Genomic DNA, 115,343 nt, shown 5'->3' with positions numbered 1-115,343 from the left:
GGCGGCGCCGCTGCGGGCGGGAAGCGTGTTGCTTTATTCCCACAACACGTTCCACCGGGGGAACCACCGGAGAGACGACTGGCGCCTGTGGGACGACCATCCCCGTTTCATGTGGCGTTTCTGGATCTATCGGACGACGGAACCGGACGGCGATGACCGCAATGAGCCCGGCGAAGTTGCCTGGCGCGAACTCGGCGTAGATCCCCTGACCGGGGTCGATCTGCGAGAGACGAGCGACGACACGACCGCGGTCTGGAGATATCACAATCACTGGATGCGGACAGGGCGGACGCCGCCGCCGCGGCACAAGGCCCGGACACTGCCCCAAGCGGGACGCGAAGCGGAGGCCGCTGAACTGTACGAGCAGCTGCACGCCATGGGCGACGACGCGGAGCCCCAGCGTATCGGCGCGGCCTACCGACTGGCCTCGATCGGAGACGACGCACTGGCCGTCCAGCACCTCGGCGCAGCGCTCTACAGCCACAGGGAGAGTGTCCGCCGCGCGGCGACCTACGGCCTGATCGCCGTCGGGGAGCCGTCCTCGGAGACCTTCGTCGAAGCGACGAAGTCACCAGTCAAATGGGTCAGGAAGGCCGGTGTGTACGGATTGGGCGACTGTGCGCCGCTCACCGGCGAAGTACTGGCCGCCACCGCTTCGCTGCTGCATCACGACCCCTCCGTGTACGTCCGTGCCGTCGCCGCGGGAACGCTGGGCTGCCTGGGTCGACGCGCCGCCCGGACGGGCGTTGGACGATCCCTGGTGCCCCGGTGTCTCGAGGCGCTGGTCCGCAGTCTCGAGCGGGAAGAAAACCGGTTGAGCATGGACCTGGCCCAGCAGCGGAGCATCAAGTTCGTACGGCCCACCGACGAGTGCGACGTCTGCGAGGGCAACGGCGTCGATATGGGCCTCGAGCGTTTCGAACCTGTACGCTCCGCGGTCCGGGAGAACGCCCTCTGGTCCATGGTCATCCTCTGTTCCCACGGGGTCCGCCTCGCGGGCGATGCGCTGGAATCCACTATCGATGCCCTGACAGAGGTGGTGCGCAATGACCGAAACGTCATCTGCGTGGGGTTCGCCATGGACGCCCTCAATCGCCTGGCCAACCTGGAAACCGAAGGACCGGAAACCGCAGGGCCCTCGCCGGCCTCCCTCGACCGGATGCGTGCGAATCTACTCGCGTTACTCGGCGAGTCCCCTATCCGGTGCTGGGAAGCGCTCGTACGCGGCGGCCTGAGCACAAAGTACCTTTCCTCGTTCTCAGAAGCCGGCTAGCCCGGCCTTACCAATTCCGTTCCGTTATTCACGCAGCGCATCGTACGCCCCGGTCCGTACCGCGCTCGACACCATGTGTCCAGGTGACCGCCGTGCCCCACATCCTCGTCGACAACATCGTCAAGACCTTCCGGATCGCCCAGCGGCGCCCCGGCCTCTGGGGCGCGCTACACGGGGTAGTACGCCGTGAATACCGGACGATCAAGGCCCTGGACCGCGTCTCCTTCGAACTGGATTCGGGAGAACTGGTGGGCTATATCGGTCCCAACGGGGCGGGCAAGTCCACGACCGTAAAAGTCCTCTCCGGCATCCTGGTGCCCGATTCGGGACGGTGCGAGATCGACGGGCGCATCCCGTGGCGCAACCGGATCTCCAACGCGGCCAACATCGGCGTGGTGTTCGGCCAGCGGACCCAGCTGTGGTGGGATCTGCCCGTTATCGAGTCCTTCGATCTGCTTCGGGATATCTACCGGATCGGGGGTGATGAATACCGCCGGGCCAGGGACGAACTCGCGGCGCTCATGGACCTGGAACCGCTGTACGACGTCCCGGTGCGCCAGCTCAGTCTCGGCCAACGCATGCGGTGCGACCTGGCGGCAGCCCTCCTGCACGCGCCTTCGGTGCTCTTCCTGGACGAGCCCACCATCGGCCTGGACGCCGTTTCCAAGCTTGCCGTACGGGATTTCATCAAGCGGCTGAACCGTGAACGGGGCGTCACCGTCGTGCTGACCACCCATGACATGGACGACATCGAGGCCCTTTGCGACCGGGTGATGGTGATCGGACACGGGAGGATCCTGTCCGACAGCACGCTGGACGACCTGCGCGCCCGCGTCACCCGGGAGCGCCGCCTGATCATTGACCTGCTCGACGAAGGCCAGGCGATCGAGGATCCGGACGTTACCTTCATCTCGCGCAGCGGCAACCGTGTCCACCTGCAGTTCGATCCGGACCGCGTCCGGACGGCCGCCCTGATCAGCCGGATCACGGCGAAGTACGCCATCAAGGACCTGTTCGTCGAGAACCCGCCCATCGAAGAGATCATTTCACGGCTTTACGACGAACACGAACTCCGCTAAACCCTGACAGGCATGATGCAATCGTTCGTTCTCCCCTACACCGCCGTGCTGTCCGCCCGGTTCCGGATGATCCTCCAGTACCGGGCCGCGGCCATTGCCGGGTTCGTCACGCAGATCGGCTGGGGCGCGATCCGCGTCATGGCCATGGAGGCGTTCTACCGGTCCACGAGCGCCCCCCAGCCCATGCATCTCGAGGACGTGGTGACCTACATCTGGCTGGGCCAGGCGTTGCTCGGCCTGCTGCCGTGGAATCCCGATACGGAGATCCGCGCCATGGTGCGGTCGGGTACGGTGGCCTATGAACTCGTCCGGCCCGTGAACCTCTATACCTACTGGTTTTCCCGGTCGATGGCATTCCGGCTCGCGCCTACCTTCATGCGTTCCATCCCACTGGCGATACTTGCGTTGGTGTTTTTCGGGATGCAGGCGCCCGCCTCGCCCGAAGCCCTGGTATTCTGGCTGGCGGCGACCCTCGGCGCGGTGTTGCTCAGTACGGCCCTCACCGTGATCCTGTCCATCACGCTGATGTGGACGATATCAGGGGAAGGCGTGTCCTTTCTGGTCTCACCGGTCATCTATCTGCTGGCGGGGATGGTCATCCCCCTGCCGCTCTTCCCAGACTGGGCGCAACGCGTACTCGAAATCCTGCCGTTTCGCGGCATCTGCGACGCGCCGTTCAGGCTGTACATGGGCCATATCCCGGCCACGGAAGCCTGGGCCGTGCTGTTTCACCAGTTGATCTGGATCGTCATCCTGGTCGCATTCGGCGCGTGGCTGCTCTCGAGAGCTACCCGCCGGCTGGTCGTACAGGGAGGTTGACGGATGGCGAACCCTCTTGTGCTGTATACCCAATACGTAAGCATATCCCTGCGCAGCCAGATGCAATACCGCGTTTCCTTCCTGTTGGGCACGGTGGGGCAGCTACTCGGCACGGGGGTGGAGTTCATCGGCATTCTGGCCCTGTTCGACCGTTTCGGCAGCCTTATCCAGTGGTCGCTCGCCGAGGTCGCCTTCTTCTACGGGATCGTCAACGTGGCCTTTGCCTTCACCGATGCGTTATCCCGCGGTTTCGACCACGTGGGCCAACTGGTACGCACCGGCGAGTTCGACCGCATGCTGCTCCGGCCCCGGAGCACCGTACTCCAGTTGATCGGCCAGGAATTCACGCTGAAGAGGCTTGGGCGATTCCTGCAGGGCGGCGCCGTCCTGCTCTGGTCGGCGCTCTATCTGGACATCGACTGGTCGCCAGCGGTCGCGGCGCTTACCGTGGTCACCGTATGCTGCGGCGCCTGCTTCTTTCTGGGACTGTTCATCAATATCGGCACGGTGTCCTTCTGGACCACGGAGACGCTCGAGCTCATGAACGTGTTGACCTACGGCGGCATCGAGGCTTCGAAATACCCGCTGGCCATATACAGAGCCTGGTTCCGCCGGTTCTTCACCATGGTGATCCCCATGGGCTGTGTGACCTATTTCCCGGTCCTGGCGATTCTCGGCAAGCCCGATCCACTGGGCACGTCACTCGCGTTTCAGTACGCGGCTCCCGTGTTCGGCCTGCTCTATTTCATCCTGTCGCTGTTCATCTGGCGACTCGGACTCCGGCACTATCGTTCGACGGGCAGCTAGCGCGGACGCCGTCTCGACGGCCCGATCGGCGCGCCGTCCTTCTTGACGATGTTCCGGGGCGCCTGTTTATTGGTCCGGTATGGCGAACAACAGGCAGTACCGATCCAAAACGCTGTTCGTGGGTACCCGCGGCGTCAAGGAGTACCGGGCCAGCATACCCCACTGGGTGAACGGTACCGATATCGTCCTTGAAATCGGCTGTGAATGGGGCACGACCACCACGATCATCGCCGAACACGCCGCGGCCGTCATCGGCACGGACGTCAGCCCGGTGGTCATCGAACGGGCCCGGGAACGCCACCCCCACATCCGGTTTGAAACGCTGGACGCCTTCGACGTGCGGGCCGCGCTCGAATTGAACGAGAACTTCACCAAGATCTATATCGACATGTCGGGGATATCCGGATACCGGTCGCTGCTGGACCTGATCGCCCTGCTGAACAGCTACGCCGCCGTATTGAGACCGGAAGCGATCGTGGTCAAAAGCGGCGCCCTGAAGCACTTCGCCTCCCGTTGCATTCCCTTCGGAGATGATGGAGCCTGGCGTGAGCGAGGACATGACAACCCGTGAATCTCGCGGTGCCCAACGACGTAAGACGGGCATCCTCGTCCACGGACACAATCTGCATGCCGGCCAGTGGGAGGACGTGACCTGGGGCGCACCGCCGGAACGGATCGGCCGCGTGCCCATGGGCGTGCTTGTAGCCCTGAGCGAGCAGGCGGACGTGATGGTCTTCGGTTCGGGCGCTTCGGAAAAGGATGGGTTAATTGAATCCGAGGCGACGGCCCGGTTGTTGTGGGAACGGTTCGACGAACTCGCCGGATTCGCGGTTTTCAAGGGCTGGGAGAACGAATTGACCCGTCCTCATGGGGCCGACCGGTTCAGGCAGCGGATCGAATCCATACTGCACCTGGACCGGGCGTCGAAGAACACCCGTGACGAAATCGCCCATGCCGGGCGGGTTTTTGTCGAGCGGGACGTGGAGCGGGTCATCATGGTCTCGAGCCCGACCCATCTGCCGCGGTGCCTGAGGGACGCCTGTGCCATCTACGGGGAAGACGGGGACATGTCGGGTCTGCGGCGGGAACTCTATGCGGCACCGAGCGTCACCGGATACCCAGGGTACACGGCGGAAGACGTCGTCATATTCGAGCCGCCGCATCGTCCGGACCGCCCTGGGACTGACCTAAGCCGGGTGGTTGCCCGGGCGCACAATATTCCGGAGAACCTGCGGGAGCGTTTCATCCGGCGCCTGGATGACCTGCTGCAGGAGTTCGAAGTGTAAATACCGGTCCGCCAAACACCGGTCAGGCAATCACCGGTCCGGCGACTTGATCATAAAAGCAAGCAGCCCATATCGAGGAGCCAGGCATGATGACCCCGGAACAACGGTACCTGTTCGACGTGTTCGGCTACCTGCACATCGAGAACGCGCTTTCAAAGCGGGAACTCGAGGCCTGCCAGCGCGCATCGGCCCGTTACATGAACACGCCGGAGGACAAACTGCCGCCGGGATTCGGGTTCGACGGCAAGCGCCACCTCCACGGCTTCGCCTTCGACAAGTCGCTCGAGGCCCTGACCCGTCATCCGTCGATCTGGCCCATCGTGCGGGAACTCACCAACGAAAAGCCCCGGCTGATCAGCGGCACCCTCCAGGTGGACCGTCCCGGGGAATCGGCCGTGGGGGGCCTGCACTGCGCCCGGGAGGGTTTCGGTTGGGAGAGCACCCGCTACGAGACCCATCATGGACGGGTCTACTGCGACGACATCATCGTGTTTCCCTACCTGGACGACGTTTTTCCCGGCGACGGCGGTCTCATCGTGTTGCCTGGATCCCACAAGGCGAACTTCCCCCGGCCGGACAGCCTGTTCAACGACGGACTCATGCACGGCGTGGAGGACCTCGCGCCGGGCGTGGTCAACATCACGCCCCGGGCGGGCGACATCATCGTGACTTCCGAGCTCATGACCCACGGCATCCTCGAGTGGCGGCCCGGTGACCGGATCCGGCGCATCCTGGTGCTTCGGTACAAGCCACAGCACGCCGGACTGGCCATGCCGTTCCCGGATGAGATCAAGGCCGTGCTGTCCCCAGAAACGCTGGAACTGATCGAGACCGCCCATTACAACCACGTCAAGGACATCGTCAAGGACGACACGGACGGCGGCCCGGAGAGCGGTCCGGAGGACGACCAGGTGGGCGACCCGGATAACGAACGGCAAGGGGCAGCCCCATGAACATCCGAAACGTCCGCGCCTTCCCCGTGGATCTGTCCCGGGCCAGGAAGGCGGAAAAGACATCGCTGCAACGAAAGGGACGCCAGCCTGCAGGTCCCATGGACCGGTACCCGGAGTACCGGGGCAGGCGCGGGGCCGCGGGACCCGCCTGGCCCTCCGCGGCGTGTATCGTGGAAGCGGACGACGGTACTTTCGGCCTGGGATTGACCCAGCATAGCGGTCCCGTCCTCCCCATCGTCAACGAGCATCTCAGGCCGCTATTGACGGGGCAGTCCGTTATGGCCACGGAAAAGTGCTACGATCTCATGGTTCGCGCGAGCGCGGCCTACGGAAGCCAGGGCGCGACGAGCTACGCCATCAGCGCTGTGGACCTGGCCCTGTGGGACCTGAAGGGGAAGCTGCTGGGCCGGCCCGTGTACGAACTGCTCGGCGGTCCGCAGAAGGACCGCATCATCTGCTACGCCACGGGGTTCGATATCGCGTGGTACCTCGAACTGGGATTCAAAGCGGTAAAACTCCCCATGCCGTTTGGTCCGGACGATGGAATCGACGGATTGAACAGAGCGGTGGAGATGGTGGAGGAAACCAGGTCCGCGATCGGAAACGATGTCGAGTTGATGCTGGACTGCTGGATGGCGCTGGACGTGGAATACGCCGTGCGGCTCGGCGAATCGCTGAGGCCCTACAGGCTGAAGTGGCTGGAGGACTACCTCATGCCCCACGACCTGGACGGGTTCGCCGCCGTTCGCCGGCGCTTGCCCGGGCAGGGCCTCGCGACCGGAGAACACTGGTACCTGGCCGAACCGTTCCTGTATGCCGCGGAGCACCGGCTGGTGGATATCTTCCAACCGGACGTCAAGTGGTGCGGCGGGCTTTCCGCCGCGGTCCGCATCTGCCACATCGCCGAAGCCGCGGGCCTGACCGTCGCCCCGCACGGCGCCATGAACGATCCCTACGGCCAGCACCTGGTCTTCGCCATGCCCGCGGCCCGTTGGGGAGAACGTTCCAGCGGGGTCTCTCCGCCCGGAGTGCCCCTGGCCGACATGGTTGAGCTGCCGGGAACGGCCGTGATCGAAGACGGCTGCCTGGTCCCGAGCGACGCACCGGGATTCGGGATCGAATCGGACCGGGCCTGGCTGGACCGCGTGGCCGTCTGAGCCCTAATCCCCGGCCTCCAGGTCATCGGAATCCGGCGAGACGTGTATCGTCCGGGTGGGGAAGGCCATTTGGAGACCGAGCGATTCGACGATCTCCATGATCTTCAGGTTGACGTCCTCCCTGATCCGCAGATAATCCGCCCACACCGTCGTCGCGGTGAAGTAGTAGACCATGATGTCGAGCGAGTTCTCGGAAATTTCGTTGAACCGCACGAGCATGGTCGATTCCTGGCTTACCTCGGGATGGGTGCGCAGCAGTTTCTCTATCCTTGAAACCGCCTCTCTCATCGAGTCGGACGGCGTATCGTAGGTGAGTCCCACCGTGATCCATACCCGGCGGTACGGACGGGACGAGATATTGTCGATCACGAACTCCGCCAGCCGGTTGTTGGGGATGGCGACGAGGGTCTGTTCGAAGGTCCGTATCCGGGTACTGCGGAATCCGATACTCTCCACCACGCCTTCGATTTCCCGGTCCGGCGAAACGATCCAGTCTCCCGCCACAAAGGGCCGGTCGACCAGGAGCATGATGGACCCGAAGACGTCGGCCAGGGTCTTCTGGGCGGCGAGGGCCACGGCCAGACCGCCGATCCCCAGGCCGGCCAGCAGGCCGGACACCGAGTAGCCCAGGTTCTGCAGAATCATGAGTGCGGCGAGGATCCACACCATGATCTGCAACGCCCGCTCGACGAGGGGCACGAGGTGGTCGTCCAGGGCCGTATCCGTCTTAAGCGCCCACTCCTTGAGCATCGACGTAAAGACGTTGACGCATCGGAAGATCATCCAGGCCGTCAGGAGGGAGAAGGGCACCCAGAAGCCGGCCTGCAACACCCCCATAACCATCTCGGGCGGACGAAGCGTATAGATGGCGAGGTAGAGACCCAGCACGACGATCACCCATTCGAGGGGTTTCTCGACCGCCATGATCAGCATGTCGTCGAGTTGGGTCGAGGTAACGCGCGCCAGCCGTTTGGCGACGCGGGTCATCAGGTGCTTGAACACCCATTTTACGACAAAGGTCCCCAGGAGAATCGCGAAGGTGATGGCGAGTTCCTGGCCCGTCCATTGCCACGACTGTTCAAGGAGATTGATGAGGGTATCCATAGTCCGTTCCTTCCCGCCAGGGCCGGTACTTCCGGCATTTTTTTGTCGCATCGCCGGCGCCGATGCATATATTTCAAGGGCTGTTATCTTAACGTATGGCCCGTGGACTGTCAAGTTGAGGTCCCCTGGCTGGGATGCCGGGAACGGGTAACATCAAGATGGAGGAAGGGTGTGTCGATGCGCGCCATAGTCCTGTTTTTGACGGCCGTATTCATCGGATTGACCGCCGTGCTTTGCGATGGTTCCGGAATTCCTGAACCGCCCAAGTACACGGGCGATCTTCCTGAGCTCCAGTCGCGCGGCGTCGTCCGCGTCATCGTCCGGCCGGACGCTGTCGACCATTTGCCCCGTAACGCGGAACCGGTCGAGCTCGACCATGACATCGCACGGGGCATAGCCGAATCGCTGAAACTGAAGTTGCGGCTCGTCACCGTCGAGGATCACCAGTCCATGGTCGACAAGCTCCTGATGGGCGAAGGAGACCTCATCGCCGCGAATCTCACGGATACACCGGAGCGGATGGAGAAAACGGCCTTTTCCGTGCCCTATCACTTTGTAGATGAATACCTGATCGTCCCCGCCGGCGAAAGCGTCCCGGACAGTCTCGGTGATCTGAACGGTATGGCGATCAGCGTTCGAGCGTCCAGTTCGTACTACCAGACGCTGCTGGAATTGCAGAAGCAGGCGCCCGGTCTGCGTATAGACACCGTACCTGAAACCCTGCTGACGGAAAGCATCATCGACGGGGTCGCCCGCGGCGAGTACGAGGCGACGGTCTGCGACAACAACCTGTGGTACGCCGTGGCGACCGCGTACGACGAGCTGGCCGCGCCGCTTGCGCTTTCGGAAAACCGTGAGGTCGTCCTGCTGATGCGGCCGGGGGACGATGAGCTCAAGGAGAAAGTCGACGAGATCCTGCTTGCCCGGCAGATATCGCCCACCCGTGAGCGCGTGTACACCGATGACCTGGACGGATTGAAGAAACGCGGCCGGCTGCGCATGATCACGCGAAACAACGCGCTTACCTACTTCATCCACCGCGGCATGCAGGTCGGCTACGAATACGAACTCCTGAAAGAATTCGCCAGGCGGAACGACCTGCGGCTGGAAATCGTCATACCGGACGACCACGCCAAACTGCTCGACTACCTGAACGAGGGCAAGGGAGACGTCGTCGCCGCGGCCATGACGATCAATGAAGAACGGGTGGCCGCGGCCGCATTCACGACGCCGTATAACGACGTGGATGAAGTGGTGGTCGTGCGCTCCGATGAAGAGGGCATTTCAGGCTTCGGAGATCTCGCCGGACGATCGGTGCACGTCCGTGGCAGTTCATCGTTTCTCGCGCCGCTTCGCGACGCCGCCGATTCCGTGGAAGGCCTGGAGATCGTCGAGCTGCCGGGCGACGTCGAGACGGAGGAAATCTTGTTCGGTGTCGAGGACGGCACCTACGACGTGACCCTGGCAGACTCGAATCTGCTGGAAGTGGAACAGGCATACGGACATGACCTGAAGGCCGCGTTCAGCATAGGGCCCGCGTCCCTGGGATGGGCCGTGCGCAAGGATAATTCCGCGCTTCTCGCAGCCCTCGACCAGTACATCCGCCAAGAGAAGCGGGGACTGTTCTTCAACCTGATGCGAAAGAAGTACTTCGAGAACATACGTACCATCGCCAAGGCCAAGGACTCGCTGCGGGTCGACCTGAGCGGACAGTTGTCGCCATTCGACGACCACGTAAAGAAGTACGCCGGTCATTACGGCCAGGACTGGCGCCTTGTTACCGCGCAGATGTACCAGGAATCCAGGTTCGATCCCGACGCCGTGAGCTGGGTAGGCGCCCAGGGACTCATGCAGGTGATGCCGGCCACGGGAGAGCAGATGGGATTCACCGAACTGCATGACCCGGAGGAAGGCATCCATGCCGGTGTCAAGTACATGGACCATCTCCTGGGCCGGTTCGACCCGAAACTGCCGATGGAGACACGTGTGCACTTCGCGCTCGCGTCCTACAATGTCGGATACGGCCATCTCCTCGACGCCCGCCGCCTGGCCAGGGAGAAGGGGTGGGACAGCAACCGGTGGTTCGGAAACGTCGAAGAAGCCATGCTGCTCCTTTCCAGGCCTGAGTATTACAGCCGGGCCCGGTACGGTTTCTGCCGGGGTGGACAGCCGGTACATTACGTCGAGAACATCCAGCAGTACTATGACGCCTACCTGGAAGTACTCGCCTCGGCCGACCCGGTTCGAACCGACGAATCAACCCACCCGGAACCACTCGCGCTCGACGGTCCGCTTAGACCGGTCCGCCAGGACCGCCCGGCCCAGCACGACACCACGACCGGACTCGCCATCCCGGAATAGCCCGCAGTCGGAGCTTTCCATGAATTCCGACGTCCAAGACCCGACCCGCAAGGAACCCTGGCAGCATCTTCAGGCGCTCATCCAGGCCGAATCGCGGCACGTGCTGCCATCCTACATCGGATCGCTTACGGCCACCGAACTGGCACGGGCCGTCTCGCGTCTGAGCCAGGAAGAACACACCCGGCTGCTCGGCCTCCTGTCGCCCCAGGATGCGGCGGAGTTGATCGACCGCATCGAGGACGTGCAGGCCGTCGACCTGATCGAGGACCTTTCACCCGCCGACGCCGCGGCGATCGTGGACGAGATGTACAGCGACGCCCAGGCCGATCTGCTTGGAGATCTAAAGGAAGAGGAAGCGGAAGCCATTCTCGAGGCGATGCCGGACGAAAGGGCCGAGGAAGTCCGGCAATTGCTGCAATATCCGGACGAAACGGCCGGCGGGATCATGCTGACCGAGTTTGTATCCTATCCCGTTGACTTTTCCGTGCAGGACGTGATCGAGGACCTGCGGAACCGCCACGACGAATACGTCGGTTACGACGTGCAGTACCTGTACGTATCGGACGGGGCGAAGCTGTCGGGCGTGCTGCGGCTGCGTGACGTGCTGATGGCCCTGCCCGCACAGCGACTCACCGAAATCATGGTGGAAGATCCCGTGCGCGTCAACGTGCTTACCCCGCTCGAGCAGATGCGCGACCTCTTCGAAACCTACACCTACCTCGGGCTGCCGGTCACGAACGAAGCAGGCAGGCTGGTCGGCGTGGTACGGGCCGCGGACGTGCAGGAAAAACTGACGGAACAGACCGAAAGCGAGTTCCTCAAGACCAGCGGCATCGTGGGCGGAGAGGAACTGCGCAGCATGCCCGTCCTGACGAGGTCCTCGCGTCGGTTGTCCTGGCTCAGCGTCAACGTCGTCCTGAACATCCTGGCCGCGAGCGTCATCGTCCTGTACCAGGACACGCTGGAAGCGGCGATCATCCTCGCGGTCTTTCTACCCATTATTTCGGACATGAGCGGGTGCTCGGGCAACCAGGCGGTCGCGGTGAGCATCCGGGAACTGGCCCTGGGGCTCGTACGGCCCGGGGAGATTCTGCGCGTCCTCGCCAGGGAGGCCTCCGTCGGCCTCATGAACGGCGTGGTCCTCGGCGCATTGCTCGCCGGCGCCACCCTTTTGTGGCAGGGAAATCCCTACCTGGGCCTCGTTGTTGGTATCGCCCTGGCGGCCAACACGTTGCTGGCGGCGTGTCTGGGAGGATGCATTCCCCTGGCACTTCGGGCGATAAAGGCCGATCCCGCACTGGCGTCAGGCCCCATGCTCACGACGGTAACGGACATGTGCGGCTTCTTTCTCCTGTTGAGCCTGGCGCAGTTCATGTTGCCAAAACTGGTCTGAAAAAGGGATATCAACCGTGCATCCAGGTATTACCCGCGTCATAAGCAGCCTGCGCAAGGCGAGCCGGTTCATCGGCACCGAGATCTGGCATATCAACACGCGGGGTCTTTCCAGGCTGCACGCGCTCCTCGTGCGCGTCGCCAAGTCTGTCATCTTCCTGTATCACCAGTTCTGGGAGGACCGCCTGCTGACCCGGGCCTCGGCCCTGACCTTCTCGAGCCTGCTGGCCCTGGTCCCTTTACTCGCCATCGTATTCACCGTGTACCAGAGCCTGGGACTCTACGTGGACTTCGAACCAACCCTGAGGGAATGGCTGAGTCCCCTGGGAAGTGACGGCGACGTCGTGGCCACGCAGATTATGGATTTCCTGGCCAACGCCCAGACCGGCACACTGGGATACATCGGTTTGGTGGTGCTCCTGTTCGCCGTGCTGGGCATCCTGGCGAATATCGAGGAATCCTACAACGACATCTGGCACGTGCGGCGCATGCGAAGCTGGAGACAGCGCCTGGTGAGCTACCTGGCATTGCTGCTCATCGGACCGCTGATCACCATAGGCGTCGTGACTTTCATGGGATCGTCGAACAGCATTGCCTTACTGGCCAACTTCGAAAGGATCGCGGGTTTCTCGCCCCTGTCCGTCCTGCTGATCGGATTCTTCTTTTCCCTCATCATCTGGTCGGTGCCGAATACCCGGGTTTCCATCCGGGCCGCCCTGGTCGGCGGCATGATTTCGGGATGCGGCTGGATTCTGCTCAACCGGTTATTCGCCCAGTTGATTACGGACACGACGCAGGCGGGTGCGCGAGAGATCCTGTTCGCGGGTTTCGCCGCCCTGCCGATCTTTCTGATCTGGCTCTATCTCGGCTGGGTGATCCTGCTGCTCGGAGCGATCCTGGCCTATTCCATCCAGAACGTGGGTATCATGGAGTGGCGGCAATCGGAGCGGGTCCACGGGACGGCGCTGCGAAGCTACATCAACGTCCTCGCCTTCCTCTATATCATCCGCAATTTCGTGGAAGAAAACAGGCCGACCAGGCTGGACCGGCTATCCGGGCAGACTGGGGCGCCGGAGAACGTACTTGACGAGATGCTGTCGGCCTACGTGGATTCAGGACTGCTCTCGCGCAAATTGGGGTACCACATCACCTACACGCCGGCTACCTCGCCGGAGGACATACCCCTGCGTTCCCTCCTGAACGTCCTGTACCATCCGGGACCGCTCCCCGACCGCTTCCAGAGTGTGGATCCGCTGAACGCACTGTCCCGGGACCTCCTGCAGTACTACCGGACGTCCTACCGCTATCCCCTCGACCAGTCCCTCACGGACACGGTGCTTTCCCTCACGCCGCCACGGAAGACGTCCGGCGAGCACACCGAGGGCGGACCCCAGGCATCTTGATCTCCCGGGACATCCGGATCTCCACCGGAATTCGGATCTTCAGTAGGAAATCCCGGACCGGCGCAATCCGTCCAGGCTGCATCCCCGCGGCAGGTCGTGGTCCTTGACCGTGCGGAAGAAATCCTCCATCCCGAGCAGGAAGGGTTCGATGTACTTCCGCGAACCAGCCTTTCCCATGTGTCCAACGCGCAGTGCGTCCCGGGCGAATTCTCCCATGGCCTGGGCCGCCAGGAACCCGTGGTTGCGGAGCAGGTAGGTGCGCAGTTCCGCGGCTTCGGACACGTCCGGATGGACCCGGAAGGTGGTCACCGTACAGGACGCGGCGGCATCGGCCACGATAGGCGTGCACCCCACCGCGCGCAAGCCGGCGCGGACCACGGATCGGGCCCACGCGTACCGGGCCCAGTGGCCTTCCAGCGTCTCCCGGTGCAGGATTCTCTTCAGGCTGGCATGCAGGGAGACGATCAGGCTGCTGGCCTGCGTCGTGGGATAGGGATGCTCGCCCGAAGATTCGGACGCCCGCTTCCAGACGGCGAGGTCGTAGTACCAGCCGCGGTGCCCACTGTCCTTCGTGCGTATGATATCCCACGCCCGGTCGCTGACCGACAGGATGCCCAGTCCGGGCGCGGTCTCCAGGGCCTTGTTGGAGGAGGTCACGGCCACGTCGATCCCCAGTTCGTCCACGGGGATGTCGTAGCCTCCCAGGGCCGACACGCCGTCCACGAAAAAGGGCAGGTCGAATTCGCGGGCCAGGCCGGCGTAGGCCTCCAGCGGATTCCGCACGCCCGTGCCGGTGTCATTGGCGACCACGACCAGGCCGGCGGCCTGGGGGTGACGTTCCAGGGCGCTACGCATTTTGTCCGGATCGCCGGGCTCGCCCCAGGGGTCGTCCACGGCTATGACCTCGCTACGGAAGGCCTTCAGGATTTCGACGAGGCGATTGGCGAAGGGTCCGTTGGTTACCACCGCCACCTGTTCCCCGGGCTGGAAGAGACTACTGAGTCCGGCGTCGAGCGCGCCCGAACCGGGGGCCGTCATGATGATCACGTCGTTGCGGGTCTGGAAAATGGTCCGGAGCATCGATACGGTTTCTTCGTAGATGGGTCCGAAGTCTTCACCGTAGTGAGGCAAAACCTGTTGGCTGAGCGCCTCCAGGGTTTCCTCCCAGATATCGATGGGACCGGGCAGCAACAATTTCGGACGGGTCATGGGCACGTTCAATCCAGTTTCACGTCGGGATACTTCGCGATGATTTCGTTGATCGCGCTGATGAACCGGTCTATGTCGTCGTAGGAATCGTAGAAATGGGTGGATACCCTGAAGAACGACTGGCCATCCACCCCGAGGGCGGTGACCTCGATCTTGTAGTCGCTCCAGAGATACTGGCATACCTTCGACAGGTCGATGCCTTCGATCGAGAAACTGGAAATGAACCCGGACATGGATTCATCCATCGGGATCGTGAGACGGGCCCCCCTTATCCGCTCGACCGCCTGGGCTTTCAGGTACCGCGCCAGGCCGAGGCAGTAGGGCCGGATCCTGCTATCCCAGCCGATTTCCTCCTGGTAGTCGATGGCGTCTCCCAGGCCCGCGTGGTGGGTCAGGTCCCGGGTCCCGTTCACGTCGTAGCGGCTGGCCGAATCGGTTTCGCGCATGTTGTGGCCGATAATCACGGGCCGGATCCGGTTCTGGTACTTTTCGTCCATGTAGAGGAACCCCACGCCCTTCGGCGCCAGCAGCCACTTGTGGGAGCTGCTGGCGTAGAAGTCGCATCCGACTTCGGACAGGTCCAGGGGAACCATCCCCACGGCGTGTGCGCCGTCCACCATGGCCACGGCCCCGTGGGCATGGGCCAGGCGGGTCAGTTCCGTGATGGGAGCCACCAGTCCGGTCGTGAAATACACGTGACTGAAGATCACGACGCTGGTATTCTCCGTGATGCCCGCCGAATAGGCGTCCACGATGTCCTGTGGCGAGGACGGCGGAATGGGCAGGGAAACATAGTTCAGGTTCAGGCCGTCCCGCTCGGCCAGCCATGTCCACAGGGCACGGACGGCGGGGTATTCCTGGTCGCTGAGCAGCACGTCGCTGCCCCGTTCCCAGATCAGGCCCTGGCCGGGTATGTTCATGCCCATCGTCGTGTTCAGCACGAGGGCGATCCGGTCCGGGGTCGTCCCCACGAACCTGGCCAGCTTCTCCCTGGATGCCTCCACCAGGGGCCTGAGCAAGTCTCCGTGCCGTCGGTTCAGCGGATCCGCCTCGAATTCCCGCATGAGTTCGATGATGCGTTCGATGACCGGCCTGGCGGAAGGGCCTACCGTTCCGCCCTGCAGATAGGTCACGTCGTCCATCAGGTAGAACTGTTTCCGGATCTCCGACCAATAGGCCGCTTCTTCGGCAGTGATGGGATGCGTGGGTGTGGTCATGGGTAGTCCCGGATAGCGTGAATGGACGGGTTGCCGACCGATACAAGACAACCCGTCTATTCTAAAGTCGCCCCCCTGTGGTGTCAAGACGATACGACCCGTTTCACCGGCATAAAAGCCTTGTCTATGCTGGGTTACCACCTAACTTGTCCAGGTTGGTCATCCACCTTAGAGTATCAGCATGCCGGGTTGTTGACGGAAGTCCGTTTCAGACCGGTTATTGAAAAGGAGAATCAAGGCCGATGCGAGGAAACAGGGTGCTGGAAAAACTGCGGGCCGGCGAAGTCGCCCACGTGGTCGGCGGCCACAGCCATACGGCGAATTCCATCGATTTCATGGGGCAGTTCGGTTTCGACGGCTACTGGATCGAGGGAGAACACGGGGACATCACCTTCGACCGGATCGGAGACGTATCGCGGGCATGCGACCTGTGGAACATGGCGTCGGTAATGCGGGTGCACGCCAACGAGACCGGGTTGATCGGCCGTACGCTGGACTGTGGCGTCAGCGGGCTTGTCGTCCCCCACGTGAGCAGCGCCGAGGCGGCGGAACGGGTGGTACGGGCCAGCCGGTTCGCCCCGGCCGGCATGCGGGGCATGTACTTCAATCGGCGCGGTTACGGCACCGAGAACAGCGAGTTCATTGCGAAGGTGAACGATGAGATCCTCGTCATCGTCCTCATCGAGGAAATCGAGGCCGTGGAGAACCTGGACGAGATCCTCGCCGTGGACCACATCGACGTGTTCTTCGTCGCCCCGGGCGACCTGGCCCAGACCATGGGCTATCCCGGAGAGATGTACCGCCCCGAAGTGAAGAAGGTGGTATCCGATACCCTGGCGCGGATCGTCGCGGCCGGCCGGAACGCCGGGTCGCTCGTAGGCGACGAGACCTTCGAAGCACACGCCGAGATCGGCGTCCGGTTCTTCTTCACCGTGTATGACCACTGGCTCCGGGCCGGCGCCAAAGCCTACTGGGACCGGGTCGCGGCGATGAAGTAACCTCGGGCCGAATGAAGTAACCGCAGGCCGGCGGCCCGCGCCGTCAGCCGATCCGGCGTCACCCGACCTGTTGTCCCACGCCTTCGGCTTTTGCCCGTTCATAAACGACCGCGGCCACGGCCACGTCCTCCACGGCCAGGCCCTGGGATTCGAAGAGTGTAATGTCGGCGGGTTCAATGCGACCGGGCACGTGGCCGGCGACCACGTCGGCCAGTTCGTGTATGCGGTCCCAGTGGAGGATACCCTTCTCCACCGGCTCGAGCAGGTCTCCGCACTCCACTTTCGCCTGCTCCCGGGAATCGACGGCCACCACCCTGGCCCGCCTGACCGTCTCCGCGTCGATCTCGCTGCGAACGAGCGCGTTGGAACCGGCGGCGTTCACGTGGGTGCCGGGCGCCAGCCACGCGCCTTCCAGCACCGGCCGCGCCGAACTGGTGATCGTGATGACCACATCCGCTTCCTCCACGCAGGCACGGGCGGTATCGACCGGCTGGACCCGCACCCCGAGGGCCTCGCTCATCTCGCGGCAGTAGGCCTCCCGCCGCGACCGGTCCCGCCCGAATGCCTTGACGGAAGTCACCTCGCGTACACCACATACCGCCGCGAGCTGGCTTCGGGCCTGCCACCCCGTACCGATAACCCCCACACTGGACGCATCCTTCCGGGCCATGTACTTCGTCGCCACGCCGCTCGCCGCGCCCGTTCGCATCTGCCCGAGGCGGTCGGCCTCGATCGCGGCCAGCGGATCGCCCGTGTCCTCCTGGAAGAGCAACACGACGAATTTCGCGCCGTGCCCCGTGGTCGTATAGGCCTTCAACCCCGTGAGATTAAGCGCCGGTATCCCTCCCGACATGACGTGGAGCGTATGACCCGGCAACCGGACCCTGGTACGGGGGATGTTCACCGCCTTCCCCGTTCCGAGCCCGCTGAAGGCCTGTTCCACCGAGCGCAGCGCGTCGTCCATGGACATTAAGCGGCCAACCTGGTCTTCGTTGATGTACAGCATGTCATGCCCTCCGTTCGGTCGAGTGCGAGCCTGGACCTGACCACCGACGCCCGGACGCCGGCGACCTGACGCCATGATATCCGGTACGTCGACGAGGTGTCAAGACCAATGTCCCGGCGGCGTACACGGGACGCGTACCGCGATGGAACCGGTCCGCCTTGACAGCCACTGACCGCATGGTATCTTCCATTTCGTCATGCCGCTGACTCTCCAAGCCGTCCGAGACCGGTTTCCCGCACTTCAATACCGCGATTTCAGGCTGCTGTGGTCCGGGCAGGTCGTTTCACTCACCGGATCCCGCATGCAGCAGACCGCCGTGCTGTGGCACATGTATCAGTTGACCGAATCCGCGTATGCCCTTGGCGCGATGGCGGTTATAAGACTCATACCTATCCTGGTCCTTTCTCCGCTGGCCGGGGTGATCGCGGATACCCACGACCGCCGGCGCGTGCTGCTCATCGCCCAATGCGGTCTCGCCCTGATCAGTACCACGCTGGCATGGATTACGTGGTCGAGACAGGATTCCGCCACGGCACTTTACGTGATCACCGCCATCAGCGCGGGGATCGGTTGCTTCAGCAGTCCGGCCAAGAACGCCATGGTGCCCAACCTCGTGTCCCGGCGCCATCTCGCCAACGCCATGAGCATCAATATCACCGCGTCCCACGTGGCCTCGGTGACCGGGCCGGGCGTGGCCGGCCTGATCCTGGCCACGGGCTCGATCGCGACCGTCTACTGGATCAACACCGTTTCCTTCGCCTTCATGATCGTGCCGATCCTGATGATGCGCACCGTCCATCGGAGCATCGGAAGCGTGACGCGGGTCAGCTTCGCCGCGGCCCTCGACGGACTGCGGTTCATCAAGCGTTCGCCCATCATCCGTTCGGCGATGGTGCTTGATTTCACCGCCACCTTCTTTGCTTCCGCGACCTCGCTGCTGCCCATCTTCGCCACGGAAGTGCTGGGTGTGGGGGAACGGGGATACGGACTGCTTTCGGCGGCGCCGGCGATCGGCGCCGTGCTGACCGGCGCGCTCATGTCCACCTTCCCCGTGATCTCCGGCCAGGGCCGGCTGCTGTTCAAGGCAGTGGGCTGCTACGCGCTGGCCACTGTGATCTTCGGTATTTCATCCAGCTTCTGGCTTACCTTCGCGGCGCTGCTGCTGACCGGTGCATTCGACACGATCAGCATGGTGCTGCGCCATACCATCATGCAGCTATCGACCCCGGACGAACTGCGCGGCCGCATGACCTCGGTAAACATGATGTTCGTCATGGGAGGACCCCGGCTTGGCGAGGCCGAAGCCGGACTGGTGGCGGGACTCGCCGGCGCGCCGTTCTCCGTCGTCACGGGCGGGATCGGCTGCCTGGCGGCCGTCGCCGTCATTGCCTGGCGGTCGCCCGCGCTGAGGCGGTACGACGGCCATCGATAGACCGGAAACAGGAGGAGGTTTCATGATCTACGATGTGCATTCACATGCCTGGAGGTATCCCGACCACTTCAACGATACCTTCCGGGCGCAGGCCATCCGCATGCGGGGTTACGAACTGGACCTGACGCCGTCATACGAAAGCTATCTGACCTCGGCCCGGAACGCCGGCGCACCCGTGAAGACCGTGGTCTTCGGCGGAAAGGCGAGGTTGTCGGGGCTGTGGACGCCCGACCGCTACGTGGCGGAGTACTGCGCGGCGTACTCCGATCAGACGATTCCCTTCATGTCGCTGGACCCCACCCAGGACGGATGGAGAGAGGAAATGATCGAAGGCCGGGAGCACCTGGACATGCGGGGCATCAAGCTGCTGCCCATGTACGCCGGGTTCTATCCCCAGGACCCCGAACTCGACGACCTGTGGCGCTATGCCTCCCGGAACGGACTGCCCGTCCTGCTGCACACCGGTACCACGTTCGTGGACCAGGCACCGCTGGACTGCACGCTGCCCCGCCACCTGGACGCCGTCGCCATCAAGTATCCCGACTGCAGGATCATCATGGCCCACCTCGGCCATCCCTACGAAGGGGAAACGGTGGCGGTCATACGCAAGCATCCCAACGTATACGCCGATATCTCGGGGCTGCATTACCGTCCCTTCCAGTTCTATCACAGTCTCATGCTCGTCCAGGAATACGGGGTATGGAACAAGCTGCTCTTCGGCACCGACTACCCGGTCACGACGGTGGACGACACGCTACGCGACCTGCGCGGCCTGAACGCCATGCTCGAGGGTACGAGACTGCCCCGCCTGAACGAAACGGAAATGGAAGGGATGATTCACCGCGACGCGGGGGAGATACTGGGCATCGATTGACCGACCGAGCCGCGGCCGGAAGCCGTTAGTGCCGGCCGGGCCGCGACCGACTCGTGCGCCGCGCATCAGTCGTCGCCGGTCAGCCACTGCCAGAACCGGAAGGGCTCCGGCTGGTTCTTCGTGGGATCCTTCAATACGTCCTTCGTGATGTAGAGCTCGGTCTGGAGATTGGACATGAGCTCACCCCGCCAGGCCCGGTAGCCCCACTTGTTGGGTTCCAGGGCATCTCCCCGAATGAAGGGCTTCCACATCTGGTTGATCCGGATGTACCAGAGGAAGATACCCCCGGCTTCATCGACCAGGATCCGCTCGGCGTCACGGTACATGGCCATACGCCGTTCAGGATCCCCAACCAGTTCATTGGCCTGTAGCACGAGTTGCTCGAATCGATCGTTGTGCCACGCGTGCCGGCCATTGGACATCCAGATGGTCAGCAGGTTGCCCGCGTCGATAAAGTCGTACTGGTACGGTACCATCCCCAGGGTCAGTTCCCGGGCGCTCATGGCATCCGCGTAGACTTTGCGCTCCACGTTGCGCACGCCCACATCCAGCCCCAGATGCTGATTCAGCATGGCCTGCACCGCCTCCGCGGCGATCCGGATGTTGGCGGCCTCCGCGCGCAGCCAGATGTTCACCTCTGGAAAACCGCGTCCACCGGGGTAGCCGGCCTCGGCAAGGTACTGGCGGGCGAGTACGGGATCGAACCGTTGAAAGGGGGCCAGTTCCTCCGAGTTTGAACCCGGAAATCCGGGGGGCAGCATGGAAGAGGCCGGAACGCCCACGTCCCGCATGGCCGACTTCATGATGGCGTCGACATCGATGGCATGGGCGAAGGCCTTGCGCACGCGGATGTCGTCGAAGGGCGGATTATAGGTGTCCAGCATCAGGTAGTACGTGGCGAAATCCGTGTAGGCATTGAGTTGTTTGCTCAAGACAGGATCCGCCTTGATCCGGTTGATCTCGGCCTGGTTGGTCAGGGGAACATAGTCCACCTCGCCCGCTTCGTAGGCCGAGAGGAACTGGGGCGGTACGGCAAGGTTGAACAGCCGGGCTACGACGCGCTCCAGCATGGGTTCTATCGGTCCACGGTAGTTGTGGTTGATGCCCAGCACGATGCGGTCGCCCTTGATCCACTCGACCAGGCGGTAGGGTCCGCTTCCGAAATGGGTTTCGGGACGAGTCGCCCATTCGGGCCCGTACTTATCGAACAGGTGGGTCGGGGACACCCAGCTCTTGGCCAGCAGGAGCGGCAAGTAGGGCGCGGGGCGATCCGTGGTGAAAGACACAGTGTAGGCATCGTGAGCCTTTACTCCGAGGGAGTCGAGCGGAAGGCGTCGCCCCACGATGTCGGTCCAGTTCCTTATAGCCCGGAAGTACCATTCGAATTCGAACCCCGTATCGGGATTCGCCCAGCGGCGGAAGGTGGCCTCGTAGTCGTAGGCCGTGAGCGGATGGCCGTCGGCGAAGATCATCCCCTTGCGGATATCGTACGTCCAGGTCAGTCCGTCTTCCGAAAGTTTCCAGGAGGTGGCGCCGGCAGGGTGCAGGTTGAAGTTGCGGTCCACGCGGGCGAGCGGTTCGGCGACCAGACCCACGCCCCATGCCTGCTTGTAGGTGGACGTGCCCCGGTCGAGATACCGGTTGTCGGGCGCAAACTGGGTGAGGACCTGGTGTTCCGGCGGCGCGGCATCGGCTGGAAGCGTAACGCCGAAGGAATTTACGTACCGCTCCGTCCCTCTGCGCTCCGATTCATCGCCATCCTGTAACGCGAGCACGGAAAGACTGTACAGTGCGACGGCCGCCCCGAGCAAGGACAGCAGGGGCACCGGACGCATTCGCGCTGCCTTTCGCAGTCTGGCCGCGGACTGATCGAGTCGGAACAACTGGCGTGTCCCCTGTACGACAGGTTGGATTTCGTGCTGGAGTCGATGGTGCATCTTACGGAAACGGTGCGGGACTGTCAACGATTTCGTCCCGGTACGGCCACCACAAAACAGGTGACACGAAGCACCAGGCCGATTACTCTATAACAGGATCTGAGACAGGATTCGCATAGTATGCAACTGCCGCCCGCTTCGAGGGAAAGTGGAGCCCTGACGGCGGAATCCACAGAAAGGAAAACACATGGCAATCGCCACGAGACAACTGGGAACCACGGACGCCTTCGTGACCGAGCTGGGTTTCGGCTCCGCACCGCTGGGAGACCTGTTCCAGCCTGTCACGGACGCGAAGTCGCGCGCAACGCTGCGCGCTGCCTGGAGGGCCGGTATCCGCTACTACGACACGTCGCCCTGGTACGGGTACGGCAAGAGCGAATTGCGGCTGGGTGAACTGCTCCGCCAGAAAAGCCACGGATCCTACGTGGTGTCCACCAAGGTCGGCCGCGTTTTCAAGGCGACGCGGGACCTTCAGCACTTCGATCAGGGCTTCTGGTGCGGCGGGCTGCCCTTCGACCATGTCTACGATTACAGCTACGACGGCATCATGCGGTCCTACGAAGACAGCCTGATCCGGTTCGGTGTCCATCGCATCGACCTGTTGCTGATCCACGACCTCGACCCCTTCTACCACAACGAGCCGCAGATCCAGGCCTACCTGCACCAGCTGTTCACCAGCGGCTGGCGCGCGCTGGCCGAACTCAAGGCTTCGGGCGACATCAAGGGCGTGGGCGCCGGCCTGAACAAGACCGGGATGATGCTGCGCTTCCTGGACCTGATGCCCCTGGATTTTTTTATCGTAGCCATGCCATACACGCTCCTGGACCAGGACGCGCTGGACCTGGAACTGCCCCGGTGCGTGGAGGACGGCATCGGCATCGTGATCGGCGCCGTCTTCGCCTCGGGCATCCTGGTCACGGGACCCACCGAGAACTCGACCTACGGTTACTTTCCCGCGACGCCTGAAATCATGGAGAAAACCCGTCGCATCCAGGCTGTCTGCGACCGGCACGGCGTGCCCCTGGCCGCGGCCGCCCTCCAGTTCCCGTTGTTCCACCCGGCGGTCGCGTCCGTCATTCCCGGCGCGGTCAGGCCCGAGTACGTCGAATCGAACCTGGCCAACTATCGACATGCCATACCTGCCGACCTCTGGGCAGAGCTCAAATCGGACGGGCTGATACGCGACGACGCTCCGGTCCCGGGTTAGGCGCCCATGGAATTCGAACTCTGGCAGCTGTTCCTGCTCGCCGGCGTGGGCGTCCTTTCAGGATTCCTGAACGTCATGGCGGGCGGCGGCTCGCTCCTGGCCCTCCCCGTGCTCATCTTCCTGGGCCTGCCCGGAAACGTGGCCAACGGCACCAACCGTGTGGCCATCGTCGCCCAGAACGCATCGGCCGTTACCAGCTTCTTCAAGCAGGGGTATTCGGAGCTGCGCACCATGCTTACCCTCGCGCTCTGCGCGGTGCCGGGGGCGGCGATAGGAGCGTACCTGGGGACCCAGGTTAGCGGCGAGCTGTTCAACAGGATCCTCGCCGGCCTGATGATCCTGCTGCTGATCCTGATGAGCAGGAAACAGCCAGACGCGGAGATCACCGAGAAGCCGAAGCGACTCGTCCTGGGGCACATCCTGATGGTCGCGGTGGGGTTCTACGGCGGGTTCATCCAGGCCGGGGTCGGGTTCTTCCTCATGGCGGTGCTCTACCGGGTCGTCGGCCTCGACCTCGTCCGCGTAAACGCCTTCAAGGTATTCATCGTCGGTATCTACACCCTGGTCGCGCTGGCCATCTTCGCGGACAAGGGGCAGGTGCTCTGGCTTCTCGGCGCCGCCCTGGCCCTGGGCACGACGGCCGGCGGATGGATCGGCGCCCATTACACCGTCAAGCGGGGCGAGGGGCTGATCCGCGTGATCCTGAACGTGGTACTGGTCGTCATGGCGATCCGGCTCCTGCTCTGACCCTGTCGCACCGGAGTTCTACATGACCGGTTCCGCAATCCCTTCCCGTCCCAACGTCATCCTCTGCATCTGCGACCAGCTGCGCGCGTTCGAAGTGGGATGCTACGGTAACGAAGTCGTCCGGACGCCCCACCTGGACCGGCTCGCGACAGAAGGCGTGCGATTCGAAACGGCGGTGAGCAACAACCCCGTATGCATGCCCGCCCGGTCCTGTCTCCTGTCGGGCCAGTACAGCCGGACCTGCATGGGCGCGCTGGGCAACTACGCGGAGCGCCAAGAGGATGGATCCACAACGATGCCCGAGTATCCGGTGGACGGACGGCCCCATCTGCCCGCGCCGACGCTGCCCGAGATGTTCAAGGCCCTGGGATACGATACGGCGCTGATCGGGAAGTGGCACGTCCATTCCGCGCCCGGACCCCTGGGGTTCGACTACAGCCTGTACCCGCGGGTCCACCACCGTCACAGCGGGCAGTCCTTTGTGGAGAACGACGGTGAGGAGTTCCTGGTGGAACGATTCAGCGTCCGCTTCGAGTCGGACCAGGTCGGCGGATACCTGAGAGACCGGGGGAATCGGGAGCAACCCTTTTTTCTCTACTATAGCATTTCTCCGCCCCACATGCCCCTCATGGACGCGCCCGAAACGTACCTGGGCATGTACGATCCCGCCGATATCCCCCTGCGGCCCAACGTCTACCGGGACGGCCGGCTGCCATACGACGAACATTGGTTCAAGGTCTACCTGTGCGACTTCCTCTTCTACGAACAGAATCTGCCGTTCACGCGCAAGCTGCCCACCGGATTCGATCTGCGGCACCTGATCGCACTGTACTACGGCATGACGACCTGGGTGGACGACATGGTCGGACGCCTCATGCATTTCCTCAAGGCGTACCACCTCGCGGAAAACACCATCGTCGTTTTCCTCTCCGATCACGGCGACAACCTCGGCAGCCACCACCTGTTCAACAAGGGCCACCTGATCGAAGAGTCCATCCGCGTCCCGCTGGTCTTTCACGCGCCGGGCCGCCTGAAGCCCCGGGTCGATGCGGCCACGACGGCCCAGCTCATCGACGTCATGCCCACCTTGCTCTCCCTCTGCGGCGATACCGTACCCGCCCATGTCCAGGGGCGCGACCTCGCGTCGGTGATTTCGGGTGAAAACGGTCCGATGGAAGACGAGGGCGTGTTCGTGGAGACCTCCCAGGGACAAATCGGACTGCGCACGCCGACCCACACCTACGGGATCCGTGTCGATCCGAAAAACGGAAAAGTGCTGGATGACCGGGAATGCTTCTTCGATCTGCGGTCTGACCCCTACCAGTTGTCCAACCTGAGGGACGCCCGCCACGACACGGAGCTGGCGGCCGGTCTCCGGGACCGGATGCTCGAATGGCACCACGCAACGCCGTGGATGCACAGCGGCACATACCTGTAATGCATCTCAGTAGGAACCCCTGATGACCGAGGTAAGCCGGGAAGGAAACAACCGTCTGATCGTCGTACTGTTCGGCCTCATGTTCGTGGCCGTCGCCGACAACCAGATGATCTCCCCGCTCCTGCCCGACCTGATGGCCGCTTTCGGCATGGGCGCGGGCCGGGCCGGGCTGCTGGTCTCGGTCTATGCCATCGCCGCGGCCGTGGTCTCCTTCGCGATCGGTCCGTTGTCGGACCGGACCGGCCGCAGGAAAATGCTCATCGCCGGGCTGATCGTATTCACCGCTGCGACCCTGCTATGCGGCCTGGCGTGGGACTATGCTTCACTGGTGGCCTTCCGGGCCGTCACCGGCGCGGCCGCGGGAGCCCTTTCCCTCAATATCACCGCCTGCATCGGGGACCACTTTCCCTACAGGCGGCGGGGCGCCGCCATGGGACTGGTCATGTCCGGTTACTTCGCAGCCATGATCCTGGGCGTGCCGGCCGGGGCCTTTGTCGCGGAGGCCTGGTCCTGGCGGTGGGCCTTCGGCGCTTTTGCCGGGGCCGGGTTGCTGCTGTGGGCGCCGGCGCTGGCCGTCCTGCCCCGTCGCGTTCCGGCGGCCAGTTCGGTCGGTGCGGCCGGCACGGAAACCGCGGTCAGCGCGGCCCGCGCGGTCTCCATCACCATCCTGGCAAGAAGCTACGGTCGATTCCTCACGCGCACCGGACCCCTGGCGGTGATCGCGGCGTCGTTTCTCGTATCGGCTTCCACGGTCGGATTCATCACCTACGTGGGGACGTGGCTGCGGGAGGCTTACGGACTCTCGACCGACTGGATCGGCATGGTATTCCTCTTCAGCGGACTGGGCGCACTGGTGGGCAGCCCACTGGCCGGATACCTCTCGGACCGTGCGGGTAAAAGGGGCGTCGTGGCGGTGAGCGGGCTGGCGATGGCCGGCCTGCTGGCAGCCATACCCTGGATAACCGGCCTGCTGCCGGTAGTCTTCGCCGGGTTCATATTCACCGGCATCGCCGGGGCCTTCCGCCACGCGCCGCTTCAGGCGCTCGTGACGGCCATGGCATCCGACGAGGAACGCGGCACGCTCATCGCACTCAAGAACACGGTGGCGGAATTCGGCATCGCCGGGGGTACGGCACTTTGCGGCGTGCTCTACGTCGCCTTCGGATATCCTTCCGTCGGAGCGGCCTGCGGCGTCATGGCCGCGGCCGCATCCTTCGTCATCCTTATCTGGGTACGCGAACCGGGCGAACCGGGCGAACCGGGCGAACCCGGGCAGACCTGACGGCTCAGGATGCGTCGTAGGCGGTAAGGCGTCTCATCCAGATGTTGCGGAACCGGACGGGATCGCCGTGATCCTGCAGTTGCAGGGGGCCCGTGTCGGCGTGGGGCGTGTCGTAGTTCGCCAGGTCCCTGTGCCCGGTGGGACCGACGGCCCGCTGGCGGTGGTGCACCACGATCCCGTTGTGGATGACCGTCAGGTGCGCGCCATTCACCAGCCTGTCGCCGTCCCATGAAGGCGATTCGAAGACGATATCGTAGCTCTGCCATTCGCCCGGTCCCCTACTGGCATTGACCAGGGGAGGGTACTGGCCGTAAATGGACGAGGCGGAACCGTCGGCATAGGTACGGTTGTCGAAGCTGTCCAGCACCTGGATTTCATAGAGCCCCAGCAGGAACACGCCGCTGTTGCCCCGGCCCTGGCTGTCTCCGACCACCTCTTCGGGCGTGGCCCATTCGAGATGAAGCTGGCAGTCGCCGAAATGCGCGCGGGTCGAGATGTCCCCCGTGCCGTTGACCTCCATATAGCCGCTTTCCACCTTCCACGCGGCGTCGCCTCCATCCCGGCCGACCCACTGGGCGAGGTCCGATCCGTCGAAGAGCACGACCGCGTCTGAAGGAGGGCTCCCGCAGGCTCCGCCCGGCGTGACCACGCGGGGCTGGGGCCGGTCGCCGTCATGGACGCGCCATTTGCTGCCGGGTATAACGGAGGTATCGGTATATCCTATGGAATCCGCCATGGATCGACTCCTATAAGCAAACTTCGTTAATCATGCGTGCGTAGATGTCCACCGCTTCGTAAAGCTGCGGTATTTCCACGTATTCGCCCACCGTGTGGGCCTGCTCGATACTGCCGGGTCCCAGGACCACCATTTGAAGCTGCTCCCTGAAATGGGGGGCGTCGGTCCCGTAGGGCACGGTCTCCGGCCGCCTGCCGCCGGTGACATCGGAGGCCAGTTGCACGATGGGGTTCGAAGGATCGGCGTAGAAGGGGCGTGATATGCTGCTCGTAACCTCGAAGCCGTAGCCTTCGGCCCGTGAGACCAGTTCGCCCACCAGTTCTTCGCTGTGATCGTCTGGCATCGTGCGGAAGCAGATGTGACAGGTCGACCGCGCCGCGGAGACGTTCTGCTTCGTGTCGTAGTCGGTGATCACCATGTTGAACCCGTTGGAAGGGGGGCTGAACTCCGCGTTCAGGAACCGTTCATCCGTTTTGATCCGCTCCGCCAATTCGGCCATTTCAGCCAGGAAAGGAGCGATCTTGAAATTGGCGGATTCCCCAAGGCCCGTGCTGGTGTGCGCCGCCCTGCCGTGGGCCGTCACGACGATGTGGGCCGAACCTTTGTGGGCGTACACCGGCGTCAGGCTGGTCGGCTCGGCTACCACGCCGTAGGTGGGACGAACGGCGCCCATGATGCGGGATTCCGTGGCGACCTGGTGCGCACCGCCTCCACCCACTTCCTCGTCGGCCGTCGCCACCACGATCAGCGGCTTCTTCAGGCGTTCCGCGTCCACCTGCGCGGCGGCGATCATGGTGCATGCCAGGGGGCCCTTCATGTCGCAGCTGCCCCGTCCCAGCAGCCGGTCGCCTTCGACCACGCCGTGATAGGCGTCCCAGTCCTGCTCCTGCCCCGGCACCGTATCCGTATGGGACAGGAAGGCCAGGCCGCCCTCGCCTTCACCCTTGCGTCCGACGAGGCTGACCTTCAGTTCGCCGTTTTCGTCCTCGTAGGACAGCCGTTCCACTTCGAGTCCGCATGCCTTCATCCGGTCTTCGACGAGGTCGGATACCGCCGCGTTGCTCCACCGGCTGACGGACTTCACATCCACGAATTCCTTCGTCATTTCAACTGGATCCAACCCCACGTAATCCCCCTCTCGAGATCGTCGTTATCGCATCGTTGCGCGTTGCGCTCAGTCCGTCAGCCAACTCGACATTTCATCACGCAGTTCCGTGTCCGCCTTCAGGGCGAGGGCGTCGAAGGCGTTGTCCAGGTGGCCGGTATGGCGGGCGCCTACGAGGACCGACGTGATATCTGGATGCCCCATGGCCCACGCCATGGCCATGCGCACCATGGGAATTCCCCTGTTATCCGCCAGGGCCCGCAGCCGCTCCACGTTGCGGAAGTTCCGGTCGTTGAAGTAGATGTCCGCGTGTCCGGGAATCACGTCGAAGCGCGAACCTTTCGGGAAGTCGTTACGGTCCGGCGTGTATTTTCCCGCCAGGAAACCCGCGGCGAGCGGACTGTAGGACGTGATGCCCACTTCCTCCCGCCGGCACAGGGGAAACAGTTCGTCCTGGGCACCGGGATCGGCCAGGTTGTAGGGCGGCTGGACCACCTCGAACCGGGCATAGCCCTCCCTGGCGCTGGTGTCCAGGGCCTCCCGGAGTTGCGCGGCGTTGAAGTTGCTGCAGCCCACGGTCCCGACTCTTCCCGCCGACACCTCGACGTCCAGCGCGGCCAGGCTTTCGGAAATGGGAACCGTTTCATCGGGAGAATGCAGTTCGAAGATGTCCACGCGGTCCACCTGCAGGCGCTCGAGACTGACCCGGAGCGCCCGGGCGATGTTCTCCGGGCGGTTTCCGCTGCTCACCTTGGAGCAGATCACCACGTCGTCCCTGCAGCGTCGCGCTTTCATCCACTTTCCGATGATGATCTCGGAAGAGCCCATGATATCCGAGGTCTCGCGCACGTCATCGACTTTCAACACGTCCCGCCGGTAGGTCCGGGCATTGCCGCCTCCATACGCCTCCGCCGTATCGAGCCAGTTGATCCCTCTTTCGACTGCATCGTCCAGTATGGCTGACGATGCGTCCTCGTCGATCTCACGGCCGAAGGTTACGCAGCCCAGGCCAATGAAGCTGAGTGACGTATCGGTACGGCCGAGTTTTCGGTGTTCCATGGACACTCCCCTGGTGGAATCCTGCGGATGCCGAGGCTGCCTGACGCATACCGCGAAGGTCTAACTCATATCGCAAAGCGCGGGTGGAAAAGGTGTGGTGTGAATGTATACCGGTGTGGATCGGACAGGCAAGGGATGTTTGGCCTGGAGCACGTGGCGGCCCCGGCGAATCGATCGCTCAGAATCCATCGTCTCCGGACCGGACCGGGGAACGCTGACCGATCAGCCGCATGCGTTCATCCAGCAGCCGCTTGAGTTGGTTCAACTTGATCCGGTGGGCTGCGAGTTCCCTTTCGTGTTCCAGGATCATCTGCTGGATGAGACGGGAATCTTCACCGGACCGGGGATTGTCCGGACCCTCTTCGGTGAGCAAGGGAGAAGCAGGCGCGGCGAGTGTTTTCGGTTGCGCCGCGAGCACCGTGTGCGCGGTATGTTCCACATCCCCTCGAAGGTACTTGATTTCGATCCGGGTGCCCACGGGAAGCGTGGTCACGAACTCGGCCAGGACGATGGGATGGCTCATGGAGACGCCGTTCACGGCCTGAAGCACGTCGCCCTTGCGCAGACCGACCCGCATGGCGGGACTGTCGGGATACACATCCGAAACGACCATGCCTTCCACGGCGCCCAGCATGATATTGCGGTCGCCGCCGATGGTGACGCTTTCCCAGATTTTTTCCACGTGAACGCCCAGCCAGCTCCGACGGATCTCGCCGAATTCGATGAGCTGCCGGGCAAAAGTCTTCACGCGATTAATGGGTATAACAGCGATCAGGCCCCTGCCTTCACCTGCCCCGGAATCGACCGAGCCGGACGCCTGAGCCCGATGGAGATCGGCTACGAGACCGAGCAGACGGCCGTTCGTGGAGAACACCGCGCCGCCCGAGTAGGCGGAGCCGACCACGGCGCTGACCTGGATCATGACGTCCTCTTCCCGCAGCCCGTTCACGATCCCCGTCGTCATCGAGGACGGAAAGCCATGGGCGTTGTTCAGCACCAGCACCCAGGACCCCGGACGGACGTCATCGGAATTACCCAGGCGAGCGGAACGGGTTTCCAGGCTGTCGACGCGGATCACCGCAATATCGGAAAGCCGGTCGACCCCGACGAGATGGCCCCGGCGGTACCGGCCGTTCCGAAAGTTTACCAGGATATCGTGGGCATGATCCACGACGCCGGCGGTCGTAATGATGAAACCGTTCCGGTGAAGGACCACGCCGGTCCCGATGGAGCGTTCCCAGTCCGTGAACGTCTGCCCGTTCACCGTATTGATGAACTTGCGCTGCACGATCACGCTGGCGACCGTCGGTTCGACGCGTTCTACGAGGCTAACGATCTCCTGCTCGAGGCTATGCAGGTAGGGGGTGGTTTGCCCATGGACCCGGCGATCGTCGCCCGGGTGCCAGCCGCAGGCCAGAAGCACGGCCCATATCAGAGGCCGGAGTCGGCCGGTCCGGAGATGGGGGTTGGAGTGAGAACCGGGCATGGTGGATCAGAACGATATGCGGACGCGCTTGAGAGGAGCGGTCGGGCCCGACGACGGCGGCGCGCCGGGCGCACCGGTTGTGCCGGCCGCACGCTGGGAATCCCGAAGCTCAGCGGTGCCAACGGTTTGCAGCAGGTCGTCCGGCGCCGGTCGATCCGGATCGCCGCCGGCCACCAGGTCCCGGCCGAAGGCCTCGTCGAACAGGGATGGATCGAGGCGCATGCCCGTACCCGCCGGAACGAACCGGATCCCATGGGTCATCGGTTCCATGGTCCTGACGGTGAGGATACCCGGTCTGTCGCCGGTAATGCCGTTTGTGGTATATGGGAGACTGGTTGCAGCGGGAGTGGGGGGATTTGTTGCCTGTTCCGTATTTATTGCCGGTTCTATCGCCATGTGCGGCGCGAGTTCCCGTTCCAGGGGAAAGGGCGAAATGGGATCGGGCGGCGCGAGTTCGGGTTCGAAGGGCGTCGGCAGGGCAAAAGCCATTTCCGGCCCTGCGGACGAATCGGGCCTGTCCGACGGACCGGCTATTCCGGCAAAACCGCCGATCACGGTTATGGTGAGGATCAGGCTGGTCGCGAATACCAGTTGAACGGGTCGCTGCCGGCTGAGTTCGCCCAGTTCGGAAAAAGCTGCCGAAACGCGTCTCAACCAGGAGGAGGCGTACAGCTCGCGGGCAACTTCCCGGTTCAGCAGGTTACCGAGCTGTTGTTCGAACATCGGCCGGGGGGATACGGCGGGAAGACTCTTCACGGCCCGCATGGCGCTTTCCATCTCCTGAATCCTGAGCCGGCACCGGGGACATCCGTTCAGGTGAAATCGAAGCTCGTCTTCAGTCGCCTTCGACAACTGACCGTCCAGGTAGTCCGACATCTGCCGCTCGTATCCACTGCAATTCAAAACGTCCTTCCTCCTCAAAGTATCTCGACCTGCCACTGTCTCAACATTTCCTGCAGTCTCAGCCGTCCCCGGTTGACCCGCGACTTGACGGTTCCCGTCGGACAGCGGAGGATCTCGCCGATCTGCTCGTAAGAAAGCTCTTCGATGTCGCGCAGCACGATCACGGACTTGTATTTGTCCGGCAACTGATCGATCGCGTGCTGTATTGCCCGGCCCAGTTCGTTTTGCTCCAGGTGATCGCCGGGCCCCGCGTTCGTGTCCGGCAGATCGATGCTTTCGCGCGTGCTGTTCTCGTGGGGCGAAGCGTTCAGGGAGAAGAACTGGCGGCGTTTCCGCTTGCGCAACTCGCTACGAGCGAGATTGAGCGCGATAGTATAGATCCAGGTGGAGAGATTGGAGATCGCCTTGTAGTTGTGGCGGTTCCGGTAGACCCGCAAGAACGTCTCCTGCACCAGGTCTTCCGCGCACTCCGTATTGTGGACCATGCGGTAGATGCAGTTGTACAGCCTGGTACGGTATCTTCCGACGATTACCTCGAAAGCGCGTATATCGTCCCGCTGGACACGGACGAACAGCACTTCGTCCGACAGGGTCAGTTCGTCCAGTACACCGGACTCTACATCGGTGACCTGCACCGCGTTTATGGAGGTATTGTCGGCCATTTTATGTTCACCCATACCGCATTATACGCCGCGCGGGGGATTCGGTTTCAAAAAACACCTCAGCGTCCGGACGCCGGCCGTGCCGCATTGTTCCGGCTGCGCCGTACGAGGCGCCTGCCGGGCCGGCCATCTCTATCCAAAGTCTCTTGGATGAAATATAGAAATCCGCCGCGTCCGTGTCAACCGGACCGTCATGCCCGCACTTCGCTCACGTCGTGGATGGTATACTGGTAGCCCTGTTCCGTCAGAAAGAGCTGGCGGTTCACGGCATAGTCCTGGTCCAGGGTGTTCCGCGTAATGAGCGAATAGAAAATGGCGGCGGAGCCGTCCGCCTTGGGACGGAGGATCCGGCCCAGCCGCTGGGCTTCCTCCTGGCGGGACCCGAAGGTGCCCGAAATCTGTATCGCCACGTTGGCGTCCGGCAGGTCGATGGCGAAATTCGCGACCTTGGACACCACGAGGCGCTTGAGCTCGCCGTTTCTGAACCGGGTATACAGATCGAGACGGGCCTGAAGCGGCGTGCTACCGGTGATCAGGGGAAAGTCGAACAACGCGGCGATCTGCTTGAGCTGCCTCACGTACAGACCGATGATCAGGACCTGGTCCGATGGATGCTGTTCCAGCAAGGCGCGAATGATCTCGGTCTTGCGGCTGTTCTCCGAGGCGATCCTGAACTTGTCGCGGCGATTGGCCACGGCGTAGGACATGCGCCGCGCTTCGGGCAGATCGATCCGGATTTCACGGCAGTACGCCTCCGCGATCCATCCCTGGCGCTCGAGCAGCTTCCACGGCATGTCGTACCTGCGAGGGCCGATCAGGCTGAAGACGTCGTCCTCCCGGCCGTCTTCGCGAACCAGCGTCGCGGTGAGCCCGAGGCGGCGGCGGGCCTGGATCTCGGCCGTGTACCGGAACACGGGGGCGGGGAGCAAATGGACTTCGTCGTAGATGATGAGGCCCCAGCCTTTCTGGTCGAAGAGGCCGAAATGCTCGAATTCGTCCCCTTTGCTCTTCCTGTAGGTCAGGATCTGGTAGGTGGCCAGGGTTACGGGCCGGATCTGTTTCGTTTCGCCCGAATACTCGCCGATATGTTCTTCCGACAACGAGGTCTTCTCGATCAACTCCTCCCGCCACTGGCGCAGGGCCACCGTGTTGGCCGTCAGCACGAGGGTGTGGCACTTCAGTACGGCCATCGCTCCGAGGGCCACGATGGTCTTCCCGGCGCCGCAGGGCAGCACGATGACCCCGTTGCCGCCCTGCGGTTCTCCGTTCATGTGAAACGCGCCAACCGCGTCCTGCTGATAATCCCGCATGGTGAAGGATTTCCGGTCTTCGGCTGCTGTACGCAGGTTGATTTCCAGCGGGGCGCCTTCGACGTATCCCGCCAGGTCTTCCACGGGAAATCCGACCTTGATCAGCGCCTGCTTGATGTGGCCCCGGAACCGGTCTCCCACCTGCACCCTTCGCTCGTCCAGGGGCTGCGCGAGGAACTGCTTGACCGAGGGCAGCCCGGAAACCTCCGCGATCAGGGCGGGGTCTTCGGACTCGAGGATCAGCTTGCCGTCTTCCTTTTGCAGCCGGAGCTGCCCGTACCGGTCGATGAAATCGTAAATCTCGCGGCGGATGTTCTGCGGGATCTCGTACTTGCTCAGGCCTTCCAGTGATTCGAGCACGCCGTCGGCGTTCATGCCGGCCGAGGCGGCGTTCCACAGGGACAGCGGGCTCAGCCGGTATACGTGGATGTGCTCCGGGGACTTTTCCAGTTCCGCGAACCGGGCAAGCGCGTCCCTGGCATCCTCGTAGCGCGGATGGTCTACTTCGACGAGTATGGTTCGGTCGCTCTGTACGATCAGTGGATTCTTCAGGTCAGGCAAGGAAACCCCCAGGGTTCCATCCTGCATGGCGTCCGGCGCCGTTCAAGGACGCTCATGGACGCCAGGCGTCCTCGACACGTTCAAAAGGTGTACACCCCGCACGGATCAGGTGCGGCGTACCGCTGGATACGTCCACCACCGTCGAAGGCTGGTCCGAAGGCGATCGTCCGCCATCGAGAATCAGATCGACCCGGTCGCCCAGCTGGGCGGCCACGTCCTCCGCCGTAAGGGGTTCCGGCTCACCGGAGCGGTTGGCACTGGGCGCGGTCACGGGGCCGCCCGCAGCACGGCACAGGGCCCCTGCGATCGCCGCGCCGCTGTGCCTGACCCCGATCGTGGCGCCCCCGCCCAGCAGTTCCCGCGGCACGCTGTCCAGCGCGGGAAAGACCAGCGTCAACGGTCCGGGCCAGCAGGCGTCCATCACCTCATGGACACCTGCGGGGATGCACCGGACCAGGCGGGCCAGGTCCTTCCTGTGGGATACGAGTACCAGGATCGGCTTCGATTCCTCCCGGCCCTTGGCATCATATACCCGCCGGATCGCGTCGGGATTGGTTCCGTCCGCGCCCAATCCGTAAACCGTTTCGGTCGGAAAAGCCACGAGGCCCCCGGCGCGGACTATGCCCGCGGCCTCCTTCAGTACGGTACCGGCCGGCCGCACCGGATCGACCGTCAACACCTTCATGGTTTCGAATCCGATCGATCGATCCTGCGCAGGCCCTTTTGGCCGATGTCCCTGCGGAAATACCGGTTCTCGAACCGAACCCGGTCCACCGCCTCGTAGGCCCGGTCGATGGAACCCGCGAGATCGTCGGCCAGGGCCGTCACGCCAACGATCCTGCCGCCGTTGGTCACCAGTTTTCCGTCCCGACTGGCCGTATCGGCATGAAAGGCGAAAACATCGTCCATCGCGTCCAACCGGTCCAGCCCGCTTATCTCCTTCCCTTTCTCGTAATCGCCGGGATATCCACCGGAGGCCACCACCACGCAGGTCGCGGCCTTCCGCTTCCAGGTCAGGGGCCGGGCCGGCATCCTGCCCTCGCTGATCCCGATCGCCAGTTCCGCGAAATCGTCTTCGAGGAGCGGCAGGATGACCTGGGCCTCGGGATCTCCGAATCGGCTGTTGAATTCCACCACCATCGGGCCCTGGCCGGTCATCATGATACCGCAGTACAACACCCCTCTGAAAGGACGTCCGCGTGTTTTCATGCCACGCACCGCGGGTTCGATGATCCGTTCCAGGATATCCAGCATCGCGCCTTCATCGATGACCGGCGCCGGTGCGTAAGCGCCCATGCCCCCGGTGTTGGGCCCCGTATCGCCGTCGTGGATGGGCTTGTGATCCTGTGACGGTACCAGCGGAAGGACCCGTTCGCCATCGGTCAACGCGAATACGGACGCCTCCTCGCCTTCCATGAAGGCTTCCACGACCACGTTCCGGCCCGCATCGCCGAACATCCGGTCGGTCATCACAACGTCAAGGGCCTTCATGGCTTCCTCGACGGTCCGGCACACCAGCGCGCCCTTGCCGGCGGCCAGGCCGTCAGCTTTGATCACAATCGGCGCACCCTGTTCGTTCACGTACGCCCGCGCCGCGTCCACGTCCGAAAACACCGCGAACGCGGCCGTGGGAATGCCCTCCTCCCGCATCATCTGCTTGGCGAACACCTTGCTCCATTCGATTTCGGCGGCCGACCGTGTCGGACCGAAGGCCCGTATCCCCAGGCTTTCCACCGCGTCGACCACGCCGGCTTCCAGTGCGCCGTCGGGTCCCACCACCACCAGGTCCACCCCGTTTTCGCGGGCAAAACCGGCAATCCCGTGCGCGTCTTCCGGGGCGATGGCGACGCATTCTCCAAGCGCGGCGATTCCCGGATTGCCCGGAGCGGCGTACAGGTCTTCCACGAGGGCCGACCTGCGAAGCGCCCAGGCCAGCGAGTGCTCTCTTCCTCCCTTGCCGACGACAAGAACGTTCATGGTGTCTCCGGATTACGGGGCGGCGGGCCCGTGAACATCAAATCCATGCCACTCGTCAAGCGTGATTGAATGTGATCCACCCGCGTTCGTCTGCGTTCCGAAGGGGTGGGCGGTGAAACCAATGAAATGGCGTTGGCGTTCATATTGTATAATGAATACGCTGTGCCTGATTCGTCGCAATCGGGGATGACCGCGGGACCGCATGGAATCCACCCGGACCCTCAACAAGATGATGATCAGCGAGATCGGAAAAGTTAAAGAAACACAGGGGGATTGTCAAGGCGCGAACACTAAAAACACCATCGCCGCTCGCCTCGAAAACCGTTGACATGGTACAACCCTGCTTTAGTATTACTTAGTTACTTTAATATCAATTGGCGACCTCCCCCGGCATGCAACCTGAAGGTCGTTTACTGCACGGACCTGGTCGAATCCCGGGCGGAAGACCGGGACGAAGGAGCCTGGCCATATGTCGACCCTGAAGAAACCGAAATACGCCATCCTGCTGGTATTCGTCGCGGTCGGGTCGTTCCTGCTCGGCAGTGCGGCCGACAGGACGATCCATGCGGCGGACAACATCTTCTCGAGCACCAGGCTGCTGATGGGCGTGCTCAACCTGGTCAACGACAACTACGTGGAGGAGGTCCAGCCCGGCGAGTTGATCTACGCCGCGATCGACGGCATGCTCGAGGTGCTCGACCCCCATTCCAGCTTCCTGAGCAAGGAGAGCTTCGCCGAAATGGGCGAGCGCTTCAGCGGGAAGTTCTACGGTATCGGGATCGAGTTCGACGTATTGGATGGGTTTCTGTACGTGATTTCCGTGATCGACGAATCGCCGTCGGAAGCCGTCGGCCTGCAATCCGGTGACCGAATCGTCCGGATCGACGGTGAATCGGCGATCGGCATCAAGCACGACGAGGTGAGGCAGAAGCTGCGCGGGGAGAAGGGAACCAGGGTGGACGTAACCATCGAACGGCCCGGTGTCGACGAGCGGTTCGATGTGACGATTACCCGGGACAGCATCCCCATTCGCAGTGTCAGGACGTCCTTCATGCTGGAAGACCAGACGGGATACATCCAGTTGATCCGGTTCGCCAAGACCACTTCCCGTGAACTGGAGACCGCCCTGGACAGGCTTCAGCAAGAAGGCATGGAACGGCTGATTCTCGACCTGAGAGGCAATTCGGGGGGATACCTGGACCAGGCGGTCGAAGTGTCCAGCAAGTTCATCCCCGAAGGCCGCGTAATCGTCAAGACCATGGGAAGGAACCGGAGCTCCAACCAGACCTTCAAATCGATAAGCGGCGTAAACCACCGGGAAATGCCCCTGGTGATCCTGCTGGACCACCGTTCCGCCTCCGCTTCCGAAATCGTGGCGGGCGCCGTCCAGGACTGGGACAGGGGCGTAATCGCCGGAACCCGCAGCTTCGGCAAGGGCCTCGTTCAGACCCTCTTCGCGGAGCCTCACCTGACGGACGGTTCCGCGCTCAAGCTGACGACCGCCAGATACTACACCCCGAGCGGCCGGATGATCCAGCGGGACTATAAGAACAAGTCCTTTCAGGAATACGTCGAAGGCTCGTTCAGCGAGACCGGCGAGACTGGCGAGGCCGGAGAGGCCGAAGAGACCGGACCGGAAGCGGAATCCGGTACGGAAGAGGGCCATGTGGGCCAGGCAGACGATGCGGACCAGGCAGATGATGCGGGCCAGGCTGACATCCCGGAGCGCACGGAATTCACCACCGCCGCCGGCCGTACGGTCTATGGAGACGGCGGCATCTCTCCCGACGTCGTGATCCCGGCCCCGAAACGCACGTACCCCTTCGTGATCGGCAAGTACAGGGGATGGTTGCCTTTCGACCGGGCCTGTTTCGAATTCGCCAACGCCTACGGTGTATTCCAGGCGGACCGGCAGGACCTCAGGGATGATTTCGACGTCTTTCTGCGGGAGTTCCAGGTCGACGAAGCAATGCTGGAAGCCTTCAAGGTCCAGGTCCGGGACTCGGGGATATCGTTCTCCGACGAGGAGTTCAACGACGACCGGGATGTCATCGAACTCCAGCTGAAGCGGTCGCTCGCCCGGAATCTCTGGGGTGACGAGGAAGCCAGCCGCGTAGCCGCGGCCGGCGACGAGCAACTCCAGCAGGCCCGCCAGCTGTTTTACTCTCACGAAATGCTGGTACAGCAATAGCGTAAGTCGACAGAAGCTCGAGGACTGACCGTGCCGAGTAAAACGACCCTTTCCACCTGGCACGCGCTGCGAAACCGGCTTCACGCGCTACGCAACCGAAGCCGGTGGATCGTCATCGTCGAAGGGCTGCTCACCGCCGGCGCGCTGATCTGCATCCTCGCGCTTTGCCTGGCCGCGCTCGAATCCTACCTGTATCTCGGCCGGGCGGTTCGCCTGGGCCTGATCGCGGCGGGGATCCTACTCCTCGCGGCCTGGCCCGTCCGGCGCTGTCTGGACCGCCTGCGCTACGGTTTGTCCGACGAGGACCTCGCCCGGCGAGTCGATCGCCGGTATCCCGACCTGAACGACCGGGTCACCGTGGCCCTGCAACTCGCCGAGCAGCGGCAGGCGGGTTCCAGTGCTTACAGGACCTCTCCCGCATTATTGGACGCGGCGGTATCGGATACCGCGCGGCACACCGAATCGGTGGATTTCAACGAAGCGGATCAGCGGCACAGCATCGTCCGGTCCGCCAGGGGATTCGGCATTGCCGCGCTGCTGGCACTGATCGCGATGGCGGCCTTCGGCACGCCGCTTTCGGGCGCGCTGAACCGCCTGGCAAGCCCCCTGACCCATTTCCAACCTCCGCAACGCACGTTTCTGAGCGTTGCGCCCGGCGACGTGGAAGTCACATCGGGCGGACAGGTCACGATCATGGCCGAAGCGTCCGGGGAGCGACCCGACCGGGCCGTTCTGCAACTGGTCTCCGACGACGGATTGCGGAATGCCGTGGAGATGAGAGTCACGGCGCCTGCATCTTACAGCCACACCGTGCGTGAGATCCGGGAAAGCCTGACCTACGTCATCGAAGCCGGAGACGCCGTCACCCCTCCCTTCCGAATCAGCGCCATAGACCGCCCGTTCCTCGGCGCGCTGCACCTGACCTATCACTATCCGGCCTATACCAGGCTGGCGCCCAGAACCACTATGGAAGGCGGAGATATCGTCGCGCTAAAAGGAACGAAGGTGGAACTGGCCGCCGTGAACGCGGGCCGTGACCTGTCGGAAGCGGAGATTTACCTAGAGCATGCGGACAGGCCGATAACCATGGCGGTGGTAGACGACACGGCCGCGGCGCCGCTGACCGTGCGGTCCGACGGGCGGTACCGCATCTCGCTGCGCAACGCGGACGGTCACGAAAACGTGAATCCCGCCTGGTACCGGATCATCGCTCTGCCGGACCGCATGCCGTCCTTGCGGATCCTGTCTCCGGGCCGGGACACCGACCTCACGGAGAACATGGTCGTTCCGTTCCTGGTATCGGCCACGGACGACTTCGGGTTCTCCGCCATGAACCTGATCCACCGGAAGGAACCCGGAGGCGAAGAGCAGGTCAGGCCCATCCCCGTGGACACGGAGTCCACGATGATGACGCAACCCTTCGTCTGGGACCTGTCCTCTGAAAACCTGTTTCCGGGAGACGTGGTCTCCTACCGGATCGAACTGTATGACAACGACACGGTTTCGGGGCCCAAACGGGCGGTAAGCCGAACCTACACGGTCCGGTTTCCGACGATAGAAGAGATCTACGAACAGATCGACGATACGCAGGAGCAGCAGGTCACCGACATGGAAGACCTGCTGCAAGAGCAGGAGGAGTCGAAGAAGAAGATAGAAGCGCTGAACCGGACGCTGGACCAGAAGGCGCGGCAGGAGGCGGAAGGCGCTCAGACGCAGGAGTTGACCTGGGAGCAGAAGAAGGAAATCGAGTCCGTCCTGGCCGGCCAGGAACAGGCGACCGATGAACTCCTCAAGGCGGCCGAAGCGGTGAAGGCGGCCATGGAAACCCTGGAAGACCACGATTCGATGAGCCAGGAACTCATCGACAAGATGGACCAATTGAGAAAGCTGTTCCAGGAGATTGCCACGCCCGAGCTGCTGGAGGCCATGCGCGACCTGAAACAAGCCCTTCAGAACATCGACGACGAACAGTTGAAAGCGTCGATGGAAGCGTTCGAGTTCGAGCAGGAGGAGTTTCTGAAACGCCTGGAGCGCAGTCTCTCCATTCTGAAGCGAATCCGGACGGAGCAACAGTTGATGGCCGCCGTTCGCCAGGCACAGGACCTCGCCGCCCGGCAGGACGAACTGCGCTATGCCACGGAGAATACGTCGGACGGCAGGGAAGGGATGGACCTGGCGGATAAGCAGGAGCAACTGGGCAAGGAAACGGGTTCGCTGCAACGCGGTCTCGAGCATCTGGCCAACGAAATGGAAGCGTTCCGGGACATGCCCGCTGAAAGCGTACGGGACGCGTCCAGGGAAATGGAACGCCGGGAAATGACGGATTCCATGGAACAGATCGCCTCGCAGCTCAGACTGGGCAGGATGCAGCAGGCGATGGAAGGCCAGACCGAAATGTCCCGGTCGCTATCCGCCCTGGGCCAGCAACTGGAGGAGATCCAGGACCAGCTTCAGGAAGACCGGATGCAGGAAATCGCAGAGGGCATGCGGCGCGCGATGCACAAATTGGTCGATCTCTCCGTCGGCCAGGAGAGCCTCAACGAACGCACGCGTCAACCAGGCGGGTCCGTCACCCGGATCGATATCCTTTCGGAGGACCAGCAGGGTCTCTCGGATGGCACATCGCTCGTAACCAATGACCTCGTATCCATCGCCCGTAAGACGATGTTCATCTCGCCGGCCATTGGACGAGCGCTGGGAGAAACACTGAACAGCATGGATCGCGCGGAGGGCCACCTGGCCGAACAGGAACGCGATTCCGCCGCCGAGGAGCAGCTGGCTGCCATGGAGGCGCTGAACGAAACCGTGCTCGCCCTGCAGCGGGCCATGCGCAACATGGCGAATTCCGGTTCGTCCTCCGGCATGATGGATCTCATCGAACGGCTGCAGGGCATGGCGAGGCAACAGACCGGTATCAACGACCAGATGAACCAGATGATGGACGAGGCGGAGGGGGAAATGGATCTGCAGACCCAGGCGCAGGTTTCCAGGCTGGCGGCCCGGCAGGAAGCGTTGCGAAAGAGCCTGGAGCAACTGCGGCGGGAGCAACAGGTCAACCAGGGCCAGGTCCTCGGACGGCTGCAGGAAATCGAAAAGGAGATGGAAGACACGGTACGGGAGTTGCAGCAGTACCAGATCGATCCTGCCCTGGTGGAGCGCCAGCAACGGATCCTGTCCAGGCTGCTGGACGCTTCCAGGTCCATACGCGGCCAGCGGCGCGAGGAAAGGCGCAGGGCCGCCCCGGGCGAGGACCTGGCGACCCGCCCGTCACCCGGCGATCTTTCCGGCGACCTGACCCGGTTCGAACGCACTTTGCGTGACGATGTCCTGGGCCGCATAGACGAAGGCGCTTTTCCACAGGAATACGAAGCGCTCATTCGAGCCTATTTCCGCGCGCTTTCCCACGTTCCGGTCGTGAACTAGGCGGTGATCGTGAATCGCATCCCCGAAGCGCTTCGCGGCATTGCCCCGCGACGCATACATCTCGTAAGCTGCCTGCTTGCCAAACCACGCCGCACGCTTCTCGTTGACGGTCTGCTCGCCGTATTTCTGGCGGTTCTGTTTTCCCTGCCCTCGAACGTCGAGGGACAACTCAACCGGGCCGCCGACCTGAACCGGCGGATCGAACAGGCCAGGAGCCTGGAACGCCTCCGGCAGTACGACCGGGCCGTCGTCCTGTTCGAACGGGTGTTGCAGGATGACCCGGATAACCGTTCCGCCCTGAACGGCGCCCTCAGGCTGTACTTCCGGCTGGAAGCGTACAATAAACTGATACCTCTGCTCGAAACGCACATCGCGAAGTCTCCCGACGATTCAAGATTGCGCGGCAGGCTTGCCGAAGCGCTCTACGGCGCCGGACGGGACGACGAAGCGGAGGAACAGATTCGAGATATGCTGGAACGCTTTCCGCAGAGCGAATCGGCCGTAAGCCAAATCGCCAATCTGCACCTCAGAAGAGAGGCGTACGACCGGGCTATTCAGACTTACCTGGACGGCCGGAAGCGGCTGGGCAACCCGGAGGCTTTCGCCCTGGCGCTCGCCAGCGTCTATACCAGTGCATTCGAGGTGCCGGGCGCCGTAAGGGAATTCACGCGCTGGTTGACGCAGCAACCCGGCCAGTGGCGTATCGTCAACGACCGGATCGACCTGCTCGCGTCGATCGGAAGTCAGGAACTCGTGGAGCAGGCGCTGCGTGCGGCGGTGGCTGAACACCGGGACAGCAAGGATGCCCAGGACCTGCTCGGCGGTTTCTATCTTCGGTCCGGAAAGCCGGTGGAAGCGCTCGCGGCGTACCGTGAAGCGGACCGGCTGGACGGGGACAGCGGGAAGTACCTGGTCCGGTATGCCGATTGGGCATTGCGGGAGGGGCATCACAAGGACGCCATCGCTACGTACCGGGAGTTAATCGGGGCGAATGGGTCGGAGGACCTGCACGCCGAAGCGTATACCGGCCTTGCCCTGGCGTACCGGAAACGTGGCGGCATGGACGATGCCGCCGAGACCTACCGGCAGATCATCGCGCAGTATCCGAATACGGAGTTCCGAGACGAGGCCATGTCCAATCTGGCGGACCTGCTCCTGGTCCATTACCGGGACGCGCCGCGGGCGCTCGCCATGTACCGTTCATTGCTGGCGGACGCTTCCGCGCCGGAGTACCGGGAGAAAGCCCGATTCGGTATGGCGGAATGTTACGTCGTCATGGGCAGCCTGGAGGACGCGATCGTCCAGTACAACGCCATCCTCGAACCGGAGGTCGATACCACCGAAGCCGAGACCCGGGCCCGGACGCAATACCACCTGGGCGAAATGGCGCTGTTCCAGAACCGGCTGGACGATGCCCTTGGTCATTTTCGGGAGACGGCGGACCGCTATACGGGCAGTCCCTATGCCAACGATGCACTGGCGTGGACCATCCTGATCGCGGAAGGCCGCCAGGGCGGAGACGGCCCGCTTTCCGATTACATCCGGTCGGTGCGGCTACGACGCCAGTACAAGGACCAGGAGGCCCTGGATTCCTGCAAGTCGTTTGTCGAAGAAAACGCGGAGAGCCCGATCGCCGACACCGTCATCCTGGACATCGGGATGTTGCTCGAAGGGATGGGCAAGCCTTTCCAGGCCGTCGCGGCCCTGCAGGACCTGATCGAGCGGTACCCGGAGAGCCGCCGCGTCGCCGCCGCCCACTGGCGGATCGCGGAGATCTACGAAACGAAGATCGGCGACATCCCCCGCGCGCTCACCGAGTACGAGACCCTGCTTCTCGCCCATCCCGACCACTTCAGGAACGACGCCGCCCGCCGCAAGATTCGGGAACTGACCGAAGACCATCCCCCCATGCCGTGACCATGTCCCGACCGCTTCACATTCACCTGGTGGCCGCCTGCGGCACGGGCATGGGCGCGCTCGCCGTGATGCTCAAGTCCCTGGGACACCGGGTCACCGGAAGCGACGAGAACGTATATCCCCCGATGAGCACGGTACTCTCGGAGCAGCAGATACCCGTGTACGAGGGATTCGCTGCCGCCAACCTGGATCCTCGGCCGGACCTCGTGGTCATCGGTAACGCCGTTTCACGGGGCAATCCCGAGGCCGAGGCCGTGCTGGACCGGAAGATCCGATACGCTTCCATGCCGGAGACGCTCAAGTCCTTCTTCCTGTGGAACCGCAAATCAATCGTGGTCACCGGTACTCACGGCAAGACGACGACGACGGCGATGCTAGCCTGGGTGCTCACCGAGGCCGGTCTGGATCCCAGCTACATTGTCGGGGGCGTGCCCATCGGCTGGCAGACCGGCGCGCGGCTGGGCTCGGGCGAGCTGTTCATCCTGGAAGGCGACGAATACGACAGCGCCTTCTTCGACAAGCGGGCGAAGTTCCTGCATTACCTGCCCGATACGGTGATTATCAATAACGTCGAATTCGATCACGCGGACATCTACGATTCGATCGACGAGATCGCGCTTTCCTTCAGGAGGCTGGTCAACATCATCCCCGAAAACGGGTTGTTGATCGGTCCGGAGGACGACGAGCACGTCCAGACACTCGCTTCCCACGCATACTGTACCGTCCATACCCTGGGCATGTCGTCAGGCGTCCGGTGGTCGGCACGCAACGTGTCCTTCGATCCCGGGGGCACGTCTTTCGATCTGTATGAACGAGACGAGCACCGCGCCCGGCTGTCGACGGGCCAGCTCGGCGACCACAATGTCAGGAACGCCCTGGCGGTGGTCGCCGCGGCACGCCAATACGGGGTATCGTGGCCGGACCTGACCCGGGGTCTCGCGTCCTTTCCCGGCGTGAAACGACGCCTCGAGGTACGGGGCGAAGTAAATGGCATTACGGTCTACGACGACTTCGCCCACCACCCCACGGCCGTCCGGGCCACGCTGGACGCACTCAGCAAGGCCGCGCCCGGCCGGCGGACCTGGGCGGTTTTCGAACCCCGTTCGGCGACCACCATCCGGCGGAACTTCCAGGACGAATATGCCACCGCCTTCGACCAGGCGGACCGTGTGCTTATCGCGCCCGTCTATCTGCCCGAGAAGGCACCTCCGGGAAACCGGTTTTCGGTGGAAGAACTGGAAGCGGGGCTGCGTAAACGCGGCGTGGACGCCGAAGCCCCGGGCAGCGTGGATGAGATCGTTTCAAGATTGGCCGGTCAGGCGGCGCCGGGCGACCGGATCGTTTTCATGAGCAATGGGGGATTCGGCGGCATCCACGAGAAGACGCTGAACAGTCTGGAGCGTGGGGGCGCAGCGGAACCGGGCTAGTCCGAAGGCGTACGGCGACGGCGGCGTCGAGCTAGACAGGCGGTAGCAGGGGTCAGGCGGCAGTCGGGATCAGACTGAGGTCGGGCGGCAGCCGGGGTCAGGCGTACCGTGCGTACACCTCGACATCCAGCACGTTGCCGGCCGCCTTGAACTGCTGCCGAAGCGTAGCCTCGTGGATGAACCCCGCGCCTTCCAATGCGGTGGTCTTCGGGCCGTCGCCCGGTTCGACGTGGCAGAGCACCTTGCGTCCGAACGGCAGAGCAAACGACTCGAGCAGGGCCTTCAGTTGCGCCCTGAACGCTGCATGAATGGTCAGGTCGAGGAGCAAGGTCTCGCCGCGCCACCGGGCGTCCGGCACCAGTGTCGCATAGCCCACGACCGCGCCGCGCTCCGTGACCACCAGCCGGACCTGGACATCTTCATCATCCCGCGTCTGCTTCATCAACTCCAGGTAGGCCCCCTCGAACATTCGCGGCCCGACATGTCCCAGCCCTACATTACGCAGAAATGGCGGCCCGTCCTGGGCACATAACACGTTCAGCGATGGCCAGTGCTTCCAGTCCCCCGGGATTACGCGCGCTTCGCCGTCCTCGTCGACGCGAAAATGAGCCGCCTCGAACTCGGCGTGCCTCATATACTTCATGTGGCCCGATTCCGGCACGACGCTACGGAAACCGAAGCCGTGGTACAGATAGTAGGGATGGGTGTCGTAACCGGTGGACAGCGTCAGGTACCGGCCGCTCCGGACCTGAAAATCCGCCATCTGCTCGGTCATGACGAGCCGGGCTATGCCCTTGCGGCGGTGTTCGGGCATGGTGTACACGTGGCTCACGATTCCGATGCCGTCGTGCTCGCTGACCATGATGTTGCAGACTGACCGACCATCGAGGCGGCCGAGGTAGAACCTGGTTTCGAGGGGGTCGACCCGACTGGCAAACACCTCGTCGAGGTGCCACTGCTCGTTGCTCGACTTGTGTGCCAGGATCGGCCGGACGAGCGGCGCGTGGTCGGCCGCCATGTTGTCGTCCGTCTCCTGATCGGCCGGCGCGTGGTCGCCGTCCGGCGCGTGGTCGCCGTTTGGTGCGTGGTTGTCCGGGGCAAGCACGACACCGATTTCAAGCGTCTCGCCCGTGCGGAGGGTCTTGTCAGCGATCGGTGTGTACATTTGGCAAGGGAGGACCGTGCGGGAAAGGAAACGGAACCAGGGTACGGACCAGGTTGCGGGCTTGAGTGAAGGCTTGTGTACGGACCAGGACTAGGTCTGACCGGTGCGACCCAGCACGTAGCCGACGGCCATCCCGGACAACGCCACCTGAACCGTATCGATGACGACCTTGACCAGGGTACCGGTGAGGTCCAGCATCGTGGTCATGCCGAACAGGCTCAAACCGAGGAACAGGTGGAGGAGCAACCCGAAAACCGCACTGGTCCCGATGGCCTTCTTCGCGCCGGTATGTCCCGTCCAGCTACCAAGGAGGACGGTCAGCAGCGCCCCCATGGCCACGGCGCCGAGCACGATCGTCCACACGTTCGGGCTGGACTTCATGACCACTTCTGGCGCCGTCACCGCGAATCCTTCAAACAGGCCACCGAACAAGAAACCGGTGACCAGGCCGAGTAACAGCACCATGACAGCGCCGGTTCCGGTCGCTATGGCGAATCTTCGTAAAGACATACACTCCTCTGCCGGTAAATGCCCGTGCTGCCTTCAGGCACCTGCATCAAGCCCGACTCAACTGTTGACCACGGCCGGGGATTCGGCGGGCTGCTTCCTGCGCAGCACCAATCCTATCGCGGCGCCCGCCAGGGCGACACGCACCGTCGTCAGGACGACGTCAAACAACGTCGCCTGCAGATTCATGTAGTTCACCGTGCCGTAGAACATCAGGCTGATCGCGAGACTCAACAGGAACCCGAAAACCGCACCGGTCCTGAATCCCGCAATCGCGCCGGATACGCCCGCCCAGCAGCCGATTACGAGACACAACAGGGCGGCCAGAATCAACTCGCTCAGGTAGATGAACAGCATTTCGGGCGGGTCTTTGGCCACGGCCCCCGCGCCCGGTTCGGCATTTGCCGCGAAGTACCCGGTGAATACCATCGCGTAGAGGATGAATCCCAGGACGAGCAGGACCAGCGTGCCGACGATTAAGGCAATCAGGAAACGTACTATACTCATTTAAGCTCCACTGAATAGAGCCTCATATGAAACTCGTGGCCATCTGGGATCTCAGGCCCGCGTAAGCCGTTCGATCCTGTCGATCAATGTATCTACGTGCTCGGCCGTGTCCATGACGTGCAACGTGGCGCGGACTCCCCTGAAACCGCCCGCGGCGCCGACGGTACGGATGTAGATGTTCGGGCTGCGGTACCAAAGGCGTCCGACGATGAACGAAGGATCGAGGTCCTTGACGGAGAAGGACACGAGCGCACAGGACATCCTGGGATCGTCGGATGCGTACACGGTAACGCCGTCGATGGCCTTCAGACCCTGGCTCAGGCGTTGGGACAGGTATCGAAGCCGGGCTTCGATGGCTTCGACCCCGAGTTTGTTGTGAAAATCCAGCGCCGCGCCGATGGAGACCCGGTCCGAATAACTCGAAGAGCCGCGCTGTTCCAGTTTCCTGGCCCCCGTGATGGCCCACTCGGGATTCGAAGAACCCGTGTAGACCAGGGGATGTACCCGGTCAACCATGTCGTTCCGGACGAACAGGAACCCGGTGTGCTGGGCGGCCAGCATGTACTTGTGCCCCGCCCCCGCGTACATGTCGCATCCGAGATCCATCATGTCCATCTTCATCATGCCCGGCGGCTGAGCGCCGTCGATCAGGGTGATGATTCCCCGTTCGCGGGCGATTTGGCAGATCTCCTTCACCGGCATGACGAAACCGTCGGTGTAGTTGATATGGCAGATGGTGAGAAACCTGGTCTTCGGCGTGATACCGGCCGCCACGGCATCGACGACCTTCTGGGGATCGTCGGGCGTACGGTAACTCGGATCCGATATGTCCACCATCTTGAACTCAAGGCCGTCCCGCTTCGCCCGGAAGGCCATCATGTTCTTCACCCAGCCGTAGTCGTAGTTCGTGGTCAGGATTTCGTCGCCCCGGTTCAATTCCAGCCCCATGAAACCAAGACCCATCCCGTCGGTGGTGCTGTTTGTAAAGGCGATTTCATCGACCTCCGAACCTATGTACACGGCCATCTTCCGCCGAATCTCGTCCATGCCGGCGAAACTGTAGGTCGACCAGCACATGTTGGGATCGGAATTGACCGCTTCAATGGCTTCCACCTGCGCCTTGTGCACGCTCACAGGCGAGAAGCCGCGCGTGCCCGAATTCATGTAGATGACATTGTCGCGCAGCATGAACTGGGCCGCCACTTTCTCCCAGTAGGCCTCGTCATCGGCGGCCGCGCCGCCCGGCGCCGCATCGGGCAGATCGGGCACCGGCGCCGCTTCCGCATCCTGGACCGGGGACAACAGGGTCGACGCACCGGCCACCCCGGCCGCGCCGGCCATCACGCTGCCCATGAATCCACGGCGGGAAAGGTGCTGAATCTTCTCGGCATCCTGGATATTGGGATCGATTTTAGTTGTGTCTACGTTGTCAGACATGGAAAACCTCCGTCAGGGATCGAATCTATCCCTAATCGAACTCGATTGATGAAGAATGGTATTTAGTATATACGGGTGCGGTGATGTTTACAAGAATTTACGGGTTGAACAGGCTCAATGTCACCAGGCCGGAGAGTATGCGTGCAGAGGATGGTCCGACCATGCGATAACCTCCTCGTAGTTTTCACTCATGCTTATCCAGATAATCCCTCATGCGCATGCATTCCTCCTCGGCCGCAGGATCCAGTTCGATCTGGTTCATGCGGGCGCGAACATTGTACAGGTCCATCTCTCCCGGCGACTCTACGTGATCCAGGATTTCCTGTATCCTGGCACTGAAGTAGGCACCCCAGTCCGGCTGGCGTCCGTCCAGGTCCGTGAATCCATACTCCTTCGCGAGCGTCCAGCTACCGTAAAGTCCACCATGTTTTGACGCGACGTCCGGATCGGCCGCCAGGGCCGCTACGCCCCTGCCCATGTAACACGGCGTCTCCGATTCCTCGAAGAACGAATCCTCTTTGATACCATCCCGCCAGTTTTCCTCCGTGACTCCCATGCCGTCCAGCATCGCTTCGGACCGTAGAAAACCAGGGGTAACGGTCAGCGCGGTGATGTTGTGCGCGTGCAGGTCGCGCGACATAGCGTAGCCCAGCCGGATCGTGGCGTTTTTAGCGAAATCATAGAAGAGGTTGCCCCGATAGCCCATCGTGTCGCCGTCCGTGACTTCCACGATCAGTCCCGCATTGCGCTCGATCATAAGGGGTACGCCGTAACGGCTCGTGATGATATGGGTGTGCACCGCCCCTTCGAGCATTTTCAAACCCTTGGCCGGATCGAGTTTCCAGAACGGCGAACCCCATTCGATCATTTCATCGCCGCCCCAGATGTCGTTGACGAGGAGGTCGAGCCGTCCCTGTTCGTCCCTTACGCGAGCGAACAATCGCTCCACTTCGGCCGCAACGGTGTGGTCGGTCCTTGCCGCAATGCCTCGGCCGCCTTCGGCCGTGACCATTTCGGCGGTTTCATCAATCGTCTCGGGACGGCCCGGCGTGGCCGGACGGCCTTTCACGCTTCTCCCGGAGCAGTAGACCGTAGCGCCCGCCGCACCGAGCATGCGGGCGATCCCCCGTCCGGTTCCGCGCGTCGCGCCCGCAACGACCGCCACGCGATCATTTAATGGTTTCGTTGTCATCTCGTGCCCCGGGAGTTGGTTAGGCCGTACATCGGCGTTCGACGTTGAGCGCGTTTCGAAAAGTATGCGTTGAAGAAGATCAAAGGTACATGCCGCGGCGACCCATGTCAAAGCGATCGGCAGTGCGTTCGGATAGCGGTTGTTTTGCCGTTCGAGTCTCATTATGGTTAAGGTTTGGAGGCTATGGACCTTAAGTTGATCCCGGAGGCATGTATGGCCATCATTCCCGTTGACTACACCAACCCCCGCTACGGCGCGAAGGCCCTGCGCCGCTTTGCCCAAGAAGCGCTTCGAAAGGCCGGCCTGTCGGAAGCCCACGCGAAGGAAATGGCCGATTACCTGACCGCGACGGACCTGCGAGGCGTCCTCAGCCACGGGACCCGCCAGCTTCCGGGCTACGTGAGGTCCTTCCAGTCCGGACGATGCAACCCGCGGCCGAATATCAGGATATACCGGGAAGCCGGCGCCGTGGTGCAATGGGACGGCGACGGGGGCATGGGGCACCTGGTATCCGCCCGGGCGATTCGATCGGCGGTGTCCAGGGCGAGGTCCGCGGGGATCTGCCTGGTCACGGCGACCCATTGCGGCCACACGGGTTCTGTCGGCAACTGGACGCGTATCGCGACCGGGGCGGGCATGATCTGCCTGTACTACAGCACACCTATGAGTCCCCTGCCCTTCGACCGACCGCAACCCGTCGCACAAGCGTTGAACAACCCTCCGGTCAGCTTCGGATTCCCTTCGGCGGAAGGTGAGCCGCCCGTACTGATCGATATGGGCACCCACCTGGAACTGCCCGATGTGATGCAGAAAGTCGCGGAAATCAGTGTGCTCCCCCTGATCAAGGGGCTGGCCTACCAGGTCACCTCCGTCATGATGACCTGGCCCGTGGACGTGCAGTCTCCTGTCGAACGGCGCTTTCCAGGGGCCACCAGCAGCCTGACCGCCGTCGTCCTGGACACCGCCTTCATCGGAGACCCGTCCGACTATACGCGGACGGTCGCGGACCTCAGGCAAAAAGTACACGCCATGCAACCCCTGCCGGGGCTTGATCGCGCACTTCTACCGGGGGAAATCGAAGCCGAACGGGAGGTCGATTTCAGCGAGCGCGGCATACCCCTGGACGATGCCCATATCCAGTCACTGCAGGAACTGGGCGATGACCTGGGCGTGCCGTACTACTGGGAATCATGCGAATGAGCGCTTCAAATAACGGACCGATGAGCGCATCCGGCGGTGATGAGGCCGGACGGGCGCATCGGGCGAACCAGGCGGACCGGGACGGCCTCCTGAATGCACTGAATCGCTACCAGGCGCGTTATCCCGCGGAAGAGTCCACGGTAGCCCGGATTCGGGACCTGGTCGCCGGACGCCCCGACTGCTTCGAAAGGACGTGCATGCCAGGCCACATCACCGGTTCGGCCTGGATCCTTTCGCCCGACCGTTCGAAATTCCTCATGACGTGGCACCGCGTCTTCGACCGATGGCTGGAGTTGGGTGGCCATGCGGACGGATGCACCCGACCCCACCTCGTAGCTCTCCGGGAAGCCGAAGAGGAATCCGGACTGAAGGGGTTCGGAATATACAAGGATCCTGAAGGCTTCGTCCCCCTGGATGTGGACATTCATGCCATCGCCGCCCGAGCCGAAATCCCTGCCCATGAACATTACGATCTCCGTTACCTGCTGCTCGCCGCCGCCGAACAACCCCTCAGAATCAGCGACGAATCCCTGGATCTCGGGTGGTTCGAAAAGGAAGAACTGCTCGAGATCGTCGACGAGGAAAGCATGCTTCGCATGATGCGCAAAGGCGACACCATCCTTAAGCGGGGCGGCGGGGAATTCGTTTACGGACTCTCCTGACGATTCGCTTGCACGCCTCATAGGGTGGACGTATATTCAACCCGCGATTGTTGACGATCTTTCCCGAACATACTGGCACGTTCCGAGACGCTCGTTCCGAGACGCTCGGAACGGCTTCAGAATCGAAAGAGGTGCCGTACCATGCCCCCACCTGTAGCCCTGCAGCTTTATAGCCTCAGAGAAATGGCCGACAAGAACTACGAACACGTGGTGAACCTGACCGCGGAGATCGGGTACGCGGGCGTCGAACCCGCCGGGTTTCCCGGCACGACGCCGGAAGCGGCCGGAAAACTATTCGAATCGCTGAATCTTAAGGTTCCCAGCGCCCATCTTCCCCTGCCCGTGGGCGAGAACAGGTCCTACGTCGTCGAGACGGCTGACGCGATCGGGACGAAGCGCGTCGTATCCGGACTGGGCCGGGACGACCACAGTACCGTGGACAACATCAGGTGGTCGGCGGACCGCTTCAACGAGGCCGCGGAGGCCGTGGCGCCCCACGGCATGACCTTCGGAATTCATAATCACTGGTGGGAGTACCTGGAAGTGGAGGGACGGATCGCGACGGATATCCTCCTCGAGCATCTCGCGCCCGAGGTATTCTTCCAGGTGGACGTGTACTGGGTGCAGGTCGGCGGACCCGACCCGGCCGGTGTGCTCGAACGCCTCGGCGATCGAGCACCGCTGCTGCATCTCAAGGACGGGCCCTGCCTTCGGAATACGGACATGACCGCCCTCGGCGAAGGCAAGGTGGACCTCCCCGGTGTGATCGCGGCCGGAGGAGATCACACCGAATGGCATATCGTCGAACTGGACAGTTGCGCGACGGACATGGTCGAAGCGGTGAAGAAGAGCTACAAGTACCTGGTGGACAATGGTCTTTCCCGGGGGAACGCGTAGCTGAACCCCGCAGGACGCGGGTCGAACCCACAAACGTTAGACCGAGATAGGATGCCGGGATATGACCAGGGAGAGGGGCGAGGAAAAACGCGAGCAACTGACCCGGGACGGGTACTGTCACATCGAGGGCGTGCTGTCGGCAGAGTTCCTGGGCGAACTGCGCCGGGAATCGGATCGATTGCTGGACGCCGCGGAATATCAGCCTGAATGGCGATACCAGGGATCGGATATCCACGTAAACACCCTGGAGAACGGCGTGATGCGCCGGCTGCTGGACTGGCCCGCGACGGGGGCCTGGATGCGGGCCATGAGGCTGGATGACTTCACGCCCAACGGGACCATCCACGTATTGAGCAAGCCGCCCGGCGGACCGCCCCTGTGCTGGCACCAGGACTGGGATACCTGGAACGACCCCTTGAGCCTGGCGCCCTGGCCGCAACAGCTTTTTCTATCCTATTACCTAGTGGACACGGACCGCGTAAACGGATGCTTTCGTGTAATTCCGGGCACGCACCTGAAGCGCATACCGCTGCACGGAGAGGTGGAAGCGCCGCACCAGCAGACGGCCTGGTTCGCAGATGAACAGGATCCTCACATGTTCGGCGACCACACCGGCGCCGTCGACGTTCCCGTCCGTGCCGGCGACCTCGTTATCGGCGAGGCGCGGTTGCTGCACTCGGCCCGGGGAAACAACAGCTCGAGGCGAAGGACTTTGCTCCTGGCATGGCACATGCGCCCGGCCACCGTGCCGGACTACTGGACGGACGAGGTACCGGGACCGATCCTGGCCCGGGCAGCGGATGCGGAGTACGACAACACGCGTATACCTGGCGCTTACCTGGAGTAGCCATGACCGAGTTTGAAAACGCCGTTTACGAGCTGGACGTGTACGGATTCACGGTGGTGGAAGGCGTCCTGTCCGGCGACGAGGTCGAATCGATGCGCCGGGTGCTGGTCCGCCTGGACGAAGAGGCCGGCGTGGAGCGGGAAGGCGAAGGTTCCTGCCGGCACGTTGCCAACCTGCCTACCCTGGACCCGATCTTCTTCCCGGTCATTGATCACCCCCGCATCCTGCCCATCCTCGAGCACTACCTCGAACCGACGCTGATCCTGGGAAGCCTGAACAGCCGCATCGTGCGTCCGGGGGACGGAGACCAGGGCTTTCACAGCGACATCCCCGCCGAAATGCTCAACATGACCTCGCCGGTCATGATGAACACCGTGTGGATGCTGGACGGTTTCTCGCCGGAAAACGGCGGAACCCGGGTCGTGCCCGGCACCCACCGAAGCGGGCTTCCCCGTCCCGCCAGCGATGCCGGCGTGAAGTACTACGTGCAGCCTACCGCTTCCGCGGGCAGCGTGCTGATCTTCAACGGCCAGTGCTGGCACGCGGGCGGGGCTAACCGCGGCAGCGCAAACCGGCACGCCCTCTTCGCCCACTACCGTAAACGCATGCTCATGTTCCAGTACGATCCCCACGAAGGGTTTCCCGCTGAGTGGTACGGCCTGCTCTCGGACCGCCAGAAGGAGATCATGCGCATGAAGCACGGCGTGGACGCGCCACGGGCGGCCGACGTCCAGGTTTTCAGGTAGTCTTTTGACGGAATGAACCGGCGCGTCCGCTTTTCCTCACTTAGCCGGATAGGACTTCCGGATTGACGATGTGGTCCGGCCGTTGCCCGTTCCAGACCTGGAGGGCCATAGTCAGCGCTATGCGCCACATGCGTTCCCGGCTCGCGACCGTTACGCCGGCGATGTGCGGAGTGACGACGACGGCGGCGCGGTGAAGCAGCGGGTTCTCAGGGGACGGGGGTTCGGGATCGAATACATCCAGGCCAGCCCCGGCGAGATGGCCCCGGTCGAGCGCGGCACAGAGCGCTGCTTCGTCCACCAGTCCGCCCCGCGAAACGTTGACGAAGAACGCGCCCGGCTTCATCTGCGCGAAGCGTTTGCCGTCCATCAGCCGGCGGGTTTCCTCGGTGAGCGGCGCATGCAGGGAGACGACGTCCGACCGGACCAGCACGTCCTCGATCCGTTCCGCCCGTTCGATGCCCATCGCCGATGCCCGCTCCGCCTCGATATAGGGATCGTAGGCCATCACCCGCATGCCCACGGCGGTGGCCAGTTCCGCGACCCGGCCGCCGATGCGTCCCAACCCGATCAGACCCAGCGTCCGTCCGAAGACCTCCATGCCCTGGTAGCCCGACAGGTAGTCCTTCCCGGGACGTTCCGCGAATTCGCCGGAAACCCGCTTGATATGCTTGACCGCGGACAGGATCAGGGCAATGGCCGTTTCCGCGGTGGATATGGTGGGGCCTTCCGGTGTATTGCAGACGGCAATGCCCCGTTCCGTGGCATCCTGAACGACGATGTTGTCGATGCCGATACCCGTCCTGCAGATGACCTTCACGTCCGGATACCGGTCCAGAAAACCCCCGTCGTAGTTCCGTCGGGCGCCGGCGACGATCGCGTGGGCGCCGGGCAGGTCCCGGAGCGGATCATCGGGCGACGATTCCGCCGAACCGTGGACGAGCAGCCGCTGGTCGAACTCCGCGCGGATCTCGGGGGGAAGGATTCGATCCGACCAGAGCCTGAGCATGGAACCCTCCTGCGCAATACGGGCCGGGCGTGCCCCGCTGCAACGACAAATGAGTTGCCCGGAAGCAAATAAAACCTTACATTATGGATATCTTTTCAGCACACAGCCACGCATGGCCGTGGGATATCATAGAACGTTATTCCATGATCCGCAAGTCAATCGATATCCTTAAATCGGCATGCGACGCGACGGCCGGCTTCCCGCGATGAACGGGAATCCGGAACGACACCGAACCGGAGAACCCGAAGTGATTGGATACTACAGCCGTATAGCCTGTCTGGTCTGCCTGCTCATCGCCTGGCCCGCCTGGACCGCTCACGGGCAGGAACAGGAACCCTCCGTGACTGAGGCGGATCCCAACACCGCGGCGGAAGCGGATTCCACCGGCGCCGGAGGCGACCCCCTTCTCGTGCCGGCGAACAGCACCGGCGAAGTCGACTTTTCCGTGGATGTGAGCGGTTTCAGGGGGGAGGAAGGACAGACCTACCTGGAGATCTATTTCCTGTGCCGCCCGAGCGGTTTTACCCTTGAAGAAAAAGATGACGGGGTCTACGTCGCCACCTTCGAGATCGATCTGTCCATCATCGACGAGCAGGACAACGCCGTCTTCCAGTCGGTTCAGCAAAGGGAATACCAGACGGACCGGCCCGTCACCATAACCCGAAGGGGCGAGGAAAGAGTGGTACTGGAACAGATCGCCGCGGGCGTCGCCCCGGGCACCTACCGGGCGAAGGCCATCGTGACAGACCTTAATTCCAGGCGTTCCGGCGAAGCCGAGAAACCCTTTGTCGCCCAGCCGCTTGACGCAGCTGAACTCTCTGTAAGCGACCTGCAGTTCTCCACGCTCATTCAGCAGGCGCAGGAACAGAACCGGTTCACGAAAAACGGCCTGCTGGTGCTGCCCAACCCCTTGCGGATATTCGAAAAATGGATTGAAATGCCTGAAGACGGCAGCTATAAGCCGCGAAACCTGTTCCTGTATTTCGAGATGTACAACCTGACTCCGGATTCGGCGACAAACGAGGCTACCTACGACATTTACCCGTCGGTAACCAGTCATGCCAACGAGATGACGTTTCCACTTCCTCCCAAACAGAACCGGAAGGTATCGGGATCCGACGGCCTGGACGTGATTGCCCTGGACTACATGACCTTCCCGGAAGGCATCTATACCCTGGAAATCAAGGTCAGGGACGCGCAGGCCGGAACTGAAGCGACCAGTTCGTCAGTCTTCGAGATCGTCCAGCCCCCGGCGCCGCCCCCGCCCGCCACGGTCCTGACCGAGGATCAGGCAAAACGGGGACGGAGACAGCTGGCCATCATCGCTTCCAAGCGGGAACGCGAACTCTACGACAATCTCGACCTCGAAGGCAAGACCGAATTCCTGATCGCTTTCTGGCGCATGCGCGACCCGACGCCCGAGACTCCGGAGAACGAATCCATGATGGTGTTCAACGAGCGGTTCTCCTATGCGGACTATCAGCTGGGCGGGGCGGAAAGCGACCGCGGCTCGGTTTTCATCCGGTACGGACAGCCGGAGGAAATCGAGCGGCACGATTCCGACAACATCATGAAATCCTACCAGATCTGGTACTACACGGAAGGTGTCCAGGGCGATCCTTCACGGACCACGGAAGGTGGACGTCATTTCTTCGTTTTCGGAGATCGTCGGAACATCGGCAGGTACGAACTGGTGCATTCCTCGGCGCGGGGAGAACTTTACAACCCGTACTGGCGGCAAGACCTGCTACTGATTGACGAGAGCCAGCTCCTGGAACACAGGGGATACGACACGCCGACGCAATCCAGACCCCTCAGCGCGCCCGAGACCGACCCGGGCAAGCCCTGAGTGCCTGGCACTGGCAAGCCCTGACGCCGCTCATTCCCCTTATCTGCAGACAAATGCATCCAGCGTCTTGCCGAGACGACCGGCAACGGACGGCATCATGCGGACCGTGAGGCGAACGCCCTCCGGTTCGTCTTCCCGGTGCAGGACTTCCCCCGACTCATAGGCCACGGAAACGGCGTGCCCGTTCTCGTAGGGAATCAGCAGTTCCACTTCCACGCGATGGCGGTCGACCCTGATTGAAATCGCCTGGCGCAGGCGTTCCACGTCACCGGGATCCAGTGCGGATATCGTGATGGCGTCGGGATAGGAGAGCTCCAGGAATTCCAGGGCGTCTGGATTCTCCAGTTGGTCCGCCTTGTTGAAGACCAGCAGCAGCGGCAGATCGGAAGCCCCCAGTTCCGCCAGCACCTGGTTCACCGTCACGATGTGTTCCGCGTGGTTGGGATGGCTGCCGTCGACCACGTGTACAAGGAGGTCCGCGTCGTAGACCTCGGTCAGCGTGCTTTTGAAGGATGCGATCAGGTGGTGGGGCAGTTTTCGAATGAAACCCACGGTATCCGAAAGCAGAACGGGCTGGCCCGGGCTCACGTTGATCACACGCGTGGTCGCGTCGAGGGTGGCGAACAGCCTGTCCTCGATCAGCGTGCCGGCCTCGGTGAATCCATTGAAAATCGTGGACTTGCCGGCATTGGTATACCCGATCAGCGCGATACAGAACATGGCGCTTCGGCGTTGTCGCTGCCGGTGATAAGAAGCGGCCACCTGTTCGAGATTCCTGCGCAGATGGGTGATGCGTCCACGGATCAGCCGCCGGTCGATCTCCAGTTGCGTCTCGCCGGGCCCCCGGACCCCGATGGCGCCGCCCGATCCGGCCGCCACGCCGCCTTCCTGCCGGGAAAGGTGGTCCCACTGCCTCGTCAGCCGCGGCATCATATACTGCAACTGGGCGAGTTCAACCTGCAGCTTGGCCTGCTTCGACTTCGCCCGCGAGGCGAATATATCGAGAATCAGTCCGCTACGGTCCAGAATGCGCCGTTCGATAACGCGGTCCAGGTTCCTGACCTGCGCGGGGGTGAGGTCGTCGTCGAAAATCACGAGGTCGATTTCTTCCGCCTCGCACAACTCGGCGATGGAACGGGCCTTTCCGGTTCCGATATAGTACGCAGGATGCATGGCGCTTCGGACCTGGATCATCCGATCGACGATCTCCGCGCCGGCGGTATCGGCCAGCAGGGCGAGTTCGTCGAGCGACTCCTCCATCTCTCCGACCCGTTCGTTCGAAGGCACCATGCCGACCAACAAGGCGCGTTCACGAGTGTTTCGGGGTATTTCGTGCATTTCATGCATAAGGTGGCTACGCTTTTCTCCGGTCCATGCTCCCGCCGGTCAGCCCGGTCCGCCCGGTCCGCCCGGTTCGCGATCCCGACAGCCAGTATTCCGCCAATATGAGCGCCATCGCGAGGACGATCAAAGACTTCCAGATCTCATACCCGCCCGGGGCGCCGAATGTCCCGCCGCGGGGGACGCCCGGGGCGTCCGCCGGGTCCATGAGCACGACATCCTCTCCGGCTCCGAACAACCCGGCCGCCTCTTCCGGTGTAAACCGGGCCAGGTCCGATTCCCGCGTGTCCGGATTTACCGCGAAGGCCTGTACGACGGCGTCACCGTCCCACAGCGCATACACGCCGGGTTGTTTCGTGTCCGGGACTTCCACCGTAATCCCGTGGCGTCCGGTCCGGGCATTGACCGACTCGGTACGTCCCGAGGGGTACTCGAGGTAGAGGCCGGCGTCTGTCCGTAAATCGGTCATGGGTCGTACGATGGGTTTTCCCGCCAGGTGACCCCCTTCGGCAACCGTCACCGACGGATGCAAATACCGAACGCTTCGATGCATGAACGGCACGAACGCGCTGCGCAACGCCAGGTCGCTCCAGCCGGTGTTCAGGTCGGATGCGACCAAAAGTGCGCGGCCGCTTCCGGACCGACCTTCGAGGACCGCCGGCGTTCCGTCCATGAATCGCGCGATGACCCGTGCGCCGAGGCCCGCATCGACGGCATAGGACGCGTAGAACCTGGCCTCGTCGGCCGACAGGGATTCGGCGTATCGGCCGTCGAAACGAAACACGGGATGCTCGAAATCGGCCTGGTCCATCCGGTGAAAGGAGCTCTTGCTGCCGGGCGTTCCCCTTCGTGCCGTGATCGAGCAGTCGAAGACGCCGGTGAAGAAACCGTTTTCGTAAACCGCCGGATCCAGTCCCTCCCCGAGAAAGACCAGTACGCCGCCCCCGGAGGAAACGTAACGCTCCAGGCTGGATAGCCGCGCCGGCGTCAGTTCCACGGCGCCGTCCACGATCAGCACGCCCGTATCGTACAGATCGCTGTTCAACACGTCGGCGGATGCAGTCTGCACGTCCACGGGCGTGACCAATCCGCCCGTCGGTCTTAATACCTGCTCGATGAAGTAGGAGGATTCACTCTGTCCTACGGCGGTAACGCCAAAAGCGTCCGGAACCTCGAGGGTGAAATACCGCCGGTTGTCGGCCGCGACATCATCCTCGTCCAGTTCCACGTAACCGGAATACCTGCCCGGTGTGTCGACGACGACGTTGAACTGCACGGAACCCGCCGCGCCCGTTTCGGCCGTCACCTGGCGGCTGTCCCGGTCCAGGTCGTTGATGACGAGCCGGACTTCCCGGGTCCGCCTGGTACGGCCGGTCTGCCCGGTCTGCTCTGCTTGCCCGGTCTGCTCTGCTTGCCCGGTCTGCTCGGCCTGCCCGGTTCGATTTGTGCCCGCTGAAGGGCCGTTCCGGTAGGTGAAGGTCGCGACAAACCGCTCCGGTTGATTGCGGATCAGCAGGCCCTCGCTGACGGAGACCTCGTCGATACTGGCGTTGACGACGCTCCCCGCCTCGAAGGGGTAGAGATAGATCGGCGCATGTGATTCCGAAGGCGCCTCCGATCCGGACTCGGACAAACGCTCCCAGTCGCTTCGCTGTAAATCCGACAGGAGGTAGATGCTCTTGTGCGCCGATACAATGCCGGACAGTTTCCGGCGTGCGAGACGCAAAGCGTCGGCGATGTCCCCCGAACTTTCGGATACTTCCGCTTCCGACAGGCGCGCCGAAAGCGCTGCGGTCCGGTCCGTGGGAACGGGCGGGACAGCCTCGGGCGGCGCGGCGGTCAGTATGATCAGTCCCTCGTCGCCCGGCTGCATCGCATCGACGATGCGTCCTGCCTCGGTCCTGGCGGCGTTGAACGGCGTGTCCCCGTAGCGTCCGGCGCCCATGCTGTATGAATTGTCCAGTACGATGGCGAAGACCGACCGCTGTTCGACGCTGCTGCCCAACAAGGTGCCCGCGAGGCCTTCGATGACCGGCCTTGCGAATGCCATCACCAGGAGCAGGACAATGAGCACCCGCAGAAGAAGCAACAGGAGTTCCCGGAGCCTCAAGGCCCGGGACCGTTGCATATGGTGATCCCTGATGAAAATGACGGAGCTGAAATCGACGGTGGAGACTCGCTGGCGGTGGAACAGGTGTATGACGATCGGTACGGCGACCGCAACAAGCCCAAACAGCATCAACGCGTTCAGAAAGGTCATTCTGCTTCCTCCACGGCGGTCTGGTAATATACCCTCGGCGCCGGCGCCCGTAAAGCGATATCATCGGTCGATCGGCGTCCTCCCGCCGGGGAAACACCGGCGGCGTATGGAGGTGCCGAGGGGCGATTAGCCCTGGCGTTGCGGCTCCTTGGACGGGCAGGCATTCCGGGTTGCCGAACGGGGTGCCGAACGGGGTGACGCGGGGCGATTTTCCTTGACATGGCGGCCGGTTACGGGTATCGTAATCTTCAATATCCGGTCCAACCCGCTGGTAACCCCCTGAAGGAGCGTTTATGGAGGCATGGCTGGCCCTGGAAGACGGCACAGTCTACGAAGGCGAATCCTTTGGCGCTACCGGGAAAAAGGTGGGAGAAGTCGTTTTCAACACCAGCATGATCGGATACCAGGAGGTATTGACCGACCCGTCGTACAAAGGTCAGATCGTCACCATGACCTACCCGTTGATCGGGAATTACGGCGTGAATCCCGGTGACCTGGAATCGCTCCACCCCCACGTGGAAGGATTCGTGGTTCGGGAGTACCAGCGGAACCCGAGCAATTGGCGCTCGACCGGCAGTCTCGACCGCTTCCTGGACGACCATGGCGTCGTTGGCATTTCCGGAATCGATACCCGGGCACTTACCCGCAGGCTCCGCGTCGACGGGGTCATGCGCGGCGTGATAAGTTCCGGCGCGGCGGATCCTGACACACTCGTCCGGCAGGCCAGGGACGTGCCCAGAATGGTTGGCCAGGACTTGGTCCGCGAAGTGACCACGGACCGGCCGTACCGGTGGGAGGGAGATCGTCGTATCTACGTGGACCCTCCCAACGACGATCCGGAGGGGATCTGGAACGGCTTCGACGAACCTGGAACCCATCGGGTCGTCGTCATGGATTACGGCGTCAAGCACAATATACTGAGGAACCTGGCGCGTCGGGGCTGCCAGGTGCTCGTCCTGCCGGCGGACTACACGGCCGAGCAGGTGCTGCGGCTGAACCCTGACGGTATCATGTTGTCCAACGGACCCGGCGATCCGGGCGCCGTTCAATACGCCATTGACGAGTTGAAAGTCCTGATCGAGCGGAAACCCATATTCGGCATCTGCATCGGTCACCAGTTACTGGGCATGGCGCTGGGCGGAGAACGGTTCAAGCTGAAGTTCGGCCACCGGGGCGCCAATCAGCCTGTGCGGCAGAACGATTCGGGCCGCGTGGAAATCACCGCCCAGAACCACGGCTTCGCCATCGACGCCGACACCCTTGACGAATCCGAGGTGGAACTGACCCATATCAATCTGAATGACCGGACGTTAGAAGGGCTCAGGCACCGGCGGTATCCGGTTTTCTCGGTACAGTACCACCCCGAGGCGTCACCGGGACCGCACGACGCCGATTACCTGTTCGACCGATTCATCGCATCCATGCAGTAGACCCGCCGACGGTGCTTTTCCGGACGGTTTCTACAGGAGCAAGCAATGCGTAAAAGTATCAAGCACATCCTCTTTCTCGAACCGAAATCCTCCCACCTCCACGTGTATTCGGACGCCTATATCCCGCGCATCGGCTGTCTTGTGCTCGCGACGATCATGCGGGACCTGGGCTACGGAGTCCGGGTGATGCTGGAAGAGGTGGAAGACATCGACACGAACGAGTTCGGGGAAGCCGATCTGATCTGCATCTCCTCACTGACGTCCACGGCCCCCGGGTCGTACCAGTACGCCGATTTCATCCGGAACGTCTATCCCGAAAAGACGATCGTGATGGGTGGAACGCATCCGACGTTCGTGCCCGACGAGGCCCTGCAGCACTGCGATTTCGTCGTGCGCGGCGAGGGGGAGGATGCCCTGGTCGAACTGGTCCGTTGCCTGGAGTCCGGCGCCGACTACCGCGGCATCGCCAACCTGTCCTGGGTGGAGGACGGACGGCCGGTCCACAACCCGGAGCGGCCCAAGGCGGAGGATCTGGACGTGCTGCCCATACCGGACTTCAGCCTGGTACCGTCCGGCAGGCTGGACATCATGTCGATACAGACGCAGCGGGGCTGTCCCTGGGACTGCAGTTTCTGCACGGTGACCAAGTTGAACGGGCACAAGCTGCGCGGCCATTCTGTCGAACGCGTGCTCGATATGCTGGAAGCCTATACGAAGATGCCGAATTTCAGCTATCTCTTCTTCGCCGATGACATCTTCAACGTGCCGGTGGACCGCACCATGGCCATCATGCAGGGGATGATCGACCGGAAGCTGATCATCCCGTGGGCGGCGCAGATGCGCCACGAGATCTCGAAGCAGCCGGAACTGATGAAGAAGATGCGCGAGGCGGGATGCGACCGCGTGATGGTTGGTTTCGAATCCATCGACGAGACGGCCCTGGAACTGTACGGCAAGAAAGAGACGGCCCACGACGTGGAGGTGGCCATCGACGCGATCCATGATCACGGTATCGACCTCCACGCCATGTTCATCGCCGGCGCCGACTCGGATCATCCGGAGACCATCAAGACCCAGTTCGAGTTCGCCAAGAAGAAGGACCTGGCGACGTCGCAATGCATGATCCTGACCTACCTGCCCGGTTCCGAAGACACCATCCGCTACGATCTGCAGGGCGGGGAATACCTGAGCAGCGACTGGAGTCATTACGACGGCCACCACGCCAACCACCCCGTACCGAACATGACCCGCTACGAGCTGGTCAACACGGTGATGGAAGGGATGAAGGGCATGTACGCGCCGCACCGCATCGCGTCCAAGCTCGCCAGTGCCGCGTTCAACGCGCTCAGGCTCAACAAGCGGGAAGCCGCGCGGCAACTGCGCAACGGCCTGCTGCGCCTGAACGGCTACTCCATCCTTCAGCGGTGGTTCAAGGAGCACACCGAGTACCTGGCCGATCTCCGCGCCGAGAACGTGTCCCTGTCGCCGGACCGGTACAAGCGCGTGGTGCTGGCCGTGTCCAACGTGGACGTGAGCCGGGTGCTTCGCACGTTCCTGGCCGAGATGAACATCCGCGTGGAAGAGTTCAGCGAGGAGAAGCTCTCCGCGCTCAAGGACTCCGACCTGGTGGTCATGGCCGGCGAGATGGTGGACGACGTGAGAGCCCGGGTCCAGAACCTGCACATCTTCCCCGTGCACGACAAGAACACGCGGATGGACCGGACCCTGACCCAGCTCGGCATACTCTTCACCGAGAACGTGGACAAGGTGCGCGAGGCCATCGCCGCGGTGCATTTCCAGCCCGCCCAGGGCAAGGTGGCGACCGGCGACGCCTGATCGGCGACTGCGACGCCTGATTGATCAGTCGTAAAGCACTGACAACGCTGTTTCAGTAAAAAAGGCATCCAGGATTTCGATCCCGGATGCCTTTTGCTTTGCCATGGGTTGACGCGCCGTAGCCTCGGTTTTTAAACTTAGGTAATTCTGAGACTCCAGGGACGTAGATCAGAAGTTTTGCGCCAGTGAGGTCGCGCGGGTTGGATCCCGTCAATGATTCGCAGTCTGTCACTGGCCAGCTCTCTGAAGTCGCATTCCACCTGTATCCCTTTCCAAAAGTGATCTGACTGATTGAAAAGGCCCCAAAGCGGATCGACATGGATGGCGTAATCGACCGCCGACCGCGCACAATCTCATTGATCGCACGCGGTGCAACCCCGATGGCTCGCGCCATGGCGTTCTACGAAATGCCCACAGGTTTGAGATATTCCTCAAGCAAAATCTCGCTGGGGGGTGATGGGATCGTTCATGGTAATGCTCGGGAGACACACGAATCGCTTGTCCGTTTTTTTAAGCCACAAAATTGATAAACATACTCCAATAAATCAATCGATTTGATGAGCGCCGTACGGCACGTCCCCTACTTTCTCCTGCAGCCTTGCCAGCTCCGCCTTCAACTCCGCGACCACCTCCGCGTACTCGGGATCCGTGTACACGCTGTTCATCTCGCAGGGGTCCTTCTCGAGATCGAAGAGTTCCCATTCCGGCTGCGTCTTCGGACCGATCGCGCCTTCCTGTCCGAGCGGATCGCCGTAATAGTAGATCAGCTTGTACTGCAGGGTCCGCACGCCGTAGTGGGCGCAGACGTTGTGGTGTGCGCCGTGCATCCAGTACCGGTAGTACATGGACGTCTGCCAGTCGGCCGGGGTCTCGCCACACAGCAGGGGCCGGAACGAGCGACCCTGGAACGAGGACGGTATGTCCACGCCGGCACAGTCCAGGAAGGTCGCAGGGAAGTCCACGTTCAGGATCATGTCGCCGTTCACGCTGCCCGGCGCCACCTCCCTCGGGTAGCGGATCAGGAAGGGCATGCGCAGGGATTCCTCGTACATGAAGCGCTTGTCGTACCAGCCGTGGTCGCCGAGGAAGAACCCCTGGTCGGACGTATAGATCACGATGGTGTTCTCTCCGATGTCCTCCTCGTCGATGAAGTCCAGCAGCCTGCCCACGTTGTCGTCGATCGAGGCCACGCACCGCAGGTAGTCCTTGATGTACCGCTGGTACTTCCAGCTTTTCTTTTCGGCGGGTGGAAGGCCCTCCGGCACGGGCACCTTCAGGTCCTCGGCGTTGAGATCGCGTTCGACGCGCATCCGTGCGGCCGCGGCGGCCTGGGACCGGTTCGAATAGTCGTCGTCGAAGGTCTCAGGCTCCGGGATATCCTCGTCTTCATACATCGCGGCGTGCTTGTCATCGGGCTCCCAGGGCCGGTGCGGCGCCTTGTGATGCACCATGAGGCAGAAGGGGCGGTCCCGGTCGCGCCCTCGAAGCCAATCCAGCGAACAATCGGTGATCAGGTCGGTGGTGTACCCCCTTCGCGTCGACCGCTCTCCCATCTCGATCATCTCGGGGTCGTGGTACAGGCCCTGGCCGGGCAGGACGTTCCAGTAGTCGAAGCCCGTGGGGTCGTGGATACCGCCGTGCCCCAGGTGCCACTTGCCCACCACCGCCGTCTGGTACCCGTGTTCCTGCAGCACCTTGGGATAGTTCAGCAGCCTGCCGTCCAGGTGGGTGGACAGGGTGGTGACGCCGTTTACGTGGTTGTACGTGCCCGTCAGAATGGCCGCCCGGCTGGGCGTGCAGATGGAATTGGTGCAGAAGCAGTTGTCGAACCGCATGCCTTCCGATCCGATCCGGTCGATATGGGGCGTCCGGTTGATCCGGCTGCCATAGGCGCTGATGGCGTGCGACGCGTGGTCGTCGGACATGATGAACAGGATGTTCGGAAGTGACTGGGACATGGGACCTTTCCGTTTTTAAGAAGATGCCAAGGAGACTTCAAGGAGACGTTTAGAACATGTAGGATTTAACCTGGTAAACTCAGGAAGCCAGTACGGTCCTGAGCGTCGAGGCGGCGATGTTTGCGCCGCAGACGACGATGGCCACGGTTCGTCCACGGAATTCGTCTTTTCGTTTCAGCAGGGCCGCCACGGCGACGCCGGCGGCGCCTTCGACAATCTTATGATGCGCATCGACCATGAACCGGATGACCTCGCCGATTTCCTCCTCCGAGACCAGGATGTAATCGTCGACAAGGTCGCGGCATACCGGGAAGGTGATCGATCCCGGCTCCACGTCGCCTGCCGAACCGTCGGACAGTGTCTCGCCGTGCTCGGTGCTCACGATGCGGCCCGCGCGAACGCAGTGATACATGGCCGCCGATTGTTCGGGCTGACAGCCGATGATCCGCGTACCCGGGCTGTGCGCCTTCAGATAGACGGCGATCCCGCCGATCAGCCCGCCGCCGCCAACGGTAACGAACACATCGTCGATGGAGGGCAGTTGCTGCGATAGTTCTATGCCGATGGTACCCTGGCCGCCGATGATCTGCGGATCGTTGTACGGCGAAATCCACGTCCTGCCCAGGACGGCGGCCTCCTGCTTGGCGTGCAACTCCGTTTCGAGCGGGTTGCCGTCGTGGAAGGCCAAGTCTACCGGATACTGTTTGATCGCTTCTATCTTGGAAGGATCGACGCCGTTGGGCAGATAGATGGTCCCCGGACAGCCGGTGATCATGCAGGCCCGGGCGACGCCCTGCGCATGATTGCCCGTCGAGGACGTCACCACGCCCCGTGACCTCTCCTCGCCGGTCAGCGACAGTACCTTGTTCATGGCCCCGCGCGCCTTGAAGGAATTGGTGTGCTGCTCGCTTTCCATCTTCAAGAAGACATCCGCCCCTGATTTGGCCGAAAGCGGCATGGAGTGGATCAGGGGCGTTTGCAGGACGTGGGACCTGATGCGTTCTTCCGCGCTAAGTATTTCGGGGAGTAAGGGATGCATGAATAGGAGACTATCTGCAGAACAGCGCGGTTGGATGACAGCGGCCGGCCCGTCGGTACTACCGCCAGTCAATCCGACTGCGCAACTTCGACCTCGACGTGGCGGATCAGTCCTTCCTCCGTGAAGGTGATCGTTTCAAGCCCCCGGCGCTCCACGGGCTGTCCGGTTTCGGCATTACTGGCCCGCATCGTGAATTCGAAGGTTGCCGTGTCGTCGGATTCTGCGCGATAGTCGTCCACCGTCCAGTGCACGTCGGGGAAGGTGGTAAAGAAACCGGTCATCATGTCCCGGATCTGATCCAGGCCCTCGAACAGGCCGAACTGCGACGACCGATAGGTGGCTTCAGGGTCGAACAGGGGAAACACCTCGTCCAGCACGTGACGATTCGATCGTTCGACATACAGCCTTGCCAGGTCCGCTGTGTTCTGTCGATCCATGCCATGCTCCCCGAGGTGAAGCGTAAATCGTACTCCGTTGGTCACGCGGAAAATGTGTCATTCGCCTGTATGCCGTGTCAAGTTGGAAAACCGCACGAACGGCGGCCGGAAGAATGGTCTTGGAGGATGGCCTTGAAGGATGGCCTTGGAGGATGATCGATCGGACACGCGCCGCGGGGTTGACGCGCTGCGTATAATCTAGGAATATCACTAGGGATTCAACAATGAACACAGACTACATGCTCAGTGAGGTGGAAACGCCCGCCATATTGCTCGATGAGACCGGGATGATGGGCAATCTGCGCGCCATGCAGGACCTGGCGGACCGGCACGGCGTCTCGCTGCGTCCCCACATCAAGACCCACAAGTCCCTTGAAATCGGCCGGAGACAAATCGGCCTGGGTGCATCGGGCGTCACCGTCGCCACGGTGGACGAGGCGCAGGTCTTCATCGAGGGCGGGTTCGAGTCCATCACCGTCGCCCGGCCGGTGGTATCGCCATCGAAGTGGGACCGGCTGCTGTCCGCTGCGCGGGATCAAGGCGCTGATGTGCGGGTGGTGACCGACTCGAAGGAAGGCATCCAGGTGGCGGGCGAGCGAGCAGCGGCCCACGACCGGACCGTCGGACTGTTCCTTAAAATCGACGTGGGGCTGCACCGGTGCGGACTGCTGCCTGACGACCCGCATATCGGGGAACTGGCCGGGATGATCCACGATCATGCCAATCTGGAATTCCGAGGCATCCTGTCCCACGCCGGTCACGTGTACGGTTCGAAGTCGAGGGCAGAAGCCGCCGAGGTCGCGGAAGCGGAGCGGCGCACCATGGTCGCGGTGCGCGACGCCTTGCAGTCGGACGGCCTTCCGGTCCGAGAGGTCTCCGTGGGCGCCACGCCGGCCGTCCTCGCCGCGGAATGTTTCGACGGGATTACGGAAATCCGGCCCGGAAATTATGTTTTTCTCGACCTGCTCCCCGTCCGCGTGGGCGTAGCCCGGGTTGCCGATGTCGCGTTGACCGTGCTGGCCACGGTGATCAGCAGGAACGAACACTATTTCGTGACGGACGCCGGGTCGAAGACGCTGACTTCTGATACGGGCGTCCACGGCATGACGGGCAACCAGGGTTTCGGCCTGGCCTACCCGGCATCGGGCTTCCCGGAACCCGACTCCGAGATGATCGTGGAAAAAGTCTCGGAAGAGCACGGCATGGTCGGCCGCAACGGACTGGATCTGGCCATCGGTTCGAAGATCCGCGTGGTGCCGGTTCACAGCTGTCCCGTGGCGAACCTGGCCCGGTCGTATGCCGTCCTGACCCCAGGCGGACTCGAGATCTGGCCGGTGGATGCGGCGGGTGGGTCAAGGTAGCATCTGGCGGCAGCGGCCCAGGACGGATCGTGCTATCGAACTCGGACGGACGCGCGACAGCCGTTCACGGAGGCATTTCAGCTGTCCGCGTAAGCCCATCGGTCGGCTACCTCCACCGGCAGTCTTCATCTCGGCCAGGAACCGGGAAGGATGCTTCCGCTGCGTCGTGATGCACAGCCTTTCCTCGGCCCGCGTCAGGGCAACGTAGAATACACGCCGTTCCTCCTCGACATCCGCTTCTGAACCGGTCATCCGCCGGTGGGGCAGGATATCCTCCACCACGTGGAAGAGGATTACGCCCTTGTATTCGTCTCCCTTGCTCCGGTGAATCGTGGTAACGGTAATGCGATCGTCCCGGGACACACCAGGATGAACGCGGTCCATCTGGTCCGCGGCGGCTTCGGACGCCATGGCCTCCAGGTACGTATCCACGAATGCTTTCTTGCATACATGCCGGGCGGCTATCTCGCGTATCGAATCGATGTATTCCGCGGCGGATGTGGCCATGCGCTGCCGGCTGTTCTCCTCCTGCCTCTTGTAGTATGCGCCAAGGCCCGTTCGCTCCAGCAATTCATTCAGAAATCCAACAGGAGACCCGTCTGGCGACGCATAGACGCCGCGCAGGACTTCGATATTATCCTGGTAGGTCTCTACATTGGCGACCACCTCATCCCGCGGACCGTCGGTTCGCTCACTGGTCAGACTGTCCGCTCGGTCGAAGAACCGGTGGCCGAGCGCCGCCGCTTCGCGCAGCTGTTCATTGGAGAGTGCCCTGGAGGGGAAGGAAAGGCTGAGGGCGTAGGACCGGGGATCGGCCCGCTCATCACGGGCGATAACGTCAAAGTACGCGCCCAGGGTCCTTCCCGCGTGGGATTGGAACAGTGCGCCGGCGTCCATCGGGTCGTAGGGCAGGTCCGCCTCCTTTAGCGCGGTCTGCAGAGGCGCCGAGATCGACTGGACCCGGACCAGGACGGCCATGTCCCCGTAACCGTAACCCCGTTTTTTCCACCGGCGAATCGTGCGTACCACGGCATCGGTTTCCGCTTCCAGCGATGGACATGCGATGACCCGGATGGTGTCCCTGCCCGGTCCGGTCTGGACCTGTACGGGACGGATGGGCTTTTCGAACCGGTTGACGTTGTGGGAAATGACGCTGGCGGAACGGGTTACGATGTCCGGCCTGCACCGGTAATTCGCGCCCAGGGTGTGGATCGCCGCGCCCGGATACCACCGCTGAAACGAGCGGATGTTCTCGGGGTCCGCCCCGGTGAAGGTGTTGATCATCTGGTCGTCATCGCCCACCGCGAACAGGTTGTTCAGGGGCAGGGAGAGCAGCCGGAGCATCAGGAACTGTACGGGGGTAAGGTCCTGGACCTCGTCCACGAGGACCGAATCGAAGCGGTGCTGGTAGACCGTACGGGCAGCGGGATGCTCCAGGAGGATTTCCACGGCCCGGAACAACTGCTCGTCGAAAGTCATCAGGGCTTTCGCGTTCATCCGGCGATCCACTTCTTCGCGGATTCTGTGCGCCTGGCGCCCGTCGAATCCTTCGATCTCGACACAGGTGTCGTCTGCACCGGCGGACACCAGCGTTCTCCTGTGCTGTGAAGCCGCTTCCTCGTACGCGACGACGAGATGCTCGGGGAAGGGATAGGGCGCGGCTGAGGCGTGCTGCTCGAAATCCGCCTTCAGCACCTTTCTGAAAAGATCGGTCAACCCGCCCGGCAGCGTCTGATCGGTAACGACGCCGTAGCCCGCGTAGGGGCTGTCCGGCGCCTGCCTGCAGATCTCGTATCCCAGGCTGTGCAACGTGCGGATATGGACGCCTGGCAGTCCGGCATCGCCGTGTATACGCTCGGACATCACCTCGCTCGCCGCCTTGTTGAAGACCACGCACAGTATCCGACCGGGTTTTATGCCGCCCCGAACGGCTTCCACCACCCGGCGCGTCAACACCCGCGTCTTGCCGGAGCCCGCCGGGGCGAGAGTGAGCACCACGCCGGCCCGGGGGTTCAGGCAACTGGCTTGCTCCCCTGCCAGGCTTGGATTCGGGTCAGGCATCTGGATTGACGGCTCGTTTCCGCGGCCGGTTTCAGTTTCTCGATCGGTTTCATGTTCGCGGCTGGATCCACGTCCTCGTCCCGTCAGCGTCGAACGTACCTTTTCGACACAGGCGTCGAGATCGTGCACGACTTCACTCCCGCTGAATCGGACGACCTCTCGTATGCCGTGTTTCTCGGTCAGCACCGTGTCCCGCCGAATCTGGTCGTCACGAACAAACTCCCTGCCGTCGATCTCCACCGCAACGGCGCCATCGTGCGGGTCGCCATCGTACGGGTCGCCATCGTGCGGGTCGCCGACCAACGCGTCGACGCAGGCCGGTCCCCGCCGCACGTGAAGCCGGTGAGGCAGGCCTGACCGGGTAAGTCCTTCGTGCATCATGACTTCCACGGGAGTCAGCCAGGGCTTCGCCGACGAATACAGCGCCTCGGTATCAGGAAAAACGGCGCAGGTGAAAGCCAGGAGAGACTGAAGTTGTTCTTTCACGAGTGGCAACATCGCCGCTTCGATTTCTTCTTTGTCCGGTACTGGGACCGCCCCGGTGACCAGGTCCTCCGCGTTCCATGAGGCGAACAGGTACAGGGGGATGTACCGCCTGTACGCCGGAAGCACGATGCAATTCACCAGGCTGTTCAGATGGGGCGTGCACCGTGACGTCAACTTCAGCACAAGGCGGTCGGGATCGCCCGGTATCTCCTGTTCTTCATCCGGATCGACCAGGATGGCCGTACCGGGCCTGGACTCGACTTCAGGCAGGGAAAACGGGTCGGGACACCGGAAAATCGCCAGTCCACGGCCCTTTCGTTCCCACCGGGAAATCTCGTCCGATGAGAACGGGGCCGGACAAACCGCCGAATGTGTTTCGGCCACGAGATAGATTCCTCTCACCAATGGTTCATCGTCTTCATCATCAGATTCCATTTCGCAGGCGACCCGCGATCCTCACTCATATCAGTCGGAGTGATGAACCATCTCTCGAATCCACGGACCCGTACCGTCTTGACATTTCATTGATCGAGCTTATGCTGTCGTGTATTTTCGATTTGAGGAGGCAAGTGCGATGGGTGCTGTTGAAGAGACCATCTGGGGTGCTTTCCGGTCCCGGCCCGTTTTTCTCTACACGTTGAACGGGGCGAGCGGTGCGGCCGCGCATGTAACTAATTACGGCGCGATTTTGCAGTCCTTGGAGATCCCAGACGCGGCAGGACGTCTCGTGGATGTGGTACTTGGATTCGACACGCTCGAGGAATACCTGGGCGGTCATCCGTTCTTCGGCGCCACGGTCGGACGCTGCGCCAACCGGATCGCCGGCGGAAGGTTCACGCTGGAAGGAAGAGATTACCACCTGGCGATCAACGACGGGGCCGGACCCAATCACATCCACGGGGGACCGGGCGGATTCGACAAGCAAGTCTGGGAGCCGGTAGACTTCGGCCAGCGAGAAGAAGGACCCTTCGTCGCGATGACCTATACGAGCGTGGACGGGGAGGAAGGATATCCTGGCACCGTTGAAACGACGGTTACCTACACCCTGACCGGTGACGACGAACTACGGATTTCGATGGAGGCACGGTCGGACCGGTCCACGGTGGTGAACCTGACCAATCATTCCTACTGGAACCTGAACGGGCACCACGCCGGACCGGTGCTGGACCACGAGGTTACGCTGTTCGCCGACGCCTACACGCCCGTCGACCGCCATCTCATTCCAACGGGGGAAATCAGGCCGGTCGCCGGCACGTCCTTCGACTTCACGGGACCGAAGACCATCGCCGCGGAGATGGACGCGATTTCTTCGCCGGGTCTGCAGGAGCCCGACGGAACGGGAGGTCCAGGGGGTTACGACCACAACTTCGTCCTGCGCGACGCGGGCGGGCGGGTGAGGCCGGCCGCTCAGGTAGCTTCCCGCCGTTCGGGCCTGGCCATGGCGGTCCGGACCGATCAACCGGGCGTACAGTTCTACACGGGAAACAACCTGACCGATGCACTCACCGGGAAGCAAGGCGCCGTGTATGGCAGGCACCACGGCTTCTGCCTGGAGACACAGGCCTTTCCGGATGCGGTCAACCGACAGGGATCGCCTGGATGGCCGTCGGTCATCCTGCAACCGGATGGCGTATACCACCACGAGGTGTGCTACGCCTTTGCGTCCGCGGCACCGGACCGATGACCGGGCCACCACTGCTCGCGCTTATCGTGTAAAGACAGTCTGGCGCAGGTGGTCGGCCTCGTCGGATACGAGGAAGGCCAGGATCCTGCCCACGCCCTCGGCGTCGCCCAGGTATGCATCCGCCTGCTTGAGCGCTTCTTCCACCGACCCGCCCTGGGATTCGGCCGCCTGGGCGATGTTCCTTAGCTTCATGGGCGTCGCGATCCCTCCCGGACAGACCGCGTGAACGCGTATGCCGAACGGCGAAAGCTGGCTCTCGAGGATGACCGCCTGCCCGTGCACGGCCCCCTTGCTGGTCCCGTAAGCCACCGATGAACTGCCCCCCCGGACGCCGGCGCCGGAGGACAACAGGACGATGACGCCCTTTTGCTGTTCCTTCATTACGGCCGCGGCGAACTTGCAGGTAAGAAAGGACCCCTTCAGATTGACGTCCATCACGTGCTGCCACACTGCTTCGTCCAGCTCGTCCACGGGCACGAAGGCGCCCTCGAGGATGCCCGCGCAGTTGATGAGCGCGTCGATCCGTCCGAAGTCTTCGACCGCGCCCGCCATCAGCGCCTCAACCTGCCGGGCGTCCGAAACGTCCACCACCTGGCAGGAAGCCTCGCCGCCCGCGGCGTGTATATCGCCGAAGGTCTCCTTCAACCCGGCTTCCTCGATATCGGCCAGGACGGTCCGTCCCCCGGCCTCCGCACAGCACAGGGCCGCCGCCCGTCCGATGCCCATCGCCGCGCCGGTAATGACGACCGTCTTGTTTTCGAGCGACATGTTGCTGTCCTTCCTCGTAGGATTTCGCGGGATATAGTATCTCGAAGTCACCCGCATACACCGAACCATGCTCTTTTCTTGCCGATCCTCTCTAGTATTTTAATCCCTGGCCGTCCATTTATCAAACCCCGATGCTGCCTTGCGTTTCTCACGCCGATCCATTCCCCCGTTACTGTCCCCAAATGCCTTGACAGACGTACTACACGTGTGTAAGCTTATGACAGGCGCGGAGATAGGACCCGCGGTGAATCCGGTATCCGTATCTGCAGTCAGGCTGCACAATCCCATCCGGCTCGGACCCATCCCGATCCCGACAGGACCCGTTTATGGACCGCCGACATTTCCTGGAGACCCTCGCGGCCGGACTCGTTGCCGGCGGAGCCATGCTTCCCACGTTTCATTCCGTAGCCGGCCCCCTGTTTGTACCTGTTGAAAAGGACGAAGAGGAACTGACTCCCCTGCGCAGGTTCTTCGCCGTAGCCATTGTCTCCTTTCCACCGAAAATCGACGTCGAAAAAGAACGGCTCGAGATTGAAGGCGCCGTTTCGACTCCATTTGCATTGCGGTACGACGAACTGCAAGAGTGGCCGCAGGTCACGCAGGAGAGCATCCTGCGTTGCGTCGGCGGCGCCCAGGGAAGAGCCCGGTGGGTCGGCGTGCGGCTGCGCGATCTGCTTAATAAGGCGGGCATGGATCCGGAGGCCCGTGACGTCATTTTCTACGGGGCGGACGAATATGAGAGCAGCGTTCCCGTGGGCGAGGCGATGAAGAAGAGCAGCATGCTGGCCCTCGAGATGAACCACGAGCCGCTGTGGGCCAAACATGGCTCGCCCGTGCGCCTGGTCATGCCCGGCATGTATGGATACAAGCAGGTCAAGTGGATTACCCGGATCGAAGTCACCCGCAAGAACCACAAGGGATACTGGGAGAACCGCGGCTATTCGGACGATGGACGGATCAAATCCTGAGGAGCCAGGTTTTCTATGGATGCCATGCTGGTTACCGGTGGAGCCGGGTTCATCGGCAGTAACTTCGTTCGATACGCACTGAAACACCGTCCCGAGACGCAGGTCGTGGTGCTCGATGCGTTGACCTACGCCGGCAGTCTGGCCAATATCGACGACTGCGTGGGTACGGACCGGTTCCGGTTCGTTCACGGGGATATCCGGGACAGGGACACGGTCGACGATGCGATGCGCGGAGTCGACACGGTCGTCAACTTCGCGGCCGAATCCCATGTCGATCGATCCATCCTCGACCCATCCTCCTTCATCGAAACTAATTACAACGGGGTCTACGTCCTGCTCGAAGCGGCGCGGCGCGTGGAAGTGAAGCGCTTTCTGCAGGTGTCCACCGACGAGGTGTACGGCCACGTACCGGCGGGTTTTTCGATGGAGAGCGACGCCTTCGCGCCCCGCAGTCCCTATGCCGCGAGCAAGGCGGCCGCGGATCTGCTCGTCCAATCCTACTTCACCACCTATGGCATGCCCGTGCTGATCACGCGGGGCGGGAACACCGTCGGACCCTATCAGTACCCGGAGAAGGTCCTGCCGCTGTTCATCACGAACGCCTTGGAGTACAAGCCGCTGCCGGTGTACGGCGACGGAAGCGCGGTACGCAGCTACCTGTACGTGGAAGACCACTGTTCCGCCATCGACCGGGTGCTCAGGTCCGGCGAGGCGGGGAACGCGTACAACGTGGGCACGAACCGCGAAGTCAACGGCCGGGATCTGGCCGCCCGTGTCCTGGAAGTCCTCGACCGGCCTGCGGACCTGCGCGAATTCGTCCCGGACCGGAGCGGGCATGATCTGCGGTACGCCCTGGACTGCGGCCGCATCCAGGCCCTGGGATGGCGCCCGTCGCTCGACTTCGACGCGCTGCTTGAGAGGACGGTGCAGTGGTACGTGGACCACCCGCAGTGGTGGCGGGAGATCCGGAACGAAAGCGGTTTCAGGTCGTATTACAAAAAGCAGTACAATGAACGATACCAAGCTTGAAACGATATCAAACTTGAAGAGGTCCAGCGCGCGCATGGAGTGTAAGACTTGACGTACCTTTCGCTGCTCGAGTCGGTCGTCCTGGCCGGATCGGTTGTTCTCGTGGCCTATGGATTCCTGTTGAGCTTCATCGGCCGGATCCGCGGAAGCGGCAAGGTACCGCTGATCTTTCCCCGTCACGTCTTCGCCCTGGTGGTGCCGGTGAGGAACGACGAAGGCACGATCGGCAGGACCGTGGAACATCTGCGCCGGAACAAGTATCCGCGGAGCATGTTCGACGTGATCGTCGCTCCGGTTGAATGCACGGATCAGACGCCGACCATCGCGCGGCGCAAGGGGGCGGTCGTCTACGGACCCGGTAAGCAGCGCTGGGCCGACGCGGACGATGCGGTCCACGGCGTGCTGGAACGGCTTTCCGTGAAAGACCGCTACGACGCCTACGTCATCCTCGACGTCCGGTCCAGGATATCCGCCAACTTCCTGGCCGTGATGAGCGACAAGCTGTCCCGGGGCGCACTGGCCGTCCAGTCCGGTTACAGCGTAACGGGCAGAAAGTGGACCTGGAATACGGCGAGCAGGGCGCTGCTAAGCGCCTTGAAGCCCAGCTGGCTTACGAGCTGGCCGTTGAATCTCCGTCTGGCCGGAGGTATCCATCGAACCGGACTGTGCGTCTCCCGGCGGCTGGTAGAAAAACACGGCGTGAAAAGGCCCCGGCTGGACAACGTGCTGGGTTTTCAAACCAGGCTGCTACGCCACGACGTGGTCATCCAGTATACCGACCAGGCATGGGTATACGACCGTACCCGGTCCTTAAAACCCGTGCGCTCCACGTTCGAACGTCTGAAATCCAGGTGGAAGCTCGCCCGCACCGACGGACTGCCCCTGATCATGGATGGCCTGAAATGGCGCAGCGCGGCACAGGTGATCGGCGGTTTCAACCTCTTCATGCCCTCGTTTAACACGACGCTGCTCACGGCACTGCTGTTCTTCGGCCTCGCCGTGTACCTGAATGGCGTCGCTTCGGCCATCGCCCTGGGCTGGATCGCGCTGATCGCCGGTCTTGCGATCTTCGTGGTCTTCAGACTCTGGTTCATGCGCGCGCCGGTCCAGGCCTATGCGGCGCTGCCGTCCCTGCCCCTGATTCTGTTCTGGCAGGCCGTGAGATCCTGTTTTGCCTCCAGTCCGAAGCAGCCGCCGGCCAAGGCCGAGACCAAGGCCAAGGACCAACCCGAAACGGGAAGCGGGCGCACACAGGGCCGCAAGCCGCGCAGGCGATATTCGAGAAGACCCAGGCGCCAGCCTTCCTGAGCGGGGATGGCCCCGTGTCGGTCTTCTCGAGCAGGCCAGCCCCGGGAGCGTGACCCATTCCACTTCACCACGCGTTGATTCTCGGATTCCTGCAGGGCGTCACGGAATTCCTGCCGATCAGCAGTTCCGGCCATCTCGCGGTGTACCAGTGGCTGTTCGGACCAGGCGGACCAGGCGGACCGGGTGAAACCCAGTTGCTCTTCGACGTCATGGTTCACCTCGGGACGCTGATCGCCGTCCTGATCGTGTTCCGATCGGATATCGCCTTGCTGGTCTCGGGTGCCTGGCGCGCGGCAACGGGCCATGCCAATGAGGACCGGGGCGCGCTTCGCCTCCTGTTCCTGCTCGCCGTGGGCACGGTTCCGGCCGCGGTCTTCGGCCTGGGATGGAAGGACGAGCTGGTGCGCCTGTTTTCCGCACCGGCCTATGTCGGCTGCGCGTTCCTGGTCACCGGTACCATACTGTGGTTGTCCCGTTTCTCCGGCCAGCGGGGCCGGACGGGTCCACCGGGACGGCCTGGCGGGTCTTCTCAGGCCGGCCACGCGGGCAACACGGGCCGGGACCTTAGCAGGACGAACTGGTTCGATGCGCTGCTGATCGGCATGGGCCAGGCGCTGGCGCTGATTCCCGGTATCTCACGGTCCGGCACGACCATTTCCATCGCCTTGCTGTTGGGACTTGACCGGCGGCTGGCGGCGCGTTACTCTTTTCTATTGGCGGTTCCCGCCATACTGGGAGCGGTCGTCGTCCAGGCAGGAGATACGGGCGGCATTCCCCCGGATCAATGGTCCGCGGTAGCGGTGGGATCCCTCACGGCGGCCGTGAGCGGTTACATCGCGCTCAAGCTGCTCCTTCGCATCGTAGTTGCCGGCAATCTGTCCAGGTTTTCGTACTATTGCTGGGGAATCGGACTGCTGACACTGGTCGGCGCGTTGTCCGGGCTGGCCGGGCTGACCAGGCTGACCAGGCTGACCAGCGCACTCTGATTCGGTCTGAATCCACCTCCCTCGGCACCTCACATTCTACAGACGGGAGCCAGGCACATGAATCCAGACATCAGCAGATTACTCGATGAATGGGACTACACGGGGCCCGACAAGCTCATCGTGCGCAAGTTCAAGGGAGAGGACGGCCGGACGAGGATCCAGATGCGCGTGGACCTCGGCATCCTGCAGATGGAGTGGTCGAACCGGCCGGACGGACAAAGACCCCACGGGAAGGCCTCCCTGCTGGATCACTTTCTGGATAAACTGGAGAAGAAGAAGGCGGATAAGGGGCCGGACGCGCAACTCAGTCTCTCCCATGAGGACTGCGTGAACCTGCAAACGGAATCGCTGCAGTATTACTACCGGCGCATCTGCATGTTCGAACTGGAATCCTATCATGAAGCCTGCCGGGACGCCGAACATAACCTGCAGATCATGGAAATCGTTCGGACCCATGCGGAGAACGACGACGACCGCCTGTCCCTCGAGCAGTACCGTCCCTTCGTCATCATGCACCGCACCAGGGCGCGAAGCCTGATCGCCACGGATTCGGGCGATATAGACAAGGCCCTGGGTCATATTGAAGAAGGCATAGAGGAAATTGAGACTTTCTTTCGCTCCTACGACCGGGACGACCTGGTCAAGGAAAGCCAGGAACTGAAAGTCTTAAGGGACATGGCCGAGGAGATCCGAAAACAACAGCCCCGTTCCGAGGAAGACCAGTTGAGGGCGGAATTGACGGAGGCCGTCGAGAACGAGCAGTTCGAAAGGGCCGCCGAAATACGGGACGAACTGAAGAAGTTCGATCTGCCCTAGACCGGAGCCCCCCTTGCTTTCCTGGATCAGATCTGCCGACCGTCAACTCATCCTCTTCTTGCTTGGCGCGGTCAGCATGGGTCTTTCGATGGGGCTGGGTGAAATCAGCTTCAACAACTTCCTCAGCGATACCTACCACATGGACGCGATGAGCCGCGGCGAGCTCGAGTTCCCCCGCGAGTTGCCCGGCTTCCTCGTGGCCGCCTTCGCCGGCATCCTCTTCTTCTGGTCGGAACTGAAGATGGCCGCCCTCTCCATGGCGCTGATGGCCGTGGGGTTTCTAGGGCTTGGACTCTACGGCGATCTTTACGGGCTGATGCTCACCTCGATGATCATCTGGAGCATCGGCATGCACCTGCAGATGCCTGTGACCCGGACGATCGCCCTCCGGCTGGCCCGCGAAGGACGGGGCGCCACCATGCTGGGGCGCCTGAGCGGCATCCAGACCGGCGCCGCCATCCTGGGGAGCATCCTGCTCTGGATGGGACTGGGCGGCACTTCACTCGGCTACCTGCCCGTCTTCGCCCTTGCCGCGCTGGTGGCCCTGGGGGGTGTCTACAGCTACCTGGCGATGCGTCCCATCGAGGGGCACACAGGCAACCGCCCCACCTTCATCATGCGGAAACGGTACACCCTGTTCTACCTGCTGAACATCCTCTTCGGCGCGCGGAAGCAGATCTTCATCACCTTCGGACCGTGGGTGCTGATCAGCATCTTCGACAAACCGGTATCCACCATCGCCTCGCTTCACCTGGTCGCATCCGTCATCGGCATGTTCTTCGCGCCGCAGCTGGGCAAGCTGATCGACCGGTTCGGGGAACGAGTGGTGCTGATGATCGACGCTGTGCTGCTCATCGGTGTCTGCGTGGGCTACGGTTTCGCCGCGGAAATGGGGCTGGGTGCATGGGCGGTGGACCTCATCTATGCCAGTTTCGTGCTCGACCTGGTCCTGTTCAACGTCAGTATCGCGCGGACCACCTACGCCAGCAAGATCGTTGTCAAAAAGGACGATCTCACCGCGACCCTGTCCCTGGGCGTCACCATCGACCACGCGGTGTCCATGTCCATTCCCACCCTGGGCGGACTGGTATGGGTCATGTACGGCTACCAGCACGTCTTCATCGGCGCGGCGGTCGTCGCCGTCCTGACCCTGGTGGCCACCGGTTTCATCACGGTGCCCCGTCCGGGTACGGGCCGGGTGAGCCAGGCGGAGGCCGCGGGGTAACGGCAGCGGTCCGCGGACGGGTCGGCACCCCGATCGTTGCGACCTACCAGGCGGACGCCGCAGGCTAGCCGCCGGCCATCCAGCCGCCGTCCACCACGATCAGTTGCCCAGTGAGAAAATCCGATGCCGGTGAGGCCAGGAACACGGCGGTGCCGGCGATGTCCTCCGGCTCGCCCCAGCGTCCGGCCGGCACGCGGTTCAAAATGTAGGTTCCCCGCTCGCTTTCTTCGACGGGCCGGGTCAGCGGCGTCCGGATGTATCCCGGACAGATGGAATTGATATTGATGTTGTACGGGGCCCAGTCGATGGCCAACTGGTAGGTCATGGAAGCGATACCGCCCTTGGCGGCGGTGTAGGCGGGGATATGGGGAATGCCCGTGATGGCGGCCAATGAAGCGATCTGTATGATCTTGCCATACTTTCGCTCGATCATGTGCCGGGCCGCGAGTTGGGTGAGGAAGAAGGTGCCCTTCAGATTGGTGTCCACGACCCGGTCCCAGTCCTCCTCGCGGTAGTCCTCCGGCGGCGTGCGCACGTTCACCCCCGCGTTGTTGACCAGGATATCGATCTGCTTCCAGGTTTCCAGGGTCGTTGCCACCAGGGATTCCCGGCCGTCCCGGTCTGAGACATCCGTTTCCACGACCAGCGCTTCGCCGCCGAACCCTTTGATGGTCTCCTCCGTCCCCTCGAGCCTGGAGCGGGTCCGGCCCGCCAGGACGATCCGGGCACCCGATTCGGCCATGGCCGTCGCGATCCCCTGGCCGATACCCGTTCCCGCGCCGGTTATGATGGCGACCCTGTCCTTGAGTGAAAACCGTTCGAGATTCATTTATGCTCCAGTGAGACTGCCGGTCCTGAAGGTCCGCCCGTTTAGCGTTGACAACGTCCACCCTGAAACGGTATCTGTTTCCTGTCGGACGAAGGGCGAATGAATATACAGCCCGGCACACTTCGTGGCAATGAGACAAACGCGTTAACCGGAAAGCGACTCGACCTTGGGTACTCCCACAAAACCCGATCCCGTGAAGCTGGTATGCGCCGTCATGGGACAGGACGAATCGAAGCTGGCGGAGGGCCGCGAGCTCCTGGCCGGCCGGTTCGGCGCGGTGGAACTGGCCGGTCCGGTATTCGACTTTTCCTTCTCGTCCTACTATGAGCGGGAAATGGGGGCCGGACTGGTCAAGCAGTTCCTCGGATTCGGGCCGCTCGTGAACCCGGAGGACCTCGCGGAAATCAAGCGTGCGAGCAACGACCTCGAAGCCGGTCTGGCACGGTCCGACGGCATGCCCAGACGGGGGTTGAACATCGATCCGGGTTACGTCAACGGCGGCCAGCTCGTCCTGGTGACCACCAAGAACTACAGCCATCGCATCTATATCGGGAAGGGGATATTCGCCGAGGTGACGCTGCTGTACACCCGGGGCGAGTTCACCCCGCTGCCCTGGACCTATCGGGACTACCGGACCGAATCGGCGCTCGCCTTCTTCACCCAAGTGCGCGGCGCTTTTCTCGACCAGCGGGGAAGTTCGAGAACCGGATGACCGGAAACACCCGGCAGCCGAAAATCACAACCGCCGGTTCATTTTGTCTTGACCTGTTTTGAGCGCCCGGTTTATTATATCCGTATACCAAACTTCCACTACGATGACGATTGTATCTACATGCGGACTGACCCCTTTCAGTCTGCGCATTCCCGTCATCTCGCATGTGGTCGCCCGCGACAGAAACCAGGCTGATCCCGGTCCGATAGAAAGACTGCATACATGATTCGTCTCAAGGTATATGATGTGGGGCCTCCCTATCCCTTGCACGCCACCCCCGTACTCTGGCTGGCCGACGAGCAGGAGGAGCAGGTGCTGATTCTGCTGATCGGCATCGCGGAAGCCTTCGCCATCAAGAGCCAGATCGACGCCGGCGAAGAAGCGCCGCCACGGCCCATGACGCACGATCTGTTGAATTCAGTTTTCGATCATTTCGACGCCGAGATCGAGTTCGTGCTCATCTCCGAGTTGCGCGAGCAGCAGTTCTACATCGCGGAAATACACGTGAAGGCCAACGGACAGTCCATGACCATCGACTCGAGACCCACGGACGCCATCGCCCTCGCCCTTCGTGCCGACGCCCCGATCTACGTGGAAGAGGAAGTCATGCGTGCGGCCGGCAAGCGCATGCCCAAGAGCAAGGACGAAAACGGCGAGGACGCACTCGCCGCGTCCATCGAGGAGCTGGAAGCCGAAGCGGGTGAAGAAGGCAAGGTTCCCGCGGCGCAGGTGGCCGCCGAGGAGTTGATGGAATCCGTGGAGTTCAAGCGTCAGCCACGCACCCCCCTGGAAACGGCGCGGCAGAAACTACAGGCAGCCATCGATGAGGAGCGGTACGAGGATGCCGCCCGTCTGCGCGACGAGATCAACCGCCTGGAACAAAGCGCCTGAAGGGGTAGCGTGCGAGAAGCCATCACGATGTGGAAGTATACCAGGATGGTCGTCCTGGTAGCCCTGACGGCAGCCATGTATGCCGCCGTTCTCATTCCCTTCAAGCTCCTTCCCATCATTCCCGGTATTACCGAACTCAGGCCGGCCAACGTTTTCCCGGTCATCTGTTCCCTCATGTTCGGCCCCGCCGGTGCGTGGGGCGCCGCCTTCGGCAACCTGATCGGCGACCTGATGGGCGGCACTTACGGGTTGGGCAGCTACTTCGGCATGGTCGGCAACTTCCTGCTCGGTTACATTCCCTATCGGTTATGGCGCATGCTTACCAGCAAAGAGCCCGGTGTGTGGTCCCCGGCCATGCTGGCCCGGTATCTCTACGTTACGCTGCTGGCCAGCGTCGCCTGCGGCGTAACGGTCGGCTGGGGGCTGGACATCCTGGGGCTCGTGCCCTTCCACGTGCTGGGGCCCCTGATTTCCATCAACAACTTCGTCACCGCGGCCATCCTGGGTCCGCTGTTGTTGCCCGTACTTTATAAACGCGTGAAGCAGTGGGGCCTGCTCTATCATGACGTCATGGACCCCGCCGATCTCTCCAGGGGCCGGCTGCCTCATTTGGCCCACGTGGTCATGGTCCTGGCCCTCTTCGGCAGCCTGTACGTCGGGGTGTCCATCTCGCTGGGGTTGAACGAGGAAGCGGCCCGGACGATCCCGCTGCTGTTCGGCCTGGAAATCACCGCGCCGGAAAGCCTGCTCATGCCGGCGGGCGCCAGTGTTGGAATGGGCCTGCTGCCTCTGATGGTCCTGCTCGTTATCGCCTGTCTGCTGATCTGATTGCTGGACGAGCGCTACCGGGTCTGGAGCCGTCGGCACCGGGCGCCGCGAAACAAATTGAATCTGCCGCGACGGGAGGACAGCTACGCATGAAGGTAGTCGACGTAAAACGCATCGTGGTGGACGTACCGTTCACCGAGCGCCAGGCCCGCATTACCGAGCGCGAGGTCTACAACTGGTCGATCCTTGAGCTTTGCCGGGTGACGACGGATACCGGGCTGGCCGGCTGGGGGGAAACGGTCATTCACTACACCTGGGCGCGGGTCACCGACGAGGCCGTGGACCGGGTCATCGGGAAGAGTCCGGCCGACGTGATGAACGATGACACGCTCGGCGCCGGACTGCAGATGGCCCTCTTTGACGTGGTGGGTAAAGCGCTGGGGGTGCCCTGCTTCAAGCTGCTTGGGAACAAGGTCCGGGACTGGTCGCCCATTTCCTGGTGGTCCATCGACGCCTCTCCCGCGGACTGGCTGGCCGAAGCCCGCGACGCGGTGGCCCTGGGGTATACCAGCTTCAAGATAAAGCAGAGGCCCTGGTGGGACATTTTCGCCCAGGTGGACGCCGTCGCAACAGGCATCCCCGGTTCCTTCAAGCTGGACCTCGACGCCAATGCCACGATGCAGAACGCGGCCGCGGCCATGCCCGTCATGCAGAAACTGGCGCAGCACGAGAACGTGGCCATGTTCGAATCCCCCATCCCGCAGACCGACATCCTGGGCAACCGCCAACTCCGGCAGGTCATCCCCCGGCCCATCGCCATGCACTTCGGTTCACCGCCTTACATGACGGCCGTCCGAGAAGAGGTCTGCGACGGCTTCGTCATCTGCGCCGGGAAGTCCGAGGTGATGCGGCAGGGTCAGCTGAGCGCCGAGGCCAACATGCCCTTCTGGCTGCAGCTCGTGGGCAACGGGCTCACCACGACCTGGGCCGCCCATCTCGGTGCGGTGCTGACCCACGCCACCTGGCCGGCCATCACGTGCATCAACCTCTACAGCCATCACCTGCTGACGCAACCCATCGAAGTCGTGGGCGGCTTTCACCGGGTTCCCGAGGAACCGGGTCTGGGCGTGACCGTGGACGAGGAAGCCGTGGAGAAGTGGAGAGTACCGGAGGATACGGTGCGGGACTTGAAGGAAAAGGGCGAACTGTTCGACAAGCCCAAACCGCGGATCATCAATTCGGTGGTCTACCCCGATGGCACCCGCATTCACATTGCGCCCATGAACCGTGCCTACGGCTATTTCATCCAGGGCAACGGACCGGCCCACGCGGACGGCGTCCACCTCGAGATCTTGCGCGACGACGGTTCGAAGGAATGGCAGGATCTCTACGAAAGGGCACTCGAACATCCGGTGCGCAGCCGGGGTGAGGCCTGATATCGAACATCCGGTGCGCAGCCGGGGCGAGGCCTGATACCGGTGCGCAATCGGACCGAGGCGCGATATCGAACTGAAGTCACGGAAGATTAAAGGAGAAGGCAATACATGATCAAGATCGCGGAGATTCTCAGTACCGGCCGCAACACGCTCTGGGACCAGGTAAAGCAGATCGGTGTGGATCACGTGGTCACCAGCATGCCGCCGGCGGTGGGCAATGAAAAGGGCTGGGAGTACATGCCCATGCTGCGGATGAAAAACAACTTCAACGACGCGGGCTTCGACGTGGCCGTAATTGAAAGCACACCGCCCATGCACCGCATCAAACTCGGCACGGAGGGCCGGGAGGAGGAGCTGGACAACGTCTGCACCTTCATCGAGAGCATGGGCCGCGTCGGCATCAAGACCTGGTGCTACAACTGGATGGCCATCCTGAACTGGACACGTACTTCTTCCACCGTGCCCTCCCGGGGCGGCGCTGTCGTGACCGGCTACGACCACGCCATGATGAAAAACGCGCCGTTGACCGAGGCGGGCGAAGTATCCGAAGACCAGTTGTGGGAGACCCTGCACGAATTCCTCGAGCGGGTCACGCCCGTCGCGGAACAGTACGGCGTGGAAATGGCCATGCATCCCGACGATCCGCCGCTCTCACCGCTGCGGGGCATCGGACGGATCATGCGGTCGGTGGACAACTTCCAGAAACTTCTGGACCTGGTGCCGAGTCCCATGAACGGGGTTACCTTCTGCCAGGGAAACTTCGCCCTCATGACCGGCGACCAGCCCGCGGCCATCCGCCACTTCGGCGCGCAGCGCAAAATCTTCTTCGTCCATTTCCGGGATGTGCGTGGGGACGTGGAGAACTACGTGGAGACCTTCCACGACGACGGTCCGACCGACATGATGGAATGCCTGCGCGCGTACCGCGATATCGGGTTTGAAGGCGTGCTGCGCCCGGACCACGTGCCGACCCTCTCCGGCGAAGACAACGACCACCCGGGGTACTCGGCCCTTTGCCGGCTCTACGCGGTCGGTTATATCAGGGGGTTGAGAGAGGCGGTCTACCGGGAGGATGGGTAGCGGCGGGATAAAGAAGGCTACAACTGGGCTGTGCTTGTGGTGAACCGCGGTGCCCGTGGGATTACAGCCGTTCGGGAGCCAGTGTCAGTCGCATATGCAGCGTGTCTCCTCTAGTATCCACGATCTCAAAACCCGCAGACGTGAACAGCCGAGCCGGCCCCATCCAGACCTCACCCGGGTCTAGATGGTCTGTCAGACTTTGCCTGAGTGGAAATCCTTCGACTTCCTCTACACCTTTGGCTGCAAGATCTGCCAACGCCAACTCCATCGCTCGATGCATGAAGCCATGACCCCGATATCTTTCTAATATTCCAAAACAAACAAAAGCGTATATGGATTCGACAGGTTTCAGTTCAAAGGTGGCGCACAGCTTCGGCCAAACCGACAGCGGCCCCACGCGGCACCAGGCTATAGGCCGGTTCTTAAAGTAGAAGACACGACCGTGGTATGAACCAGCTTCCCAGAGTTGTCTGCGCAGACACTGATTCTCTGCTTCGCTTCGATCCTGCCATCCATCCCAACTCGGGGTATCCCACGCTACACACCAACACCAGCCGTGCGGCGGCGTAACCAGCAGCGTCGCAAAATCATCTGCAGTGTCTGGCCCTAAACTCCGACAGCGCAGCAAAGCGGTGTTCATACGCTATATCTTAAAAAGGGATGGTCGCAGGCAGCGGCCAATCGAAGGGCAGATTAGCCGTTCGGATCCGGATGGATCGAATCGACCCAGTACACGTTCTCCGGCTTCTCCACCGGTTCAATGTCCAGATTGACCACGACCGGATCCATGCCGCTTCTGCACAGCACGCATTCCAGGGGTTCGTCGGTCCGGGCGTTGATCTCCTGGTGGGGCACGAAGGGCGGCACGTAAATGAAGTCGCCCGGTCCCGCTTCCGCCACGAATTCCAGGCGCTCGCCCCAGCGCATCCTCGCCCGTCCCTTCACCACGTAGATCACGCTTTCCAGTTCGCCGTGATGGTGCGCGCCGGTCTTCGCGTTCGGGTGGATCGTCACCGTGCCCGCCCAGATCTTGCTTGCCCCGGTCCGGGCGTGGTTAATCGCCGCCGCCCGCGACATGCCCGGCGTCTGCGGCGTGTTCGAATCGAGGCGGTCGCCGGGAATGACTTTCACTCCGTCATCGCGCCATTTCGGGTCGTCATTCATCCAGCCCAAGCTCCGCGCGCAGTCCCACGTCCATAACGCTGTTCTTGGTCCAGTAGTCCAGCATGATCCGCTTGTTGCGCACCGCCGTCGTGACGAGTTCCTTCGTCGTTCCGTCCGCCGCGATCTCGACCTCTTCCCAGGATTCGATCTCGTGGGGGAAGTCCCGTTTGAACCGTATGGTCAGGGTCCGGTTGAGATCCGGATAATAAACCAGGTTGTAGACCATGATCCCGGGCTCCCGGGCATCGGGCATCAGGATGGCGGTGGCGTTGACGGTCCGCCAGGCCGTATGGTCGAACCGCTGGTAAAGGGTACCCGGAATCATGGATACCTCTCCGGTCGGCAGGGCGTCCGGATTCAGGCGGATGGTCGTCCAGATCTCGTCCTCGGGGATAGCGTTTTCGAGTTCGGCGACCCGATCGCCTTCGCTTTCGAAATAGGAGTACTGGTGCACGCGGTACCGGTCGTCCTGCAGGTTCAGCTGGACGAAGGCGTGGCCGCACCATTCCTGTACGGACGTCGTGATCTTCAGCGTCTTCGGATGGAGGTCCCGGTACACCGGGGTGAAAGCCGACGTCATGACCGTATAGGGATACACCCCCGTATTGAACTCGCGCAGGGCGTTCAACTTGAGGACCTTGACGGCGTCGTCCCCGGCCTCCTCCGGCCGGTCCAGCTTGACCTGCTTCTGCGCCGAGAAATCCTCCGTGACGAATATGAGCACCGCGTCCCCGTCGTGGAGTTCGCCGTACCGGGCCTGCTTGAGCGTATAGCTCGTGATCTCCGCCTTGCCCTGGTACCAGTAGTCGCCGAACGTGACCGGTCTGTCCCGGTCGGTGTCCGTGCCGTCCCCGACCAGTCCACATCCGCTGGTCAGTCCGATAAACACGCACAGCGCGGCCATCACGCCAACCAGCAGTCTCAACAGGTTCCGTTTCATTGTGTCACCTCGCTTTCCCCTGGGATTTCGGGAGAGTAGGCGAAGGGGCGCGATCCCAGCATCCGGATGCCGTAGACGGCCATGGAGACCAGCCCCCAAGTGAGTCCCACGACCACGCCCGCGTCGACGATGCCGCGCCAGGGCTGGGGCAGGTACCGGATCAGGAAGATCAGGATCACGATCCCGATGGTCAGTGCCAGGATGTTTTTCCGGCGGCCCGGGTTAATGTGTATGTAGCCGGCGAGGAACAGCGGCGCCAGCGCGATCAGCACGGGACGCGGATGATGATAGAGGTACCAGGCCCGGGCGACGACTCGAGGAGAAAAGTTCCGCTGAAAACCCTGGTACCCCTCCGAATGGGCCATGAACACCACCACGGCGGCCAACGCCACCCAGTGGTACCAGTAGAACGGGAAGTTGATGTACGCGTCGACCGAGACGGAAAACAGCCTGACGATGGCGTAAAGCAGGACCGCACAAATAAAGGAAAAGCCCCAGGCCAGACCGATGATGGAGAGCAGTCTGCCTGGTGTCTTCCGCGTTCGCTCCGTCATGGACGCCCCTTCAACGTACGTTCCATGTCCCGCTGGGCGTCCCGTTCCATGATGGTCCGTCTGCGATCGTAGTCCCTCTTGCCCTTGGCCAGGGCGATCTCCACCTTGGCGCGTCCCCGTTTGAAATAGACCCTTGTGGGAATCAGGGTGAGTCCCTTCTCCACGACCCGGCCGATCAGCTTGCGGATTTCCGAGCGATGCAGAAGCAGCTTGCGCCGGCGGTTCGGTTCGTGGTTGAAGGTGCTTCCCTGCTCGTACCGCGAGACGTGGACGTTGTACAGGTAAATCTCGCCGTTATCGACCGCGGCGTAGCTGTCGGTCAGGTTGATCTTTCCCGCCCGCAGCGACTTCACTTCCGTGCCGGTCAGGACGATCCCCGCCTCCCAGGTCTCCAGGAAATGGTAGTCGTGGCGCGCCTTCCGGTTGGTTACGATGACCTTGATGCCATCGGCCCCGTTGGGCTCGGCGATGTGACGATCTGATGCGCTGGCCATATCTGCCTCGAATCGGCATAGTTTATCCGGCTTTCGCTGCCCGCCCTGCTTGACAATCGGCGGCTACCGAAATATATTACGTGTGCGGTTTTAAGACAAATGGTATGTGATGCCGAAGTGGTGGAACTGGTAGACACGCTGTGTTCAGGGCGCAGTGGGCTTTCGCCCGTGAGAGTTCGAATCTCTCCTTCGGCATTCAGGTCGGTGGACCCGCATGATTCATGTGGGTTTTTTATTGGGATACGGTTATGGTGACGCGGAACCCGGCCGTCTCCTGTCGCGAATCCAGTGGGCGTAGCGTTTCGGATCGATCAGGATAACATCAACCGGCTCGACTGGTTCACTGGAAGCCCATTGCCACGGATCGACCGGTTCGAAGGTGTCAGACGGGAGGACATATACGTAACCTGGTCGGTCCAGGTCGAGCGAGCCGACTTCGAGGTCGATACGAGGCTCAATGGCTTCGTTCAGGTCCTCAGGACGTTCTATCCCGAGATCTATGCCGAAACTGCAGCCTTCTCCGATCGGCCTGATGGGCAGCGAGAAGGCAATGGCGATGTTCTTCAGGTGGGTGGCATAGACCGCGGTCAGTTGATCCCCGTCCGGTCCCACGCCTCCCGCGGGCCTGGGTTCCAGCCGAGCGGTTTTGTCCTGGCTGCCGTGGTAAAGTACGGGTGGTTTCATTACGATGCTCCTCCCACAGCATAGACTTCGGTGGGATTCGTAGATACACTAATTAGATTCCTGAATCTTCATGGAACAATGGATTGAACATCTTCTGGTCGGATTGCCGAGTTTAGGGCTTCTGCTGGTCATTGCCGTAATGCTCGGGACACTTGGCAAGGGCGCGGACTGGCTCGTTCATGAAGCGGTCATTCTATCGAGCCGATGGGGACTCAGCAAAGCGGTCATCGGTGCGACGATCGTCAGCATCGGTACGACGACTCCCGAGGCTGCGGTCTCCGTACTCTCGGCGCAACAGGGGGAACCGGGTCTTGCACTCGGAAACGCGGTCGGATCGATTATTTGCGATACCGGGCTGATCCTTGGATTGGCAGCCCTGATTGCCCCGCTTCCATTTGACCGTGCGCTGGCCTCGCGGTTATCCAACGTGCAAGTGGGTGCCGGTATCCTCATGGTAGCCGTTTGTCTGCCGTGGTCCTCGCCAGCGAGTGCGTTCAGCGATGGCGGCGTCCTGCCTCAATTAGCCGGTGTCGTCTTCGTTATTCTTCTCGCGTTGTATATCTGGCAGTCCATCCGATGGGCAAGTTCGACACCGTCAGATGCAGAGAACATGGAAGAAGCGGATGGAGCGGGAGCCGGCACATTCGGAACGCTCCTCAAACTTATTGCAGCGATTGCAATCATCGTAATTTCCGCCCAGATACTGATTCCGGCCGTTAGTATCATGGCAGAACGCATAGGCGTACCGAAACACATCATCTCGGCGACCCTTGTCGCCTTCGGCACATCGCTACCGGAGCTGGTGACAGCCATCGCGGCGGTGCGACGCAATCACGGTGAGCTGGTCATCGGAAACATCATCGGCGCAGATATCCTGAATGTGCTTTTCGTTGCGGGTGTATCCGCATCCGTAACACCAGGCGGTCTGCAGGCGGATGGACAGTTCTTCCAATTCCTGTTCCCTGCGATGCTGTTTGTGCTCATCGTTTTCCGTTGCGGAATCCACCTGTCTGTCGATTCATTGAAACGTCCCCTGGGGGTCGTGTTGGTCTCCGCATGGCTCCTTGTTACGATCCTGAGTTACGTGCTTTCCATTGAAATGCACTAGGGGTGCCCTCCTCGCAATATGGAGGACTTGAAGTATCGCTCCTGAAACTCCGTAAGACCCCGGATTTGCTCATTGGTGTAGTGTTTGCCATCGGGAACCACCACGAGCTTATCGTCTGCATCATCCGATCTTCGGATCACCGCGATGCATCGGCCCGTGAAACGCTTAACCGGTCTGTCCACACCCAAAAGATAGGCATCCAGTTCTTCGCCGTCCGAACCCGATACGCCCGGAACCAAGCCATAATTCACCGGGTAGATCAGATTATGATCGGGATGCTTCGAACCCATCGGCCGATCGATTTCGATATCGACGATTTGGCCGATGAACACCCGGGGTTCCATGTACTGAGAACGCGTTGTCCGGTGTCTGTCCATGATAGCCAAGTTTTAATTCGACAGGTGGTATCTTGACGATACGGTAACCGCCCGGAATCATCTTAACCCCATCTGCGAAACGGGTCAATGACCGATGCGACCGAGTACTTTCGCTGACATAAGCATCCTGCTGGCGCTCTGGTTCATGATGTTCGCCGCGAGCAGCCAGACGATCATCATGACGCCGATACTGCCCATCGTGGAGGAGCAGTTCAACGTGCCCAGGGAAAACCTGGGCGCGCTGGTCTCGGCCTACGCGGTCATGCTCGGGCTGTGTGCGCTGGTCACTGGTCCGCTGTCGGACGCGATGGGCAGGAGACGTATCCTCATGATCGGCACCGGGGCCATGTGCGTGACCCTTTTCATGCACAGTTTCGTTTCGGACTTTACCTCCCTGCTGCTGATCCGGTCATTGTCCGGCATGGCCGCCGGCATCCTCAGCGGTGTCGCGCCGGCCTATATCGGGGATCATTTTCCGCCGGAGCGGCGGGGCTGGGCCAACGGCGTGGTCATGACCGCCGTCGCCGTGGGCCAGATCGTGGGCATCCCGGGCGGCACGATCCTGGCCGATCGATTCGGCTTTGCCGCACCGTTCGTTTGCTTCGCGGCGCCCATGGTGATTTCCTTCGTCCTGGTCTGCACGCTGGCCCGGCAGCCGGCCGTGGCCCGGGCACGCCTGTCGTCGATCGGATCGGTCGTTAAGCGCTACGCGTCCATGTTCACGACGCCGGCTACCGCAGCGGCCGTCGGCGCCTACAGCGTGATGTTCTCGGGGATCGCCTTCTACGTGATCTACCTGGTCGTGTGGATCAAGGAGACCTTCGGGGTGACCAACGACGAGGTCGCGTCCCTGTTCGTAATCGCCGGTATTGCCAGCGTCATCGTGGGGCCCTGGGCCGGGCGCCTTTCGGACCGGATCGGCCGGAAGGTCCTGGTCGTGGGCGGCTGCCTGGGACTCTTCGTCCTCATGACCCTGACGACGGCCATCATGACGGATTTCTGGATCGCCTACCCGCTTTTTTTCGCCATTATGGTGCTCGTATCGGCCCGCATGGGCCCCTTCCAGGCGCTGCTGTCCGAGATCGTGCCGGCGCAACGGCGCGGTTCGCTGATGAGCCTGAGTATCGCCACCGGCCAGCTCGCCATGGGACTGTGCAGCGCGGCTGCGGGCGTCGTCTATACTGAGGTCGGTTATGTATTCAGTTCCGTGATCGGAGGTACGGGCATGCTCGCCATGGGGATCATCATATGGCGGTTCATCCCCGAAACGCGGCATGCAGCGCGTCCACGAACTCGGTGACGACGGCGTTGAACCGGTCGGGTTCCTCGTAGAACAGCGCATGACCGCTGTCCTCGAAGACTTCCATCTGCGCGCCGGGGATGTGTTCATACATGTACCTGCAGCCGGGGAATGCGCCGCTCCTGCCGCCCGTGATGATCAAGACCGGCAGGTCGATGGAAGGCAACATGGGACGCCAGTCCTGCGCCTGGTAATCGGGTCCGAGGGTGACCCCCTGTGCCGGCGTATTCTCCCTGCATTCCTCCAACAGCACGTCCAGTTCGGCGTCCGGTACGTCCAGGGAGACGAACATCTTCCTCAGTTCCCATCGCTTGCGTTCGGTTTCGTCCCCGGGCGGGGATTCGGCATTGGACTCGGGCGGTTCAGGCGGGCCATGGATTTCGATGCTGGGTACTTCGTCGACGAGCACAACGCCTTTTAGCCGGAAATTACGGAAGAGTTCGATGTAGGAAAGGACGGTCCGGGCGCCGATGGACCAGCCGACCAGCGTGGTGTCGTGGAGATCGAGCGTTTCGATGATCCGGCGCACGTCCATGGCGTACCGGGCCGTGCGATGTCCCCACGGGGTCTTGTCCGATCGGCCGTTGCCCCGGGTATCGGCGGCAATGACCCGGAATCGTTGGCTGAGGGCCGGAACCTGCTTGCGCCACCAACCCAGGCTCAACCCGCCGCCGTGGATCAGGATGACGGGCTTTCCGCATCCTGTGTCTTCATAGTAGAGACGTACGCCGTCGTTTGCCTCGACGAAGCCGGTGCGTTTCTCCATCTCCAATTCCCGTGATTCCTCTCCACGGCTTCAGTCCGCCCGGGTTTCGACATCGACCCCGTCGGCGATGCGGGGGTTGGGATGCAGGATGACGGGGTCGCCGGCCGCAAGGCCTTCGAGGATTTCGGCCTCGATCCCGTTTCGCTGTCCCACCGACACCTCACGCGACCTGGCCAAGCCTTCTTCGACGACGAAGACCCCCCAGCTTTCGCCTATTCTGAACAAGGCGCTGGACGGAATCTTGAGCACGTCCTCTTTCTCCCAGACGACGATCCGTCCCGTGACGCGATAACCATCGCCCAGTTCCGCCGGCGTCACGTCAAGATCCACGATGACGTTGACCCGCTGTTCGTCCACGCCCAGCGCGGACACGCGCGTGAACGCGGCAGGCTCGACGCGGCTCACCTTGCCGGACAGCGGATCGGGTCCGCCCCACTCTTCGATCCACACCGTTTGACCGACGTCGACCCTTACGGCATCGGTGGACAGCACGTCGATCGTCACCTCCATGTCTCCCGGATCACCCACTTCCATCAGGGGCGTGCCCGCAGCGACGACCCGCTCGCTTTCTTCGAACAGGCGCAGCACCCGGCCGCCTACCGGCGCCGTGACGGAGAGCACGGCACGGGCATCGCCGCGCTCCTCCCGGAGGGCCAGGAGCGCCGCCTGGGCGACCTCGTGTTCGGAGACGGCCGCCCGGTGGCGAAAGAGAGAGGATTCCAGGGTCCGTTCGGCGACGGTTGCCGCGTGCACGGCGCGCTCCAGGCGCTCCCGCGAGATGCTGCCGCTCGCGGCGAGTTGTTCCGCCCTGTCCCGGCCGCGGGCCGCCTCTTCCTGTTCTACCCGCGCGCGGGCGACGTTCGCCTCGGCCTCACGGACCAGTGCTTCGGCCGTTTCGATCCGGGCGCGGGCCTCCGCGGACTCGCGGGAACCGAGGGGAGAAGGCGTGATGCGCGCCAGTTCATCGCCCTGGCCGACCCGGTCCCCTTCATTCAACGCCGGGCGCGCCAGCCGGCCGGACGCCGGGGCCGTAATCAGGTAACGCTGCCGTACGCGAGTCCTGCCTTCCTCGCTGATCGTCACCCGTAAGGGACCTACCTCCGCCGTGGCCGAGTCGACCAGGACCGGCGCCGGCATGAACGCGCGGACGAGAAGGACCAGGACGGCGGCGAGGACCACGAAGGAGATGATGTGCTTGCGACGTATTTTCATAACGGTCTCACGGTTATTCCTGGGTCTTGAGCACGCCGACCAGATCCAGGTAGCGCAGTTTCCGGTGGACGATGTACGCGGACGCCACGGCCGCCGCGGTGACGACAAGGAAGGCGAACGCGTAGGTCTTTCCGGTGATGACCAACGGCATCCGGAACAATTCCTGGGCGGTGGCGTCCACGGCAAGATAACATAATGCCCATCCGATCAGAAATCCAATCGGTATCGAAAAAAGGGTGATGATGGCCTGTTCGCCCAGGAGGACGACCGATATCTCCCGCTCGGTGAACCCGAGCACCCGCAGGCTGGCCATTTCGCGGTTTCGTTCCGCCAGGGCGATGCGGGCGCCGTTGTAGACCATGCCGCAGGCGATGACGCACGCGAAGATGGTCAGGGTGAACGTGGTGGCGTTCGTGCTTTCGGCGATGGTATCCTCGAAACCCTTGATCACGGCCTCGCGGACGGCGACACCCGCCACGGCCGGCGTCTCTTTCAATGTGCTGTACAACTCGGCCGCCCGGAGCGGGTCCACGGAGAGATACGCGCCGGAGATCGTCCGGCCTTCGCCCAGGAACCGGTTCAGTGCGCGGCTGTCCATGTACGCGGTGGTGCCGATCAACTCGTCGACGATCAGGGTTACCGGCAGGCTGCCCTGCATTCTCGACCCTTCCTGGACTTCGACGGCGAGCATATCGCCCTCACGCACCGCCAGAAGGTCGGCCAGCGTCTTGTTCAGCACGATGCCCTCCGGCGGCAGGGACTGAATCCGGCCGTCCCGATCGATCAGCTGCCGCAGTTCACCGGCCGGATCGAGTCCCGTTATGGCGGTCTGCTTCACGAGATGACCGGCACGAAGCCGGACAGGCACGGCGCGGTACGGCTCGGAGCGGACGACACCGGGCAGATGGGCCAGTTCGAACCGGGCGCTCGCGGGACGGGGACCCGCGAAGACGACCGCCGCGTCATCGCGCTGTACCGTGCGGAACTGGTAGTCGATCATGTATTCGATGGAGTCGAAGGTAAAACGTCCCATGACCAGGATCGCCACCGACATGGCGATGCCGAAGGCGGAAAGCATCGTCCGGGCCGGCCTTCGTTCCATATTGCGGAAGATCATCCGCCAGACCGGCGAGAGCATCCGGTGCACGCCCATGCGTTCCATCGCGAGCGGTCTGAAGTGGGGCGGCGACTCCGGCCGCATCGCTTCCGCGGGTGGCAGGGCCATGGCCGCGCGGAGAGCGTGCAGGGTACCCAGCAGCGCGGCGGAAACGCTGATCACCGCGGACAGGGTGATGACGTCGACGTGCAACTCGTAGACCAGGTCGGGAAAACGGTAGTAGGCCTGGTACATGCCGGTGAGCGGCCGGCCGATCCAGAAGCCGCCCACGATGCCGAGGAGGGTCCCGCCGGAAACGGCCAGGAAGGCGAATTTCAGATAGTGCCATCCGATCGACAGGTTACGGTAGCCGAAGGCCTTCATGATGGCGATCTGGTCCCGCTGGGCCCGCACCATGCGGGAGAACACGATGTGCAGCAGAATCGCCGCGATCCCGAGGAAGATGGCCGGCGTTACGTTGCTGGATACGCTCAGGCCCAGGATTTCATCAGAAAGGAACTTATGGGAGATCTGGCTGTCCCGGCCGAAGGCGCCCGCACTCCCGTAGGGTTCGAGGATGAGGTCCATGCGGTCGATCACGTCCCGCTCGCGCGCCTCCGGAGACAGGGCGACCGACAGATCGTTGAACCCGCCCTCCATGTCGAAGGCGGCGCCGAGGGCGTCCCGGCTCATCCAGATCACGCCGAAACGCAGGTTGTCGGGGAAGATGGATCCGGATCCCTGCACTTCGTAGACGTATTCGGGCGACAGGCCGATGCCCACGACGCGCAGGGCCTTCCTCCGTCCGTTGATGACCGCTCCGATCCAGTCGTCCGGAACCAGTCCGTTGGCCAACGCGAAGGCTTCGCTGATGATGACCTCTTCGGGCCGGCCGATCGCCGGGTAGCGGCCTTGCTGGATCGCAAGGTCGTTGAGCACGGACCGGCGTATCTCGGGAATGGAGACCAGCCGGCCGGTGGCGGGCTCATCCAGCCCGGGCACGTCCAGGTTCACGTCCATCACGATCCGCGTGCGGACGCCGGAAACGCCCGGGATCCGGGCGATGCGCTCCGCGACCTGCGCCGGCGCCCGCTTGATGCCGGCGAACACGTCGGCGAAACGGTAGCTGGTATAGTAGGATTCCTGCGACTCCAGCAGCGCGATGTAGGTGTGGCGCGAGGAGACGTAGACCATGATCCCGCAGGCCATCACCAGCGTGATGGCGATGACTTGGCCGCGCATGCGCGCCAGTTCGCGAAACAACTTGCGGTTCAGAATGGTCATGGCTCTCTCGATTAGGCAGCCTACCAGCTCAATTCGTCCGGCCGTTTCTTTACCTGATTGGCGTATACCTCGACGATCTCGCCGCTGCGCAGGCGGATGACCCGGTCGGCCATGTCCGCGATCGCGGCATTATGGGTGATGACCGCGGTCGTGGTGCCCAGCGTGCTGTTGACCTTCTCGATCACTTCCAGCACCCGTTTGCCGGTCGCGTAGTCCAGGGCGCCCGTAGGCTCATCGCACAGAAGCACTTCCGGGCGTTTCGCAATGGCCCGGGCGATGGCTACGCGTTGCTGCTCTCCGCCCGACATCTGGGCCGGGAAATGGTGCATGCGCGGTTCGAGTTCCACCAGGCGAAGGGCTTCCTCCGCCGGCATGGGTCCGTCGGCGATTTCGGTGACCAGTTCCACGTTCTCCAGCGCCGTGAGACTGGGGATCAGGTTGTAAAACTGGAAGACGAAACCCACGGACTTCCGACGGAAATTCGTCCGCTCACGTTCATCCGCCGCGGTCAATTCCCGTTCGCGATAGTAGACCTGGCCGTCCGTGGGCACATCGAGCCCGCCCAGGATGTTGAGCAGCGTCGACTTGCCGCTTCCCGACGCTCCCAGGAAAACGGCCAGCTCGCCGGCGTACAGGTCCAGGTCGACGCCCCGGAGGGCCGATACGTCCACCTCGCCCATTCGGTAGACCTTGGAAATGCGCCGGGCCCTGAACACCGGGCTTGCCTGGTCGACGGTCATGCAGATTCTCCTTGTCCCCTGTCCTGGCTTTGCCTGTCTGGCAACGCGTCTCAACTCCGGTTACGCGCGTCAATAATGTAAACGCACTACCGGTCCCAAGGAAACCGGGCCGTCGGCTGGTTGACGTAGCGTCGCAGGCTCAGCGTCAGGCGCGCGCCGCATCCGGGCGCGAGGCGTACGGCGAAATCGGTATCGTCTACGGTTACCCTTCGACCGTCGCACTCGACCGTGCTCACCCGGTGCTCCCCGTAGGCGCCGCCCTGGACGGTCACGGTGCGTGCGTCGACCGGGTTGACGTTTACCAGGTGCACGTCGAGCCCATCGGCGTCTATCCGATCGACCAGGGTGGCCACGTCATCCGGGACGCCGGGCCGTCCGCGTTCCGGGTCGAAGTACCAGAGCCGGCAGTGCAGCGGCCGGGCGTAGGCGGGTCGGGGTCCCCCGGTCATGAGATTCACGAGGGTCTCGATCCGCGCCGGGTTGAAGGGATTGGGATTGTCCGACAGGCGGGTATCCGGCGTCGACGTATCGTTGCGGATCTTCTCCACCTGGCCCCGCAGATCCTCGAAGTCCTGCTTCAACGCTTCCACGGGAAAGCCGGGGTTCGACCCGTCCAGGTAATTCAGCCAGGGTTGGTCGCTGGCAAGCGCGCGGTCGTCCGGGTTCATGGACCAGTCGTACACCTCGACCGCACCCCGGTCATAGCGTTCGGGCGCGTAATCGTACCACCCGTCGTCACCGTGCATGTGGGGATACATGGTGACGCCGTCCACGGTCTTCTTGTTGGCGTTGACCGATTCGAGGACGGTTCTCCAGACGTCCACGTATTTCCGGTCGCCGGTGAGCAGCAGGGCGTTGCCGAACCCGTCCACCGCGTGGGCGACGGCGTTCAGGGTGAAGTTGTCCAGCCGGCCGTGGCGATGGGCGAACACCTTGTGATTCCATCCGTAGACGCCGCCCCACCACCGGCCTTCGCAGGCGCCGCCGATGACGCCGTCCAGACCCACGTTTGAGGGAATCACGCCCCCGTTGGCATAGGTGCGTTCCACCCACGCGTCCGCGTATTCGAGGATCCAGTCCCGGTACTTCGTTTCGCCGGTGAGCGCATAGGCGTTGAAGGCCAGCCCCGTGCTCGTCAGGTTCAGCGGATGGTCGCCCGCCACGTCATTGTAGGTTTCGAACCGCTCGCACATCTCCGCGTAATCGCGCTGGCCGTGAAGCAGGTCGTACCGGCCGTCCTCCAGCGGGTCGCCGACCCAGTCCAGGGCCGTGGTCTTCCGCAGCATCGGCCCCCGGCTGCCGTTGAACATGCTCCGGATCAACCGGCGTTCCGGGTCGTAGTTCTTCGCCTGGGGATCCTCGTCCATGTAGAAACCGGCGAACCTCCTCGTCCGGCGGATATGGTTTTCGTCGTCCGGATCGCAGTTGCCCAGCAGGTTGAACACCACCAGGCCCTCGGCGTGATGGGCCCAGTCGCTGTGCACCGGGAATTCCTTGTAATACATGCCGTCCCGGGCAAAGGGCACGTCGACGGTCTTGGCCTCGGTGTACTGGCGGATATGGCCGTCCTGCGCCGTCTTGCACATTTCCAGAATGCGGTCACCCCCGCCGAGCAGGTAGACGACGGGCCAGTTCGCCAGGTTTTCGATGGCATCGTCCGGGCCGTCGAGGGCGCCCCAGCGGGGCACGCATTCCAGGTAGCCTTGCTCGTCGAAGTACTTTTCGTAGAACAGTTCGAGCGCCTGGGACATGGAGCGGATGAGCGCGCGCTCCAGCAAGGCCCACTGCGGCGGGACCATGGGGGTGTCGATGTTGATCCTGGTGCGTGAAGACATGAATGGAAACCTGGGCTTTCCTTTTAAGAATGAATACTTTGGGATGGACTGTTGTAGAAGTAGTGAATATAACCAGTTTCGCAGTTCACTTCCGGACCTGGATCCGGAACCAGACCTGCCGGTACGATCGGCAGGCTATTTTATTGAACGGACTGTATTTACGTTCCCGTACTGTTTAGTTGATCGACAGGAAGATATGGCTTCAGACCGCCATCGTCAAGCGGATCATGGACCGCTTCGGAAGCGCTTGGGCACCACCATGCGCACCGCGTTTGCCGTCGTCGTGCATCCCCGTCCGTGTACCGGTAGTAATGTCGTCACCCCGGAAATCTCAGGTCCAGTCTGCTTGAAAGGAATGGCCGTATGACCAGTCGCGTCGTTCTGATGATGACCGCGTTGTTCCTTCTCCTCACGCATCCGGGCGTATCCGCGGCCCAGTCGCCGACGGTCGACCGATCCAACCTGGTCCTCGAACTGCTGTTCGACGGCGACGCTCGGGATACGAGCGGAAACGAGCATCACGGCGAGTTGTTCGGTCCGGTCTCCACCGAAGACCGGTTCGGGCAGCCGAATGCGGCCTTTGCCTTCGACGGAAAGAATGACCATATCCGCGTCGCGCCTCCTCCGGCTCTTTCCAGCGAGGCCTTCACCCTGTCGGTCTGGGTAAAATACGACGACGACGCATTCTCCCGGTACTGGACCAACGGTGTCATCACGCAGGACAGCGGCGGCTCCAGCGAACGACGCGTCTTCCAACTCAGCGCATTCGGTCCATTGCCCACCTGGCACATCATGGGCCGGGGCCGCGATCCCCTGATTACCCGTCCTGTCGGGACCTCCGTCTGGCGGCACCTGGCCGTTACCCACGACGGCGAGGAACACCGGCTGTACATGGACGGTGAACTTCATGATCAGGCCGAAGCGCCTTTCCCGCCGCACCCGCAGGAACCTGTCTACGTCGGACGCAAGGGTTCGGGTGAACCGGATTTCTACTTCAAGGGCGTGATCGACGACGTCCGTATCTACACGGAAACGCTCTCACCGGAGGCCATACTGGCCCTGACCCGGGAGAACGGATGGCAGCCTCCGGCCCTGCCGGGCATCGAAGTGCCGGATCCGCCGAAGTCATCGGTTGCAGACGCTCTCGTGGCCCACTGGCCCATGGAGACGGCCGAAATGCACGACGTGTCGGCCAGTGGACTGAAGACTATCGTGATGGGACAGCCTGAGCACATAGAAGGTAGAAGGGGAGGGGCGCTTCGATTTGACGGCAACGAGGACTGGGCGGTGGTCAAAAACCCGTCGCTCGACCTTCTCCACTACCTGACCATTACGTGCTGGATACGGGGATTCGATACCGATAGCGAGTACAGCCAGGTACTCTGGTACGGTGACGGCGCCTGGGGACAGGACCCCTATTCCATGTCGATACAGGAGGGGAAGGTCGGATTCCGCGTGGACGACGTGGCGACCCAGTGGGAAGTGATGACCGAATCGGCGCCCGCACCCGATGCCTGGACATTCGTGGCCGCGACGTTGAATACCCGGCCTGACGGACTCATGGATCAGAAAATCTACGTCAATGGGGTACTTTCCGTGGAACAGATAACGCCGAATCCCTACCGGTACATCGAACTGGGCCGCATGTGGCTGACCTTCGCTACCTTCGGGAGCGGATGGAACCTGTCGCGCCTGGACCTGGACGACGTCAGACTGTATAACCGCCCGCTGAGCCACCGGGAGATCGAAACCATTTTCGAAGAGGCACAGGAGTAACCGCATGAATCGCAACGAAGGTCCTGCAGACGAAGCGTCGATCGGCCGGATGGAATCGGACGGCACTGCGATGGGCGACACGGGAAGCCGGCGACGGTTTCTCAAGGGCGGTCTCGCGGCGGCGGCCGGTGTGGCGGCGACCTCGATGTGGGATGCGACGGCGTTCGCGCAGGAAAGCGAAGCGTCTCCCTCCGGTCCGCCCGCCACGATCGACGACGAAGCCTACTGGGAGAAGGTCCGCGCGCAGTTTCACCTGAATCCCGATACCATCTATCTGAACAACGGGACCCTTGGGCTGTGTCCGAAACCGGTCACGCAGGCGGTCTACGACGGGTACGTGTATCTCGCGGAAGCCGGCAGTGAGGGAAGGTCCCGACTGTGGGACGAAGTGGAGGCAAGCCGGAAGACGGCCGCCCGGTTTCTGGGAGCGGACGAGCGTGAAATGGTGCTGACCCGGAACGCTACGCAAGGACTGAGCGTCATCGCGAACGGGATTCGGATGGAACCGGGGGACGAAGTGCTCATGACTTCGGATGAGCACATCGCAGGCATCCAGCCGTGGACGCGCCGTGCCCGGCGATTCGGCATTCAGGTCAACCAGGTTCAGATCCCCAGTCCTCCGAAGAGCAAACAGGAAGTGGTGGATCTGTTCGAACAGGCGCTGACCCCGAGGACGAGAGTGGTTTTCTTCTGCCACGTCACCCGCGGCCCCGGCCTGCTCTACCCCGTCAAAGAACTGTGCGACATGGCCCGCGAGAAGGATATCGTGTCGGCGGTAGACGGCGCCCAGGCACCCGGAATGACCCCCGTCAACCTGCATGAGATGGGGTGCGATCTCTTCGCCACGAGCCTCCACAAGTGGGCGCTGACCCCCTCCGGCACCGGTTGTCTGTACGTTCGGGAGGGATTTCAGGAGACCTTCTGGCCCACGTCCGACGGCAACGGCCCGTGGGACGACCGGGAACAGCAACTCTGGCGCATTGGCCCCCACGGCACGTACGAGAGACCCATCCGGGCCGCGATAAAAACCGCGTTGGATTTTCTCGATTCCATTGGTATGGACGCGATTTACGCCCGCGACCGCATGTTGTCCGACTATCTGAAGGAACAACTAATGGAGATGCCCGGAATCAGCCTGGGGACCTCCACGGATCATGCGCTGTCGAGTCCGGGCATCACTTCCTTCGGCGTCGAGGGATGGGACACCTCGCTTCTTCGAGGCATCCTCCGAGGAAAGGCCGGCATCGTCGTGAGCCGGGACCAGAGACGCTCCCACGACATGATACGGGTTTCCACCCACTTCTACAACACGCCGGCGGAGATCGATCGACTGATCGAAGTGATGAAGGAAATACTGTAGCCGTCGGCTGGGGCTGACGCCGGTCGGTGCTGCCGCGGTGGTGCTGCCGGCCGGTTTTGCTGCCGGCCGGGACCTCGTTGGATCAATTCACTCGTCGACGCAGCTAGTCCCCGTCGTTGAAGTGCTCCGCGCCACGTCCCCTTAGGAAATCCATCGAGCGGTTTAAGTCCGGAATCCCGGTTCGTCCCCCGAGCCGGGTGCAGCTCAAGGCGGCGACGGCCGATGAGAATACCGCCGTCTTCTCTAGACTCCATTCCTGCAGCAGGCCGAAAGTGTATGCGCCGTGGTATACGTCGCCCGCGCCGGTCGTATCGACGACCTCCACGGGGAACGCCGGCGTGTGGAATAACCGGCCGCCTGACAGCGTGTAACTTCCTTCTTCTCCATGAGTTACGACCGTTACGGACGATCCGTAACAGGCCAGGGACTTCGCGGCCTCTACCGGATCGGCCCTGCCGGTCAGCGCTTCTGCGAACACCCGTGAAGCAATCAGGTAATCCGTAGACCGAAGCAGATCCTCGATATCCTGCGGGCGGGAGAGGCTGTCCGCGTCCAGCACCACGGGCACGCCGGCATTGCGTGCGATTTCCGCGGCGGCCAGTGCGGCCTGACGTCCCGTGGTGTCGAGATGAAGGTACCTGGCGGCGGTGATCATTCCGGTGGGTATTTCAGAAGGGGACATTTCAACAGTCGTCCCGCCGGCCATAATGGTTCGCTGCCCGGTCGATTCATCGACGAGAATCATGCTGACGGGGGTCGTTGCACCGGCCTCCACGACCAAATGGGCCGAGTCGACCCTGTACTCGTCGAATTCCTGCTTTACGGCGCGGCCCGCCATGTCGTTTCCGACTTTGCCCACGAAGGCGGTGGACACCCCCAGCCTGGAAAGCGTGACCAGCGCGGTGGAGACCATCCCGCCGCCTTGCTGGGTTGAGTCGCTCATCCAGACCTGGTCGTCCTGGTCCGGCAGGTGGGGCACGATACCCAGGAAGTCCAGGCAGGCGCATCCCACGCCGACGACGTCATGAGCCATATACTTTTTCCCGTATCTTCTTCTCGCCAATCAACCTGTCTTCAATCAACCTCTGGCCACATGTATACCCGATTCATCCGCTACGACCGGCAGAGGGTCCGAAATGCCGCTCTCCGCGTCCAGGCCCTCGGTACCCAGCAGGAACCAACTACCGTCGTGCTCGATGAACTGACTGGCATAGAAGCGGCCGGGCGGCGCTTCGGGCATGATCTCGCCCGTGCCGTGGATCCGGAACGGACCCAGCGGCGAATCGCCCACCATGGCATAGTCGGTGCTTCTGAAGACATGGCCGGGGAACCGGTCCCTGAAGGAAGGCGACAGCCAGAAGTCGTGGGTACAGAAGACGAGATACAAGCGGCCTTCGATGAAATAAACCTGAGGCACTTCCATTTCCTCGGTCATCCGGTCGTGTTCCGGCGGCGGGAGGCATTCCCAGTGGATCATGTCTGTCGACCGGGCGATGCCGACACTGCCCCGTTCGGCCACGTCCCCGTCGGTGCGCCGCGCGCAGACATACTGGAGGACACTGTCGCCCGTGTCCAGGAGGAAGGGGTCCCGCCAGTGGGTGAGCTGGCGCTGGCCGCTCGATTCGATCTCGTAGTACGCGGGGTTGGCCACCGAGGTGGGGTTTTCGGGGAGTTTGCGCCAGGTATCCAGGTCATCGGAAACGGCCATGCCCACGCGCTGGACAAAGGCGGTCTCGTGCTTGTGGCCGGTATAGGCCATCCAGTACTGCCCGTCGTGCCGGATGACGCTGCCGGTCGCCAGGGACTTGCCGTCCCACGCGTCCGGTGGACCCGGTTCGAGGGCAGTACCCTCGTATTGCCAGTGCTTCAAGTCATCGGAAACGCAGTGGTCGATTCTCCAGCCGGCTTTTCGATCCAGGGGCATGGCGAGAAACCAGGCATGGACAGTTGCGCCGTCGGCAAAATACCATGCATCGCCGATGCGGTGGCCCTCGAGTCTGTACACGTCAGGTACTCCGTGGCATGGATTATCCGGCCCTGGATCGCGATGGAGCGAGGAAGTGCGAGCAAATTAACCCAACGGACGCAGGCGTCAAGCCCAATTCAATTGACAGGTTCCGCAGGCAACCCTACCATTTCACGACGATCAGGGCTGGATGCTGCAATATCCATCCTCCATACCGACCAGAATGAGGCCGGACCACGAAATGCCACCCGAATCCACAAGGAATTAGGTCCATGTCACTGACCGCAGACGTGCGGGCCATGCTGCCCGACCTGGATGGATACGCGTATTTCCAGACCAGCGGGTTTTCTCCCAAACTGAACCCCGTCGTCGATGAAGTCGTCCACTGGCTGAAGTTCCAAAGCCGGGGCCCCGCACTGCCCTTTGTCGCCGGGCGGATCGAGGAACTGAAGCGGGATATCAGGGGCAAGGTCGCCCGTACCGTCAACGCCACACCGGAAGAGATCGTCATGACGGAGAATACCACGATCGGCATCAACATCGTGGCCAACGGCATCGACTGGAAACCGGGCGACAACGTACTGCTCACCGACCACGAGCATCCGGGCAACCGGCTGACCTGGTACAACCTGACCGGGCGGTACGACGTGGAACTCCGGTTCGCGCCGATGTATAACGACCTCGGCAGAACGCTTGAGGAGATGGACCGGCTGATCGACGGCCGCACGCGGCTCGTCAGCGTCAGCCATGTCTCGAGACGCACGGGTCTGCGCTTGCCGGGCCGGGCGATCTGCGACCTGGCCCACGGGAAAGACACGCCCGTCCTCTTCGACGGCGCGCAGTCCTTCGGGGCCATACCGATCGACGTGCGCGCGCTGGACTGCGACTTCTACAGCTTCTGCGGGCACAAGTACACCATGGCGCCGCAGGGCACCGGGGGCCTGTTCATCCGCCGGGACCGGATCGATTGGCTCAAGCCGAGCTGGATCGGGTCGCACTCGCAGAAGTCCTTCGACCAGGAAGGCCACATGGACCTGCACGATGAAGCCCGGCGTTTCGAGTTCGCCACGCGGAGCGTGCCGGACCAGGCCGGATTCGGCAAGGCCCTGGATATCTGGGAAGGGCTGGGATGGGAAGCGATTTTCGCTGGCATCTCGGCGTACACCGACCGGATGAAGGCCGCCTTGCTCGAGGTCCCGGGACTCGTTCTGGAAACGCCGGCGTCCTACGACGATTCATCGGGAATCGTTACTTTCCACGTGCCGGGCCTGGAGGCGGGACCCCTGTCGGAGAGCCTGCAACAGCAGGAGAAGGTGCTGGTCTCCCCGCTCGAATTCGCGGCGGAAAGCACCCGTGTTTCGACCCACGTGTTCAATTCGGACGAAGACCTGAAGCGGCTGACGACGGGGATCCGGAGGATACAGCGAGAGGGGTCGAACGCCTGAAGAACCCGCCTACCGAAACCAATCGTAGTTGAGCCCCAGCGAACGGTCTTCAAGGGGCAGGTCGACACGCACGCCGCCCCGCGCGGAGGAAAGTTTCAAGGCGATCTCCACTTCCAGTGCCATGGCGACCCTGCGGCCGGAGTTCTTGGGCTCGTCCAGCTTCCCCGCCAGGCAGTCCATCACGTCGTTCAGCGAATACACCCCGCCATAGGGGGGCACGAACTGGGGTCCCGGCCAGGGCACCTCCACCCGGTAGGGCCGGCCTTCCACCTCCATCGCTTCCCATCGCTGCCAGCCCGTGGGGAAGTCGTAAGCCAGGTCGCCTTTGCTACCGTGCAGGCGTACGCCGGGTGCGCCCTTGCGAAAATGCACCACGAGGCCGCTTTCGGTCACCATCATGCCCTGTCCCGTGAATTCGTCGCTGCCCGATTCCCGCCGCGGTTCATCGCCGGTTCCGATTACCCAGGCCGGTACGCTGTCCACGAAATAGGACCAGTTCTGGTGTTGAGCGAAGGGTCCCGGCGCTTCGATCGACAGCACCTCCCCGATATCGCCAGCGCGTACCAGGGCGCCGGCACGGGCGAAGGATGGATGGGTGGTGGCGATCGCCCCGCAACTCAACGGCACGCCCGCTTCCGCGCAGGTGCGCACCATCCGGTCCGCTTCCTCAAGGGTATGGGCCATGGGCTTCTCGGTGAAGATACCTTTCGCTCCGTGATGTACGGCGAGACAGGTGAGATCAGCGCGATGTTTAGTGTTCGTCGCGACGGATACGATATCCGGCCGTTCGATGGCCAGCATGTCCCCGGCGTCGTCATAGAGGGACACGACGCCGTACCGTTTCCGGAAGGCGCGAAGCCGCTTCACATCCCTGTCCGCTGCGGCGATCAGGTCGATCTCCGGCCGGTCCCAGAGGGCTTCCGCGTAGGATGACGGCAGACCCTCCGTACCCGGGTTTTCGTGGTAAAGGAAACGCCGATGGATATCCAGTTCCGGCGTGGGGCGATCGATATCATCCACGTCCCACACGCCGGTCCTTTCCGCGAGATCGTAAAGCATTCCCATCCAGCCCAATCCGATGAGTCCTGCGCGGTACTTTGCCACGTTGTTTCCCCTCTCGACTGAATGAAGACTACGCGCGGTGAGCGGTTTTTCTGACCTACCGGTTACCTACACGTTAATCCTGATCACTCCAGGGCAGCGGTACGTCCAGCCGCTCGCTCATTTCCCGTACGGTGCGCTGTTCGATCTCGCCGAACCGGATGCCCTGCTCCCGGTGGAGTGCCATACGTTCTTCTTCAATCGCGCCGGGCAGCAAGGCCTCGTCATATCCCGGCATGGGCTCGTAGGTCTCTCTCACATCCTTTACGAAACGATCCACTTCCTTCTTGAAATCCCCCGCGGGAATCACCGTTTCGATGTGAATGGCCAGAACCATGCCGCCGTGACTTGCGCCGGGCCACCGCGCCTGCACTTCGTCAGCCTCCGGCAACGCGGCGCCGGCCAGCGCGCATCCCAGGACCGTGGCGACCGCCCCGTAACCGATGCTCTTGAAGAAGGCGGCCGGTATGCGGGACAGGAGATCGTCGAATTCGGGCGAATGCTGGTAATCGGCCAGGATGCGCGTGGCTACGTCCTGCACGATAGGCGGTTCGTCGCCCGCCGGCATGCCGAAGCAGAGCGGCGGATTGCCGAAGTAACCGATCTGCGGTTTCGGATCCTGGCCGCGGGCATCCCCCATGTTGCGGTAACCCTGGACCGAGAATCCGATGCAGCCCGACTCCATGCACATGCGGGTGTAGTGGCCCGCCGAGCCGTAATGGCCGATGTGTCGAGCCAGTCCCATGCCCATGCCCGTTTCGCGGGCCCTGGCGATCGCTCCTTCGGTCGCCTCCACCATGGGCCAGTACCCGAGCGTGCCGTCGCCGTCCACTGTAACCGTAGTCGGCGATTCGCCGATGACCCGCACACTGGGCCGTGGATTGTGATGCCCCTCGGCGAATGACCGCGTATAGCCGGATGCCGCGCGGACCCCATGACTGCGCACGCCTCTGAGATCGGAGTTTACCAGCAGCCGGCTGATGATCGAAGCATGATGGCCGGACAGGCCAACCTTCTCGAAACAGGCCGTCGTGAAGGCCAGCAGGGATTTTTCATCGACATGGATGTATGCTTCCGGCGGACGATTCATCAATGGTTCCTTTGACAAACATTGGTGGATCTTACGTGCGTGGTTGACGAGATAAATGGACGTACAGGTCCGGATCAGACCACCATGGGCGTCTGGAGCACGGTCAGTCCCATGTCGATATACTTCTGCCGGTCCGATGGGTCCAGGAGGGCCAGGCTGACGGCGACGGACGTTCCCTCCATTTCCCGGGCGACGTGCTGAACACAGTCGTCGACGGTCCGGAATGGGGGGTTTCGGTATCGCTCGATGTCGTACAGGAGATCGTTGGGCCCGAAGGTGAGGACGTCTACGCCCTCCAGCGCAAGTTTCCGGCAATTGATGATTGCATCGACCGATTCGAGCTGCAGCCACAGGACGCCCGTGTCGTTCCACCAGGCCGCATACTCGAGGCGGTCGCCACGACCGGTAATGCCGTGCCGCGCACTACCTCCCCAGCTTCTACCACCGAACTGCGGATAGTAGAAGAAATGGACCGCCTCGCGCACCGTGGCTTCCTCCCTGACTTCGGGAACGAGGATACCCGCGGGACCCAGGTCCAGGTAGTTCCCGATCAGGTAGGTATGCCGGGTATGCTTGATGCGCAGGATCACCCGCACGCCCAACGCCTCGGCGGAGGCGCAGAAGGACACGATCCGGTCCTCGCTCTGGGGGCTGTGCTGGCAGTCCACGTTGAAGAAATCGATCTTGCCCTGTTGAAGATACCGTTCCAGGTCTTCCCGGCTGGAATCCATGGATACCCCCAGGCCGGTCACGATTTCGCCGCTGCGGATGCGGTGTTTCAACGAGATGGGCTGGACCATGACGGAATGCTCCCTCCTTTTCTCTACCTTTTCGTCAGTACTTGAAGTTGTACTGGTGTATCTACACGAATTACGGCCGAGGGATGACACCTCAAGGTTCGTTCGAGGTAGCGCCGATCCGCAACAGGTATGTGCGCCTTGTCCCACCACCGGGCCCTGCACCGGTCGAACAGTTCCAGGCTGTCGAAGTAGTGCCGGAAAACGAAATCTGTGTGAAAAACCGCGTCCAGGCTGCCGTCCCGGACCGCTTCCGCCATCACCCGGTCTGCGAAATGGAAGTCGACGTAGTCCCGGGCCAGCGTGGCCACCAGGTTCACCTCATGGGCGACCTGGCAATACACCTGCTGCCTCGCGTGCCGGCGATTGCCCAGGCTTGCCGGGAAATACGGACGGATGTCGACCACCCGGCCACCGGGCTTCAGTACGCGTATGGCTTCGTGAAGGGCATGCCCCATGCCCTCTTGTTGCACTCATCACAAAGACCATGAGTACAGGGCCAGGTCGAAACTCCGGTCTTGGAAGGGCAGACTGGACGCATCGGCCACGGCGAAGCGCGCGATGCCATCCAACCGCTTCCGGGCATGGGCGCGCCCGACGTCTTCCCCGGCCAGGTCGACCCCGACGATCGATTCGATCCATCCCCTGATCCGGTTCGACAACCGGCCGTCGCCGCAACCGATGTCGAGGACGCGCGCACCGGAAAAGGGCACGTGCCGCCTGAGCATCCGCGTTTCCCGCCGTTCCGGATCTACTCGAACACCTTTCATGCCTCACTCCCGCTTTTCATGCCACGCTCCCGCCTCTACTGGTAACAGACCGGACCGGCAACCAGTCCTTGTCGGATATCGGACCAGTCCGGACATCAGGCCAGTCCGGCCGCCTCTTCGATCTCGACCCAGCCGCCGGTTTCCTTCGACTGCTCTATGGCCAGTCCCGTGAGATAGAGCTGCGCGGCCATCCTGGCGTCGGTGCGGTTCGGCGTGCCCTTTTCCACGGCGTCCAGGAAATCGGCGACGCTCTCCGCCTCGCCTGGCCAGCCGCCCACCACCGGCATCGCGGGCTCCACGTGGATCGTTTCGCCCTCGAGATTGGACATGCTGCGTAGCTGTATCGTATTGCGAAAATAGTCGACGGCCAGGTCGCCTTCGTCGCCGGTCACCTCGATCGTGGTCTCCAGCGTATCGACCGAGTCGATGTTCAGGTGGATCGTGCCCCAGAGGCCGCCGTAGTCGAAATGGACCAGGCTGTGGAACTGTCGCCGGCCCGGCTGCCCGTGGCCGTCCATGACGAGCACCTTGTCCGGCGAACGGCCGATGATGCTGTTCAGCCCGTCCACGTACCAGGGGCCCAGGTGGTGGGCGAGGCACAGGTCCGGGCCGCCGAATTGCGCCCAGTTGCTTCGCAGTTTCAGGTGGACGGTCTGCGGCGCGCCGACCGCGCCCTGCCGCAACAGTTCCGCGGCGCGGTGTATGACCGAAGCGTAGCCGATTTCGAGATCGCCGTGGGTGACCTGGCCGGCCGTGACCAGCCGCTTCAGCATCTTGCGTATGCCGCCGGGATGGTCGGCGAGCGGTGGTTCGTAGTAGGCGGCGACCCCCGCGTCGAGGACGGCTTCCATGGCCGCCTCGTGGATGGCGTCGGGTATAGCCATCATGACGGCATCGAGTTCCGGGCCGGCCAGCAACGCCTCGAAGCCGCCATAGACCTGCACATCCGGGCCCAGTTCCTCGCGGATGCGTTCCCGAGACGCCTGGCTGAACGCCGCGGCAGACACGATCCGGACACGGTCATGCTGCCGGAGCGCGGGCACGAAGGCCAACCGGGTCCAACCCCCGTATCCGATCAGGCCGACGCGAATGTCTGTCATTAATGCGTCCTTCGCAGGACTACATATCGTTTCACTACGGACTAGTATCGAAGTATATTAGGACAATGAAAACAGCCACGGATCGGTATGGCAAGCACTAAGTATTCCGGAGACTCCGGCTTGAGATACCTTTACCTGCTCTTCCTCCTGCTGCTAGCGCTGGCGTCAGGCCATTCAATAGCCCAGGTGAACATCGAAGCGCTGCGCCGGGATGCGGGTTCCACGGGTTTCTCGGGCGCTCTGGCCCTGAACCTGGAGATGCATACGGGGAATACGGATCTGAAGGAAATCGGACTGGAAGGACGGCTGGACTTCGATCACCCCAGGGTGAATACGTTCATGCTGGCCCGCAACGACTTCGGATGGGAACAGGGCGAGCGTTTCGCTGATGAAGGACTGATCCACCTCCGCCAGTACTACCCCCTGCATGGGCGGTTCGGTATCGAGGCGTTCACCCAGTACAACTATGATACGACCTATCGGCTCGATGCCCGCGCACTGGCCGGCGGCGGACTTCGATTCCACCTGGTCGAGTCCGAGGCTTTCCAGCTGTGGGAAGGTGCTTCCGCCTTCGTGGAACACGAGCGGCTGAGCGAACTGATGCCAGCGGATGACCACCCTGACAACGCTACCGTCGTCCGCTGGAGCCACTATCTGTCATCTAGAATCGCTGTAAATGACCGCGTCGTGTCCACGTGCACGGTGTATTTCCAACCGCTGTGGAACAAGATCGGCGACACCCGCGTCCTCGGCGAACTCAACCTGGAGATCGATCTGGCCGGACCGCTCGTGCTGGCCCTGAATTTCGTCACGCGCTACGACAGCCGACCGCCGGAAGGCGTCAGCAAGCTGGATACGGTGCTGGAGAACGGACTGGCCGTGACTTTTTAGTGTGACAAATAGCGAAAGTGAGCCATTATGATTAAACCAGAACGCACGGCCCAGGAAGAGGAGATCACGTAAATGGAGTTCAACGAACAGGTTAAGCAAGATTTTGACCGAGACGGCTTCGTGCTGCTCAAGGGGTATCTGTCTTCAGCGGAGGCTGCCGAGATCAACAGTAACATCGACCGGTTCATCGAAGAGGTGCTTCCGGGAGCGCCCGATACGACGGCCTTCTACGAAGACAAAGCGGATCCGGCGTCCATCAAGCGGCTACAGAACATGGCGGAACTGGATCCGTACTTTGACGGGCTGTTCGGGTCCTACAGTTTTGCGGAACTGGCGGGATTCCTGCTCGCGGACGACGTGCTTCCCAAGAATCCGCAGTGGTTCAACAAGCCGGCCAGGGTGGGCGACGTCACCCCGCCCCACCAGGACGGCTTCTACTTCATGCTGGAACCCAACGAAGCCGTGACCCTTTGGATCGCCCTGGATGAAATCGACGAGGAAAACGGATGCATGCGTTACGTGCAGGGATCTCACCGGCGGGGCATGCGTCCCCACCGGACGTCCAACATACTCGGGTTTTCGCAGGGAATACCCGATTTCTCCGACGAGGACCGGGAACGGGAAGTGGCCATGCGCGCGAGCCCGGGCGACGTCTTCGCCCATCACAGCATGATCATTCACCGGGCGGACGCGAACCGGTCCGACCGCCGCCGCGCCGCCCTTGGGCTGGTGTATTTCGCGGCCAGGGCCAGGAAGGACGAAGAAAAGGCCGAACGCTATCGCCAGGAACTCTTCGCCCGGTGGGAAAAGGAAGGCAAACTCTAGCGGGGCACGCGCTACTCCTTGCTTTCCCCGTCGCGGTCTTCGGCAAGCTGCACGCCCCACAGGTGCATGGTGTTGACCGGCTTGCCCTGTAGTTTCAGGTAGTAGAACAACTGCCCCTTGTGCTGAACCAGATGCTGCACCATCTCAAGCATGCGATGGCCAAGCACGGGAGTGGAAGGGTCCCACGGCGCGGGGGCGGGTTCATTCTGCATCCGTTCCTCGCCGGCAAGCTCGAGCATTTCGAAGGCCAGGTTCCGGTCCGCCGCGAGCTTTTCCTTTGCTTCCGCCACCGAGGCGACCGTGGGCATCGCTTCGGCCGGGGGTAACGAATCCCCAGATCCCATGTCGTCCACGCTGACGCCTTCGGGCAAACCGAAGTCGCCCGTTACGAATCCCTTTATCGCCATACCGCAAGCTTCACCCACGTGAAAAAGCAACTGGCCCGTCGTCATCCAGTTGTCGCCCGACGATGGTTTCCAGTCGAGATCCTTGTCCTCGACGAGGTCTATCAATCCGTCTGCCGCATGGTAAGTGTAATTCAATTCATGGGTCAGTATGTCGGTCCAGTTCATGTTTACTCCCTTCAGGGCGTGGTCTCCCAGGCGCCTTCATTCAGTTCCACGAGCGCAATGAAATTTCCGCAGGAATCGTCGAAAATGGCCTGGATGCCGAAGTCCTGTTTCGTCGGGTCCACGCTGAACCGGACACCCAGCTTCTTCAACCGTTCGTACTCGGAAGCGATATCGTCCACGGAGAACACGATGGACGGCATCCCGGATTCATAGAGTTCCTTGTGGTAAACCTGGGACCACTCGGTTCCTTTGGGTTCCAACAGGAGGGTTGTGCCGTCGGGTTCCTCGGGAGAAGCTACGATGGCGAGACTGGCCTCGGGCACGAACATGATCTCCTTGAAGCCCAGGATCTTCGTGTAGAACTCGTGCGCTTCGATGGGGTCGTTTACAAAGACGCCCGTCATTTCGATTCGCATTTTCTACCTCCATGGATCCGCATCATTTCTGATGGTTTAATTGCGGGCACCGCAAACCGCGTTTCAAGCGGCCAGTCCACGTAAGACCGATTCACGCACCGGACCGCATTAGTACGTCCGCGATGCGCGTTCTTCGCCCCTCATCGGCATGATCCAGTGCCGTTCTACCCGCACCGTCCGTCGCGTGGATATGGGCCCCCGCTTCGACAAGCAATTCCGTCACTTCGTGGCAGTCGTCGTCCTGCGAAGCGTTCATGATCAGCGGCGTTCTGCCGAAGTAGTCACCTGGCTGCAGGTTGCGCGAATTGACGTCGGCGCCGTGATTGAGCAACACGCGCACCGATTCCGGCTGATGCTCCGAGGCCCAGTGCAGCGGCTTGCCGCCGTACAGGCCGGTTTCGTCCGCTTCCACGTCCGCGCCGGCTGCCAGCAGGACGCTGACCACCTCGATCGTATCATTGTGTGCCGCCCAGTGAAGTGCGGTCTCGAATATCGGCCCCCTTTGAAAAACCGCCAGGGCATCCCGCTTCGTATGCTCCTTCACGATCTCCACCCAGCCGCAGCGTGCCGCCATTACGATCCCGACGCCGAGCCCGTTCGTACCCGCCGCCCGATGCGGGATCTCCTCCAGGAAATAGCGCCTGACTTCCTCCTGCTTTTCCCAGTGCGCCACGATCACCGGCGGATAGTGGTACGGCGTGTAGGGATGTATCTCGGCATCCCGCGCCACGAGCTCCTTCACGATATCCAGCCGCCCGTGACCCGCGGCGCAGTGAAGCGGCTGGCGTTCGTTGATGCCGCGGTCGGGATTGATCACGTCAACCAGCCAGGGATGCGCATCCAGGTTTCGGACTACTTCGTCCAGGTTTCCGGTTCGAATGGTTTCGAAGAAACCAGCCACGTCCACATGTCCGTTCCGACGATGATCTTCAGGCACTATATTCGACCCCGCGTGTTGGATAGGATGTATGTTTCCTGAATCAGGATAATGTACGAATGGCCCCGCCAGGACGCCACAGATTTTGGCTGATTCCGGCTAACAGAACCGATGGGCGAGATGTTGACACATACCGGGCCCATACCTACATTATCATACCATATACCGGGGCTGGGTATTCAAGCGTATTGCGAGCATGGGAAGCCAGGAATCCAGGTGGATTGCGGGCACGGAACAGGAGCGATTATGGGAACGGTCAGGGTGCTGGTGGGCACGCGGAA

At 62.4% G+C, this 115,343-nt stretch carries 101 protein-coding genes, 1 tRNA gene and 1 pseudogene (2 of these 103 running past the window's edge); 52 read left to right on the top strand and 51 right to left on the bottom strand.

Annotated elements, in window-relative coordinates; translation table 11 throughout:
* The 8 genes from F4X08_07910 to F4X08_07875 form a co-directional block, all read left to right on the top strand.
* Positions 1-1,273 carry the 3' portion of a HEAT repeat domain-containing protein gene (locus F4X08_07910; GenBank protein MYD25724.1) on the top strand. Its footprint begins 758 nt before the window's first position, so 1,273 of the gene's 2,031 nt are visible here — the last part of the coding sequence; the start codon falls outside the window, past its left edge; the stop codon is at positions 1,271-1,273.
* A 92-nt stretch (positions 1,274-1,365) separates the two neighbouring features.
* A complete protein-coding gene (locus tag F4X08_07905) occupies positions 1,366-2,352 on the top strand; it encodes an ATP-binding cassette domain-containing protein (protein ID MYD25723.1) in 987 nt (328 codons plus the stop codon).
* A 12-nt stretch (positions 2,353-2,364) separates the two neighbouring features.
* Complete coding sequence (locus tag F4X08_07900; protein MYD25722.1) at positions 2,365-3,171, top strand: hypothetical protein; 807 nt, start codon at positions 2,365-2,367, stop codon at positions 3,169-3,171.
* Positions 3,172-3,174: 3 nt separating this feature from the next.
* Positions 3,175-3,978 carry an ABC transporter permease gene (locus tag F4X08_07895; protein MYD25721.1) on the top strand — a complete coding sequence of 268 codons (804 nt, stop codon included), beginning with the start codon at positions 3,175-3,177 and terminating at the stop codon, positions 3,976-3,978.
* Between the two features lie 79 nt (positions 3,979-4,057).
* Positions 4,058-4,549 carry a class I SAM-dependent methyltransferase gene (locus tag F4X08_07890; GenBank protein ID MYD25720.1) on the top strand — a complete coding sequence of 164 codons (492 nt, stop codon included), beginning with the start codon at positions 4,058-4,060 and terminating at the stop codon, positions 4,547-4,549.
* On the top strand, positions 4,509-5,264 hold the full coding sequence (locus F4X08_07885; protein ID MYD25719.1) for a hypothetical protein: 756 nt from the start codon (positions 4,509-4,511) through the stop codon (positions 5,262-5,264). Before F4X08_07890 ends, F4X08_07885 begins: the two co-directional genes overlap by 41 nt.
* Positions 5,265-5,350: 86 nt before the next feature.
* Positions 5,351-6,217, top strand: coding sequence for a phytanoyl-CoA dioxygenase family protein (locus F4X08_07880; GenBank protein ID MYD25718.1), 867 nt, complete (start codon positions 5,351-5,353; stop codon positions 6,215-6,217).
* Complete coding sequence (locus F4X08_07875) at positions 6,214-7,374, top strand: L-rhamnonate dehydratase (protein ID MYD25717.1); 1,161 nt, start codon at positions 6,214-6,216, stop codon at positions 7,372-7,374. The genes F4X08_07880 and F4X08_07875 overlap by 4 nt, the downstream gene beginning before the upstream one ends.
* A gap of 3 nt (positions 7,375-7,377) precedes the next feature.
* Here the strand turns inward: F4X08_07875 and F4X08_07870 are convergent, their stop codons facing one another.
* Positions 7,378-8,529: a mechanosensitive ion channel family protein gene (locus tag F4X08_07870; protein MYD25716.1), complete on the bottom strand. Its 1,152-nt coding sequence runs from the start codon at positions 8,527-8,529 to the stop codon at positions 7,378-7,380.
* A 126-nt stretch (positions 8,530-8,655) separates the two neighbouring features.
* Here F4X08_07870 and F4X08_07865 point away from each other — a divergent pair, with 126 nt between their 5' ends.
* From F4X08_07865 to F4X08_07855, 3 genes are read left to right on the top strand one after another with little or no spacing between them, the layout of a single operon-like run.
* Positions 8,656-10,839 (top strand): transporter substrate-binding domain-containing protein, encoded by a 2,184-nt coding sequence (locus tag F4X08_07865; protein ID MYD25715.1) that lies wholly within the window; start codon positions 8,656-8,658, stop codon positions 10,837-10,839.
* Between the two features lie 19 nt (positions 10,840-10,858).
* A complete protein-coding gene (mgtE, locus tag F4X08_07860) occupies positions 10,859-12,232 on the top strand; it encodes a magnesium transporter (GenBank protein ID MYD25714.1) in 1,374 nt (457 codons plus the stop codon).
* Positions 12,233-12,239: 7 nt separating this feature from the next.
* On the top strand, positions 12,240-13,634 hold the full coding sequence (locus F4X08_07855) for a YihY/virulence factor BrkB family protein (protein ID MYD25713.1): 1,395 nt from the start codon (positions 12,240-12,242) through the stop codon (positions 13,632-13,634).
* A gap of 39 nt (positions 13,635-13,673) precedes the next feature.
* Here F4X08_07855 and F4X08_07850 read toward each other — a convergent pair whose 3' ends face one another.
* Both F4X08_07850 and F4X08_07845 read right to left on the bottom strand, forming a co-directional pair.
* Positions 13,674-15,023: an alanine--glyoxylate aminotransferase family protein gene (locus tag F4X08_07850; GenBank protein ID MYD25712.1), complete on the bottom strand. Its 1,350-nt coding sequence runs from the start codon at positions 15,021-15,023 to the stop codon at positions 13,674-13,676.
* Positions 14,852-16,060 carry an aminotransferase class V-fold PLP-dependent enzyme gene (locus F4X08_07845; protein ID MYD25711.1) on the bottom strand — a complete coding sequence of 403 codons (1,209 nt, stop codon included), beginning with the start codon at positions 16,058-16,060 and terminating at the stop codon, positions 14,852-14,854. The genes F4X08_07850 and F4X08_07845 overlap by 172 nt, the downstream gene beginning before the upstream one ends.
* A gap of 242 nt (positions 16,061-16,302) precedes the next feature.
* On the opposite strand from F4X08_07845, the gene F4X08_07840 reads away from it, so the two are divergent.
* Entirely contained in the window at positions 16,303-17,058 is a 756-nt protein-coding gene (locus F4X08_07840; protein ID MYD25710.1) for a hypothetical protein, read from the top strand.
* Between the two features lie 58 nt (positions 17,059-17,116).
* Here the strand turns inward: F4X08_07840 and F4X08_07835 are convergent, their stop codons facing one another.
* Entirely contained in the window at positions 17,117-18,064 is a 948-nt protein-coding gene (locus F4X08_07835; GenBank protein MYD25709.1) for an ornithine cyclodeaminase family protein, read from the bottom strand.
* Between the two features lie 196 nt (positions 18,065-18,260).
* On the opposite strand from F4X08_07835, the gene F4X08_07830 reads away from it, so the two are divergent.
* Both F4X08_07830 and F4X08_07825 read left to right on the top strand, forming a co-directional pair.
* On the top strand, positions 18,261-19,496 hold the full coding sequence (locus F4X08_07830; GenBank protein MYD25708.1) for an MFS transporter: 1,236 nt from the start codon (positions 18,261-18,263) through the stop codon (positions 19,494-19,496).
* 22 nt (positions 19,497-19,518) lie between these two features.
* Positions 19,519-20,370, top strand: a complete 852-nt coding sequence (locus F4X08_07825) for an amidohydrolase (protein ID MYD25707.1) — start codon at positions 19,519-19,521, stop codon at positions 20,368-20,370.
* A 65-nt stretch (positions 20,371-20,435) separates the two neighbouring features.
* Here F4X08_07825 and F4X08_07820 read toward each other — a convergent pair whose 3' ends face one another.
* A complete protein-coding gene (locus F4X08_07820) occupies positions 20,436-22,307 on the bottom strand; it encodes a peptide ABC transporter substrate-binding protein (protein ID MYD25706.1) in 1,872 nt (623 codons plus the stop codon).
* A 187-nt stretch (positions 22,308-22,494) separates the two neighbouring features.
* On the opposite strand from F4X08_07820, the gene F4X08_07815 reads away from it, so the two are divergent.
* The 4 genes from F4X08_07815 to F4X08_07800 are packed head-to-tail and all read left to right on the top strand — an operon-like array spanning position 22,495 to position 26,981.
* On the top strand, positions 22,495-23,514 hold the full coding sequence (locus F4X08_07815; protein ID MYD25705.1) for an aldo/keto reductase: 1,020 nt from the start codon (positions 22,495-22,497) through the stop codon (positions 23,512-23,514).
* 6 nt (positions 23,515-23,520) lie between these two features.
* Positions 23,521-24,261, top strand: coding sequence for a sulfite exporter TauE/SafE family protein (locus tag F4X08_07810; GenBank protein MYD25704.1), 741 nt, complete (start codon positions 23,521-23,523; stop codon positions 24,259-24,261).
* Between the two features lie 22 nt (positions 24,262-24,283).
* Positions 24,284-25,699, top strand: a complete 1,416-nt coding sequence (locus tag F4X08_07805; protein MYD25703.1) for a sulfatase-like hydrolase/transferase — start codon at positions 24,284-24,286, stop codon at positions 25,697-25,699.
* Between the two features lie 22 nt (positions 25,700-25,721).
* Positions 25,722-26,981, top strand: coding sequence for an MFS transporter (locus F4X08_07800; protein ID MYD25702.1), 1,260 nt, complete (start codon positions 25,722-25,724; stop codon positions 26,979-26,981).
* A 4-nt stretch (positions 26,982-26,985) separates the two neighbouring features.
* On the opposite strand, the gene F4X08_07795 is transcribed toward F4X08_07800, so the two are convergent.
* The 9 genes from F4X08_07795 to purD all read right to left on the bottom strand — a co-directional run bounded on the left by F4X08_07795 (position 26,986) and on the right by purD (position 36,780).
* Positions 26,986-27,717, bottom strand: coding sequence for a DUF1080 domain-containing protein (locus tag F4X08_07795; protein MYD25701.1), 732 nt, complete (start codon positions 27,715-27,717; stop codon positions 26,986-26,988).
* 10 nt (positions 27,718-27,727) lie between these two features.
* A complete protein-coding gene (locus F4X08_07790; protein ID MYD25700.1) occupies positions 27,728-28,822 on the bottom strand; it encodes a M20 family metallopeptidase in 1,095 nt (364 codons plus the stop codon).
* 69 nt (positions 28,823-28,891) lie between these two features.
* Complete coding sequence (locus F4X08_07785; protein ID MYD25699.1) at positions 28,892-29,881, bottom strand: aldo/keto reductase; 990 nt, start codon at positions 29,879-29,881, stop codon at positions 28,892-28,894.
* A 178-nt stretch (positions 29,882-30,059) separates the two neighbouring features.
* Positions 30,060-31,367 (bottom strand): PDZ domain-containing protein, encoded by a 1,308-nt coding sequence (locus F4X08_07780; protein ID MYD25698.1) that lies wholly within the window; start codon positions 31,365-31,367, stop codon positions 30,060-30,062.
* Between the two features lie 6 nt (positions 31,368-31,373).
* Positions 31,374-32,270, bottom strand: a complete 897-nt coding sequence (locus F4X08_07775) for a hypothetical protein (GenBank protein ID MYD25697.1) — start codon at positions 32,268-32,270, stop codon at positions 31,374-31,376.
* Between the two features lie 14 nt (positions 32,271-32,284).
* Positions 32,285-32,947, bottom strand: a complete 663-nt coding sequence (locus F4X08_07770) for a sigma-70 family RNA polymerase sigma factor (GenBank protein MYD25696.1) — start codon at positions 32,945-32,947, stop codon at positions 32,285-32,287.
* A 176-nt stretch (positions 32,948-33,123) separates the two neighbouring features.
* Positions 33,124-34,830, bottom strand: coding sequence for a DEAD/DEAH box helicase (locus tag F4X08_07765; GenBank protein ID MYD25695.1), 1,707 nt, complete (start codon positions 34,828-34,830; stop codon positions 33,124-33,126).
* A gap of 25 nt (positions 34,831-34,855) precedes the next feature.
* Positions 34,856-35,488 carry a threonylcarbamoyl-AMP synthase gene (locus F4X08_07760; GenBank protein ID MYD25694.1) on the bottom strand — a complete coding sequence of 211 codons (633 nt, stop codon included), beginning with the start codon at positions 35,486-35,488 and terminating at the stop codon, positions 34,856-34,858.
* On the bottom strand, positions 35,485-36,780 hold the full coding sequence (gene purD, locus F4X08_07755) for a phosphoribosylamine--glycine ligase (protein MYD25693.1): 1,296 nt from the start codon (positions 36,778-36,780) through the stop codon (positions 35,485-35,487). The genes F4X08_07760 and purD overlap by 4 nt, the downstream gene beginning before the upstream one ends.
* Before the next feature lie 469 nt (positions 36,781-37,249).
* On the opposite strand from purD, the gene F4X08_07750 reads away from it, so the two are divergent.
* The 4 genes from F4X08_07750 to mpl are packed head-to-tail and all read left to right on the top strand — an operon-like array spanning position 37,250 to position 45,738.
* Positions 37,250-38,971: a S41 family peptidase gene (locus F4X08_07750; GenBank protein ID MYD25692.1), complete on the top strand. Its 1,722-nt coding sequence runs from the start codon at positions 37,250-37,252 to the stop codon at positions 38,969-38,971.
* 30 nt (positions 38,972-39,001) lie between these two features.
* Positions 39,002-42,394 (top strand): hypothetical protein, encoded by a 3,393-nt coding sequence (locus tag F4X08_07745; GenBank protein ID MYD25691.1) that lies wholly within the window; start codon positions 39,002-39,004, stop codon positions 42,392-42,394.
* 3 nt (positions 42,395-42,397) lie between these two features.
* The gene (locus tag F4X08_07740; protein ID MYD25690.1) at positions 42,398-44,311 is read left to right on the top strand and encodes a tetratricopeptide repeat protein; all 1,914 of its coding nucleotides are present in this window, start codon (positions 42,398-42,400) and stop codon (positions 44,309-44,311) included.
* A gap of 2 nt (positions 44,312-44,313) precedes the next feature.
* Positions 44,314-45,738: a UDP-N-acetylmuramate:L-alanyl-gamma-D-glutamyl-meso-diaminopimelate ligase gene (gene mpl, locus F4X08_07735; GenBank protein MYD25689.1), complete on the top strand. Its 1,425-nt coding sequence runs from the start codon at positions 44,314-44,316 to the stop codon at positions 45,736-45,738.
* A 97-nt stretch (positions 45,739-45,835) separates the two neighbouring features.
* Here mpl and F4X08_07730 read toward each other — a convergent pair whose 3' ends face one another.
* From F4X08_07730 to F4X08_07710, 5 genes are all read right to left on the bottom strand, one after another.
* The gene (locus F4X08_07730) at positions 45,836-46,903 is read right to left on the bottom strand and encodes a GNAT family N-acetyltransferase (GenBank protein ID MYD25688.1); all 1,068 of its coding nucleotides are present in this window, start codon (positions 46,901-46,903) and stop codon (positions 45,836-45,838) included.
* Positions 46,904-46,993: 90 nt separating this feature from the next.
* Complete coding sequence (locus F4X08_07725; GenBank protein ID MYD25687.1) at positions 46,994-47,413, bottom strand: hypothetical protein; 420 nt, start codon at positions 47,411-47,413, stop codon at positions 46,994-46,996.
* A gap of 57 nt (positions 47,414-47,470) precedes the next feature.
* Positions 47,471-47,917, bottom strand: a complete 447-nt coding sequence (locus F4X08_07720) for a hypothetical protein (GenBank protein ID MYD25686.1) — start codon at positions 47,915-47,917, stop codon at positions 47,471-47,473.
* 51 nt (positions 47,918-47,968) lie between these two features.
* Positions 47,969-49,354: an aminotransferase class V-fold PLP-dependent enzyme gene (locus F4X08_07715; GenBank protein ID MYD25685.1), complete on the bottom strand. Its 1,386-nt coding sequence runs from the start codon at positions 49,352-49,354 to the stop codon at positions 47,969-47,971.
* A gap of 184 nt (positions 49,355-49,538) precedes the next feature.
* Positions 49,539-50,546, bottom strand: a complete 1,008-nt coding sequence (locus tag F4X08_07710) for an SDR family NAD(P)-dependent oxidoreductase (protein ID MYD25684.1) — start codon at positions 50,544-50,546, stop codon at positions 49,539-49,541.
* Positions 50,547-50,729: 183 nt separating this feature from the next.
* On the opposite strand from F4X08_07710, the gene F4X08_07705 reads away from it, so the two are divergent.
* The 5 genes from F4X08_07705 to F4X08_07685 all read left to right on the top strand — a co-directional run bounded on the left by F4X08_07705 (position 50,730) and on the right by F4X08_07685 (position 54,898).
* A complete protein-coding gene (locus tag F4X08_07705) occupies positions 50,730-51,746 on the top strand; it encodes an Ldh family oxidoreductase (protein ID MYD25683.1) in 1,017 nt (338 codons plus the stop codon).
* Positions 51,743-52,408, top strand: a complete 666-nt coding sequence (locus tag F4X08_07700; protein MYD25682.1) for an NUDIX hydrolase — start codon at positions 51,743-51,745, stop codon at positions 52,406-52,408. Before F4X08_07705 ends, F4X08_07700 begins: the two co-directional genes overlap by 4 nt.
* A gap of 141 nt (positions 52,409-52,549) precedes the next feature.
* Positions 52,550-53,305 (top strand): sugar phosphate isomerase/epimerase, encoded by a 756-nt coding sequence (locus tag F4X08_07695; GenBank protein MYD25681.1) that lies wholly within the window; start codon positions 52,550-52,552, stop codon positions 53,303-53,305.
* 61 nt (positions 53,306-53,366) lie between these two features.
* Entirely contained in the window at positions 53,367-54,152 is a 786-nt protein-coding gene (locus tag F4X08_07690; GenBank protein ID MYD25680.1) for a phytanoyl-CoA dioxygenase family protein, read from the top strand.
* Positions 54,029-54,898 (top strand): phytanoyl-CoA dioxygenase family protein, encoded by an 870-nt coding sequence (locus tag F4X08_07685; protein ID MYD25679.1) that lies wholly within the window; start codon positions 54,029-54,031, stop codon positions 54,896-54,898. Before F4X08_07690 ends, F4X08_07685 begins: the two co-directional genes overlap by 124 nt.
* Before the next feature lie 40 nt (positions 54,899-54,938).
* Here F4X08_07685 and F4X08_07680 read toward each other — a convergent pair whose 3' ends face one another.
* Positions 54,939-55,904, bottom strand: a complete 966-nt coding sequence (locus F4X08_07680; GenBank protein MYD25678.1) for a hypothetical protein — start codon at positions 55,902-55,904, stop codon at positions 54,939-54,941.
* Positions 55,905-56,082: 178 nt separating this feature from the next.
* Here F4X08_07680 and F4X08_07675 point away from each other — a divergent pair, with 178 nt between their 5' ends.
* The gene (locus tag F4X08_07675) at positions 56,083-57,753 is read left to right on the top strand and encodes a GWxTD domain-containing protein (GenBank protein MYD25677.1); all 1,671 of its coding nucleotides are present in this window, start codon (positions 56,083-56,085) and stop codon (positions 57,751-57,753) included.
* A gap of 39 nt (positions 57,754-57,792) precedes the next feature.
* Here the strand turns inward: F4X08_07675 and hflX are convergent, their stop codons facing one another.
* Complete coding sequence (gene hflX / locus F4X08_07670) at positions 57,793-59,091, bottom strand: GTPase HflX (GenBank protein MYD25676.1); 1,299 nt, start codon at positions 59,089-59,091, stop codon at positions 57,793-57,795.
* A gap of 16 nt (positions 59,092-59,107) precedes the next feature.
* The gene (locus F4X08_07665) at positions 59,108-61,354 is read right to left on the bottom strand and encodes a VWA domain-containing protein (protein MYD25675.1); all 2,247 of its coding nucleotides are present in this window, start codon (positions 61,352-61,354) and stop codon (positions 59,108-59,110) included.
* Positions 61,355-61,647: 293 nt separating this feature from the next.
* Here F4X08_07665 and carA point away from each other — a divergent pair, with 293 nt between their 5' ends.
* Both carA and F4X08_07655 read left to right on the top strand, forming a co-directional pair.
* Positions 61,648-62,784 (top strand): glutamine-hydrolyzing carbamoyl-phosphate synthase small subunit, encoded by a 1,137-nt coding sequence (gene carA / locus F4X08_07660; protein MYD25674.1) that lies wholly within the window; start codon positions 61,648-61,650, stop codon positions 62,782-62,784.
* A gap of 45 nt (positions 62,785-62,829) precedes the next feature.
* Positions 62,830-64,620, top strand: coding sequence for a radical SAM protein (locus F4X08_07655; GenBank protein MYD25673.1), 1,791 nt, complete (start codon positions 62,830-62,832; stop codon positions 64,618-64,620).
* 236 nt (positions 64,621-64,856) lie between these two features.
* Here F4X08_07655 and F4X08_07650 read toward each other — a convergent pair.
* From F4X08_07650 to F4X08_07635, 4 genes and pseudogenes are all read right to left on the bottom strand, one after another.
* Positions 64,857-65,083 (bottom strand): annotated as a pseudogene (locus F4X08_07650) (HigA family addiction module antidote protein).
* A gap of 82 nt (positions 65,084-65,165) precedes the next feature.
* Entirely contained in the window at positions 65,166-66,578 is a 1,413-nt protein-coding gene (locus F4X08_07645; GenBank protein ID MYD25672.1) for a sulfatase, read from the bottom strand.
* A 79-nt stretch (positions 66,579-66,657) separates the two neighbouring features.
* Positions 66,658-67,617 (bottom strand): threonine/serine dehydratase, encoded by a 960-nt coding sequence (locus tag F4X08_07640; protein ID MYD25671.1) that lies wholly within the window; start codon positions 67,615-67,617, stop codon positions 66,658-66,660.
* Between the two features lie 68 nt (positions 67,618-67,685).
* On the bottom strand, positions 67,686-68,054 hold the full coding sequence (locus F4X08_07635) for a nuclear transport factor 2 family protein (protein ID MYD25670.1): 369 nt from the start codon (positions 68,052-68,054) through the stop codon (positions 67,686-67,688).
* Between the two features lie 224 nt (positions 68,055-68,278).
* Between F4X08_07635 and F4X08_07630 the strand changes: the two genes are divergently transcribed.
* A complete protein-coding gene (locus F4X08_07630) occupies positions 68,279-69,415 on the top strand; it encodes an alanine racemase (protein MYD25669.1) in 1,137 nt (378 codons plus the stop codon).
* Here the strand turns inward: F4X08_07630 and F4X08_07625 are convergent.
* On the bottom strand, positions 69,407-72,397 hold the full coding sequence (locus F4X08_07625) for an ATP-dependent helicase (GenBank protein MYD25668.1): 2,991 nt from the start codon (positions 72,395-72,397) through the stop codon (positions 69,407-69,409). The two genes, F4X08_07630 and F4X08_07625, sit on opposite strands and share 9 nt — an antisense overlap.
* Positions 72,398-72,536: 139 nt before the next feature.
* Here F4X08_07625 and F4X08_07620 point away from each other — a divergent pair, with 139 nt between their 5' ends.
* Positions 72,537-73,646, top strand: a complete 1,110-nt coding sequence (locus tag F4X08_07620; protein MYD25667.1) for a galactose mutarotase — start codon at positions 72,537-72,539, stop codon at positions 73,644-73,646.
* 21 nt (positions 73,647-73,667) lie between these two features.
* On the opposite strand, the gene F4X08_07615 is transcribed toward F4X08_07620, so the two are convergent.
* Complete coding sequence (locus tag F4X08_07615; protein MYD25666.1) at positions 73,668-74,483, bottom strand: SDR family oxidoreductase; 816 nt, start codon at positions 74,481-74,483, stop codon at positions 73,668-73,670.
* Positions 74,484-74,740: 257 nt separating this feature from the next.
* Here F4X08_07615 and F4X08_07610 point away from each other — a divergent pair, with 257 nt between their 5' ends.
* The 6 genes from F4X08_07610 to F4X08_07585 are packed head-to-tail and all read left to right on the top strand — an operon-like array spanning position 74,741 to position 80,746.
* Entirely contained in the window at positions 74,741-75,382 is a 642-nt protein-coding gene (locus F4X08_07610; GenBank protein MYD25665.1) for a molybdopterin-dependent oxidoreductase, read from the top strand.
* Positions 75,383-75,397: 15 nt separating this feature from the next.
* A complete protein-coding gene (rfbB, locus tag F4X08_07605) occupies positions 75,398-76,411 on the top strand; it encodes a dTDP-glucose 4,6-dehydratase (GenBank protein MYD25664.1) in 1,014 nt (337 codons plus the stop codon).
* Positions 76,412-76,459: 48 nt separating this feature from the next.
* Positions 76,460-77,719, top strand: a complete 1,260-nt coding sequence (locus F4X08_07600) for a glycosyltransferase family 2 protein (GenBank protein ID MYD25663.1) — start codon at positions 76,460-76,462, stop codon at positions 77,717-77,719.
* Positions 77,720-77,775: 56 nt separating this feature from the next.
* Positions 77,776-78,705: an undecaprenyl-diphosphate phosphatase gene (locus F4X08_07595; GenBank protein MYD25662.1), complete on the top strand. Its 930-nt coding sequence runs from the start codon at positions 77,776-77,778 to the stop codon at positions 78,703-78,705.
* Between the two features lie 57 nt (positions 78,706-78,762).
* On the top strand, positions 78,763-79,521 hold the full coding sequence (locus F4X08_07590) for a hypothetical protein (GenBank protein ID MYD25661.1): 759 nt from the start codon (positions 78,763-78,765) through the stop codon (positions 79,519-79,521).
* Positions 79,522-79,534: 13 nt separating this feature from the next.
* Positions 79,535-80,746, top strand: coding sequence for an MFS transporter (locus tag F4X08_07585; protein ID MYD25660.1), 1,212 nt, complete (start codon positions 79,535-79,537; stop codon positions 80,744-80,746).
* Between the two features lie 64 nt (positions 80,747-80,810).
* Here F4X08_07585 and F4X08_07580 read toward each other — a convergent pair whose 3' ends face one another.
* Positions 80,811-81,575, bottom strand: a complete 765-nt coding sequence (locus F4X08_07580) for a glucose 1-dehydrogenase (GenBank protein MYD25659.1) — start codon at positions 81,573-81,575, stop codon at positions 80,811-80,813.
* Positions 81,576-81,741: 166 nt separating this feature from the next.
* Here F4X08_07580 and F4X08_07575 point away from each other — a divergent pair, with 166 nt between their 5' ends.
* From F4X08_07575 to F4X08_07555, 5 genes are all read left to right on the top strand, one after another.
* Complete coding sequence (locus F4X08_07575; protein MYD25658.1) at positions 81,742-82,287, top strand: DUF4416 family protein; 546 nt, start codon at positions 81,742-81,744, stop codon at positions 82,285-82,287.
* Between the two features lie 222 nt (positions 82,288-82,509).
* Positions 82,510-83,178: a bifunctional nuclease family protein gene (locus F4X08_07570; GenBank protein ID MYD25657.1), complete on the top strand. Its 669-nt coding sequence runs from the start codon at positions 82,510-82,512 to the stop codon at positions 83,176-83,178.
* 9 nt (positions 83,179-83,187) lie between these two features.
* Positions 83,188-84,006 carry a QueT transporter family protein gene (locus F4X08_07565; GenBank protein MYD25656.1) on the top strand — a complete coding sequence of 273 codons (819 nt, stop codon included), beginning with the start codon at positions 83,188-83,190 and terminating at the stop codon, positions 84,004-84,006.
* Positions 84,007-84,095: 89 nt separating this feature from the next.
* On the top strand, positions 84,096-85,382 hold the full coding sequence (locus F4X08_07560; protein ID MYD25655.1) for an enolase: 1,287 nt from the start codon (positions 84,096-84,098) through the stop codon (positions 85,380-85,382).
* Between the two features lie 108 nt (positions 85,383-85,490).
* Positions 85,491-86,462, top strand: a complete 972-nt coding sequence (locus F4X08_07555) for a TIM barrel protein (protein ID MYD25654.1) — start codon at positions 85,491-85,493, stop codon at positions 86,460-86,462.
* Positions 86,463-87,155: 693 nt separating this feature from the next.
* On the opposite strand, the gene F4X08_07550 is transcribed toward F4X08_07555, so the two are convergent.
* The 4 genes from F4X08_07550 to smpB are packed head-to-tail and all read right to left on the bottom strand — an operon-like array spanning position 87,156 to position 89,614.
* The gene (locus tag F4X08_07550; GenBank protein ID MYD25653.1) at positions 87,156-87,626 is read right to left on the bottom strand and encodes a cupin domain-containing protein; all 471 of its coding nucleotides are present in this window, start codon (positions 87,624-87,626) and stop codon (positions 87,156-87,158) included.
* Positions 87,619-88,566: a hypothetical protein gene (locus tag F4X08_07545; protein ID MYD25652.1), complete on the bottom strand. Its 948-nt coding sequence runs from the start codon at positions 88,564-88,566 to the stop codon at positions 87,619-87,621. The genes F4X08_07550 and F4X08_07545 overlap by 8 nt, the downstream gene beginning before the upstream one ends.
* Positions 88,563-89,120 carry a hypothetical protein gene (locus F4X08_07540; protein ID MYD25651.1) on the bottom strand — a complete coding sequence of 186 codons (558 nt, stop codon included), beginning with the start codon at positions 89,118-89,120 and terminating at the stop codon, positions 88,563-88,565. Before F4X08_07540 ends, F4X08_07545 begins: the two co-directional genes overlap by 4 nt.
* Positions 89,117-89,614, bottom strand: a complete 498-nt coding sequence (smpB, locus tag F4X08_07535) for an SsrA-binding protein SmpB (protein MYD25650.1) — start codon at positions 89,612-89,614, stop codon at positions 89,117-89,119. The genes F4X08_07540 and smpB overlap by 4 nt, the downstream gene beginning before the upstream one ends.
* A gap of 111 nt (positions 89,615-89,725) precedes the next feature.
* Here smpB and F4X08_07530 point away from each other — a divergent pair.
* Positions 89,726-89,809, top strand: a tRNA-Leu gene (locus F4X08_07530).
* A gap of 51 nt (positions 89,810-89,860) precedes the next feature.
* On the opposite strand, the gene F4X08_07525 is transcribed toward F4X08_07530, so the two are convergent.
* Entirely contained in the window at positions 89,861-90,298 is a 438-nt protein-coding gene (locus F4X08_07525) for a hypothetical protein (GenBank protein ID MYD25649.1), read from the bottom strand.
* 70 nt (positions 90,299-90,368) lie between these two features.
* Here F4X08_07525 and F4X08_07520 point away from each other — a divergent pair, with 70 nt between their 5' ends.
* A complete protein-coding gene (locus tag F4X08_07520; GenBank protein ID MYD25648.1) occupies positions 90,369-91,406 on the top strand; it encodes a sodium:calcium antiporter in 1,038 nt (345 codons plus the stop codon).
* On the opposite strand, the gene F4X08_07515 is transcribed toward F4X08_07520, so the two are convergent.
* Positions 91,403-91,750 (bottom strand): inorganic pyrophosphatase, encoded by a 348-nt coding sequence (locus F4X08_07515; GenBank protein MYD25647.1) that lies wholly within the window; start codon positions 91,748-91,750, stop codon positions 91,403-91,405. The two genes, F4X08_07520 and F4X08_07515, sit on opposite strands and share 4 nt — an antisense overlap.
* A gap of 127 nt (positions 91,751-91,877) precedes the next feature.
* On the opposite strand from F4X08_07515, the gene F4X08_07510 reads away from it, so the two are divergent.
* The gene (locus F4X08_07510) at positions 91,878-93,083 is read left to right on the top strand and encodes an MFS transporter (protein MYD25646.1); all 1,206 of its coding nucleotides are present in this window, start codon (positions 91,878-91,880) and stop codon (positions 93,081-93,083) included.
* Here F4X08_07510 and F4X08_07505 read toward each other — a convergent pair.
* From F4X08_07505 to F4X08_07485, 5 genes are all read right to left on the bottom strand, one after another.
* Positions 93,040-93,849, bottom strand: coding sequence for an alpha/beta hydrolase (locus tag F4X08_07505; GenBank protein ID MYD25645.1), 810 nt, complete (start codon positions 93,847-93,849; stop codon positions 93,040-93,042). The two genes, F4X08_07510 and F4X08_07505, sit on opposite strands and share 44 nt — an antisense overlap.
* 30 nt (positions 93,850-93,879) lie before the next feature.
* Positions 93,880-95,061 (bottom strand): efflux RND transporter periplasmic adaptor subunit, encoded by a 1,182-nt coding sequence (locus F4X08_07500; protein MYD25644.1) that lies wholly within the window; start codon positions 95,059-95,061, stop codon positions 93,880-93,882.
* Between the two features lie 13 nt (positions 95,062-95,074).
* Positions 95,075-97,441: an FtsX-like permease family protein gene (locus tag F4X08_07495; GenBank protein MYD25643.1), complete on the bottom strand. Its 2,367-nt coding sequence runs from the start codon at positions 97,439-97,441 to the stop codon at positions 95,075-95,077.
* Positions 97,442-97,461: 20 nt separating this feature from the next.
* On the bottom strand, positions 97,462-98,181 hold the full coding sequence (locus tag F4X08_07490) for an ABC transporter ATP-binding protein (protein ID MYD25642.1): 720 nt from the start codon (positions 98,179-98,181) through the stop codon (positions 97,462-97,464).
* 86 nt (positions 98,182-98,267) lie between these two features.
* On the bottom strand, positions 98,268-100,016 hold the full coding sequence (locus tag F4X08_07485) for a hypothetical protein (GenBank protein MYD25641.1): 1,749 nt from the start codon (positions 100,014-100,016) through the stop codon (positions 98,268-98,270).
* Between the two features lie 363 nt (positions 100,017-100,379).
* Between F4X08_07485 and F4X08_07480 the strand changes: the two genes are divergently transcribed.
* Positions 100,380-101,792: a LamG domain-containing protein gene (locus tag F4X08_07480; protein ID MYD25640.1), complete on the top strand. Its 1,413-nt coding sequence runs from the start codon at positions 100,380-100,382 to the stop codon at positions 101,790-101,792.
* A gap of 4 nt (positions 101,793-101,796) precedes the next feature.
* Positions 101,797-103,152, top strand: coding sequence for an aminotransferase class V-fold PLP-dependent enzyme (locus F4X08_07475; protein MYD25639.1), 1,356 nt, complete (start codon positions 101,797-101,799; stop codon positions 103,150-103,152).
* 103 nt (positions 103,153-103,255) lie between these two features.
* Here F4X08_07475 and F4X08_07470 read toward each other — a convergent pair whose 3' ends face one another.
* Together F4X08_07470 and F4X08_07465 are read right to left on the bottom strand one after the other, a co-directional pair.
* Complete coding sequence (locus F4X08_07470) at positions 103,256-104,185, bottom strand: carbohydrate kinase family protein (protein ID MYD25638.1); 930 nt, start codon at positions 104,183-104,185, stop codon at positions 103,256-103,258.
* A gap of 45 nt (positions 104,186-104,230) precedes the next feature.
* Positions 104,231-105,157 (bottom strand): family 43 glycosylhydrolase, encoded by a 927-nt coding sequence (locus tag F4X08_07465; GenBank protein MYD25637.1) that lies wholly within the window; start codon positions 105,155-105,157, stop codon positions 104,231-104,233.
* A 233-nt stretch (positions 105,158-105,390) separates the two neighbouring features.
* Here F4X08_07465 and F4X08_07460 point away from each other — a divergent pair, with 233 nt between their 5' ends.
* Entirely contained in the window at positions 105,391-106,563 is a 1,173-nt protein-coding gene (locus F4X08_07460; protein ID MYD25636.1) for an aminotransferase class V-fold PLP-dependent enzyme, read from the top strand.
* 9 nt (positions 106,564-106,572) lie between these two features.
* Here F4X08_07460 and F4X08_07455 read toward each other — a convergent pair whose 3' ends face one another.
* From F4X08_07455 to F4X08_07430, 6 genes are all read right to left on the bottom strand, one after another.
* Positions 106,573-107,667, bottom strand: a complete 1,095-nt coding sequence (locus F4X08_07455) for a Gfo/Idh/MocA family oxidoreductase (protein MYD25635.1) — start codon at positions 107,665-107,667, stop codon at positions 106,573-106,575.
* A 73-nt stretch (positions 107,668-107,740) separates the two neighbouring features.
* Positions 107,741-108,754: an Ldh family oxidoreductase gene (locus F4X08_07450; GenBank protein ID MYD25634.1), complete on the bottom strand. Its 1,014-nt coding sequence runs from the start codon at positions 108,752-108,754 to the stop codon at positions 107,741-107,743.
* A 74-nt stretch (positions 108,755-108,828) separates the two neighbouring features.
* Positions 108,829-109,554, bottom strand: coding sequence for a hypothetical protein (locus F4X08_07445; GenBank protein MYD25633.1), 726 nt, complete (start codon positions 109,552-109,554; stop codon positions 108,829-108,831).
* A 23-nt stretch (positions 109,555-109,577) separates the two neighbouring features.
* Positions 109,578-110,009 (bottom strand): hypothetical protein, encoded by a 432-nt coding sequence (locus F4X08_07440; GenBank protein MYD25632.1) that lies wholly within the window; start codon positions 110,007-110,009, stop codon positions 109,578-109,580.
* Positions 110,010-110,027: 18 nt separating this feature from the next.
* Positions 110,028-110,321, bottom strand: coding sequence for a class I SAM-dependent methyltransferase (locus F4X08_07435; GenBank protein ID MYD25631.1), 294 nt, complete (start codon positions 110,319-110,321; stop codon positions 110,028-110,030).
* Positions 110,322-110,416: 95 nt separating this feature from the next.
* Complete coding sequence (locus tag F4X08_07430; GenBank protein MYD25630.1) at positions 110,417-111,421, bottom strand: Gfo/Idh/MocA family oxidoreductase; 1,005 nt, start codon at positions 111,419-111,421, stop codon at positions 110,417-110,419.
* 87 nt (positions 111,422-111,508) lie between these two features.
* Between F4X08_07430 and F4X08_07425 the strand changes: the two genes are divergently transcribed.
* Positions 111,509-112,312, top strand: a complete 804-nt coding sequence (locus F4X08_07425) for a DUF481 domain-containing protein (protein MYD25629.1) — start codon at positions 111,509-111,511, stop codon at positions 112,310-112,312.
* A gap of 72 nt (positions 112,313-112,384) precedes the next feature.
* Positions 112,385-113,137, top strand: coding sequence for a phytanoyl-CoA dioxygenase family protein (locus F4X08_07420; protein ID MYD25628.1), 753 nt, complete (start codon positions 112,385-112,387; stop codon positions 113,135-113,137).
* Between the two features lie 11 nt (positions 113,138-113,148).
* Here the strand turns inward: F4X08_07420 and F4X08_07415 are convergent, their stop codons facing one another.
* From F4X08_07415 to F4X08_07405, 3 genes are all read right to left on the bottom strand, one after another.
* The gene (locus F4X08_07415; GenBank protein MYD25627.1) at positions 113,149-113,709 is read right to left on the bottom strand and encodes a DinB family protein; all 561 of its coding nucleotides are present in this window, start codon (positions 113,707-113,709) and stop codon (positions 113,149-113,151) included.
* Positions 113,710-113,720: 11 nt separating this feature from the next.
* Complete coding sequence (locus tag F4X08_07410; protein ID MYD25626.1) at positions 113,721-114,125, bottom strand: glyoxalase; 405 nt, start codon at positions 114,123-114,125, stop codon at positions 113,721-113,723.
* A gap of 91 nt (positions 114,126-114,216) precedes the next feature.
* The gene (locus tag F4X08_07405; GenBank protein MYD25625.1) at positions 114,217-115,026 is read right to left on the bottom strand and encodes a hypothetical protein; all 810 of its coding nucleotides are present in this window, start codon (positions 115,024-115,026) and stop codon (positions 114,217-114,219) included.
* A 282-nt stretch (positions 115,027-115,308) separates the two neighbouring features.
* Between F4X08_07405 and F4X08_07400 the strand changes: the two genes are divergently transcribed.
* Positions 115,309-115,343, top strand: partial view of an exo-alpha-sialidase gene (locus F4X08_07400; GenBank protein MYD25624.1) — the beginning only. Its footprint extends 1,081 nt past the window's final position; 35 of the gene's 1,116 nt are visible here — the first part of the coding sequence; the start codon lies at positions 115,309-115,311; its stop codon lies off the right edge, out of view.

The sequence above is a fragment of the Gemmatimonadota bacterium genome, from assembly GCA_009841265.1.
Lineage (GTDB): Bacteria > JAAXHH01 > JAAXHH01 > JAAXHH01 > JAAXHH01 > JAAXHH01.
The sequence above is the reverse complement of the archived record's forward strand: the minus strand, read 5'-3'. Positions and strand labels throughout refer to the sequence as shown.

Excerpts from the sequence above, each read along its gene's own strand:
- F4X08_07545 (MYD25652.1), bottom strand. The coding sequence starts at position 88,566 with ATGAAACGGAACCTGTTGAGACTGCTGGTTGGCGTGATGGCCGCGCTG.
- F4X08_07810 (MYD25704.1), top strand. The coding sequence starts at position 23,521 with ATGGAATTCGAACTCTGGCAGCTGTTCCTGCTCGCCGGCGTGGGCGTC.
- F4X08_07435 (MYD25631.1), bottom strand. The coding sequence starts at position 110,321 with ATGAAAGGTGTTCGAGTAGATCCGGAACGGCGGGAAACGCGGATGCTC.
- F4X08_07665 (MYD25675.1), bottom strand. The coding sequence starts at position 61,354 with ATGACCTTTCTGAACGCGTTGATGCTGTTTGGGCTTGTTGCGGTCGCC.
- F4X08_07760 (MYD25694.1), bottom strand. The coding sequence starts at position 35,488 with ATGAAGGTGTTGACGGTCGATCCGGTGCGGCCGGCCGGTACCGTACTG.
- hflX (MYD25676.1), bottom strand. The coding sequence starts at position 59,091 with ATGCACGAAATACCCCGAAACACTCGTGAACGCGCCTTGTTGGTCGGC.
- F4X08_07615 (MYD25666.1), bottom strand. The coding sequence starts at position 74,483 with ATGGTTCGGTGTATGCGGGTGACTTCGAGATACTATATCCCGCGAAAT.
- F4X08_07445 (MYD25633.1), bottom strand. The coding sequence starts at position 109,554 with ATGGTCCAGCCCATCTCGTTGAAACACCGCATCCGCAGCGGCGAAATC.
- F4X08_07805 (MYD25703.1), top strand. The coding sequence starts at position 24,284 with ATGACCGGTTCCGCAATCCCTTCCCGTCCCAACGTCATCCTCTGCATC.
- F4X08_07820 (MYD25706.1), bottom strand. The coding sequence starts at position 22,307 with ATGCACCATCGACTCCAGCACGAAATCCAACCTGTCGTACAGGGGACA.
- F4X08_07675 (MYD25677.1), top strand. The coding sequence starts at position 56,083 with ATGCGACGCGACGGCCGGCTTCCCGCGATGAACGGGAATCCGGAACGA.
- F4X08_07550 (MYD25653.1), bottom strand. The coding sequence starts at position 87,626 with ATGAATGACGACCCGAAATGGCGCGATGACGGAGTGAAAGTCATTCCC.
- F4X08_07765 (MYD25695.1), bottom strand. The coding sequence starts at position 34,830 with ATGCAGGATGGAACCCTGGGGGTTTCCTTGCCTGACCTGAAGAATCCA.
- F4X08_07420 (MYD25628.1), top strand. The coding sequence starts at position 112,385 with ATGGAGTTCAACGAACAGGTTAAGCAAGATTTTGACCGAGACGGCTTC.
- F4X08_07850 (MYD25712.1), bottom strand. The coding sequence starts at position 15,023 with ATGCCAGTATCTCTGGAGCGACTACAAGATCGAGGTCACCGCCCTCGG.
- F4X08_07425 (MYD25629.1), top strand. The coding sequence starts at position 111,509 with ATGGCAAGCACTAAGTATTCCGGAGACTCCGGCTTGAGATACCTTTAC.
- F4X08_07540 (MYD25651.1), bottom strand. The coding sequence starts at position 89,120 with ATGACGGAGCGAACGCGGAAGACACCAGGCAGACTGCTCTCCATCATC.
- F4X08_07895 (MYD25721.1), top strand. The coding sequence starts at position 3,175 with ATGGCGAACCCTCTTGTGCTGTATACCCAATACGTAAGCATATCCCTG.
- F4X08_07800 (MYD25702.1), top strand. The coding sequence starts at position 25,722 with ATGACCGAGGTAAGCCGGGAAGGAAACAACCGTCTGATCGTCGTACTG.
- F4X08_07790 (MYD25700.1), bottom strand. The coding sequence starts at position 28,822 with ATGACGAAGGAATTCGTGGATGTGAAGTCCGTCAGCCGGTGGAGCAAC.
- F4X08_07785 (MYD25699.1), bottom strand. The coding sequence starts at position 29,881 with ATGGAACACCGAAAACTCGGCCGTACCGATACGTCACTCAGCTTCATT.
- F4X08_07890 (MYD25720.1), top strand. The coding sequence starts at position 4,058 with ATGGCGAACAACAGGCAGTACCGATCCAAAACGCTGTTCGTGGGTACC.
- F4X08_07490 (MYD25642.1), bottom strand. The coding sequence starts at position 98,181 with ATGACCGTCGACCAGGCAAGCCCGGTGTTCAGGGCCCGGCGCATTTCC.
- F4X08_07475 (MYD25639.1), top strand. The coding sequence starts at position 101,797 with ATGAATCGCAACGAAGGTCCTGCAGACGAAGCGTCGATCGGCCGGATG.
- F4X08_07620 (MYD25667.1), top strand. The coding sequence starts at position 72,537 with ATGGGTGCTGTTGAAGAGACCATCTGGGGTGCTTTCCGGTCCCGGCCC.
- purD (MYD25693.1), bottom strand. The coding sequence starts at position 36,780 with ATGAACGTTCTTGTCGTCGGCAAGGGAGGAAGAGAGCACTCGCTGGCC.
- F4X08_07505 (MYD25645.1), bottom strand. The coding sequence starts at position 93,849 with ATGGAGAAACGCACCGGCTTCGTCGAGGCAAACGACGGCGTACGTCTC.
- F4X08_07440 (MYD25632.1), bottom strand. The coding sequence starts at position 110,009 with ATGGGGCATGCCCTTCACGAAGCCATACGCGTACTGAAGCCCGGTGGC.
- F4X08_07590 (MYD25661.1), top strand. The coding sequence starts at position 78,763 with ATGAATCCAGACATCAGCAGATTACTCGATGAATGGGACTACACGGGG.
- F4X08_07720 (MYD25686.1), bottom strand. The coding sequence starts at position 47,917 with ATGAGTATAGTACGTTTCCTGATTGCCTTAATCGTCGGCACGCTGGTC.
- F4X08_07685 (MYD25679.1), top strand. The coding sequence starts at position 54,029 with ATGGCACATGCGCCCGGCCACCGTGCCGGACTACTGGACGGACGAGGT.
- F4X08_07450 (MYD25634.1), bottom strand. The coding sequence starts at position 108,754 with ATGAATCGTCCGCCGGAAGCATACATCCATGTCGATGAAAAATCCCTG.
- F4X08_07410 (MYD25626.1), bottom strand. The coding sequence starts at position 114,125 with ATGCGAATCGAAATGACGGGCGTCTTTGTAAACGACCCCATCGAAGCG.
- F4X08_07845 (MYD25711.1), bottom strand. The coding sequence starts at position 16,060 with ATGACCACACCCACGCATCCCATCACTGCCGAAGAAGCGGCCTATTGG.
- F4X08_07555 (MYD25654.1), top strand. The coding sequence starts at position 85,491 with ATGATCAAGATCGCGGAGATTCTCAGTACCGGCCGCAACACGCTCTGG.
- mgtE (MYD25714.1), top strand. The coding sequence starts at position 10,859 with ATGAATTCCGACGTCCAAGACCCGACCCGCAAGGAACCCTGGCAGCAT.
- F4X08_07430 (MYD25630.1), bottom strand. The coding sequence starts at position 111,421 with ATGACAGACATTCGCGTCGGCCTGATCGGATACGGGGGTTGGACCCGG.
- F4X08_07635 (MYD25670.1), bottom strand. The coding sequence starts at position 68,054 with ATGGATCGACAGAACACAGCGGACCTGGCAAGGCTGTATGTCGAACGA.
- F4X08_07880 (MYD25718.1), top strand. The coding sequence starts at position 5,351 with ATGATGACCCCGGAACAACGGTACCTGTTCGACGTGTTCGGCTACCTG.
- F4X08_07655 (MYD25673.1), top strand. The coding sequence starts at position 62,830 with ATGCGTAAAAGTATCAAGCACATCCTCTTTCTCGAACCGAAATCCTCC.
- F4X08_07500 (MYD25644.1), bottom strand. The coding sequence starts at position 95,061 with ATGAAAATACGTCGCAAGCACATCATCTCCTTCGTGGTCCTCGCCGCC.
- F4X08_07485 (MYD25641.1), bottom strand. The coding sequence starts at position 100,016 with ATGTCTTCACGCACCAGGATCAACATCGACACCCCCATGGTCCCGCCG.
- F4X08_07780 (MYD25698.1), bottom strand. The coding sequence starts at position 31,367 with ATGCCCGGTTCTCACTCCAACCCCCATCTCCGGACCGGCCGACTCCGG.
- F4X08_07510 (MYD25646.1), top strand. The coding sequence starts at position 91,878 with ATGCGACCGAGTACTTTCGCTGACATAAGCATCCTGCTGGCGCTCTGG.
- F4X08_07580 (MYD25659.1), bottom strand. The coding sequence starts at position 81,575 with ATGAATCTCGAACGGTTTTCACTCAAGGACAGGGTCGCCATCATAACC.
- F4X08_07640 (MYD25671.1), bottom strand. The coding sequence starts at position 67,617 with ATGCATCCCTTACTCCCCGAAATACTTAGCGCGGAAGAACGCATCAGG.
- F4X08_07725 (MYD25687.1), bottom strand. The coding sequence starts at position 47,413 with ATGTCTTTACGAAGATTCGCCATAGCGACCGGAACCGGCGCTGTCATG.
- F4X08_07840 (MYD25710.1), top strand. The coding sequence starts at position 16,303 with ATGCGAGGAAACAGGGTGCTGGAAAAACTGCGGGCCGGCGAAGTCGCC.
- F4X08_07750 (MYD25692.1), top strand. The coding sequence starts at position 37,250 with ATGTCGACCCTGAAGAAACCGAAATACGCCATCCTGCTGGTATTCGTC.
- carA (MYD25674.1), top strand. The coding sequence starts at position 61,648 with ATGGAGGCATGGCTGGCCCTGGAAGACGGCACAGTCTACGAAGGCGAA.
- F4X08_07690 (MYD25680.1), top strand. The coding sequence starts at position 53,367 with ATGACCAGGGAGAGGGGCGAGGAAAAACGCGAGCAACTGACCCGGGAC.
- F4X08_07825 (MYD25707.1), top strand. The coding sequence starts at position 19,519 with ATGATCTACGATGTGCATTCACATGCCTGGAGGTATCCCGACCACTTC.
- F4X08_07495 (MYD25643.1), bottom strand. The coding sequence starts at position 97,441 with ATGACCATTCTGAACCGCAAGTTGTTTCGCGAACTGGCGCGCATGCGC.
- F4X08_07625 (MYD25668.1), bottom strand. The coding sequence starts at position 72,397 with ATGGAATCTGATGATGAAGACGATGAACCATTGGTGAGAGGAATCTAT.
- F4X08_07570 (MYD25657.1), top strand. The coding sequence starts at position 82,510 with ATGATTCGTCTCAAGGTATATGATGTGGGGCCTCCCTATCCCTTGCAC.
- F4X08_07480 (MYD25640.1), top strand. The coding sequence starts at position 100,380 with ATGACCAGTCGCGTCGTTCTGATGATGACCGCGTTGTTCCTTCTCCTC.
- F4X08_07520 (MYD25648.1), top strand. The coding sequence starts at position 90,369 with ATGGAACAATGGATTGAACATCTTCTGGTCGGATTGCCGAGTTTAGGG.
- F4X08_07525 (MYD25649.1), bottom strand. The coding sequence starts at position 90,298 with ATGAAACCACCCGTACTTTACCACGGCAGCCAGGACAAAACCGCTCGG.
- F4X08_07460 (MYD25636.1), top strand. The coding sequence starts at position 105,391 with ATGTCACTGACCGCAGACGTGCGGGCCATGCTGCCCGACCTGGATGGA.
- F4X08_07610 (MYD25665.1), top strand. The coding sequence starts at position 74,741 with ATGGACCGCCGACATTTCCTGGAGACCCTCGCGGCCGGACTCGTTGCC.
- F4X08_07560 (MYD25655.1), top strand. The coding sequence starts at position 84,096 with ATGAAGGTAGTCGACGTAAAACGCATCGTGGTGGACGTACCGTTCACC.
- F4X08_07515 (MYD25647.1), bottom strand. The coding sequence starts at position 91,750 with ATGGAACCCCGGGTGTTCATCGGCCAAATCGTCGATATCGAAATCGAT.
- F4X08_07795 (MYD25701.1), bottom strand. The coding sequence starts at position 27,717 with ATGGCGGATTCCATAGGATATACCGATACCTCCGTTATACCCGGCAGC.
- F4X08_07815 (MYD25705.1), top strand. The coding sequence starts at position 22,495 with ATGGCAATCGCCACGAGACAACTGGGAACCACGGACGCCTTCGTGACC.
- F4X08_07885 (MYD25719.1), top strand. The coding sequence starts at position 4,509 with ATGATGGAGCCTGGCGTGAGCGAGGACATGACAACCCGTGAATCTCGC.
- F4X08_07680 (MYD25678.1), bottom strand. The coding sequence starts at position 55,904 with ATGCTCAGGCTCTGGTCGGATCGAATCCTTCCCCCCGAGATCCGCGCG.
- F4X08_07865 (MYD25715.1), top strand. The coding sequence starts at position 8,656 with ATGCGCGCCATAGTCCTGTTTTTGACGGCCGTATTCATCGGATTGACC.
- F4X08_07710 (MYD25684.1), bottom strand. The coding sequence starts at position 50,546 with ATGACAACGAAACCATTAAATGATCGCGTGGCGGTCGTTGCGGGCGCG.
- F4X08_07645 (MYD25672.1), bottom strand. The coding sequence starts at position 66,578 with ATGTCCCAGTCACTTCCGAACATCCTGTTCATCATGTCCGACGACCAC.
- F4X08_07415 (MYD25627.1), bottom strand. The coding sequence starts at position 113,709 with ATGAACTGGACCGACATACTGACCCATGAATTGAATTACACTTACCAT.
- F4X08_07770 (MYD25696.1), bottom strand. The coding sequence starts at position 32,947 with ATGGGTGAACATAAAATGGCCGACAATACCTCCATAAACGCGGTGCAG.
- F4X08_07900 (MYD25722.1), top strand. The coding sequence starts at position 2,365 with ATGATGCAATCGTTCGTTCTCCCCTACACCGCCGTGCTGTCCGCCCGG.
- F4X08_07835 (MYD25709.1), bottom strand. The coding sequence starts at position 18,064 with ATGCTGTACATCAACGAAGACCAGGTTGGCCGCTTAATGTCCATGGAC.
- F4X08_07695 (MYD25681.1), top strand. The coding sequence starts at position 52,550 with ATGCCCCCACCTGTAGCCCTGCAGCTTTATAGCCTCAGAGAAATGGCC.
- F4X08_07875 (MYD25717.1), top strand. The coding sequence starts at position 6,214 with ATGAACATCCGAAACGTCCGCGCCTTCCCCGTGGATCTGTCCCGGGCC.
- F4X08_07870 (MYD25716.1), bottom strand. The coding sequence starts at position 8,529 with ATGCGACAAAAAAATGCCGGAAGTACCGGCCCTGGCGGGAAGGAACGG.
- mpl (MYD25689.1), top strand. The coding sequence starts at position 44,314 with ATGTCCCGACCGCTTCACATTCACCTGGTGGCCGCCTGCGGCACGGGC.
- F4X08_07730 (MYD25688.1), bottom strand. The coding sequence starts at position 46,903 with ATGTACACACCGATCGCTGACAAGACCCTCCGCACGGGCGAGACGCTT.
- smpB (MYD25650.1), bottom strand. The coding sequence starts at position 89,614 with ATGGCCAGCGCATCAGATCGTCACATCGCCGAGCCCAACGGGGCCGAT.
- F4X08_07830 (MYD25708.1), top strand. The coding sequence starts at position 18,261 with ATGCCGCTGACTCTCCAAGCCGTCCGAGACCGGTTTCCCGCACTTCAA.
- F4X08_07705 (MYD25683.1), top strand. The coding sequence starts at position 50,730 with ATGGACCTTAAGTTGATCCCGGAGGCATGTATGGCCATCATTCCCGTT.
- rfbB (MYD25664.1), top strand. The coding sequence starts at position 75,398 with ATGGATGCCATGCTGGTTACCGGTGGAGCCGGGTTCATCGGCAGTAAC.
- F4X08_07470 (MYD25638.1), bottom strand. The coding sequence starts at position 104,185 with ATGGCTCATGACGTCGTCGGCGTGGGATGCGCCTGCCTGGACTTCCTG.
- F4X08_07715 (MYD25685.1), bottom strand. The coding sequence starts at position 49,354 with ATGTCTGACAACGTAGACACAACTAAAATCGATCCCAATATCCAGGAT.
- F4X08_07700 (MYD25682.1), top strand. The coding sequence starts at position 51,743 with ATGAGCGCTTCAAATAACGGACCGATGAGCGCATCCGGCGGTGATGAG.
- F4X08_07630 (MYD25669.1), top strand. The coding sequence starts at position 68,279 with ATGAACACAGACTACATGCTCAGTGAGGTGGAAACGCCCGCCATATTG.